The 112795-nt window shown below is 70.2% G+C and carries 104 protein-coding genes, 2 tRNA genes and 2 pseudogenes (1 of these 108 running past the window's edge); 48 read left to right on the top strand and 60 right to left on the bottom strand.

Features of this window, described 5'->3' with window-relative positions:
* The 13 genes from DA075_RS26105 to DA075_RS26045 all read left to right on the top strand — a co-directional run.
* Positions 1–1143: the 3' portion of a flagellar hook protein FlgE gene (locus tag DA075_RS26105; protein WP_099955713.1), read on the top strand. Its footprint begins 141 nt before the window's first position; only the last 1143 of its 1284 coding nucleotides appear in the window; its start codon lies off the left edge, out of view; its stop codon occupies positions 1141–1143.
* Positions 1144–1163: 20 nt separating this feature from the next.
* On the top strand, positions 1164–2633 hold the full coding sequence (gene flgK / locus DA075_RS26100) for a flagellar hook-associated protein FlgK (RefSeq protein ID WP_099955712.1): 1470 nt from the start codon (positions 1164–1166) through the stop codon (positions 2631–2633).
* 44 nt (positions 2634–2677) lie between these two features.
* Positions 2678–3718 carry a flagellar hook-associated family protein gene (locus DA075_RS26095; RefSeq protein WP_244936339.1) on the top strand — a complete coding sequence of 347 codons (1041 nt, stop codon included), beginning with the start codon at positions 2678–2680 and terminating at the stop codon, positions 3716–3718.
* A 72-nt stretch (positions 3719–3790) separates the two neighbouring features.
* Positions 3791–4138 (top strand): flagellar biosynthesis regulator FlaF, encoded by a 348-nt coding sequence (flaF, locus tag DA075_RS26090; RefSeq protein ID WP_099955711.1) that lies wholly within the window; start codon positions 3791–3793, stop codon positions 4136–4138.
* Positions 4139–4146: 8 nt separating this feature from the next.
* On the top strand, positions 4147–4686 hold the full coding sequence (gene flbT, locus DA075_RS26085; protein ID WP_099955710.1) for a flagellar biosynthesis repressor FlbT: 540 nt from the start codon (positions 4147–4149) through the stop codon (positions 4684–4686).
* Positions 4687–5121, top strand: a complete 435-nt coding sequence (gene flgD, locus DA075_RS26080; protein WP_099955709.1) for a flagellar hook assembly protein FlgD — start codon at positions 4687–4689, stop codon at positions 5119–5121.
* Between the two features lie 44 nt (positions 5122–5165).
* Positions 5166–5432, top strand: coding sequence for a flagellar biosynthetic protein FliQ (locus DA075_RS26075; protein ID WP_048437058.1), 267 nt, complete (start codon positions 5166–5168; stop codon positions 5430–5432).
* A 73-nt stretch (positions 5433–5505) separates the two neighbouring features.
* The gene (gene flhA, locus DA075_RS26070; protein WP_099955708.1) at positions 5506–7593 is read left to right on the top strand and encodes a flagellar biosynthesis protein FlhA; all 2088 of its coding nucleotides are present in this window, start codon (positions 5506–5508) and stop codon (positions 7591–7593) included.
* Positions 7590–8345: a flagellar biosynthesis protein FliR gene (gene fliR / locus DA075_RS26065; protein ID WP_232387113.1), complete on the top strand. Its 756-nt coding sequence runs from the start codon at positions 7590–7592 to the stop codon at positions 8343–8345. The genes flhA and fliR overlap by 4 nt, the downstream gene beginning before the upstream one ends.
* Positions 8345–8770 carry a hypothetical protein gene (locus DA075_RS26060; RefSeq protein ID WP_099955707.1) on the top strand — a complete coding sequence of 142 codons (426 nt, stop codon included), beginning with the start codon at positions 8345–8347 and terminating at the stop codon, positions 8768–8770. The genes fliR and DA075_RS26060 overlap by 1 nt, the downstream gene beginning before the upstream one ends.
* A gap of 52 nt (positions 8771–8822) precedes the next feature.
* A complete protein-coding gene (locus DA075_RS26055; RefSeq protein ID WP_099955706.1) occupies positions 8823–9296 on the top strand; it encodes a rod-binding protein in 474 nt (157 codons plus the stop codon).
* Between the two features lie 5 nt (positions 9297–9301).
* Positions 9302–9637: a flagellar protein FlgN gene (locus tag DA075_RS26050; protein ID WP_099956812.1), complete on the top strand. Its 336-nt coding sequence runs from the start codon at positions 9302–9304 to the stop codon at positions 9635–9637.
* Positions 9634–10080 carry a hypothetical protein gene (locus tag DA075_RS26045; protein WP_099955705.1) on the top strand — a complete coding sequence of 149 codons (447 nt, stop codon included), beginning with the start codon at positions 9634–9636 and terminating at the stop codon, positions 10078–10080. The genes DA075_RS26050 and DA075_RS26045 overlap by 4 nt, the downstream gene beginning before the upstream one ends.
* Before the next feature lie 159 nt (positions 10081–10239).
* Here the strand turns inward: DA075_RS26045 and DA075_RS26040 are convergent, their stop codons facing one another.
* Positions 10240–11709 (bottom strand): DegQ family serine endoprotease, encoded by a 1470-nt coding sequence (locus DA075_RS26040; protein WP_099956811.1) that lies wholly within the window; start codon positions 11707–11709, stop codon positions 10240–10242.
* 35 nt (positions 11710–11744) lie between these two features.
* Positions 11745–13001 carry a glycosyltransferase gene (locus DA075_RS26035; protein WP_099955704.1) on the bottom strand — a complete coding sequence of 419 codons (1257 nt, stop codon included), beginning with the start codon at positions 12999–13001 and terminating at the stop codon, positions 11745–11747.
* A gap of 143 nt (positions 13002–13144) precedes the next feature.
* On the opposite strand from DA075_RS26035, the gene DA075_RS26030 reads away from it, so the two are divergent.
* The 4 genes and pseudogenes from DA075_RS26030 (at position 13145) to DA075_RS36990 (ending at position 14818) form a co-directional block, all read left to right on the top strand.
* The gene (locus DA075_RS26030; RefSeq protein WP_099955703.1) at positions 13145–13324 is read left to right on the top strand and encodes a hypothetical protein; all 180 of its coding nucleotides are present in this window, start codon (positions 13145–13147) and stop codon (positions 13322–13324) included.
* 285 nt (positions 13325–13609) lie between these two features.
* Positions 13610–14191: a 7TM diverse intracellular signaling domain-containing protein gene (locus DA075_RS38630; protein WP_164712492.1), complete on the top strand. Its 582-nt coding sequence runs from the start codon at positions 13610–13612 to the stop codon at positions 14189–14191.
* Positions 14182–14463: pseudogene (locus DA075_RS38625) on the top strand (diguanylate cyclase domain-containing protein); the annotation flags it as partial. The gene DA075_RS38630 and the pseudogene DA075_RS38625, both read left to right, overlap by 10 nt.
* Positions 14464–14584: 121 nt before the next feature.
* Positions 14585–14818: a hypothetical protein gene (locus DA075_RS36990; protein ID WP_210207071.1), complete on the top strand. Its 234-nt coding sequence runs from the start codon at positions 14585–14587 to the stop codon at positions 14816–14818.
* On the opposite strand, the gene DA075_RS26015 is transcribed toward DA075_RS36990, so the two are convergent.
* The 10 genes from DA075_RS26015 to pal all read right to left on the bottom strand — a co-directional run bounded on the left by DA075_RS26015 (position 14787) and on the right by pal (position 27391).
* Positions 14787–16463, bottom strand: a complete 1677-nt coding sequence (locus DA075_RS26015; RefSeq protein WP_099955700.1) for an acyl-CoA dehydrogenase family protein — start codon at positions 16461–16463, stop codon at positions 14787–14789. The genes DA075_RS36990 and DA075_RS26015 overlap by 32 nt on opposite strands.
* A gap of 191 nt (positions 16464–16654) precedes the next feature.
* Complete coding sequence (locus DA075_RS26010; RefSeq protein ID WP_099955699.1) at positions 16655–17425, bottom strand: SDR family NAD(P)-dependent oxidoreductase; 771 nt, start codon at positions 17423–17425, stop codon at positions 16655–16657.
* 133 nt (positions 17426–17558) lie between these two features.
* Positions 17559–18488, bottom strand: coding sequence for an outer membrane protein (locus DA075_RS26005; protein WP_099955698.1), 930 nt, complete (start codon positions 18486–18488; stop codon positions 17559–17561).
* Between the two features lie 274 nt (positions 18489–18762).
* A complete protein-coding gene (locus DA075_RS26000) occupies positions 18763–19602 on the bottom strand; it encodes an outer membrane protein (protein WP_099955697.1) in 840 nt (279 codons plus the stop codon).
* A 178-nt stretch (positions 19603–19780) separates the two neighbouring features.
* Positions 19781–20656, bottom strand: coding sequence for an outer membrane protein (locus tag DA075_RS25995; RefSeq protein ID WP_099955696.1), 876 nt, complete (start codon positions 20654–20656; stop codon positions 19781–19783).
* A gap of 273 nt (positions 20657–20929) precedes the next feature.
* Positions 20930–22273: a phosphoglucosamine mutase gene (gene glmM / locus DA075_RS25990; RefSeq protein ID WP_099955695.1), complete on the bottom strand. Its 1344-nt coding sequence runs from the start codon at positions 22271–22273 to the stop codon at positions 20930–20932.
* 220 nt (positions 22274–22493) lie between these two features.
* The gene (gene ftsH, locus DA075_RS25985) at positions 22494–24416 is read right to left on the bottom strand and encodes an ATP-dependent zinc metalloprotease FtsH (protein ID WP_099955694.1); all 1923 of its coding nucleotides are present in this window, start codon (positions 24414–24416) and stop codon (positions 22494–22496) included.
* Between the two features lie 149 nt (positions 24417–24565).
* The gene (gene tilS, locus DA075_RS25980) at positions 24566–25642 is read right to left on the bottom strand and encodes a tRNA lysidine(34) synthetase TilS (protein ID WP_099955693.1); all 1077 of its coding nucleotides are present in this window, start codon (positions 25640–25642) and stop codon (positions 24566–24568) included.
* Positions 25643–25680: 38 nt separating this feature from the next.
* Positions 25681–26643, bottom strand: coding sequence for a tol-pal system protein YbgF (gene ybgF, locus DA075_RS25975; RefSeq protein ID WP_099956810.1), 963 nt, complete (start codon positions 26641–26643; stop codon positions 25681–25683).
* A 211-nt stretch (positions 26644–26854) separates the two neighbouring features.
* Positions 26855–27391: a peptidoglycan-associated lipoprotein Pal gene (gene pal / locus DA075_RS25970; protein WP_099955692.1), complete on the bottom strand. Its 537-nt coding sequence runs from the start codon at positions 27389–27391 to the stop codon at positions 26855–26857.
* 372 nt (positions 27392–27763) lie between these two features.
* Between pal and DA075_RS25965 the strand changes: the two genes are divergently transcribed.
* Positions 27764–28216 (top strand): response regulator, encoded by a 453-nt coding sequence (locus DA075_RS25965; protein ID WP_099955691.1) that lies wholly within the window; start codon positions 27764–27766, stop codon positions 28214–28216.
* A 6-nt stretch (positions 28217–28222) separates the two neighbouring features.
* On the opposite strand, the gene DA075_RS25960 is transcribed toward DA075_RS25965, so the two are convergent.
* Positions 28223–28669 (bottom strand): low affinity iron permease family protein, encoded by a 447-nt coding sequence (locus tag DA075_RS25960; protein WP_099955690.1) that lies wholly within the window; start codon positions 28667–28669, stop codon positions 28223–28225.
* A 327-nt stretch (positions 28670–28996) separates the two neighbouring features.
* On the opposite strand from DA075_RS25960, the gene mgtE reads away from it, so the two are divergent.
* Complete coding sequence (gene mgtE / locus DA075_RS25955) at positions 28997–30364, top strand: magnesium transporter (protein WP_099955689.1); 1368 nt, start codon at positions 28997–28999, stop codon at positions 30362–30364.
* Between the two features lie 219 nt (positions 30365–30583).
* Here mgtE and DA075_RS25950 read toward each other — a convergent pair whose 3' ends face one another.
* Positions 30584–31630, bottom strand: a complete 1047-nt coding sequence (locus tag DA075_RS25950) for a TerC family protein (RefSeq protein WP_099956809.1) — start codon at positions 31628–31630, stop codon at positions 30584–30586.
* A 218-nt stretch (positions 31631–31848) separates the two neighbouring features.
* On the opposite strand from DA075_RS25950, the gene DA075_RS25945 reads away from it, so the two are divergent.
* Positions 31849–33078, top strand: a complete 1230-nt coding sequence (locus DA075_RS25945) for a BaiN/RdsA family NAD(P)/FAD-dependent oxidoreductase (RefSeq protein WP_099955688.1) — start codon at positions 31849–31851, stop codon at positions 33076–33078.
* 124 nt (positions 33079–33202) lie between these two features.
* Here the strand turns inward: DA075_RS25945 and DA075_RS25940 are convergent, their stop codons facing one another.
* Together DA075_RS25940 and DA075_RS25935 are read right to left on the bottom strand one after the other, a co-directional pair.
* The gene (locus DA075_RS25940) at positions 33203–34018 is read right to left on the bottom strand and encodes a collagen-like protein (protein WP_099955687.1); all 816 of its coding nucleotides are present in this window, start codon (positions 34016–34018) and stop codon (positions 33203–33205) included.
* Between the two features lie 117 nt (positions 34019–34135).
* On the bottom strand, positions 34136–34681 hold the full coding sequence (locus tag DA075_RS25935; RefSeq protein ID WP_099955686.1) for a formaldehyde-activating enzyme: 546 nt from the start codon (positions 34679–34681) through the stop codon (positions 34136–34138).
* A 156-nt stretch (positions 34682–34837) separates the two neighbouring features.
* On the opposite strand from DA075_RS25935, the gene DA075_RS25930 reads away from it, so the two are divergent.
* On the top strand, positions 34838–35050 hold the full coding sequence (locus DA075_RS25930) for a hypothetical protein (protein ID WP_099955685.1): 213 nt from the start codon (positions 34838–34840) through the stop codon (positions 35048–35050).
* Between the two features lie 33 nt (positions 35051–35083).
* Here the strand turns inward: DA075_RS25930 and DA075_RS25925 are convergent, their stop codons facing one another.
* The 6 genes from DA075_RS25925 to DA075_RS25900 form a co-directional block, all read right to left on the bottom strand.
* Positions 35084–35509 (bottom strand): hypothetical protein, encoded by a 426-nt coding sequence (locus DA075_RS25925; protein WP_099955684.1) that lies wholly within the window; start codon positions 35507–35509, stop codon positions 35084–35086.
* Positions 35510–35588: 79 nt separating this feature from the next.
* Positions 35589–35867, bottom strand: coding sequence for a PIN domain-containing protein (locus DA075_RS25920; protein WP_123834434.1), 279 nt, complete (start codon positions 35865–35867; stop codon positions 35589–35591).
* A gap of 244 nt (positions 35868–36111) precedes the next feature.
* A complete protein-coding gene (locus DA075_RS25915) occupies positions 36112–36372 on the bottom strand; it encodes an antitoxin (protein ID WP_099955682.1) in 261 nt (86 codons plus the stop codon).
* A gap of 96 nt (positions 36373–36468) precedes the next feature.
* A complete protein-coding gene (gene metH / locus DA075_RS25910) occupies positions 36469–40218 on the bottom strand; it encodes a methionine synthase (protein ID WP_099955681.1) in 3750 nt (1249 codons plus the stop codon).
* A gap of 98 nt (positions 40219–40316) precedes the next feature.
* Positions 40317–41231, bottom strand: coding sequence for a methylenetetrahydrofolate reductase [NAD(P)H] (metF, locus tag DA075_RS25905; RefSeq protein ID WP_099955680.1), 915 nt, complete (start codon positions 41229–41231; stop codon positions 40317–40319).
* 26 nt (positions 41232–41257) lie between these two features.
* Entirely contained in the window at positions 41258–42247 is a 990-nt protein-coding gene (locus DA075_RS25900) for an ArsR/SmtB family transcription factor (RefSeq protein WP_099955679.1), read from the bottom strand.
* Between the two features lie 219 nt (positions 42248–42466).
* On the opposite strand from DA075_RS25900, the gene DA075_RS25895 reads away from it, so the two are divergent.
* The 3 genes from DA075_RS25895 (at position 42467) to DA075_RS25885 (ending at position 45258) form a co-directional block, all read left to right on the top strand.
* Entirely contained in the window at positions 42467–44920 is a 2454-nt protein-coding gene (locus DA075_RS25895; protein WP_099955678.1) for a type IA DNA topoisomerase, read from the top strand.
* 103 nt (positions 44921–45023) lie between these two features.
* Positions 45024–45099, top strand: a tRNA-Phe gene (locus DA075_RS25890).
* Between the two features lie 83 nt (positions 45100–45182).
* Positions 45183–45258: transfer RNA gene (locus DA075_RS25885), tRNA-Phe, on the top strand.
* 527 nt (positions 45259–45785) lie between these two features.
* Here the strand turns inward: DA075_RS25885 and DA075_RS25880 are convergent.
* Positions 45786–46667, bottom strand: a complete 882-nt coding sequence (locus tag DA075_RS25880; RefSeq protein WP_099955677.1) for a protein-methionine-sulfoxide reductase heme-binding subunit MsrQ — start codon at positions 46665–46667, stop codon at positions 45786–45788.
* A gap of 157 nt (positions 46668–46824) precedes the next feature.
* Between DA075_RS25880 and DA075_RS25875 the strand changes: the two genes are divergently transcribed.
* From DA075_RS25875 to ugpA, 9 genes and pseudogenes are all read left to right on the top strand, one after another.
* Positions 46825–47151, top strand: coding sequence for a hypothetical protein (locus DA075_RS25875; protein ID WP_099955676.1), 327 nt, complete (start codon positions 46825–46827; stop codon positions 47149–47151).
* 85 nt (positions 47152–47236) lie between these two features.
* Positions 47237–47728, top strand: a pseudogene (locus DA075_RS25870) (Uma2 family endonuclease).
* 67 nt (positions 47729–47795) lie between these two features.
* Positions 47796–48791, top strand: coding sequence for an adenosine kinase (locus DA075_RS25865; protein ID WP_099955675.1), 996 nt, complete (start codon positions 47796–47798; stop codon positions 48789–48791).
* Positions 48792–48907: 116 nt separating this feature from the next.
* Entirely contained in the window at positions 48908–49750 is an 843-nt protein-coding gene (gene ugpE / locus DA075_RS25860; protein WP_099955674.1) for a sn-glycerol-3-phosphate ABC transporter permease UgpE, read from the top strand.
* Between the two features lie 28 nt (positions 49751–49778).
* Positions 49779–50831 (top strand): ABC transporter ATP-binding protein, encoded by a 1053-nt coding sequence (locus DA075_RS25855; protein WP_099955673.1) that lies wholly within the window; start codon positions 49779–49781, stop codon positions 50829–50831.
* Positions 50832–50955: 124 nt separating this feature from the next.
* Entirely contained in the window at positions 50956–52128 is a 1173-nt protein-coding gene (locus DA075_RS25850; protein WP_099955672.1) for a CaiB/BaiF CoA transferase family protein, read from the top strand.
* A gap of 42 nt (positions 52129–52170) precedes the next feature.
* Positions 52171–53847 (top strand): thiamine pyrophosphate-binding protein, encoded by a 1677-nt coding sequence (locus DA075_RS25845; RefSeq protein WP_099955671.1) that lies wholly within the window; start codon positions 52171–52173, stop codon positions 53845–53847.
* Between the two features lie 162 nt (positions 53848–54009).
* Positions 54010–55326: a sn-glycerol-3-phosphate ABC transporter substrate-binding protein UgpB gene (ugpB, locus tag DA075_RS25840; protein ID WP_099955670.1), complete on the top strand. Its 1317-nt coding sequence runs from the start codon at positions 54010–54012 to the stop codon at positions 55324–55326.
* A 41-nt stretch (positions 55327–55367) separates the two neighbouring features.
* Positions 55368–56252 carry a sn-glycerol-3-phosphate ABC transporter permease UgpA gene (gene ugpA, locus DA075_RS25835; RefSeq protein WP_099955669.1) on the top strand — a complete coding sequence of 295 codons (885 nt, stop codon included), beginning with the start codon at positions 55368–55370 and terminating at the stop codon, positions 56250–56252.
* Between the two features lie 12 nt (positions 56253–56264).
* On the opposite strand, the gene DA075_RS25830 is transcribed toward ugpA, so the two are convergent.
* The 4 genes from DA075_RS25830 to DA075_RS25815 all read right to left on the bottom strand — a co-directional run bounded on the left by DA075_RS25830 (position 56265) and on the right by DA075_RS25815 (position 58729).
* Positions 56265–56489 (bottom strand): hypothetical protein, encoded by a 225-nt coding sequence (locus DA075_RS25830; RefSeq protein WP_099955668.1) that lies wholly within the window; start codon positions 56487–56489, stop codon positions 56265–56267.
* 134 nt (positions 56490–56623) lie between these two features.
* Positions 56624–56842, bottom strand: coding sequence for a hypothetical protein (locus tag DA075_RS25825; RefSeq protein ID WP_099955667.1), 219 nt, complete (start codon positions 56840–56842; stop codon positions 56624–56626).
* A gap of 8 nt (positions 56843–56850) precedes the next feature.
* Positions 56851–57519 carry an acyl-homoserine-lactone synthase gene (locus DA075_RS25820; RefSeq protein WP_164712490.1) on the bottom strand — a complete coding sequence of 223 codons (669 nt, stop codon included), beginning with the start codon at positions 57517–57519 and terminating at the stop codon, positions 56851–56853.
* A 472-nt stretch (positions 57520–57991) separates the two neighbouring features.
* Positions 57992–58729 carry a LuxR family transcriptional regulator gene (locus DA075_RS25815; RefSeq protein WP_164712489.1) on the bottom strand — a complete coding sequence of 246 codons (738 nt, stop codon included), beginning with the start codon at positions 58727–58729 and terminating at the stop codon, positions 57992–57994.
* A gap of 196 nt (positions 58730–58925) precedes the next feature.
* On the opposite strand from DA075_RS25815, the gene purS reads away from it, so the two are divergent.
* Both purS and purQ read left to right on the top strand, forming a co-directional pair.
* On the top strand, positions 58926–59168 hold the full coding sequence (purS, locus tag DA075_RS25810) for a phosphoribosylformylglycinamidine synthase subunit PurS (RefSeq protein ID WP_048449910.1): 243 nt from the start codon (positions 58926–58928) through the stop codon (positions 59166–59168).
* Entirely contained in the window at positions 59165–59851 is a 687-nt protein-coding gene (gene purQ / locus DA075_RS25805) for a phosphoribosylformylglycinamidine synthase subunit PurQ (RefSeq protein ID WP_099955664.1), read from the top strand. Before purS ends, purQ begins: the two co-directional genes overlap by 4 nt.
* 57 nt (positions 59852–59908) lie before the next feature.
* Here purQ and DA075_RS25800 read toward each other — a convergent pair whose 3' ends face one another.
* Positions 59909–60454 carry an adenine phosphoribosyltransferase gene (locus DA075_RS25800; protein ID WP_099955663.1) on the bottom strand — a complete coding sequence of 182 codons (546 nt, stop codon included), beginning with the start codon at positions 60452–60454 and terminating at the stop codon, positions 59909–59911.
* 250 nt (positions 60455–60704) lie between these two features.
* Here DA075_RS25800 and DA075_RS25795 point away from each other — a divergent pair, with 250 nt between their 5' ends.
* On the top strand, positions 60705–62723 hold the full coding sequence (locus DA075_RS25795) for a methyl-accepting chemotaxis protein (protein ID WP_099955662.1): 2019 nt from the start codon (positions 60705–60707) through the stop codon (positions 62721–62723).
* Positions 62724–62744: 21 nt separating this feature from the next.
* Here DA075_RS25795 and DA075_RS25790 read toward each other — a convergent pair whose 3' ends face one another.
* The 7 genes from DA075_RS25790 to gap all read right to left on the bottom strand — a co-directional run bounded on the left by DA075_RS25790 (position 62745) and on the right by gap (position 69877).
* Positions 62745–63539: an inositol monophosphatase family protein gene (locus tag DA075_RS25790; protein ID WP_099955661.1), complete on the bottom strand. Its 795-nt coding sequence runs from the start codon at positions 63537–63539 to the stop codon at positions 62745–62747.
* A 244-nt stretch (positions 63540–63783) separates the two neighbouring features.
* Positions 63784–64860 (bottom strand): tetratricopeptide repeat protein, encoded by a 1077-nt coding sequence (locus DA075_RS25785; protein WP_099955660.1) that lies wholly within the window; start codon positions 64858–64860, stop codon positions 63784–63786.
* A gap of 2 nt (positions 64861–64862) precedes the next feature.
* Positions 64863–65570 carry a thiamine phosphate synthase gene (locus tag DA075_RS25780; protein ID WP_099955659.1) on the bottom strand — a complete coding sequence of 236 codons (708 nt, stop codon included), beginning with the start codon at positions 65568–65570 and terminating at the stop codon, positions 64863–64865.
* Positions 65571–65772: 202 nt separating this feature from the next.
* On the bottom strand, positions 65773–66858 hold the full coding sequence (gene fba / locus DA075_RS25775) for a class II fructose-bisphosphate aldolase (RefSeq protein ID WP_099955658.1): 1086 nt from the start codon (positions 66856–66858) through the stop codon (positions 65773–65775).
* 87 nt (positions 66859–66945) lie between these two features.
* Positions 66946–68148: a phosphoglycerate kinase gene (locus DA075_RS25770; protein WP_099955657.1), complete on the bottom strand. Its 1203-nt coding sequence runs from the start codon at positions 68146–68148 to the stop codon at positions 66946–66948.
* Positions 68149–68202: 54 nt separating this feature from the next.
* Positions 68203–68640, bottom strand: a complete 438-nt coding sequence (locus tag DA075_RS25765) for a hypothetical protein (protein ID WP_244936635.1) — start codon at positions 68638–68640, stop codon at positions 68203–68205.
* Positions 68641–68869: 229 nt separating this feature from the next.
* Positions 68870–69877: a type I glyceraldehyde-3-phosphate dehydrogenase gene (gene gap / locus DA075_RS25760; RefSeq protein ID WP_099955656.1), complete on the bottom strand. Its 1008-nt coding sequence runs from the start codon at positions 69875–69877 to the stop codon at positions 68870–68872.
* Positions 69878–70414: 537 nt separating this feature from the next.
* Here gap and DA075_RS25755 point away from each other — a divergent pair.
* From DA075_RS25755 to DA075_RS25745, 3 genes are all read left to right on the top strand, one after another.
* The gene (locus DA075_RS25755) at positions 70415–71569 is read left to right on the top strand and encodes a GGDEF domain-containing protein (RefSeq protein ID WP_099955655.1); all 1155 of its coding nucleotides are present in this window, start codon (positions 70415–70417) and stop codon (positions 71567–71569) included.
* 159 nt (positions 71570–71728) lie between these two features.
* Positions 71729–72016, top strand: a complete 288-nt coding sequence (locus tag DA075_RS25750) for a DUF4164 domain-containing protein (protein WP_099955654.1) — start codon at positions 71729–71731, stop codon at positions 72014–72016.
* Between the two features lie 58 nt (positions 72017–72074).
* On the top strand, positions 72075–72455 hold the full coding sequence (locus DA075_RS25745) for a cell division protein ZapA (RefSeq protein ID WP_099955653.1): 381 nt from the start codon (positions 72075–72077) through the stop codon (positions 72453–72455).
* A 238-nt stretch (positions 72456–72693) separates the two neighbouring features.
* Here DA075_RS25745 and guaB read toward each other — a convergent pair whose 3' ends face one another.
* From guaB to DA075_RS25705, 8 genes are all read right to left on the bottom strand, one after another.
* Positions 72694–74187 (bottom strand): IMP dehydrogenase, encoded by a 1494-nt coding sequence (gene guaB, locus DA075_RS25740; protein WP_099955652.1) that lies wholly within the window; start codon positions 74185–74187, stop codon positions 72694–72696.
* Between the two features lie 264 nt (positions 74188–74451).
* The gene (locus DA075_RS25735) at positions 74452–75942 is read right to left on the bottom strand and encodes a flavin-containing monooxygenase (RefSeq protein WP_099955651.1); all 1491 of its coding nucleotides are present in this window, start codon (positions 75940–75942) and stop codon (positions 74452–74454) included.
* Positions 75939–76841, bottom strand: coding sequence for an alpha/beta hydrolase (locus tag DA075_RS25730; protein ID WP_099955650.1), 903 nt, complete (start codon positions 76839–76841; stop codon positions 75939–75941). The genes DA075_RS25735 and DA075_RS25730 overlap by 4 nt, the downstream gene beginning before the upstream one ends.
* A 3-nt stretch (positions 76842–76844) precedes the next feature.
* Positions 76845–77663, bottom strand: coding sequence for an SDR family NAD(P)-dependent oxidoreductase (locus DA075_RS25725; RefSeq protein WP_099955649.1), 819 nt, complete (start codon positions 77661–77663; stop codon positions 76845–76847).
* Between the two features lie 71 nt (positions 77664–77734).
* Positions 77735–77995: a cell division topological specificity factor MinE gene (minE, locus tag DA075_RS25720; RefSeq protein WP_099955648.1), complete on the bottom strand. Its 261-nt coding sequence runs from the start codon at positions 77993–77995 to the stop codon at positions 77735–77737.
* Entirely contained in the window at positions 77992–78807 is an 816-nt protein-coding gene (gene minD, locus DA075_RS25715; protein WP_099955647.1) for a septum site-determining protein MinD, read from the bottom strand. The genes minE and minD overlap by 4 nt, the downstream gene beginning before the upstream one ends.
* A gap of 150 nt (positions 78808–78957) precedes the next feature.
* Positions 78958–79794: a septum site-determining protein MinC gene (gene minC, locus DA075_RS25710; protein ID WP_174800122.1), complete on the bottom strand. Its 837-nt coding sequence runs from the start codon at positions 79792–79794 to the stop codon at positions 78958–78960.
* A gap of 191 nt (positions 79795–79985) precedes the next feature.
* Positions 79986–80528 (bottom strand): CreA family protein, encoded by a 543-nt coding sequence (locus tag DA075_RS25705; RefSeq protein WP_099955646.1) that lies wholly within the window; start codon positions 80526–80528, stop codon positions 79986–79988.
* Between the two features lie 186 nt (positions 80529–80714).
* Between DA075_RS25705 and DA075_RS25700 the strand changes: the two genes are divergently transcribed.
* Positions 80715–81743, top strand: coding sequence for a DUF2865 domain-containing protein (locus DA075_RS25700; protein ID WP_099955645.1), 1029 nt, complete (start codon positions 80715–80717; stop codon positions 81741–81743).
* Between the two features lie 741 nt (positions 81744–82484).
* Here DA075_RS25700 and DA075_RS38425 read toward each other — a convergent pair.
* Positions 82485–82724, bottom strand: a complete 240-nt coding sequence (locus DA075_RS38425; protein WP_338067992.1) for a hypothetical protein — start codon at positions 82722–82724, stop codon at positions 82485–82487.
* A gap of 258 nt (positions 82725–82982) precedes the next feature.
* On the opposite strand from DA075_RS38425, the gene DA075_RS38420 reads away from it, so the two are divergent.
* Complete coding sequence (locus DA075_RS38420) at positions 82983–84134, top strand: OmpA family protein (RefSeq protein WP_338067991.1); 1152 nt, start codon at positions 82983–82985, stop codon at positions 84132–84134.
* 168 nt (positions 84135–84302) lie between these two features.
* On the opposite strand, the gene cysG is transcribed toward DA075_RS38420, so the two are convergent.
* The 11 genes from cysG to DA075_RS25645 all read right to left on the bottom strand — a co-directional run bounded on the left by cysG (position 84303) and on the right by DA075_RS25645 (position 99424).
* Positions 84303–85781 carry a siroheme synthase CysG gene (gene cysG / locus DA075_RS25690; protein WP_099955643.1) on the bottom strand — a complete coding sequence of 493 codons (1479 nt, stop codon included), beginning with the start codon at positions 85779–85781 and terminating at the stop codon, positions 84303–84305.
* A 54-nt stretch (positions 85782–85835) separates the two neighbouring features.
* The gene (locus DA075_RS25685) at positions 85836–88532 is read right to left on the bottom strand and encodes a nitrate reductase (protein WP_099955642.1); all 2697 of its coding nucleotides are present in this window, start codon (positions 88530–88532) and stop codon (positions 85836–85838) included.
* 90 nt (positions 88533–88622) lie between these two features.
* Positions 88623–88928, bottom strand: coding sequence for a helix-turn-helix domain-containing protein (locus DA075_RS25680; protein WP_099955641.1), 306 nt, complete (start codon positions 88926–88928; stop codon positions 88623–88625).
* 235 nt (positions 88929–89163) lie between these two features.
* Complete coding sequence (locus tag DA075_RS25675) at positions 89164–90777, bottom strand: sulfite reductase subunit alpha (protein ID WP_099955640.1); 1614 nt, start codon at positions 90775–90777, stop codon at positions 89164–89166.
* A gap of 189 nt (positions 90778–90966) precedes the next feature.
* Complete coding sequence (locus tag DA075_RS25670) at positions 90967–92754, bottom strand: NirA family protein (RefSeq protein WP_099955639.1); 1788 nt, start codon at positions 92752–92754, stop codon at positions 90967–90969.
* 11 nt (positions 92755–92765) lie between these two features.
* A complete protein-coding gene (locus tag DA075_RS25665; protein ID WP_099955638.1) occupies positions 92766–93983 on the bottom strand; it encodes an NAD(P)/FAD-dependent oxidoreductase in 1218 nt (405 codons plus the stop codon).
* 4 nt (positions 93984–93987) lie between these two features.
* A complete protein-coding gene (locus DA075_RS25660; RefSeq protein WP_099955637.1) occupies positions 93988–94782 on the bottom strand; it encodes an ABC transporter ATP-binding protein in 795 nt (264 codons plus the stop codon).
* 11 nt (positions 94783–94793) lie between these two features.
* Positions 94794–95654: a nitrate ABC transporter permease gene (ntrB, locus tag DA075_RS25655; RefSeq protein WP_099955636.1), complete on the bottom strand. Its 861-nt coding sequence runs from the start codon at positions 95652–95654 to the stop codon at positions 94794–94796.
* Positions 95654–96940: a CmpA/NrtA family ABC transporter substrate-binding protein gene (locus DA075_RS25650; protein WP_099955635.1), complete on the bottom strand. Its 1287-nt coding sequence runs from the start codon at positions 96938–96940 to the stop codon at positions 95654–95656. Before DA075_RS25650 ends, ntrB begins: the two co-directional genes overlap by 1 nt.
* Positions 96941–97487: 547 nt before the next feature.
* Positions 97488–98069, bottom strand: a complete 582-nt coding sequence (locus tag DA075_RS36105; protein WP_123834432.1) for a hypothetical protein — start codon at positions 98067–98069, stop codon at positions 97488–97490.
* On the bottom strand, positions 98069–99424 hold the full coding sequence (locus DA075_RS25645; protein ID WP_164712488.1) for an AAA family ATPase: 1356 nt from the start codon (positions 99422–99424) through the stop codon (positions 98069–98071). Before DA075_RS25645 ends, DA075_RS36105 begins: the two co-directional genes overlap by 1 nt.
* A gap of 186 nt (positions 99425–99610) precedes the next feature.
* On the opposite strand from DA075_RS25645, the gene DA075_RS37195 reads away from it, so the two are divergent.
* Both DA075_RS37195 and DA075_RS37190 read left to right on the top strand, forming a co-directional pair.
* The gene (locus DA075_RS37195; RefSeq protein ID WP_083461089.1) at positions 99611–100039 is read left to right on the top strand and encodes an IS1/IS1595 family N-terminal zinc-binding domain-containing protein; all 429 of its coding nucleotides are present in this window, start codon (positions 99611–99613) and stop codon (positions 100037–100039) included.
* Positions 99991–100314, top strand: a complete 324-nt coding sequence (locus tag DA075_RS37190; RefSeq protein ID WP_053622179.1) for an IS1 family transposase — start codon at positions 99991–99993, stop codon at positions 100312–100314. The genes DA075_RS37195 and DA075_RS37190 overlap by 49 nt, the downstream gene beginning before the upstream one ends.
* A gap of 147 nt (positions 100315–100461) precedes the next feature.
* Here DA075_RS37190 and DA075_RS25635 read toward each other — a convergent pair whose 3' ends face one another.
* Together DA075_RS25635 and DA075_RS25630 are read right to left on the bottom strand one after the other, a co-directional pair.
* Positions 100462–101466 carry a CmpA/NrtA family ABC transporter substrate-binding protein gene (locus DA075_RS25635; protein ID WP_099955634.1) on the bottom strand — a complete coding sequence of 335 codons (1005 nt, stop codon included), beginning with the start codon at positions 101464–101466 and terminating at the stop codon, positions 100462–100464.
* On the bottom strand, positions 101463–102089 hold the full coding sequence (locus DA075_RS25630) for an ANTAR domain-containing response regulator (RefSeq protein WP_099955633.1): 627 nt from the start codon (positions 102087–102089) through the stop codon (positions 101463–101465). Before DA075_RS25630 ends, DA075_RS25635 begins: the two co-directional genes overlap by 4 nt.
* A 224-nt stretch (positions 102090–102313) precedes the next feature.
* Between DA075_RS25630 and DA075_RS25625 the strand changes: the two genes are divergently transcribed.
* The 3 genes from DA075_RS25625 (at position 102314) to tkt (ending at position 107077) form a co-directional block, all read left to right on the top strand.
* Positions 102314–102973 (top strand): hypothetical protein, encoded by a 660-nt coding sequence (locus DA075_RS25625; protein ID WP_123834430.1) that lies wholly within the window; start codon positions 102314–102316, stop codon positions 102971–102973.
* 83 nt (positions 102974–103056) lie between these two features.
* Positions 103057–104958 (top strand): glycoside hydrolase family 15 protein, encoded by a 1902-nt coding sequence (locus tag DA075_RS25620; RefSeq protein ID WP_099955631.1) that lies wholly within the window; start codon positions 103057–103059, stop codon positions 104956–104958.
* 40 nt (positions 104959–104998) lie between these two features.
* Positions 104999–107077: a transketolase gene (gene tkt / locus DA075_RS25615; protein WP_099955630.1), complete on the top strand. Its 2079-nt coding sequence runs from the start codon at positions 104999–105001 to the stop codon at positions 107075–107077.
* A gap of 368 nt (positions 107078–107445) precedes the next feature.
* Here tkt and DA075_RS25610 read toward each other — a convergent pair whose 3' ends face one another.
* Positions 107446–108099: a metallophosphoesterase family protein gene (locus DA075_RS25610; protein WP_099955629.1), complete on the bottom strand. Its 654-nt coding sequence runs from the start codon at positions 108097–108099 to the stop codon at positions 107446–107448.
* A 39-nt stretch (positions 108100–108138) separates the two neighbouring features.
* Positions 108139–110079: a putative bifunctional diguanylate cyclase/phosphodiesterase gene (locus DA075_RS25605; RefSeq protein WP_164712487.1), complete on the bottom strand. Its 1941-nt coding sequence runs from the start codon at positions 110077–110079 to the stop codon at positions 108139–108141.
* A gap of 574 nt (positions 110080–110653) precedes the next feature.
* Between DA075_RS25605 and otsB the strand changes: the two genes are divergently transcribed.
* Together otsB and DA075_RS25595 are read left to right on the top strand one after the other, a co-directional pair.
* Positions 110654–111406 carry a trehalose-phosphatase gene (otsB, locus tag DA075_RS25600; protein WP_099955627.1) on the top strand — a complete coding sequence of 251 codons (753 nt, stop codon included), beginning with the start codon at positions 110654–110656 and terminating at the stop codon, positions 111404–111406.
* A gap of 69 nt (positions 111407–111475) precedes the next feature.
* Positions 111476–111898 carry an FKBP-type peptidyl-prolyl cis-trans isomerase gene (locus DA075_RS25595; RefSeq protein WP_099955626.1) on the top strand — a complete coding sequence of 141 codons (423 nt, stop codon included), beginning with the start codon at positions 111476–111478 and terminating at the stop codon, positions 111896–111898.
* A 159-nt stretch (positions 111899–112057) separates the two neighbouring features.
* On the opposite strand, the gene DA075_RS25590 is transcribed toward DA075_RS25595, so the two are convergent.
* Complete coding sequence (locus tag DA075_RS25590) at positions 112058–112786, bottom strand: ABC transporter ATP-binding protein (RefSeq protein WP_099956805.1); 729 nt, start codon at positions 112784–112786, stop codon at positions 112058–112060.
* Positions 112787–112795: the final 9 nt, after the last annotated feature.

Below are 112795 nucleotides of genomic sequence, written 5' to 3'. Positions count from 1 at the left end.
ATCGCCGATACCGCGGGTGGCAACTACAATTCGGGCTCGGTCACGACGACGGTGCGCCGGGCGATCAGCGAGGGCGGCAGCCTCAACAACACGACCTCGAAATCCGACCTCGCCATCGACGGCAACGGCTTCTTCGTGGTGCAGGATCCGTCCGGCGCGCCCCTCCTGACCCGGGCCGGCAACTTCAAGATCGACGCCACCACCAACACCTTCACCAACGCCGCCGGCATGACCCTGATGGGCTACAGCCTGCTCAACGGCGAGCCCAGCACGACACTCAACAGCGTCGCCGACATGGTGCCGGTCAGCATCGCCTCGGTCAGCAGCCGGGCGACGCCGACCACCGAGGGCACCCTGTCGGGCAAGCTGCCGGTCGACGCGAGCCCGGCCGCCGCCGGCCAGTACTCGAAGAAGTACTCCCTCAAGACCTACGACAATCTCGGCACGGCGCGGACCTTCGACATCTACCTGGCGAAGAACACGGACAGCTCCTGGTCGATCTCGCTCTACGACGCCGCCGCCACCCCGACCCCGGCTGGCACCACCCCGAAGCTGCCGGTCGACGCGAACGGGGCCACGATTACGCCGCTGCTCACCACCGCGGTCGGCTTCGACGCCCAGGGCAAGATCACCGGCACCGGGACCGCGGGCTCGGGCACCTATACGGGCCCGAAATCCCTGACCCTGACCGTTCCGGGCGGCAAGCAGACAATCGTCAGCCTCGCCGGCCTGACCCAGCTCGCCGGCGACTACGCCGTGGAGGGCACGGCCAACGGCCAGGCGCCGGCGGCCGTGACCGGCACGACGTTCGACGCGGACGGCACCGTCTACGCGACCTTCGACGACGGCTCGCGCCTGGCGGCCTACCGGCTGCCGATCGCCACGGTGTCGAGCGCCGACAACCTCGAGCCGCGCTCCGGCAACGTCTACCGGCCGACGACGGAATCCGGCGACATCCAGATCGGCTTCGCCAGCCAGGGCGGCCGCGGCGCGATCAAGTCGGGCGCCCTCGAGCAATCGAACGTCGATGTCGGCACCGAGCTGACCGCGATGATCGAGTCTCAGTCGGTCTACACCGCCAACTCGAAGGTGTTCACGACCGGCAACGAGATGCTCGACACCCTGATGAGCCTGAAGCGGTAACGGCCAACCGGAGCTGACAGATGGGCCTCTCGCTCGCGCTCAATTCGGCACGCTCGGCGCTCCTCGCGACATCGAGCCAGATCGCCGCCTCCACCCGCAACATCGCGGGGGCCAACGACCCCAACTACTCGCGCAAGGTCGTCAGCCTGGTGAGCGGCGCGGGCGGGACCACGGTCGTCGTGACCCGCGCGAGCGACGCGGCCCTGTTCACGCGCAAGCTCTCGGCGAGCTCGGCCGCCGCCGAGGGACAGGCCCTGCTCGACGGCCTCACCGCCCTGTCGCGGACGGTGGGCGACACCAGCGATGCGGGATCGCCGGCCGCACGGCTCGGCACCCTCAACGCGGCGCTCCAGGCCGCCGCCAACCGCCCGGACGATGCCGGCCTGGCCCGGACGGCGGTCGAGAGCGCCCGCGACCTCGCCACCAGCCTCGACAGCGCCGCGTCGGCGGTGCACGATGCCCGCGCCCGGGCCGACCAGGACATGGCGGACTCGGTCGCCCGGATCAACGACCTGCTCGGCCAGTTCGAGCAGGCCAACCGGGCGGTGATGCGCGGCACGGCGAGCGGCCAGGACGTCAGCGACAGCCTCGACAGCCGCGACCACATCCTGTCGCAGCTCTCGCAGGAGATCGGCATCTCCGTCTCCGATCGCGCCGGCGGCGACATGGCGATCACGACCGACAGTGGGGTGCCGCTGTTCGACCGGGGCATCCGGACGGTGAGCTTCACGCCGACGACGGCCTTCTCGGCGGGCACGGTGGGCGCGGCCGTGATCGTCGACGGGGTGCCGGTCACGGGCGCCGCCTCGCCGATGCGGCTCGCGAGCGGGCGGCTCGCCGGCCTTGCGTCCCTCCGCGACGAGAGCGCGGTCACCTACGAGAACCAGCTCGACGCGATCGCCGGCGCCCTGATCACTACCTTCCAGGAGGCCGACACCCGCAGCAGCACCGACCCGAATTACGAAGGGCCGAAAGCCGGCCTGTTCACGGCGGGCAGAGGCAGCGGCAATGCCGTGCCGATCTCCGCCGCGGGGCTCGCCAGCCGGATCGCGCTGAACGCCGCCGCCGATCCGAAGGCCGGCGGCACCGTCACTGCCTTGCGCGACGGCGGCATGAACGGCAGCGACTACGGGGCGAATCCGGGGAAGGATGCGGCCTATGCCGGGCGCCTGCGCGGGCTGGTCGGCGGGCTCGCGACGGCGCGCAGCTTCACCCCCGGCCCGCCGCTGAACGAGACCACGACGCTCGCGGGCTTCGCGGCCGATTCCGCCGGCTGGCTCGAAGCGACCCGCAAGACCGCGTCGAGCGACGCCGACTACCAGAAGACCCTGCTCAGCCGGGCCACCGACGCCCTGTCGAACGCCGCCGGCGTCAACGGGGACGACGAGACAGCCCTAATGCTGCAGCTCGAGCGCTCCTACACGGCCTCGGCCAAGATCCTGACCATGGTGGACGGCCTGCTGCAAAACCTCCTGACCGCGATCCGGTGAGGCGTTCCCGGCGATCCCCCGTAAGAGACAGAGCCCCGCCAGTCATGATGACCACGAGCTACATCTCCAGCCTCAGCCTGTGGAACACCCCGCGCAGCGCCTCGGCCCGGCTCCAGGGCGAGATCGCGGACGCCACCCAGGAAATCGCCGGCGGACGCTACGCGGATGTCGGCCTCACCCTCGGCGCCCAGGTGAGCCGCAGCCTCTCGCTGCGTCAGAGCGCAGCGGAGATCGCTGCCCTCAAGGACAGCAACAGCCTCACCGCCTTTCGCCTCAGCATGAGCCAGAACGTACTGCAGCAGTTGCAGAAATCCGCCGATGCGCAATTCGCGAACCTGACCGCGCTGCCGGTGGCCAAGCGCGTGGCCACGATGGCGGCCTCGGCGAATGACACCCTCGCCTCGCTGACCAACCTCCTCAACTCCTCCGCGAGCGGGCAGGCGCTGTTCGCCGGCATCAATACGGGCGCCGGCCCGATCCGCGACGGGGCGGTGGCCGACGCCCAGGCCGCCGCAGCCAAGGCGTTCGTGGACACCTTCAACTTCGCGCCGAGCGATCCCCGCGCGGCGACCCTGACGGCGGCGGACGTCAAGAAGTTTCTCGAGACGACGATCGCGGGCCAGTTCACCGATGCGGCCTGGAGCAAGACCTGGTCGCAGGCCTCGACCACCGCCGTGACCAGCCAGATCTCCCTCGGCGAGACGGTGACCACCTCGGTCAGCGCCAACGAGACCGCGTTCCGCCAGCTCGCCGAGGCGGCGATCGTGTCGGGGCTGGGCCTCACCGGCCTGTCGGCCGATGCCCAGACCGTCGTCTCCGACCGGGCGACGAGCCTGCTCAGCAAGGCCAGCGCCGGGCTGGTCTCGATCCAGGCCGATCTCGGCCGCAGCCAGTCGCGGATCACCGATGCCAATACCCGGCTCGACGCGCAAACCAACCTCATCAAGACGGATATTTCCCGCCTCGAAGCCGTCGACCCGACCGAGGCGCAGGCCCGGCTCTCCGCCGCGAGGACCCAGCTCCAGATGTCCTACTCGCTGACCGCGCAGCTCCAGGAGCTGTCGCTCCTGAAATACGTCTCGTAGCGCCGGGCGACCCGCCGGCTCACGCGACCCGCGCAGACGCGCACGACACCAGACCGACGAGGCATCGGCCCGATGTATCGCTTTACCTATTCCGAGATCCTGGAGGACGCCCCGGAGGTCGGCCGCGAGCGCGAGCGCGCCGCCTTCGACCGGGCGCTCGGCCTCCTGCGCGACGTCGAGGCCCGTGGCCTCGGCGGGCCGGAGCGGACCGCCGCCGTCGGTTTCGTGCAGGATCTGTGGAATGTCCTGATCGCCGACCTTCTGGCACCCGACAACGCCCTGCCGCCCGCCCTACGCGACGATCTCGTATCGATCGGCGCCTGGACCATGCAGGAGGCGGGCGCCGTCCTGCGTTCGCCCGAGCGCAGCCTCGCCGCGCTGATCGAGGTGAACACCTCGATCCGCGACGGGCTCAAGTGAGCCGCGTCATGCGCCTGTCGCTGCGCGCCGGGGAGCGGATCTACATCAACGGCGCCGTGCTGCGGGTCGACCGGAAGGTCGCGATCGAGCTCATGAACGATGCGACCTTCCTGCTCGAGAGCCACGTGATGCAGGCCGAGGACGCGACGACGCCGCTCCGCCAGCTCTACTTCGCCGCCCAGACCATGCTGATCGATCCCGGCCAGGCTGCGGCGGCGCGGGCGATTTACGACGGCATCCGCGACGGCCTGCTGGTAACGACCGGCGAGCCGGTCCTGCGCGACGGGCTCGCCGCCGCCCACGCCCTGGTCGAGGGCGGACGCCTGTTCGACGCCCTGAAGCTGATCCGCGGGCTCTATCCCCTCGAGGCCGCCCTGATGGCCGACGGGGAGGCGCTCGCCGTGCCGGCGCCGAGCCCGGGCCTGAGCGCGCTTGCCCGCCGCAACCGCGGCCCCGAGCGGCCCCGCGAGCGCGCGGCCGTGCGGCCCCCGGCCGCGCCCCGCCGTCCCGCTTCCCCTGCCCTGCCCGCCCGAGACCCGGAGGCCTGAATGACCGTCGACAGCACCCCCAGCGCCACCGCCGCCACGGGCACATCCGCGACTGGCACCTCCGCGACCGCGGCCGCCGCCAAGGCCAGCAGCTCGTTCGCCGCCAAGCTGAACTCGGACACCTTCCTGACGCTGCTGATGGCGCAGCTCAAGAACCAGGATCCGACGAAGCCGATGGACTCGACCGAGTATGTCGGCCAGCTCGCCACCTTCTCGCAGGTCGAGCAGGCGACGAAGACCAACACGAAGCTCGACTCGCTGCTCGCCTCGAGCTTCCTCGACCAGGCCGACACGGTGATCGGCCGCACCCTGACCTCGGCCGACGGGACCCAGACCGGCACCGTCCAGTCCGTGCGGGTGACGAGCGACGGGGCGCTGGCGCGCCTGACCAGCGGCCAGGACGTGCTGCTGACCTCCGGCGTCGTGATACAATAGGACGGCCTTCCGGAAGCCCTCCGGGAGCCTCCCAGGAGACCATCATGAACGAGGTCGACGCCCTCGAGCTCGTCCGCGCCGCGATCTGGACCGTGATCGTCGCCGCGGGCCCGGCGGTCGGCGCCGCGATGCTGGTCGGCATCGCGGTGGCGCTGTTGCAGGCCCTCACCCAGATCCAGGAGGTCACCCTGACCTTCGTGCCGAAGATCGTGGTGATCCTGCTCGTCCTCCTCGTTACCGGCACCTTCATCGGCGGGCAGATCCACGCCTTCGCGGAGGCCGCCTACGGGCGGATCGCGACGGGGTTCTGAGGCCCCCAACCCCCGCGCAAGCTAGCCGTGGCACACCCTTCTGCGAAAATCCTTCGCGGAGGGTGGTGGGATCATGGCGGTGGGCGCGGCGCTGACAGTCGAGCGCAAGTCGCGGCGGGATTTCGGCTTCGCGGCCGGCATCGTGGCGATCCTGGCGGTGCTGTTCCTGCCGGTGCCGGCAGTGCTCATCGATGTCGGGCTCGCCTTCTCGATCGCCCTGTCGGTGCTGATCCTGATGGTGGCGCTCTGGATCCAGAAGCCGCTCGAATTCTCATCCTTCCCGACCGTTCTGCTGATCGCCACGCTCCTGCGGCTGGCGCTCGGCATCGCCACGACGCGGCTGATTCTGGCCAACGGCCAGAAGGGCGTGGACGCCGCCGGCCACGTCATCCAGGGCTTCTCGCAGTTCGTGATGAGCGGCGACTTCGTGATCGGGATCGTGGTGTTCCTGATCCTGATCACGGTCAACTTCCTGGTCATCACCAAGGGCGCGACCCGCATCGCCGAGGTCGGCGCCCGCTTCACCCTCGACGCGATCCCCGGCAAGCAGATGGCGATCGACGCCGATCTCAATGCCGGGCTGATCGACGACAAGGAGGCGCAGCGCCGGCGCCGGGAGCTGGAGGAGGAGAGCGCCTTCTTCGGCTCGATGGACGGCGCCTCGAAGTTCGTGCGCGGCGAGGCGGTGGCCTCGCTCATCATCATCGCGGTCAACGTCTTCGGCGGCATCATCATCGGGACGACGCGGCACGGCCTGCCGCTCGGCACCGCCGCCGACATCTTCACCAAGCTCTCGGTCGGCGACGGCCTGGTTTCGCAGATCCCGGCCCTGATCGTCTCGCTCGCGGCCGGCCTCCTCGTCTCGAAGGGCGGCACGCGGGGCACCGCCGAGCAGGCGGTGATCGGCCAGCTCGGCGCCTATCCGCGGGCGCTCCTCGTCGCGGCGGCGATGATGGGGGTGTTCGCCCTGGTGCCGGGTCTGCCCTTTCTGCCCTTCACGGCCTTGAGCGGCCTCCTGTTCTTCGTCGCGCGCACGATCCCGAAGCGCCTCCAGGCCCAGGCGGCCGCCGCGGACGCCAAGGCCAAGGCCGAGGAGGCGGTGAAGCAGGCCGAGGCGAAGGAGAAGGATTCGGTCAAGGACTCGCTCAGGACCCCGGAGATCGAACTCAGCCTCGGCCGCCAGGCCGCCTCGCAGATCCAGGCCTCGCAGGCCGAGCTGAGCCACCGCGTCGCCAAGATGCGGCGCAAGTTCGCCCGCCAGTACGGCTTCGTGGTGCCGGACATCAAGGTCACCGACAACCTCGCCCTGCCGCCGAAGAGCTATCAGATCCTGATCCACGGCACCGTGGCGGCGAGCCAGGAGATCCGCCCCGGCGAGATGCTGGTGGTGGTCGGCGACGGGCCGAAGCCCGACGTGCCGAGCGACGAGGTGCGCGAGCCGGCCTTCGGCCTGAAGGCGCTCTGGGTGATGGATGCCTATGCCGGCGAGGTCCGCCGCGGCGGATTCGAGCCGATCGACGGCGCCTCGGTGCTGCTCACCCATCTCTCCGAGGTGATCCGCAACAACCTGCCGCAATTCCTCTCCTACAAGGACATGCGCGGCCTGCTCGACCGGCTCGACCCCGAGTACAAGCGCCTGCTCGACGAGATCTGCCCGTCGCAGATTTCCTATTCCGGCCTCCAGGCGGTGCTGAAACTGCTTCTCGCCGAACGGGTCTCGATCCGCAACCTGCACCTGATCCTGGAAGCGGTGGCCGAGATCACCCCGCATGCGCGCCGGGCCGAGCAGATCGCCGAGCACGTGCGGATGCGCATGGCGCAGCAGATCTGCGGCGACCTCGCCGAGAACGGCGTGCTCAGCGTGCTGCGCCTCGGCGCGAGCTGGGACCTGTCGTTCCATCAGAGCCTGAAGCGCGACGCCAAGGGCGAGGTGGTGGAGTTCGACATCGACCCGCGCCTCGTCGAGCAGTTCGGCACCGAGGCCGCGGAGGCGATCCGCGCCCGGATGCGGGAGGTGCACGGCTTCGCCCTCGTCACCGCGCCGGACGCCCGGCCCTATGTGCGGATGATCATCGAGCGGATCTTCCCGACCCTGCCGGTGCTCTCGCATCTCGAGATCGCCCGCGGCGTCGAGATCAAGTCCCTGGGCACCATCTCGTGACGAAGATCGGGCCGGACAGCTTTCTCGCCGTCTTCCTGATCTTCTGCCGGGTCGGCGGCTGCCTGCTCGTCGTGCCGGGCTTCTCCAGCCCGCGGGTGCCGCAGCAGGTGCGGCTTCTCATCGCCGGGGCCGTCTCGCTCGCCATCGCCCCCCTCATCGTGCCGCAATTCGAGCCGCGTCTCTCCGGCCAGGTCCCGATGCAGACGCTGGCCTGGATCGTCACCGAGACCCTGACCGGGCTGATGATCGGCTTTCTCGGCCGGGTCTTCATCCTGGTGCTCGAGACGGTGATGAACGCGGCCTCGACCATGGTGGGTTTCGGCGGCATGCCGGGCTCGCCGGTCGAGGGCATCGATCCGGTGCCGGCGGTGGAGGGGCTGATCCTGCTCACCGCGACCGCGCTCCTCTTCGCCGCCGACCTGCACTGGGAGCTGTTTCGCGGCCTCGTCGAATCCTACGCCCGCATCCCGCCCGGCGAAGGGCTCGGCAGCCAGCTGATGCTGACCCGGATCGTCGACCAGGTCGCGAGCGCCTTCATGCTGGGCTTACGCATCGTCGCGCCGTTCCTCATCTACGCCATCATGGTCAACCTGGCGGCGGGCTTCGTGAACAAGCTGACGCCGACGATTCCCGTCTACTTCGTCGCCACGCCGTTCGTGATGTTCGGCGGTCTCCTCATGCTCTACTATCTCGCGGGCGAGTTCATGACACAGTTCCTCCTCGGCTACGCGGCCTGGCTGCAGCGCGGCTGATGGCGACGACCGGCGACCGGCTGAAGCGCGCGCAGCGCCTCGTCACCGTGCAGGAGCAGATGCGCAAGGCGGCGGAGATCGCGCTCGCCGCCACCCGCGCGCGCGCCGCCGAGGTCGAGGCCGACCGGGCCCGGCTGCTCGCGGCTTTGGCCTCCTCCGATCACGGCCCGATGCTGCTGGAAGCCACGGCGAGGCGCCTGCGCGGGCTCGCCACGCAGGCGACCGCCATCGAGGCGGAGGCCGCCGCCCAGGCTGCGGCCGTGCGCGAGCGGGGCCTCGGCCAGAAGCGCGCCGAGGCGCTCGCCGAGCGCCGGACCGAGGATCACCGCCGCGAGTCGGACAAGCGCGACGACCTCGAACGGCTCGACGGGCTGGCTGCCAGGCTCTCGGGCCAACGCGGCCGTCCCGACGCAAGCCTCCCGTAAGCCAGGGCCGCTAAGACCTCGTTCACCACACCATCCGGACAATAAAGCCCCGATGAGCATCACACCGCCCTCCGACATCGTGCTCGACGTGGCCCGGGCCGCCGATCCGTCGCGCTACCAGGAGGCCGCCGCCAAGCTGTCGCAGCCGGGCAGCGCCGGTGCGACCGCCTTCGCGGACGCGGCGCGGGATGTCGGGCTCTCGACCCACGTGCCGCTCGATGCCCGCGGCGCGCTCCTCACCCTGCAGAACCAGACCGCGATGACCGGCGCCGGCAGCGACCCGTACAAGAAGTTCGAGGGGCTGGTGCTGCAGCAATTCGTCGAGGCGATGATGCCGGAGAAGTCCGAGACCGTGTACGGCAAGGGCAATGCCGGCGGCATCTGGAAGTCGATGCTGTCCGAGCAGATCGGTGCCCAGATCGCCAAGGCCGGCGGCATCGGCATCGCCAGGATGCTGAACGCCGCCCATCCGGCCGCCCCGGCCGCCGCACCGGCGGATGCCGCCAACCCCGCGGCCAAGGTGTGACCGCCATGCTGCTCGCGAGCATCAAGCGGCTGGAGGCCGTGATCGAGGAGGAGACCGAGGCCCTGGAGGCGCATGCGCCCGCTGACCTCGACGGCCTCACCCGCCGCAAGAGCCAGGGGCTCCTCGAGCTCACCCGCCTCACCCGCGGCCTCGACCTCGCCGCGCTCGACGCCACGGTGGCGATCCACCTCGCGCGCCTGCGCGACAAGCTCGCCCGCAACCAGCAGGTCGTCGCCCTGCACCTGCGGGCGCTGGAGGAGATCGACGCGACCCTGGCGCAGGTGGCGCTCGCCGCGGAATCCGACGGCACCTACTCGGCGCGGACGAGCCCCCGGTCATGAAGATCCTGATCACCGGCCTGTGGATCTGCGCCGTCACCATCGCCTCCTGCTACGGCGCGGTGACCTTCGGCGGCGGCATCTTTTCCAAGAAGACCGAACCCTATCTCGAAGGCTTGCAGTACCAGAAGCTCGCGCCGATCAACATCCCGATGATCGCCGACGGGAAGGTGCAGGGCTACGTCATCGCGGTTCTGGTCTTCACTGCCGATGCCAAGCTGATGCACACCCTTCCGGTGCCGCCCAATGCCTTCGTGGTCGACGAGGCCTTCCGCCAGATCTACGGCGACCCGGCCCTCGATTTCCGCAAGCTGGCAAAATACGACATCACCAAGCGGCTGGCCGAGGTGCGGGCCAAGGTGAACGAGCGGTTGGGCGGCGACGTCGTCAAGGATGTCCTGGTGGACGAGATCAATTTCGTCGCGAAGCGGGAAGTGCGATCGTAGCCGACGGCCGGAGCGAGGCAGGGTTCCCGCCATCCCGTCTCCATCTCTCGACGTCATCCCGGGGCTTGCCGAAGGCGAGAGCCCGGGATGACGAGGAGGGTGTCATAGTTCAGGGTCTGCGACCGCCCGGCATGATGCCGCCGCAGCGCCGGCCGCCCCCTACCCCCCGAACACCGACGTCAGCTGCTGCCCGCCCCGGCTGATCGTCACCTCCCACATCGAGGCGCTGGTGCGGGTCATGCGCTCCAGATCCTTGGTCGTGGCCACCGGGGCGCCGTTCACCGCCACCACGAGGTCGCCCTTCTGCAGGCCGGCCCGGTTGGCGAGGCTGCCGCCCTCGACCTCGGCGATGATCACGCCGTCGGCTTGCGCCTGCGTCGGGAGGTCGAGCTGCAGGTCCTCGGCCACCGCCGGCGACAGGTTGACCGCGGTGGCGCCGAGGAAGGGCGAGCGGGTCTTCACCTTCAGGGTGTCGCGCGGGCGGGTCTCCGGCGCCGGCCCGAGCCGCACCGGCACCGTGGTGCGGGTGGCGCCGCGCAGGACCGTGAGCTTGGTCTCGCCCTTGATGCCCTTGAGGGCGAAGCGGTAGCCGAAGGCCTCCGGGTCGTCGACGGTCTGGCCGTCCACCGCCAGGACCACGTCGCCGCGCTTCAGTCCGGCCTCCTCGGCCGGGCTCTTGGGCTGCATCGAGGCCACCAGCACCCCGGTCGGATGGTCGAGGCCGACGCTGTCGGCGATGTCCGGGGTCACGTGCTGGAGGCGCGCGCCGAGCCAGGGCCGGCGCACCGTGCGGGCGCCGCCCTTGGCGGTCTCCACCACCGCCTTGACCATGCTGGCGGGGATGGCGAAGCCGATGCCGTGGCTGCCGCCGGATTGCGAGTAGATCGCCGTGTTGATGCCGACGAGGCCGCCATTGAGGTCGACCAGCGCCCCGCCCGAATTGCCCGGATTGATCGCCGCGTCGGTCTGGATGAAGAACTGGTAATCGGCCGAGCCGACCTGGGTGCGGGCCAGCGCCGAGACGATGCCCTGCGTCACCGTCTGGCCGACGCCGAACGGGTTGCCGATCGCGATCACGAAGTCGCCGACCTGCAGGTGCTCGGAATCGCCGATCTCCATCGGGGTGAGGCCGCCATTCGGGCTCTTGACCTTCAGGATGGCGAGGTCGGTGCGGGGGTCGCGCAGCAGGATCTGCGCCTCGAACTCGCGCCGGTCGTTCAGCGCCACCTTCACCTCGTTCATGTTCTCGATGACGTGGTTGTTGGTGACGATCAGCCCCGAGGCGTCGACGATGACGCCCGAGCCGAGCGAGCGCTGCGCCCGCTCCTGCGGCAGGTTCGGGCTCGCATCGCCGAAGAAGCGGCGCAGGAACTCGTCCATGGCACCGCGATTGGCGGCGCGCTTCTCCACATGGGTGCCGTAGACATTGACCACGGAGGGCGCGGCGCGCTTGACCAGCGGCGCGAAGGAGAGCTGCACCTGCGCCTTCGATTCGGGCACGACCCGGTTTTCCTGCCGGTTGTCCTGCAGGGCACGGAAGGGCGGCACCGACTCGGCCTGCGCGGCCGCCGGATGGGCGACTCCGAGGAGGAGCGCGGCGAGCAGCAGGGAGGTCGACGGGCGGTGCATCGGCATTCGGCTCCTGATGATTCTGGCTCGCTCTCTCACATGACAGCACTGCGCTGAAAAGATGGCGCCTCGGCCGCACCGACCATCCCCGCATAGAGGTCGCGCAGCGCGGCGGCGTGGGCGGCGAGGGTCATCGGGGCGGCCCAGTAGCGCGCATGGGCCGCCTGGCCGAGCCGGCGCACCAGGGCATCGTCCCGCAACCGGCCGAACACTTCGGCGAGCACGGCGACGTCGGGCGTGACGACGAAGCCGGTCTCGCCGTGGCGGATCTTCTCGCCGGCGCCGGCCTGGTCGGAGGCGATCGCCGGAATGCCGGCGGCCAGGGCCTCGTAGACCGTGAGCGGGCCGGTCTCCAGCCAGCGCGCCGGCGCCGCCACGGCCCGGGCCCGGCGGCGCAGCAGCGCCTCGACCTCCGCCGGCGTACGCCAGCCGATCACCTCGGCCCCCGGCACGGCGCGCAGCGCGTCGGCGAGCGGCCCGTCGCCGATGAACAGGGACGGCAGGCCGGCCCGCTGCGCCGCCTGCGCCACCAGATCCGCCCCCTTCTCGCGGGTGAAGCGGCCGACGAAGGCGATGGCGTCGCCGGAAGCCGGATCGGCCGGGGCGGCGCGCGCGACCCGAACCGGGTTGTCGATCCGGTGGTGACGAAACGGCGCACCGCGCGTCATCGGCTCGACTCGCGCCCGGCTGCCGTCGGAGACGTGGACGACATCGAGCCGGCGCGGGGGAAAGCGCCGCATGATGGCCGCCCGTTGCACCACCGCCCGGGCCACGCGCACCGCCTTGTGAACCCGCGATTGCGGATCGCAGGGGGCGGCGAGGCAGGCGGGCGAGAACGGCCGCAGGGTGCAGGGCTCGGCCCGGTCGAAGCGGTAATAGACGCCGTTCGGGCAGACCAGGAAGTAATCGTGCAGCGTGACCGCCACCGGGATTCCGGTGCGCGCCAGCACCGGAAAGATCGCCGGCGAGAGCGAGCGGGTCCATTGGTGCAGGTGCAGCACGTCGGGCCGCGCCGGCAGGGCCGCGAGCGCCGCGTCGAGACGCCGCGCCGCCTCCCGGTTCCAGACTCCCTCGACCGCGCCGCGCCAGGCCGGCCGCTCCCAGACGTCGATGAGGCCGAGCCCGACGCGGCGGATTCCCGGATGGTCGAGCATCGGGTCGGCCGGCCCGTCGGCCCCGTGGATCAGCGTGACGGCGGTGCCGGCCTCGGCGAGACCGCGGGCGGATTCGATCGCGACCGCCTCGGCGCCGCCTTTCGGCGTCGGAAAATTCGTCAGGATGCCGACATGCATGGGACGCGCCCTCTCACGGGCGGACCTTACCGGGCGAGGCGCCACCGCCCCGTTAAACAGGCCGCGGACGCAACAGGCTTCGGCCCCGCGCGTTAGCCGGGCAGTCCGTCCCTCGCCGGGACGCCGTTCCAAGGGAGGCCCCGATGGGCAACGACACCAAGACCCCGAACCAGGACCAGCCGGGTTTTCGCCGCGACAGCGCCTCGCCGGAGGACAAGGCACGGCCCGAGAACCAGCAGAGCAAGCTCAACGAGCGCCTCGACGAGGGGCTGGAGGAGACGTTCCCGTCGAGCGATCCGGTCTCGGTGAAGATCACGAAGTAGCGCCAGGGAGCGCCGGGCCGCGGTCCGGCGCTCCCTCCGACGTGCCGTGACGGCTCCGCCGTGCCGGTGCGGATCGGGGCGCCGACCCAAGCGACAGACACGACGGTAACCGGCCATGCCGTAACGGTGGGGTGACGTGGATCGCCGCCCTGAACCCGTGCCCCGACCCATGCCGCGCCGCAGCGCCAGAATCCTGCGCATCGCGGCGCGCTGATTCTCTTCGGCGCCGTCCCGGCCGCGGCGTAATCGAGCTTTGCCCGCGGCACGGCCCTGGACTGGCCCGCCGTGCTGAGCGGGGCCTTCCCGGGCTTCCTGCTCCTGTCGGTCGCCTACAACTCCGCGTTCTTCGCCATCCTGCGCGAGCGATTCCTCCTCTGGGACACCGCCCGGATCCTGGCGCTGGTGGCCCTCACGCTCTGCCTGTCGTCGCTGCCGCTCGGTCCCGTCCTCGGCGCCGAGAGCCTGGCCCGGCAGGTCGCGATCAACGTCCTGTTCGACGGGGTGATCGCCCTGATGGGCCCGTTCCTCGGCACGCTGCTCGAACCCGGCACGTTGCCCGCGAGGGTCCGCAAGGCCCTCGTCCGGCTGCCCCCCGCGGTCTTGCTCACGACCCCGGCGATGCTGCTCGATCCCTGCCCGCCGGCCTATTGGGCATTGCGCAACCTCGTCCTGGTCGGCCTGCTCGTCCTTTACGGCGCATCACTGGTCCTGGCGCTCGCCCGCGGCAGCCGCGCGGCGCGGGTCCAGTCCGCGGCCTCCTCTGCGTGCTGTCGGTCTGCGCCGTCAGCCTCTACCACGACATCGTGCTCGGCCGCCCGTTCGGCCCCTTCCTGTACGCCCTCGCCATCGCGCTCGAGATGCTGCTGAACGCCGCCAGCGTCGGCGACCGGTTCATGCGGCTCGAGCGCGAGCGCGACCAGGCGCAGGCCCGGGCCGACACCCTCAACCTCGTCGCCCATACCGACGCCCTCACTGGGCTGCCGAACCGCCGCAGCCTGGAGCGGCAGGTCGCGCGGCGACGGCCGCGCGCGGTCGCGATCCTCGACATCGACCACTTCAAGCGCATCAACGACACGTTCGGGCACGACCAGGGCGACGCGGTCCTCGTCGCGGTGGCGCGGGCCTTGGCCGCCGGCCCGGCCTTCGCGGGCCGCCTCGGCGGCGAGGAATTCGCGCCGCTCCTCGACGACGAGAACCTCGGTCGCCGTCGTCGGGGCGTTGCGCCGGACGATCCCCGCCCGGGCGGCGCAAGTCCCGGCCGTGACCGGCCCGGTCACGGCGAGCGCCGGGGTCGCGCATCTGGACGACACGATGAGCTACGGCGAGGCGCTGAAGGCCGCCGACCTCGAACTCTACGCCGCCGAGGCCGCCGGCCGGAATTGCTGCGTCGCCGACCGCAGCGTCTACCGGGCGCGGGCGGCGCGACGGGATCGGGGCGCCGCCCGCGGCGCCCCGATCCGCCTTATTGCACTTCGAGCAGGCGCCGGGCGATGACCTGGGCCTGGATCTCCGCCGCGCCCTCGAAGATCGACAGGATGCGGGCGTCGCAGAGCAGGCGGCTCACCGGATATTCCAGGGCGAAGCCGTTGCCGCCATGGATCTGGAGGGCGTTGTCGGCGGCGGCCCAGGCGACGCGGGCGGCGAGCAGCTTCGCCATGCCGGCTTCCAGGTCGCAGCGCTTGCCCTCGTCCTTCTGGTGCGCGGCGAAGTAGGTGAGCTGGCGGGCGATGGCGATCTCGACCGCCATCATGGCGAGCTTGTCGGCGACGCGCGGGAAGGAGACCAGGGGCTTGCCGAACTGCACCCGCTCCTCGGCGTAGCGCAGGCCGACATCGAGGGCCGACTGGGCGACGCCGACGGCGCGGGCCGCGGTCTGGATGCGGGCCGATTCGAAGGTCTGCATCAGCTGGGCGAAGCCCTTGCCCTCGACGCCGCCGAGCAGGTTCGCGTCCGGCACCTCGAACCCGTCGAAGGCGAGCTCGTATTCCTTCATGCCGCGATAGCCGAGCACCTCGATCTCGCCGCCCGACAGGCCCTCGACCGGGAAGGGGTCCTCGTCGGTGCCGCGGGGCTTCTCGCCCAGCAGCAGCGACAGGCCCTTGTGGCCCGGCTCCTCGGGCTTGGTGCGCACCAGCACGGTCATCAGGTCGGCGCGGACCGGATGGGTGATCCAGGTCTTGTTGCCGGTGATCCGCCAGGTGTCGCCCTCCTTGACGGCCTTGGTGCGCAGCGACGCCAGGTCCGAGCCGGTATTCGGCTCGGTGAAGACCGCCGTCGGCAGGATCTCGCCGGAGGCGATCCTGGGCAGGAAACGGCTCTTCTGCTCCTCGGTACCGCCGCCGAGGATCAGCTCGGCGGCGATCTCCGAGCGGGTGCCGAGCGAGCCGACGCCGATATAGGCCCGCGACAATTCTTCCGAGACCACGCACATCGAGATCTTCGGCAGGCCCATGCCGCCGTATTCCTCGGGGATGGTCAGCCCGAACACGCCGAGCTCGGCCATCTGGCCAATGATCTCGAGGGGGATGTAGGCGTTCTGCTGATGCCAGTCATGGGCGTGGGGCGCGACCTCGGCCTGGCCGAAGCGGCGCATCTCGGCGCGGATCGCCTCCATGTCCTCGTCGAGGCCGGTCTGGCCGACCGTGGCGGCGCCCTGACCCTCGCGGATCAGCCGCACCAGGGCGGCGCGGTTCTGGGCGGTGTTACCTTCGGCGATCAGGGTCTCGACCGCCTCCGAGCGATGGCGCGCCACCTCCTGGGCCTTCAGGCCGAGGGACGAGGTCGGGCGCACCATCTCGCCCTGGCTCATCGGGATCCCGCCGAAGAGCTGCTCCAGGTACTCGCCGAGGCCGATCCGCACGAGGAGCGTCTCGGTCTCGCCCAGGCGGCCCTGGCCGGCGAGATGGGCGGCGTAATTGCCGAGCTGGGTGATCGCCTCGGCATAGGTCGAGAGCCAGGCGAGGCCGTGGGCGGCGTGCTGTTCGGCCTCCAGGCGCTCGGGCGAGAGCCGCCCGTCGGCCCCGATGAGGCCGGCGCGCACGCGCCGGGCGGCATCCGCGGCGAGCGCCTTCGCGGCGAGGCCCGCCTCCTGCGCGAGGGTGACGAGGTCGGTCGGGGCGGGGGCGGCCTGGGCGGACATCGGTCAGGTCTCCGGTCGATCTTTGCTGCGGTGCATACAGATAGCGGCGAATCACCGACCTGTAGAGGGGCCAACCTGCCGTTGCGGTCCGACTTTTTGGGGAGCCCGGATGAATGCGCCTCACGGCATGGCCGCTCAGCCGATGCTGCCGCAGCGGGCGATGCCGCCGATCGGGAGTTGGTGAGCGGCGCCTATTGCGCCGTCACGCCGCCGTCGATCACCATCTCGGCCCCGGTGACGAAGCCGGCCTCGTCCGAGGCGAGGTAGGCGGCGAGGCCGGCGATCTCCTCGGCGGCGGCGTTGCGGCCGAGCGGCACCGAGGATTGCAGGCGCCGGCGCAGCTCTTCCGGGCTGTAGCGGCTTCCGGCGGCGAGGTCCCGCAGCATGTCGGTCTCGGTGAAGCCCGGATGGATCGAGTTGCAGCGCACCCCGTAGGCCTGCCGCGCGCAATGCAGCGCGACCGACTTGGTAAGGAGCCGCACCGCCCCCTTCGAGGCGTTGTAGGCCGCGAGGTTGTGCCCGCCGACGATGCCGGAGACCGACGAGAGGTTGATGATCGCCCCACCGCGGCCGGCCGGCGGCTTCATCGCCCGCACGGCGTGGCGGCAGCCCAGGAAGGTACCGTCCACATTGACCGCCTGGACCCGATGCCAATCCTCCAGGGTGACGGATTCGATCGTGCCGACGACCGCGATCCCCGCATTGTTGACCAGCACGTCGAGGCCGCCGTGGCGGGCCACTGTGCGGTCGACGGCTTTGGCCCAGTCCTCGTCCTTCGTCACGTCGAGGGAGCAGGGATGGAAGGCCGGGTTCTCCGGCGCGACGCGTTCGGCTTCCGCCTCGTCGCGATCGGCGAGGATCACCGCCGCCGCCCCCTCGCGGGCGAAGCGCCGCGCGATCGCGAGCCCGATCCCCCGCGCGCCGCCCGTGACCAGGGCGACCTTGCCGGCCAGACGCTGCATCCGGGTTCTCCTCCCCTGTCCCGCCTCTTGTCCGGGCGGCTGGCCAGGGTGGCGCGCCCGGCGCGCGCCCGCAAGCCCGATCGACCAGATCCGATCGTCCAGATCGGATCGTCCGGGCGCAATCCTTGAGCAATCAGAACTTCATGGCCGCGCCGCCCCGCACGGTGTTGAGGTTCAGCTTGTGGCCGTCGAAGTCGTTGAACAGGACGTATTGATATTCCGCGCGCAGCAGCAGGTTCGGCGTGATGGCGTATTCCAGGCCCGCTCCCGCCGCGATGCCGCCGACGATCTTCTCCTTCGACGGCCGAAAGATATCGGGCGGAGCCAGGACGCTGCTGCCAGGGTCGTCCTGCAAGAAAGTCTTGTAGCCGTAATTGTTGACATACACTCGCTGCGAGGGATCGGTGAGGGCCTGGTTCTTGCGGTAGGCCGCCTGATCGTACTCGAAGCCGCGCACCGCCACCGTCTCGGCAATCTGGGCCCGGCCGATGGCGAAGCCGCCGGTCACGAAGGGCATGAAGCCGGCGACGGTGTAGCCGACGCGGGCCCGGAGGGTGGCATAGTCCTTGATCTGCGTCGTCGCGTCGCCTGAGAGGTCGGCCCCCCTGAGATAGCCCACATCATCGGTCTTCTGACGGCCGATGGCGTCGCTGCTACGGCCCTTCAAGCCGAGATGGGTATAGTCGAGTTCGACGCCGATCACGGTCTCGTCGAACTGATAGTTGACGCCCGCGAAGGCACCGAAGCTCGTCCCGTCCCGCCGCATGTCTTGGGCATGCAGGAGGCCGGAGGCACCGAGAGTCGATTCGATCGCGGTGGCGCGCAGAGCCTGGGCGACCGGGGAGCGGAACACATCGCCGAAGCCGAAGCTCGCGCTCGACCAGCCGCCATGGCCGCCGACATAGATGCCGTCCCAGATGTCCGGCGAGGGCGCGGCCGCCGGCTCGAAGGCACCGCCGCGCAGGACGCCATAGTCGAGATCCGCGGCCTGCGCCGTCATCTGCGCCGTCATGGGCGCCGCGACGCTCAAGCAGACGAGAAAACCAAAGCTCGCGAAACGCATCTGGGCTGCCCCTCGGCTCGTCGATCGGCAAAATTTGCCGTGCCGCTGGCAAGATGATGCCGTGGTAACCTTAATTTTCGGTTAGAGCGCTGATCGACCGCGCGCTCTCAGGCCACGCCTCATTGAGCTCTTGCTAATTTCCTCTACGTCAGAACAGAGCCCAAACTGGATAAACGTCCCTTCGATGGTCGACCATCTCTCCGCCCGACCTGAAATGCAGATCGCCCGGTGTGACGGGCACACCGGGCGATCGGTCAGGCTGATCTTGATCAGATCAATAGGTCAACCCGCCCAGCCCCGGCAGGGCGAGGCCGTTGCCGAAGGCCCAGCGCAGGCCGACCCGGAACTCGTTGGCGGCGATGTCCTTGATGCGGGTGTTCTGGTTGTAGACGTCGAAGCCAGTGCGCGCCTTGCCGACCTCGAGGTAGCGGTAGTTCGCGTCGATGCTCACGCCGGCGCCGATCTCGTAGGAGATACCCGCCATCGCCGCCCAGGCCAGGCCGACCGCGGTATGGTTGGCGCGGGCGTCGAAGCCCTGCGCCCCGATCTGGTAGCTGCCGTCGACGCCGCTGCCGCAGGCGGTGGTGAAGCAGGTGGTGCCGGTCCAGGCGTCGTGGAAGCGCTTGCTCGCCATGCCGACGCCGGCGCCGACATAGGGCGTGAAGCCCCACCAAGTGCCGAGATCGACGTAGACGTTGAACAGGCCGGTCAGGACGTCGAGCTTGCCGGCCTCGGTGTTGAAGCCCTCGACGAACAGCGTGCGCGAGGAATAGTCGCGGAAGCGGCTGCGGGTGCGCCCGTCGATGGTGACGTCGGCGCGCAGGAAGCTGTTGAAGCGGTAGCCGATGCCGCCGCCATAGCCGTCGGTGTCGCCGAGCCGGAAGCCGACGAGCTTGGCGCCCTCGGTGCCCGGCAGGGTGTCGTCCTTCGGGCGGCGGAAATCGCTCGCCGTGTAGTCGCCGCGCAGGTACCAGCCGGTGCCGATCTCCACCGGGGCCGCGAGAGGCGGCGGCGGCGGTGGAGGTGGCGGCAGCAGATCGGCGGCGAGCGCAGGCGCACCGAGCAGGCCGAGCCCGAAGGCTGCGACCGAGATGCAGTAACCGAACCGTGCCATTGGAGCCCTTTCCTGCCCCTTCGGCTCCTCAGCCGGGGCGTGCGTCTCGTGGGGATGATGGCGGGCCCGTGCGGCCCGATGACTGAAGGCAATGGAAGAAGTTTAGCGGCGACTTAACCCTAACGGCCCGCCGCCGGAATTTCCGGCGCCGGAGGCGCCGGAGTTGGCTCTTGAGGCGTCAGTACTTGCGCACCAGCGGCATCATCGGCGGCGGGGGCGGCTCGTAGGCGGCCACGACCGGCGCGCCGAACATCCAGCGCATGCCGAGCTTGATATCGTGGGACTCGAGCTCCTTGGCGCGGTACACCGTCTTCTGATCGCAGGCCGGCAGGCAGCTCACCACGCCGGTCTCGGCATCGCCCATGTTCAGATAACGGTAGGCGAGTTCGAGCTTCAGGTTGGGCGTGACCGCGTAGCTGAGACCGGCATGGGCGGCCCATGCGAAGTTCGTCTTGTCCTTGGACTTCCCGTAGCCGAAGCCACCCCCATAGATGCCTTGGCCCTGATCGGTCACGGACCCGAACATGTGGTGGGCGAAGCCCACGCCGGCGCCGACGAAGGGGGTGAACCCGTACCAGTTGCCGAGGTCGACGTAGCCGTTCGCTAGGCCGACGACGGACGAGAACTTGCCGGTCGTGAGGTTGAAGCCGCCACGGGTATCGTAGGAGAGATCCTCGGCCACGAAGCGCCAGTCGGTCTTCGAGCGGTACTCGCCGGTGACGTCGAAGCGCAGCCACGGATTGAACTGGTAGCCGACGCCGACGCCGACGAAGGCCTGGTCTCCGACTTGGTCCTGGATCGCACCGTACTTGTAGGGGATCGGGGGGGTCGAGACGTCCACGGCGATCGTCTTGCGCAGATCGAGGAGGCCGACGCCGACATCACCGCGCAGGTACCAGCCGCCGCCGACTTCCACCGGCGGGGGCGGAGGTGGAGGCGGAGGCGGAGGCGGCAGGAGATCGAGGTCGGCGGCGTGGACGAGGCCCGGCGCTGCCACGCTCGCAGCGAGCGTGAAGATGCGCGCCAGCGCGAGTGGCTTGCTGCGGCGGCCCATGACGGTTCCTTGTTGTGGAGGGCCGCGGGGACGTCGGGCGGCCATTCCGGAAGACGTCACGACTGTCGCCAGGTTCGGTAAACCCGCGCTTAACGTTAAGCCTTAGGGCTGAGAAAGAGTTGCACTTGACTGATCGGTGTCGTCGCCGGGGCGGGCGAGCGAGGATGCGAGCCCGGTCGGCACACACATCCTGCGCGCAATTCTACTGGCCGCTCGCGCAAAGGCTGTGGCGGAACGGAGGACGTCGCCGCCTCCGTTCCAGGCCCTGTCCGGTCAGGCCGCGACCTTGCGCAGGGCCTCGACCACATCGTCGACCACCCGCACCACGAGGTCGCGGTCGTCGCCCTCGGCCATCACCCGGATCACCGGCTCGGTGCCGGACGGCCGGATGACGAGGCGGCCGCCCTCCCCCAGGCGCTGCCTCGCGCCCTCGATGGCGGTGACGACGGAATCCTGGCGCAGCGGCTCGCCGCCGGCGCCGTAGCGCACGTTCTTGAGTACCTGCGGCAGCGGGTCGAAGCAGTGGCAGACCTCGCTCACCGGGCGCTGCTGGCGCTGCACCACGGAGAGAAGCTGGAGCGCCGCCACCAGCCCGTCGCCGGTCGTGGCGTAATCCGACATGATGATGTGGCCGGACTGCTCGCCGCCGAGATTGTAGCCGTGCTCGCGCATGTGCTCCAGCACGTAGCGGTCGCCGACGGCGGTGCGGACCATGCCGAGGCCTAAGCCCCCGAGATAGCGCTCGAGGCCGAGATTCGACATGATCGTGGCGACGATGCCGTTCTTCGACAGGCGGTCGTCCTCCTGCCAGGAGCGGGCGACCACCGCCATCAGCTGGTCGCCGTCGACCCGATGGCCCTTCTCGTCGACCACCAGCACCCGGTCGGCGTCGCCGTCGAGCGCGATGCCGATATCGGCGCGCAGCTCGCGCACCTTGGCGACCAGGGCCTCCGGCGCCGTCGAGCCGACGTCGCGGTTGATGTTGAAGCCGTCCGGCTCGGTGCCGATGGCGATCACCTCGGCGCCGAGCTCCCAGAGGGTCTCGGGCGCCACCCGATAGGCGGCGCCGTTGGCGCAATCGACCACCACCCGCAGGCCGTCGAGGGTCAGGTTGCGCGGCAGGGTGCGCTTGGCGAACTCGATGTAGCGGGCATGCACGCTCTCGATGCGCTTGGCGCGGCCGAGATCGGTGGAGCCGGCGAGCTTCGTCTGGAGGTTGGACTCGATCAGCCGCTCGATCTCTCGCTCGACGTCGTCCGACAGCTTGAACCCGTCGGGACCGAAGATCTTGATCCCGTTATCCTCGAACGGGTTATGGGAGGCCGAGATCATCACCCCGATATCGGCCCGCATCGAGCGGGTCAGCATCGCCACGGCCGGCGTCGGCATCGGGCCGAGCAGCAGCACGTCCATCCCCACCGAGGTGAAGCCCGCCACCAGGGCGGTCTCGATCATGTAGCCCGACAGGCGGGTATCCTTGCCGATCACCACGCGGTGACGGTGCTCCCCGCGCTGGAACACGAGGCCGGCGGCCTGTCCCACCTTCAGCGCGAGTTCCGGCGTGATGACGCCGTTGGCCCGGCCCCGGATGCCGTCGGTCCCGAAATACTTGCGCACGGCTGTCTTCTCCCTGTCCCAACCTGGGCCGTCCCGGCCGCCGGCGGGCAGCGCCGCGCAAGGCCGCGGTGCTGCCATCCCGAATGGGCGTCACACGTGGTCTGGGTTATTTTGAGGCTGTCTTGCAACGACAAGGGGCGGCGGGATCGCTCCCGCCGCCCCTTGCCCGAATCATCGAGCAGTGTGGATTCCGCGCCGCTCGGGCCACGGCGGCTGCCGCTCAGGCCTGCGGCTGCGGCTCGTAGCCGCCGTCATTCTCCCGCGGCCGGCCGCGGCCGGCGGAGGGGACCGGCGAGCCCCGGGTCGGGTTCGTCGGGTAGTCGCCGGCGTCGCGCACCGGCGGCTTGCCGTCGAGGAGGTCGCGGATCTCGTCGCCCGACAGAGTCTCGTATTCGAGGAGGCCGCGGGCCAGGGCCTCGAGGTCCTCGCGGCGCTCGCTGAGGATGCGGCGGGCATCCTGCAGGCCGGCCTCGACCAGGCGGCGAACCTCGGCGTCGATCTTCTGGGCGGTGGCTTCCGACACGTTCTGCTGCCGGTTGACCTGCATGCCGAGGAAGACCTCGTCGTTGTTCTCGCCGTAGGCGACGGTGCCGAGCTCAGGGCTGAAGCCCCAGCGGGTCACCATCATGCGGGCCAGCCGCGTCGCCTGCTCGATGTCCGACTGCGCGCCGGAGGTGACCTTGTCGTGGCCGAAGATCATCTCCTCGGCGACGCGGCCGCCCATCATGATGGCGAGGCGCGAGGTCATCTGCTCGAAGGACATCGACAGCTTGTCGCGCTCCGGCAGCTGCATGACCATGCCGAGCGCCCGGCCGCGGGGGATGATCGTCGCCTTGTGCACCGGGTCGGTCGCCGGGACGTTGAAGGCCACGATGGCGTGGCCGCCCTCGTGATAGGCGGTGAGCCGCTTCTCGTCCTCGGTCATGACGAGGGTGCGCCGCTCGGCACCCATCATCACCTTGTCCTTGGCGTCCTCGAACTCGTGCATCGTGACGATGCGCTTGCCGCGGCGGGCCGCCAGCAGCGCCGCCTCGTTGACGAGGTTCATCAGGTCGGCGCCCGAGAAGCCGGGGGTGCCGCGGGCGATCACCTTGAGGTCGACGTCGGGCGAGAGCGGCACCTTGCGGACATGGACGCGCAGGATGCGCTCGCGGCCGATCACATCCGGGTTCGGCACGATGATCTGGCGGTCGAAGCGGCCGGGGCGCAGCAGCGCCGGATCGAGCACGTCGGGACGGTTCGTCGCCGCGATGATGATGATGCCCTCGTTGGCCTCGAAGCCGTCCATTTCCACGAGGAGCTGGTTGAGGGTCTGCTCGCGCTCGTCGTTGCCGCCCCCGAGGCCCGCGCCGCGATGCCGGCCGACGGCGTCAATCTCGTCGATGAAGATGATGCAGGGGGCGTTCTTCTTCGCCTGGTCGAACATGTCGCGGACGCGGCTGGCGCCGACGCCGACGAACATCTCGACGAAGTCCGACCCTGAGATGGTGAAGAACGGCACGTTGGCCTCGCCCGCGACCGCCCGGGCGATCAGGGTCTTGCCGGTGCCGGGGGGGCCGACCAGCAGCACGCCGCGCGGGATGCGGCCGCCAAGCCGCTGGAACTTCTGCGGGTCGCGCAGGAACTCGACGATCTCCTGCAGGTCCTCCTTGGCCTCGTCGACGCCCGCCACGTCCTCGAAGGTCACGCGGCCATGCGCCTCGGTCAGGAGCTTCGCCTTGGACTTGCCGAAGCCCATGGCCCGGCCGGCGCCGGACTGCATCTGGCGCGACAGGAAGATCCAGGCCCCGATGAACACCAGGATCGGCAGCCAGTTGACCAGCAGCGCGATGAACCACGGCGTGTTGTCGGAGGGCGGACGGGCCGTGATGGTCACGCCCTTGCCCTGGAGCTTCGACACCAGCGAGGGATCGTTGGGCGCGTAGGTCGAGAACGTGCCGCCGCTCGTATAGGTGCCGCTCACCTCCTGGCCGGAGATGACCACGCTCTGGATGCGGCCCGCCTCGGCGTCGTTCAGGAGCTGGCTGTAGGCGATCTCCCCGCCGCCCGAGCGGTGACCCGGGTTCTGGAACAGGGTCACGAGGGCCAGCACCAGCAGGAAGATGACGACCCACAGGGCGAAATTGCGGAAATTGGGGTTCATCGAAGAGTCAATCCCTGAGGAGCGCGGTACCGTGCGGGCGTGCTGGGGTTGGGCACCGGCACTCGGATCGCAATGTAGGCACCCGCCCGGGGCTTGCCAAGTAATCGCCCGCGCCTGCGGCACCGCAGGCCGGCGGGCCGGGCCGGACGTCAGGTCGAATGCAGGCCCGGCGGGCGCCGCGGAGGCGCCGGGCTGAGGGTCAGCCGGCCGCCGCCGGCCGCCAGGAGGAGGCCCGCGACGGTGCGCCGGCAGGGGAGGCCCTGCCGCAGGGCGGGCAGGATCTCGCCGAGGACGATCCGCTCCAGCCGTTCCAGGCGCGGCGGATAGGCCGGCGCCTCGCCCTGTCGTCCCGCGTCGCCCTGGAAGGCCACGACGGCGAGCGCGACGGACCTCAGGGCCACCGCTTCCGGCAGGGCCGCGAGGCCGGTCCCGTCGAGGACGAGGCGCCCCTCCCCGCCCGGATCGGAGCGCCGGAGGTCGCTCAGGGCCGCCTCGGCGGCATCGCCCAGCGCCGCCTCGTCGCGGCGAAGGCGCGCGGCAAGGCGGGCGAGGCGCTCCGCAGTCAGCCCTTCCTCGGCGAGGAGCGGCAGCAGCCGCCGCAGGCGCGCACGGCCGAAGCGTGGGTCGATGTTGGAGGGATCGCGCACGAACGGCCAGCCCTGGTCCTCGCAGGTGGCGACGAGGCGGGCTTTCGGGATGCCCAGGAAGGGCCGGCCGAGGGTCAGGCCGTCCAGGGCCCGCGCCGGCGCCATCCCGGCGAGGCCGGCCGGACCGGATCCGGCGCAGAGGCGCATCAGTACGGTCTCGGCCTGGTCGTCGAGGGTGTGGGCGGTGAGGACGAGATCGACGCCGGCTTCGCGGGCGAGGTCGGCGAGCAGGCGGTAGCGCGCCGCCCGGGCCGCCTCCTGGAGGCGGGCCGGCGGTTTCGGGCCGGTCCAGGCGAGGACCCGGTGGGCGAAGCCGAGCCGGGCGGCGAGGCCGGCGACCTCCTCCGCCTCGGCGGCGGAGGCGGGGCGCAGGCCGTGATCGACGGTGGCGACGACGAGGGGAATCCCGGCTCCGCAGAGGGCGGCGCAGCCCATCAGCGCCGTCGAATCGGGCCCGCCCGATACGGCCAGCACGGCGCCCCGGTAGGCGGCGCCGCGACCGATCCAGGGCTTCAGGAGAGCGGCGCCCTCGGCCGGCCCGAGCGGTTCGTCGGGAGAGGATCCGTCCGGGCGGCTCACGCCGCTGGGCTCACGTTGCTTGGGTCACGTTGCCTGGCTCACGCCGCGCAGCGCGCGCGCCGCTGCTCCCGGTCGACCCCCTGCTTGACGGTCGAGGAGGCCTGCGGGAACTTGCGCTCCAGCTCCGCCAGGGTGGCGCAGGCCTGCTCGCGGGCACCGAGGGCGTTGAGCGAGGCACCGAGCTTCAGCATCGCGTCCGGCGCCTTGCGCGAGCGGGCATAGTCGGTCGAGACCTTCAGGAACTGCTCGGCCGCCTCGCGGGTGCGGTTGCGCTGCAAGTAGCTCTCGCCGAGCCAGTAGGTCGCGTCCGGCACCAGGGCATCGCGGGGATGCGACTGGATGAACTGGCGCAGGCTCATCTCGGCCTGCTCGTATTGGCGCTGCAGCACGTAGGCGTAGGCCACCTCGTAATCGGCCTTCGCGTCGCCGGTGCCGGTGGCGGCGACGCTGGCCGAGGGCCGCGGCGCCGGGGCCGGAGCGGCGGCGGCCGGGCGGGACGGCGGGCGCAGGTCCACCGGCTCGCCGTAATCGGGCGTGTCGTCCTCGATGGCGGCCCGGGGCGGGGCGAGGGCGGCGGTGGTGCTCGGGGTCGCGGCGGCGGCGGCCGCGGATCGCGGCGCCTGCGAGGGCGTCGCGGCGCCCGACCCCTGGGTGCTGCCAAGCGCCTGGGGTGCACCCGGCGCGCCGGGGTTCTGGGACGGGTCGAAGGCGTCGCTGCGCTTCTGGGGCTTCGGCTGCGGGGTCGCGGCAGCCGGGCGCTGCCCACCCTTCTGCTCCTGGAAGCGGAACTCGACGTCCTCCTGGAACTTGCGCAGCTGCTCCTTGAGCTGGCGGTTCTCATATTGGAGCGACTCGATCTGGCCCGCCATCTGGCGCGACTGGTTCTCCAGCCGGTTGAGGCGCACCACGAACTCGGCGGCGTCCTGGGCCGCGGCCGGGCACGCGGCGGCGAGGGCCAGACCTGAGACGGCGAGGGGGGCGAGGAGCAGGCGGCGAAGCATGGCGGGGCGCATCACGGCTCGGGTCAGGCGGCGGGTCCGCACTCGGGAGCGCGGGTTAGCAGATGCCGCGCCTCCGGGCAAAAGGGACGGCGCAAGGCCGCCCCGTCCATCTCGGTCACGAGGCGGCGCACCGCCTTTTCCAGTTCGGGAACAGGGCGGCTCGGGCCGCCTCGTCCGGCTCCGGAACAGGGCGGCTCGCGCCGCCCCTGCCTCACGAGCCGGCGCCGCCGTCCAGCACCGTGACGGCGCGGCGGTTCTGCGACCAGCACGAGATGTCGTTGCAGACCGCCACCGGGCGCTCCTTGCCGTAGGAGACGGTGCGCATGCGGTTCGACCCGATGCCCCGGGAGGCGAGGTAGTCCCGCACCGCCTGGGCGCGGCGGGCGCCGAGGGAGAAGTTGTACTCGCGGGTGCCGCGCTCGTCGGCATGGCCCTCGATCAGGAACGTGTAGCGCGGGTAGCGCGACAGCCACTGCGCCTGCTTGTCGAGGGTGGCGGTGGCGGTGGCGCTCAAGTCGGTCGAGTCGGACTCGAAGAAGACCCGGTCGCCGATATTGACCACGAAATCCTGGGCGCTGCCCGGCGTCGCGGGACCGCCGCGGCCGCCCATCCCTCCGGCTCCCCCGGCTCCGTAGGCCGCCGAGGCGTCGGCAAGGTCGTTGTTGCTCGCGCAGGCCGCCATCGACAGGGCGAGCCCGAGAGCGGCGGTGATCTTGAGCGCACGCAGGGGCGCGAGCGGCAGCGGCATCGACTCAAACTCCTCTGGCGGTCCTCCGACGAGACCGCACCCGGCGAGGCCCGAACCGCACGAGGAGCCCGGCGACGCCGCTTCACGACACGCGATCGTCCATAGCCCCGGCCGGTTAAGCGAAGGTTCCGTCAACCTTGACGGGGCCTTGCGCCTCAAGCGGGACCGCCGCTTCCGCCGCCTCAAGGCCGAGCCTCGGCGACGGCGCGCGGTGAGCCCCAGACACCGCGCAAATACGGCTACGCTGCGGCGCGGGATGCGGTCGCGATGAACGCCCGGCGGATGTTGCATTCTCACAACATCACGCCCGTTGACGCTTCGTTAACCAAGAGAGCCGACCGTCGCCGGATCGACGATCGAGATTCTCCCGTGATGCTCGACCCCCTGCCGACGTCCTGGCCGGCGCCCAGGCCCTGCGTCCTGATCGTCGAGGACAGCTACATGCTGCTCGAGCTGCTGGTGACCCTGTGCGAGCAGCACGGCGTCGCGACGCTGGGTGCGGCGAGCGGCGAGGCGGCACTGGCTCTGCTGCGCCAGCACGGCTCGCGGATCGGCTGGCTCCTGACCGACATCCGGCTCCCCGGCCCCATCGACGGCTGGCACGTGGCCGAGGCCTACCGAGAGATCCAGCCGCACCGGCCGGTGATCTATTCCTCGACCACCGCCACCCTGAAACGCCCGGCCGTGCCCGGCAGCACCTTCGTCACGAAGCCCTTCGTGATCGCCGATATCCTGCGCCTCGCCCGGATGATGGCGAACGAGGCCGAGGCGTCCGACGCTGATACATGTCCCCGCACTGATACCTGGCGCCAGCTCTGCGCGTGAGCGGGCTCACGCCCCCGTCGCGGCCCGGGCCGCCGCCGCGGCCTTGGCGTTGGCGGTCTCCTCGGCGGCATCCGCCACGTCGCCGAGATGGAAGTTCCTCGCCCGCGCCTCGCAGCGGGCGCGCAGGACGTCCAGCTCCTCCTCGGTCAGGTGCTCGATGCCGATATAGGCGTTCTGGGCCGCGCTCGCCCGGATCAGCTCGTCGAGCTTGGCCTGGATCGCCGCACCGTCGCGGTTCTGGGTGTTCTGGATCAGGAAGACCATCAGGAACGTCACGATCGTCGTGCCGGTGTTGATGATCAGCTGCCACGTGTCCGAGTAGTGGAACAGCGGGCCCGTCACCGCCCAGACCGCGATCAGGAGCAGGCTCGCCGCGAAAGTGCCGGGACGGCCCGCCGCCCGCGCGACCGAGGCGGCGAAATCCGAGAAGGTGCGGACGCGTGTCGTGGCCATCGTGGCTCCCGCGGCGGCCCGGGCTCATGGAAGATTTCCCTAATGTTTCCAGAGGCTCCGGGCTGGTGAATGCCCGGATGACGAATCCCGATCCTGCGCCCACGGTTCCCCTCTTGACGCAGGCGGCGGCTCGGCGCAGTGACGGGCCGCTCGCGGCGCGCTCTCGCGCCCCTGCATCCCCGGACAACCTCAACCCCATGCCGAGCGACAGTCACAGTCGACCGCCCTTGCCGTCTCCGGCCTGAGGTCCCGCGCGCTTCGCCTCCGGCGGCTCACCGCGACCGGCCGGGGACGGCCGGCCGACGCCCGCGCCCCAACAGGTGAGCCATGACCGACACTGTGATCGACGTCCCCGTCGAGCCCGCCACCCTCGCTGCGCGCCTCGCCGACGAGAGCGCCCCCGACATCGTCGAGGCCCTGAACCGGGAGGCGCCGGAGGTCGCGGCCGCCATCCTGCTGAGCCTGCCGCACGAGCGCGCCGTCGAGGTGCTGGACCAGCCCGAGCTCGACTGCGCGCCCGACATCATCGAGATGCTGCCGCGCGACCGCGTCGCCTCGTTCCTGTCGGGCATGTCGGCCGACCGGGTCACCGACGTGATCCGGGAGATCGAGGAGCCGGGCCGCTCGGACCTGCGCGCCCGCCTCGATGCCGAGACCCGCGGCGCGGTCGACAAGCTGATCGCCTATCCGGAGGAGAGCGTCGGCTCGATCATGACGACCGAGTTCGTCGCCGTGCCGACGACCTGGACCGTCGGGCTCACCCTCGACTACATCCGCAAGGTCGAGCGCACCCGCGAGACCGTCTACTCGATCTTCGTGCTCGATCCGCGCACCGGGGCGCTCGCCAAGGCGGTGCCCCTGCGCCGCCTGATCACCGGTAACCCCGAGGACAACATCCTGTCGGTGGCGCCGAACCGCCGCCCGGTGGTGGTTTCGGCCGATGCCAGCCGCGACGAGGCGGCCCGGCTGATCTCGAAATACGACCTCCTCGCCGTGCCGGTGGTCGATGCGTCGAACCACGTCGTCGGCATCGTCACCGTCGACGACGTGATCGACGCGATGATCCAGAAGCAGACCGAGGACGTGCAGCGCTTCGGCGGCATGGAGGCGCTCGACGAGCCCTACATGTCGATCAACTTCCTGACCATGATCCGCAAGCGGGCCGGCTGGCTCTGCGTGCTGTTCCTGTCCGAGATGCTCACCGCCAGCGCGATGCAGGGGTTCGAGGGCGAACTGGAGAAGGCCCTGGTCCTGACCCTGTTCATCCCGCTCATCATGAGCTCGGGCGGCAATTCGGGCTCGCAGGCGACCTCGCTGCTGATCCGGGCGCTCGCCCTGCACCAGGTGCGCCTGCGCGACTGGTGGCGGGTGGCGCTCCGCGAGATCCCCGCCGGCCTGACGCTCGGGGCGATCCTCGGCACGATCGGCGTGGTGCGGATCGTGATCTGGCAGAAGCTCGGCTTCTACGATTACGGCGAGCACTGGTTCCTGGTCGCCGCCACCGTCGGCACTGCGCTCGTCGGCATCGTGCTGTTCGGCTCGCTCACCGGCTCGATGCTGCCCTTCATCCTCCAGCGCGTCGGCTTCGACCCGGCCACCGCCTCGGCCCCGTTCGTCGCGACGCTCGTCGACGTGTCGGGCCTGGTGATCTACTTCACGGTGGCGCTGGTGATCCTGAGGGGGACGTTGCTCTAAGGGGCCGACCTTCGGTCAGGCTTCCGAGGGACCGTCACACCCGTCCCTCGTCATTCCGGGGCCGCGAAGCGGAGCCCGGAATGACCCCGAGGGTCAGTGATGGCTGTGGGGGAGATGCAAGCAGGCTCCCGAACGAAAGCCGTGTGAGCGTCTGCTGCGGTCCGATGAGCCCAATCGAAAGGGGGCCGCCGCAGCGCCCCCCTCAACCCCAAGCCCCACTCACCCGTGGCTGCTGCCGAGCCGTTCGTGCGGCACCTCGGCCCGGGGCGGGACGGCGGCGGGTGCCCCCGCCGCGCCGCGGGTGCGCCAGAGGCTGTAGACGACTCCACCGGCGAGCAGGACCACGGTGACCACCAGGGCGACCCAGGGCTGGATCTCGATCAGCCCGAACGTGTCCGCCACCACGATCTTCAGGCCGATGAAGATCAGGATTAGGGCGAGGGCCGTCTTCAGGTAGGCGAAGCGGTCGACCATCGCCGCGAGGGCGAAGTAGAGCGCACGAAGTCCCAGGATCGCGAAGATGTTCGAGGTGTAGACCACGTAGGTGTCGGTGGTAATGGCGAAGATCGCCGGGACGCTGTCAACGGCGAAGATCACGTCGGCGCCGTTCACCAGAACCAGCGCGAGGGCGAGCGGGGTGAGCCAGCGCACCGGCTTGCCGGTGCTCGGATCGGGCCGGCGGGTAGTGAAGTTCTGGCCGTCGAGCTGGTCGGTCACGCGCATGTGCTTGCGCATGAACGCGGTGAAGCGGTCGGCGGATTTGTTCTCGCCCTCCTCCTCGTCGCCGGAGACCAGCATCTTGATGCCGGCATAGATCAGGAAGGCGGCGAAGATCGTCAGCACCCATTCGGCCTGGTGGACGAGGGCGGCGCCGAGCCCGATCATCAGGCCGCGCAGCACGATCGCCGCCAGGATGCCCCACAAAAGCACCCGGTGCTGCGCGTTGCGGGGAATGCCGAGATACCCGAAGATCACCGCGATCACGAAGACGTTGTCCATCGACAGCGACTTCTCGACCACGAGTCCGGCCAGGTACTCCTGCCCCGCCTGCGGGCCGATATACCACCAGACCCAGCCGCCGAAGATGAGGCCGAGGGTGAGATAGAAGGCGGTGAGGAGCAGGCTCTCCTTCACGCCGATCTCGCGGCTCTTGTCGCGATGCAGGAGACCGAGATCGAGGGCGAGCAGGATGAAGATGATGGCGTGGAAGCCGAGCCACATCCAGACCGGCTTGCCGAGCCATGTCATGTACAGAAAATCAACCATCGCGGGACCGTGATGCTTCGAGGAGGAAAGCATCGGCTCCGACATCACGAGCGCGAGAAGCGCAGCTCGCCAGAGGGGCCCGCAGCCGATGGGAGCGACTTATGTCCCGGATGGCGGCGGATCAAGGGCAGGCGGAGCGGACCGCCACGCTCTTATTTTTGCAATCCTATCCGGCGGCAGGTTGACAGGAGGCCCTGCGTCGCGGCCTTGGGGCGCGCATGACGAAGCCGAGCGCGCAAGGGGCCGCGACCGTTGCGGTGATCGGGGGCGGGCCGGCGGGCCTCTCCGCCGCCGAGATCCTGGCCGAGGCGGGCCTGCGGGTCACCGTGATCGAGCGGATGCCCTCCCCGGCCCGCAAGCTGCTGATCGCCGGGCGCGGCGGCCTCAACCTCACCCACAGCGAGCCGCTGGAGCGCTTCCTCGCCCGCTACGCCCCGCCGGAGCGACGCCTTGACGCGGCGATCCGGGAGTTTCCGCCGCAGGCCCTGCGCGACTGGTGCGAGGGCTTGGGACAGCCGACCTTCGTCGGATCGAGCGGCCGGGTGTTTCCGCAGGCCTTCAAGGCATCGCCGCTGCTGCGGGCCTGGCTCGCCCGGCTCGACCGTCTCGGCGTGACCTTGCGGACCCGCACCCGCTGGACCGGCTGGGACGCGGATGGCGCGCTCGCCCTCGCGGGCGAGGACGGCCCGGGGAGCCTGAGGGCGGACGCGACGGTGCTGGCGCTGGGCGGCGCGAGCTGGCCGCGGCTCGGCTCCGACGGCGCCTGGGTTCCGGTGCTGGAGGCGACAGGAATTTCGGTGAGCCCGCTCCGCCCGGCCAATGCGGGCTTCACCGCGCCGTGGTCGCCGGTCTTCGCCGAGCGCTTCGCCGGCGCACCGCTCAAGCGGATCGCGCTGCGCCTCGGCCTCACGCAGGTGCGGGGCGAGGCGGTGGTCACCACTGAGGGGATCGAGGGCGGCGCGGTCTACGCCCTGTCGCGGCCGATCCGCGAGGCGATCGAGGAGAAGGGAGAAGCGGTGGTCACCCTCGACCTGCGGCCGGACGTCGACGCGACCGCCCTCGCCCGCCGGATCGCCGGGGCGCGGCCGAAGGAGTCCCGCGCCACGATCCTGCGCAAGGCGGCGGGCTTGAGCCCGCCGGCGGCCGGCCTGCTGCGCGAGGCCGTCCGCGACCTGCCGGCAGAGGCAGGGGCGCTGGCGGCCCTGATCAAGGCGGTACCGCTGCGCCTCACCGGCCTGCGGCCGATCGAGCGGGCGATCTCCAGCGCCGGCGGCGTCGCCTTCGCAGATCTCGATGCGCGCCTCATGCTGCGGCGCCGCCCCGGCACGTTCCTCGCTGGCGAGATGCTGGATTGGGAGGCGCCGACCGGCGGCTACCTGCTCCAGGCGAGCTTCGCCAGCGGCCGTGCGGCGGCGAAGGGGGTGCTGGCGTGGCTGGACGAGCGCTGACGGATCGGCGCCCGTTCATGGGTACCCGACAGCATCGACATCCTCCGCGTCATCCCGGGCTCCGCTGCGCGGCCCCGGGATGACGCAAAGGATTGGAAAACCGTCGAAGAACGGCGGCGAAGCGTTACAGCTTCGCGCAGAATCCGACCATGCCGGAGCTGTCGGGCGGGCACATCGCCACGGCCTCGCCGCTCTCCCGGCGGGTGAAGTTCGGGTTGCCGCCGCGCAGGCAATAGGCCGACACGAAGGTCTCGCCCTCGTCGCAGACGAGTTCGCAATGCGGCTTGGCGCAGCCATCGGTGCGCAGCATCCGGAACGGCAGGGCCGCGGTGGCCGTGGCGGCCGTTCCCGCCGATCCGGCCGGCCCCTGCGGCCCTGCCGGGCCTTGCGGCCCCGCGGGTCCCCGTTCGCCCTTCTCGCCGCGGGGACCCGGAGCACCCGGCTCACCCTTCGGACCTGCATCCCCCTTGGGGCCTGCATCCCCCTTGGGACCCGCCTCCCCTTTGGGACCGGCCTCGCCCTTCGGGCCGGGCGGCCCGGCGAGGCCGGCCATGCCCTGCGGCCCGGTCGGGCCCGGATCGCCCTTCGGCCCCGGCGCGCCGGTGGCGCCGCAATTCGCGATCGCGATCTCGCGCGAGGCCTCGCCGGCCTTGAGCGTCGCGACGCAGTTCTGCGGCACGTAGGGAACCTTCAGGGTGAAGCGCCCGCGCTTGTCCGAGGTGACCGGGATGTCGTCGTCGAGGGTGACGACCACCCCGGCCTTGCCGACGCTGCCGGAGACGGTGAGGTCGCCGGCCTCGATCCGGGCGTCCCAGACCGTGATGGCCGATTGCGCCGGGGCGGCGCGCCCGCCCGCCGGCGCCGGCGGTTGCTGGGCGAGACCCGGGCCGGACAGGACCGCATAGGCAGACAGGATCAACGCGGCGCGGAATGGACGCATCGTTCAGCCTCAAGGCGTGATGGACGGCCCGCGCGCGGAGTCGAGGTGGCGGGCGGCGCACCTTGCGGCGCTGTCAAGCTGCGGTCAACTGCGCAGATGCCCGCCGGAAACGACTTGTTAGGCCTCGTCGTCGAGCACGCCCTCGAGGGCGTAGTGGCGCACGGTGCGGCGGTTGGCGATTAGCTCGTCGACCGTCGGCTCGCCCTTCAGCGCCCGGGCGATGGCGAGCTTCGTCGCCTCGTAATTGGTGCGGTAGAGGTCCTTGCGGTCGAGGTTCGGGTCCTCGGCGCAGCGCGGGTCGAGCCAGATCATGATGATCATGCAAAGCTCGTCGAGCCCGTCGCGGGGCAGGATGCCCTCGATGATGCAATCCACGATGGCGTCGCCGGTCGCGGCCTGGACCACGCCGCCGAGCAGTTCGACGTATTCGGCGGTGTGGATCGTCGCCTTGGTGGTCATCATCGTGGCCGGGCGGACCAGCTGGTTGATGTCGCGCACCACGAACATGCGGGTGTGGCCCTGGACCTGCCCCATCATCGAGGCGAAGGCCTGGCCGACCGGCCCGCGCACCGAGCCGATCAGCACCTCCGGCATCGCGTCGGTGTACTGGCCTTCGGCGGCCAGCACCGTGGCCTCGCCGGTCCGGAAGACGATCTCGCTCATCTGCGATTCCTCGGTTCGATTCATGATTTGTGCCGGCGCGGGTCGACCATGCCGGCCCTGTCGCCGTCAACGGCGGCGAACCCATCGACCTGTCCGGAAATTGGTCTATAGGGCCGATGGTTGGGCCTCACGCCCTCGAAGAGCTGATGCGGACGGATGAGCGATCGCGACTGGACCCTGCGGGTGACGCCGACCGAGGCGGGCGTGCGGCTCGAACTGGACCTCGCCGACCTCGACGGCGCGCCGGTCACGGCGGCGATCGCCCTCGACCGGGCCGAGGCACGCCGCTTCGCCCGGGCGATGCTGGCGGCGGCCGGCGACGCGGCCGAGCGCACCTTCCCGCACCCGCCGGCTCAAGACGGCGAGTGAAGGTCGGCGAGTGAGGCCCCGGGGGCCGAGGCCTCAGTAGCGGCCCGGCAGGCGCGGCACCTTGGTGCCGGGCTTCTCGATCGGCTCGGCGCAGGAATAGACGAACTCGGTCTGGAGATCGGTGAACACCGTCTCGCCGACGATGGTGCAGGTCTCCCGCGCCGTCTCGCGCAGGTAGGTCGCGGCGGCTTCCGAGAAGCGGCGCCGGCGCGTCAGGGCCGGGTCCCTGCCCTCCAGGCCGCAGCCCGTGACCTCGCGCAGGTGGTTCGACACGATCAGGACCTTGCGCTGCTGGCGCTGGTCGTAGACCTCGTAGGGGTCGTTGCAACCGATCGTGACCACCTGCGGCTGGAGGCCGACATAGGTCTTCGAGATGTAGGAGAATTCGGTGCAGCCGGCCGCAGCCACGATGGCGCCCGCCACGGCGACGAGGGCGAGCCTCCCTGGTCCTGTCCGCATCCCCGATCCTTCCCGCCCGATCCGTCCGGCGCTCCCGCTCAAGCTTTGAGCCGGGGTGGGTGCGGTGGTCAAGCCCGGGTCAGTGGACGATATCCTCGGCTTCCCAATCCTCCACCGTGAGCCCGGGCACCCGCCGGAACTCTCTCACGTTGCGGGTTACCGGTGCCGTCCCTCGCTGGCTCGCCTGACCGGCGATCAGCACGTCGGAAGGGCCGATCGGCGTTCCGGCGAGGGACAATGCCGCCCTGATCTCGCCGGCCCGGTGGGCGTCGGCGGCATCGAACGGCAGGATCGCTAGGGGCAATTCATACCATCGCGCTTTCGCATCGACACGTCGATGCGAAAGCGTCCGGCGCATCGGCGCCGGCGCCCATTCGGGCTCAGCCAGCGCCTTCGAACGAGTCCGTTCGAAGACGCGGCGGTATCATTGATTTGCGTCAGCGTCGGTCGCGTATGCCGCCCGCGATGCGCCCCTAGAAGAGATTCGTGGGCCACGATCGCCGGCATGGCGATGTCGGTCGGCTGCATACGACGCAGCCGACTCCAGATGCCGATGTGGTTCCGCAACAGGGCAGAGACCGCATTGGCATCGAGAAGGAACTTCACTCCGGCAGATCCGCAGCCGGGCGAACCTGCTCGGATACTTCCTCGTCGAGGGCAGCCGGAACGTCGTCATCCAGCAGCCGGATGCGCGCCTGCAACCAGTCCCAGCTCCCCGGCTTGGGTTCCGGGGTCACCGGCTCCAAGATCACCGTATTTCCCTCGCGGCGCACCTGCACCGCTTCGCCTTCACGGCGCCAGCCTTCCGGCAGGCGCACTGACTGGGCGCCATCGGTCCAGAACGGCTCCGCAATCTCGCCCATGCGGGCCTCCGGGTTGCCGCTCCGAGATGGAGCCGGACGGATCTCGACGCAAGCGAATGCCGCCGCGGCAGGTCACCGCCGCGGCACCGTCGCCCCCTACTCCGCCGCCGCGCGATACCGCGCCGTATCGTAGTTCAGGATCGGCCCGAGCCAGCGCTCCACCTCGGCCACGTCCATCCCCTTGCGGGCGGCATAGTCCTCGACCTGGTCGCGCTCGACCTTGGCGACGCCGAAGTAATGCGCGTCCGGATGGGCGATGTAGAGGCCCGAGACGGAGGAGCCCGGCCACATCGCGTAGGACTCGGTGAGCTTGACGCCGATGCGCGGCTCCGCCTGGAGGAGGTCGAACAGTGTCGTCTTCTCGGTGTGGTCGGGCTGGGCCGGGTAGCCAGGGGCCGGGCGGATGCCGGCATAGGGCTCGGTGACGAGCTCGGCCGGGCTGTAGGCCTCGTCCGCCGCGTAGGCCCAGAACTCGCGGCGCACCCGCTCGTGCATCCGCTCGGCGAAGGCCTCGGCGATGCGGTCGGCGAGCGCCTTGACCAGGATCGAGCGGTAATCGTCGTTCTGGCGCTCGAAGCGCTCGGCGATCCGCACCTCCTCCAGGCCCGCCGTGACGACGAAGCCGCCGACATAGTCGGGCAGCCCGCTCTCGGCCGGCGCCACGAAGTCCGACAGGCAGGTATTCGGGCGCCCGTCGCGCTTCGAGAGCTGCTGGCGCAGGCCGTGGAAGGTCGCGAGCGTCTCGGTCCGGCTCTCGCCGGTGAACAGCCGGATGTCGTCGCCGACGGTGTTGGCCGGCCAGAAGCCGATCACCGCCTTCGGGTTGAACCAGCGCTCCTCGACGATCTGGCGCAGCATCGCCTGCGCATCGTCGAACAGGGCGCGGGCGGCCGGCCCCTGCTCGGGGTCGTCGAGGATCGCCGGATAGCGGCCCTTGAACTCGTAGGTCTGCAGGAACGGCGTCCAGTCGATGTAGGGGACGAGTTCCGCCACGTCGTAGCTGCGGAAGACGCGCGTGCCAGTGAAGGTCGGCTTGACCGGCTTGTAGGCCGACCAGTCGGCTTTGAAGGCGTTGGCGCGAGCACGCACGAGCGGCAGGCGCTGCTTGTCGACCTCCGAGCGGGCATGGGCGTCGGCGACGCGCTTGTACTCGGCCCGGACGCTCTCGATCGTCTGCACCTTGGTGTCGGGCGAGAGCAGGTTCGATACCACGCCGACGGCGCGGCTGGCATCCGTCACGTAGACCGCCTGGCCCTTGGCGTAGGCCGGGTGGATCTTCACCGCGGTATGGACCCGGCTCGTCGTCGCCCCGCCGATCAGCAGCGGCACGTCGAAGCCCTCGCGCTCCATCTCGGCCGCGACGTGAACCATCTCGTCGAGGGAGGGCGTGATGAGGCCCGAGAGGCCGACGATGTCGACGTTCTCCTTGCGGGCCGTATCGAGGATACGCGCCGCCGGCACCATCACGCCGAGGTCGATGATCTCGTAGTTGTTGCAGGCCAGCACGACGCCGACGATGTTCTTGCCGATGTCGTGGACGTCGCCCTTCACGGTCGCCATCAGTACCTTGCCGGCGGACTGCCTTCCGCCGGCGCCGCCGTTGGCGGCCTTCTCGGCCTCCATGAACGGCATCAGGTAGGCCACCGCCTGCTTCATCACGCGGGCCGACTTCACCACCTGCGGCAGGAACATCTTTCCGGCGCCGAACAGGTCGCCGACCACGTTCATGCCGGCCATCAGCGGGCCCTCGATGACGTGGAGCGGACGCGCGGCCTTCGCGCGCGCCTCCTCGGTATCGGCCTCGATATACTCGGTGATGCCGTTGACCAGCGCGTGCTCCAGGCGCTTCTCGACCGGCGCGTCGCGCCAAGCGAGGTCGGCGCCCTTCTCCTTGGCGGGACCGCCGTCCTTGAAGCGGGCGGCAGCGTCGAGAAGGCGCTCGGTGGCGTCGGAGCGGCGGTTGAGGACCACGTCCTCGCACAGCTCGCGCAGCTCCGCCGGCAGCTCGTCATAGACCGCGAGCTGGCTCGCATTCACGATGCCCATGTCCATGCCGACCTTGATCGCGTGGTACAGGAACACCGCGTGCATCGCCTCGCGCACCGGCTCGTTGCCGCGGAAGGCGAAGGACAGGTTCGAGATGCCGCCCGAGATATGGGCGTGGGGCAGGGTCTCGCGGATGATCCGCGCCGCCTCGATGAAGGCGACGCCGTAGCCGTCATGCTCCTCGATGCCCGTCGCCACCGCGAAGACGTTGGGATCGAAGATGATGTCCTCGGGCGGGAAGCCGACCTGCTCGGTGAGCACCTTGTAGGCGCGGGTGCAGATCGCGACCTTGCGCTCCAGCGTGTCGGCCTGGCCCTGCTCGTCGAAGGCCATCACCACCACGGCGGCGCCGTAGGCGCGGCAGATCCTGGCCTCGGCGATGAACTTCTCCTCCCCCTCCTTGAGGGAGATCGAGTTCACGATCGCCTTGCCCTGCACGCATTTGAGGCCGGCCTCGATGACCGGGAACTTCGACGAGTCGATCATCACCGGCACCCGGGCGATGTCGGGCTCGGCGGCGACGAGGTTCAGGAACTCGACCATCGCACCTGCTGAGTCGAGCAGGCCCTCGTCCATGTTGACGTCGATCACCTGGGCGCCGGCGGCGACCTGGTCGCGGGCGACGTCGAGGGCGGCGGCATAGTCGCCGTTGGTGACGAGCTTGCGGAAGCGCGCCGAGCCGGTGACGTTGGTGCGCTCGCCGACATTCACGAACGGGATCTCGGGCGTCAGCGTGAAAGGCTCGAGGCCCGAGAGCCGCATCAGCGGCTTCACGCTCGGCACGCGGCGCGGCGCCTTGCCGGCAACGGCGCCCGCTATGGCGCGGATATGGTCCGGGGTGGTGCCGCAGCAGCCGCCCACCATGTTGACGAGGCCGCTCTCGGCGAACTCGCCGACGAGCTTGCCCATCGCCTCGGGACTCTCGTCGTAGAGGCCGAACTCGTTCGGCAGGCCGGCATTCGGGTAGGCGCAGACCAGCGTGTCGCAGGTGCGCGACAATTCGTCGATGTGGGCGCGCATCTCGCGGGCGCCGAGCGCGCAGTTGAGGCCGAAGGTCAGGGGATCGGCGTGGCGCAGCGAGTGCCAGAAGGCGGTCGGGGTCTGGCCCGACAGCGTGCGGCCCGACAGATCCGTGATGGTGCCCGAGATCATGATCGGCAGGCGGGTGCCGGTCTCCTCGAAGACCTGCCAGGCCGCCGCCACCGCCGCCTTGGCGTTCAGGGTGTCGAAGACCGTCTCGATCAGGATCAGCTCGGCGCCGCCGGCGATCAGGCCACGCACCTGCTCGGCGTAAGCGTCGCGGACCTGGTCGAAGGTCACGGCGCGGTAGCCCGGGTTGTTGACGTCGGGCGAGATCGACAGGGTGCGGTTCGTCGGGCCGATGGCGCCGGCGACGAAGCGGCGGCGCCCGTCCTGCTTCTCGGCGAGCAACGCCGCCTCGCGGGCGAGCCGCGCGCCCTCGCGGTTCAGCTCGTGGATGATCGGCTCCATGCCGTAATCGGCCTGAGCGATCGTCGTGCCCGAGAAGGTGTTGGTCTCGACGACGTCGGCGCCGGCGAGGAAGTAGTCGAGGTGGATCTGCCGGATCGCGTCGGGCTGCGTCAGGATCAGGAGGTCGTTGTTGCCCTTCTGGTCATGGTCGTGATCGCGGAAGCGCTCGCTGCGGAAGTCGGCCTCGGTCAGGCCGAGGCGCTGGATCACCGTGCCCATCGCCCCGTCGAGAACGAGGATCTTCTCCGCCGCGCGCCGGCGCAGGGCGGTCAGGATTTCGGCACCGTCGGCGGGGTGGAGGTCGGTCATCGGGATGGGGTTCCAGCGGGTCGGGCAATCGAATCAAGACGGGCCGCGTGACGCGGCCCGGGGCATATCGGGGCGAAGAGGCAGGAGCAGCCTTGGCTTCAGGCCGCGGCCTTCTCCGCCGCCGCCGGCGCCGCGCGCAGGCCCAGCAGATGGCAGATCGCGTAGACGAGGTCGGCGCGGTTCATGGTGTAGAAGTGGAAGTCGGTGACGCCGCGGTCGACGAGGTCGAGCACCTGCTCGGCGGCCACCGCCGCGGCCACCAGCTTGCGGGTGGAGACGTCGTCCTCCAGCCCCTCGAAGCGGGCGGCGAGCCAATCCGGCACCGAGGCGCCGGTGCGGCGGGCGAAGTTGGCGGCCTGCTTGAAGTTCTGCACCGGCAGGATGCCGGGGATGATCGGGATGTCGATCCCCCGCGACTGCACCCGGTCGAGGTAGCGGAAGAACAGGTCGTTGTCGAAGAAGAACTGGGTGATGGCGCGGTCGGCGCCGCAATCGACCTTGGCCTTCAGCGCGTCGAGATCCTGGTCGAGGGAGCCGGCCTCGGGGTGGCGCTCGGGATAGGCCGAGACCGAGACCTCGAAGTCGCCGATGCGCTTGATCCCGGCGACGAGGTCGCAGGAGCGCTCGTAGCCGCCCGGATGCGCCGTGTAGGCGGTGCCGACTCCCTCCGCCGGGTCGCCGCGCAGGGCCACGATGTGGCGCACGCCGGCCTCGTGATAGGCGCGCACCACGTCGTCGACCTCGCCCTTGGTCGCCGCCACGCAGGTGAGGTGGGCGGCGGGCTTCAGCTCGGTCTCGCGCACCAGGCGCGCCACGGTGTTGTGGGTGCGCTCGCGGGTCGAGCCGCCGGCGCCGTAGGTCACCGAGACGAAGCTGGGGCCGAGCGGCGCCAGCCGCTCGATCGACGACCACAGGGTCGCCTCCATCTCCGGGGTCTTAGGCGGGAAGAACTCGAACGAGACCCGGATCGGGCGGCGGCTCTCGCGGCTCGGGCGGAAGGCGGTGGGGATCATCGGCGGCCTCGGCGGGAAAGAGCGGATCAGGCGACGGCGCGGTCGGGCAGGCCGGCAGCGGCTTCAGGGTGATGGGCGAGCCAGAGCGTGACGGTGAGCTGGTGCTCCGCGCCCCCGGTCGGGGCGAGGTGGCGCAGCCGCACGTCGGTCAGCCCGGCCTCGAAGAGCCATCCGGCGACCTGCTCGGGTGCGAAGCCGAGGCGGCGATGCGCTTCGTCCTCGCGGAGGAATTCCAGGCTGTGGGGGGCAAAATCAACCACAAGGAGGCGGCCGCCGGGGGCGACGAGGCGCGCGGCCTCGCGCAGGGCGCGGGCCGGGTCGTCGAGGTAATGCAGCACCTGATGGATCAGCACGAGGTCGAAGCTGGCCCGGCCGAAGGGGGGCGCGTGGATGTCGCCCTGGCGCAGGTCGATCCGGGTCAGCCCCTGGCGCTCCAGGTTGGCGCGGGCAACCGACAGCATGGCGTGGTTGGCGTCGAGACCGGTCGCCCGGGCCGCGCGGGGCGCGAGCAGCCCGAGCATCCGTCCGGTGCCGGTGCCGAGATCGACGAGGCTGCCGATCGGCCCGGTCCCCAGCGACTCGAGCACCGCCGCCTCGACGGTGGCCTCCGGCACGTGGAGCGAGCGCACCCGGTCCCATTGCGGCGCGAGCCGCGCGAAGAAGTTCTGGGCGGCCTCCGCCCGCTGCGCCCGCACCGCCTGGAGCCGGGCCCGGTCTTCGGAGAGCGGCGGCTCGGCGGCGTCGAGGGCGGCGATGAGGGGCGCCACCAGACCCGCCGTGCCCTCGCGCAGGCGGAAGAACGCCCAGGCACCCTCGCGGTGGCGCACCACCAGGCCGGCCTCGACCAGGAGCTTGAGATGACGCGAGATCCGCGGCTGCGACTGGCCCAGGATGTCGGTGAGGTCGGAGACCGACAGCTCGCCCTCGCCGAGCAGCACCAGGATGCGCAGACGCGTCTCCTCGGCTGCGGCGCGCAGCACGCCCAGGGCGTCGGCGAAGGGGACGGTGGCGATCATTCCGGCGGGCTCCTCGCCTCCGACTTCAAACATAAAGATATCTTTATGTGAGGAATGCACAGGGTGCAAGCGGTGTTTCGGGGAGGCGGGGCGGGCATGGACGGCGGAGCGGCTCGCGAGGCCGACGCCACAGGAGCCGGCCGTTGACCAAGCCCGCCCACCTCCGGTATGTTCCTGCTTCGTTCGGGCCGCCCGCCCGTCCAGGAGCGTTCCGCTTCCATGGCGCAGGCCACCTCCGGCAAGTCCCCTCGCGGCAAGTCCCCTCGCGGCAAAACTCTCTTCTTCTTCGAGAAGCCCTCGGCGATGCGCCAGGTGCAGCGGTTCTTCCGCTCGCCGAGCACGGTCTGCGTCGCCGCCGAGGGCCACCTCCTGGAGGCGGCCGAGCCCGGGGAGATCCGGCCGGACTGGAAGCCCTGGCGCTTCGACGCGCTGCCCATCGCCCTGGAGCGCCTGCCGGTGGCCCCCGGCCACGGCCGCTCGGGCCAGTCGCACGCGCCGAAGCTCGCGGCGATCCGCCAGGCGCTGGCCGGGGTCGAGCGTGTGATCATCGCCACCGATCCGGGCCGCGAGGGCTCGATGATCGCCTGGGAGGTGCTGGAGCACCTGGGCTGGCGCGGCCGGGTCGACCGCCTGCGCCTCGGCGCCCTCGACGAGATCTCGATCCGCCGGGCCTTCGGGCTCCTCGCGCGCGAGGACGATTCCGGCGAGCGCGACTATGCGGCCTATCTCGAGGCCCTGTGCCGCCAATACGAGGACTGGCATCTCGGCCTCAACGGCACGCGGGCCGTGTCCTTGCGCCTGCGCCCGCCGGCCTTCCGCGAGCCCTGGCGCTTCGGCGGGGTGCAAACGCCGACGCTGGCGATCCTCGCCGACCTGGAGGAGCGCATCCGCAATTTCGTCCCGCGCGACTTCTACAAGATCGCGCTTCCGGTCACGACCGAAAGCGGCGCCCGCCTGACGCTCTGGCACGCACCGAAGGACAAGATCTTCGCGATCAAGGACGCCGAGACGATCCGCGACGCCGCCGAAGGCTGGTCCGGCCCGCTCGCGGTGGTGCAGAAGGACGTGCGACGGGCACCACCGAAGCTGTTCTCCAAGGACACGCTCTCCCGGGCCTGCGCCAAGCGCTTCGGCTGGGACCCGCAAGTCACGGCGCGTCACGCCCAAGCGCTCTACGACAAGGGGTTCCTGAGCTATCCCCGCACCGAATCGGTGCACCTCCCCGAGTCGCAAGCCAAGGATGCCGCCGCGGTGATCGCGGCGATCGCCACCGCCGACAAGGACCTCGCCGCCCACGTCCCGGCGACGCCGCAGATCCGCCGCGGGCCGAAGGGCCATTACGTCAAGGATCCGGGCGAGCACCACGCCATCGTGCCCCTGCGCAAGGTGCCGGGGCCGGGCGATGTCGCGCCCGATGCGCAGAAGCTCTGGCTCCTCGTCGCAAAAAACTTCCTCGCCGCCCACATGGCCGACGGGATCGACGCCCGCACCACGGTCACGGCGGACATCTCGACGCCGCTCGGCCCGAGGCGCTTCGTCATCACCGGCAGCGTGGTGCGGGTGCCGGGCTGGCGCGCCCTCTACGGCACCGAGGCCGACGAGGACGAGGTCGTGCCCGGCAAGGCCAAGGCCGACGACGAGCCGACCACCGGGCGCCTGCCGCCGGTCCGCGACGGCGAGGCTGGCACAGGCGGCGAGCCCACGATCGAGACCGCCCGGACCGAGCCGCCCCGGCGCATCACCCGGGGCGAGCTGCCGGTGGTGATGGGCCGGCTGATCGACCAGGTCGAGGACCCGGCCCTGAAGCGGGCGCTGGAGAACCCGGCCAACCCGACCGAGCCCAAGGGCCTCGGCACCGCCGCGACCCGCGACGCGGTGCTGCCGAAGCTGATGAAGAGCCACTACGTCACGCTGCTCAAGGGCAAGGATCCGGCGATCACCGTGACGGAGGTCGGCCTCGCCTTCGTGGCCGCGGTGCGGCGGGTATTTCCGGCCTATGGCGACCCGGTCGGGCGGGCTGTGTTCGAATCGGAGCTGGCCGAGATCGGCCGGGCATCGACCAAAGCCGAGGCCGTGCGCCGGGCCGAGGCCTTCCGTCAGCGCACCCGCGAGCGGGTCGAGGCGCTGATCGGCGCGGTCTCGGGCGCCGAGCGCTTGGCAGTTGAAGGCTTGGCGGTTGAAGGCTTGGCGGTCGAGGGCTTGGCGGTCGAGGGCGAGGCCCTGCCCCGCCGCGGCCGCGCGCCCACCGCCGCGATGGTGTCGTTCGCGCGTTCCCTGGCCGCCCGCAAGGGGATCCCCCTTCCCCCCGAGGCCACGCGCGACGCCGGCGCCTGCCGGGTCTTCCTCAACACCCATGCGGGACCGAAGGCGGCCCCGGCCGGTGACGGTGCGACCCGAGCCCCGACCCCGGCGATGCTGCGCTTCGCCGCCTCCCTCGCCCGGGCCAAGCGCCTGGAGGCGCTGCCGCCCGAGATCGAGACCGACTTCAACGCCTGCCGCGCCTTCCTCGACGCCCATGCGGGCGGCGACGGCTCGCGCTCCGGCGGCAAAACGGCCCCGACCCGGGAAGCCCCGACCCGCGAGGCCTCGGCGACGAAGCCCCGCGCCCGCCGCCCGCGCGGCCCGGCGAGCCCCGGCCGCGCTCCCCGCCGTCGCCGCGCGGCGGATGCGTGAGCGCCGGCAAACAATCGCCCGCGCGCCCGCACGAGACGGCTGGACAGGCGATCCGAGCGTCTCTATACCCCCGCTCAACGCCGCTGCCCCACGCAGCCGGCGGGCCCGGGTAGCTCAGTTGGTAGAGCATGCGACTGAAAATCGCAGTGTCGGCGGTTCGACTCCGTCCCCGGGCACCACTTCCTCGTCCCTGACGTGAGTGGTGCCGTCCTCGAACGGGACGATCTCTGGTGCTTGATCCGCCGCCCTGCGCGGCCGGTGCGCCCGGGTAGCTCAGTTGGTAGAGCATGCGACTGAAAATCGCAGTGTCGGCGGTTCGACTCCGTCCCCGGGCACCACTTCCTTGCAAATCACGTCAAATTGAATCCCAATTGTTTGATGTGCATGTCGTGTTGATATGCTACAAAAAACACGTTTTTCTTTCGTAAGCTGTTTCGATAGTTTTTCTGCGCCCCAGATACTGTATAGGACGAGCATAGATCAGTCTCGGTCCAACTCCATCAATCTTAGGCGCCGCCGTCACGATCGCCCTCGACGCAGGTGCCATCTTCAGCAAGCGGCTCGTCACGAAAGTAAGCACAGAAAAATTTAGCTTTGTATGGCCCTACCTAGGCCTATTTTCTGAAAAAATCTTTTGTATCAATAATTCAACACAAAAGCCCACTTCCGCTGAGCCGTTGATCGTGCTGCGCAATCAGGCATTGTGCCCAAGTAGCGCTAACGGTCGTTCGATCGGAGTTTCCACCTCCGGTGTGGCGTCGAACGACCGTCCCTGCACCGATTTATCTTGAGAGAACCAGGATTGCCGCAACCGAAAAAAGGCGACGCTGGCTCTCCGAGGCGGATGGCCGCCGGCGAGGCCGGATCACGCTTTCACGGTGCGCGCCGGCCGCGCCACGGGCCCACGCCCGCCGGACGTCGTCCGGTTCTGCCACAGATTGAGCGGCACGATCAGGATCACGACGCCGAGCACCCACCAGGCCGGGCGGATGTCGTAGGCGAAGTCGAGGTTGGCGGCGAGCACCGCACCAGCCGGCACCCCGGTGGCAAGCGCGTACCAGGCGGCCTCCAGCCCCGCCGTGGCGAGGCCGGCCGCGAGGCTGAGGCCCAAGAGCGGCAGCGGCGTGCTCGGCACCTTGAGGTGATGCATCAGCCGCCAGCCCATCAGGGCGAGGAACAGCCCGCTCCAGAACACCGGCTTCGAGACATCGATCTTCGATTGCAGGAAGAAGTGCAGCAGCGCCAAAGCGGTGAGCAGATAGACCAGCCGGTGCAGCCGCGGCCAGGCCTTGCCGAGGCGGCGGATCATCCCGTCGGTCGAGGTGACGCCGAGGACCGTCAGCCCGAGGAGACCGGCGAAGCCGATGGTGAGATAGATGCGAAAGACGATCTCGCTCGCCACCCGGGCGAGGTCGAACTTCTGGTCGACGATGTACAGGGTGAAATGGAACAGCGCGTAGGCGAGGGCGGTGAGCCCGAGCATCCGCCGCACCAGGATCAGCTTGGGCGCATTGGCGATGCGCCGCATCGGCGTGACCGCGAGCGACAGGATCAGGAACCGCACCGACCAGTCGCCCATGGCGTGCAGGTAGGCGGTCAGCGGCTTTCCGCCGAGCTGGTCGAGGGCGTAGGCCGCGGTGAACCACAGGCCCGGCGCGAGGGCGAGGAGGAACACCGCGAGCTTGAACCGGGACAGCCGACCGGCGCGATCGAGCCAAGGGTAGGCGATACGGATCTGGGTGGGCATTCGGGAACCGGGTGCAGTGCGGAATGCGCCACAGATAAGCCGCGAGCGGCGGTTTGACCCGATCCGCCGACCACACGATGGCGTGAGAGGCCTTCGCGGGCGCGAAAGCCCGTCCCGAGAGTTCGCCCCGAGAATTCGCCCCTTGAGGAGACCCGCCGTGCCCCGCACCGCCCTCGCCGCCCTCCTGCTGCTGCTGGCGCAAGGAGCCCACCAAGCGGCGCAGGCCGCCTGCACCGCCCCTCCCGCTCCGCCCCCGGTGAGCGAGAAGCCGGCGAAGCCCGCCTTGCCGCAGAAGCCCGCCTGCCTCGACGCCAAGGGCGGCTGCCCGGGCTGGGAGGCCTACACCTACAATGACGGGATCAAGGCCTACAACGCGCAGCTCGGCCCCTACCGCACGAGCGCCGAGGCGTATGCGCGCAAGCTCAAGGCCTATGCCGATGGCAGCGTCGCGTATGCCAATTGCGAGATGCAGTCGCTACAGTGACGGGGGCGTGGCAGGCTGAAGCCCATGGCCGGCCTGCCCCGATCCCCGCATGGATGTCGACGCGTTCCTCGCCTGAAGCGCCACGGTGACGGGCCGCCACGAGCTCGTCGACGGCGAGGTGGTCGCGATGGCGCCGGAGCGGGGCCGGCATGCGCGGGTGAAGTTCGCCGTCCAGGCCGCCCTCGACCGCGGCCTGCGGGCACTCGGCTCTCCTTGCGAGATGCTGCCCGACGGCATGACGGTACGGATCGACGCGCATATCGCCTCCGAGCCGGACGCGCTGGTCTAGTGCGGTCCCCGGATTGATCCCGACGCGGTCGAGGTGACGAACCCCGTCATCGTCGTCGAGGTCTCGTCCCCCAGCACCCGCCGCACCGACGCGAGCGAGAAGCTCACCGGCTACTTCCGGGTGCCGAGCATCCGCCATTACCTGATGGTCGACCCGGACCGGCGGACGGTCGTCCACCATCGCCGGGCCGGCGACCGGATCGAGAGCAGCGTCAGGCAGGACGGCACCCTCGTCCTCGACCCGCCGGGTCTCGTCCTCGCCGTCGCGTCGCTGTTCGAGGAATCGTGAGCGCGCGCTTGACCCTCCGGACGGCGAATGCGACAGGCCGCCCAACATCTTGCGCGCGAGCCCCTGCATGACCGCTTCCCTCGATCTCCTCGTCTTCGGCAACGCCATCGTCGACGTGATGGCCCGCACCGACGAGGCCTTCCTGGTCCGCGAGGGGGTGCACAAGGGCGCGATGCAGCTCATCGACGAGGCGCGGGCCGAGCACCTGTTCGGGGTGATGGGTCCGGCGACGATCATCTCGGGCGGTTCGGGCGCCAACACGGCGGTGGGCGCGGCGTCGCTCGGGGCGCGGGCGGGCTTCATCGGCAAGGTGCGCGACGACGAGCTCGGCCGCCTCTTCGCCCACGACCTCAACGCCACCGGCGTCCAGTTCGGCGTCGCTCCGGCAGCTGAGGGCCCGGCCACCGCCCGTTGCTTCGTGCTGGTGACGCCGGACGGCGAGCGCACCATGAACACCTATCTGGGCGCCTGCCAGGGATTGACCGCCGCGGACGTGGACGAGGAGGTCGTGAGGAGCGCCCGCCACGTCTACCTCGAGGGCTATCTGTGGGACCCGCCGGCCGCCAAGGAAGCGTTCCGCAAGGCCGCCGAGATCGCCCACGGCACCGGCAACAAGGTGGCGCTGACCCTGTCGGACGCGTTCTGCGTCGACCGCTACCGCGACGAGTTCCTCGGCCTCATCCGCGACGGCAGCCTCGACATCCTGTTCGCCAACATCCACGAGCTGAAGAGCCTGTACCAGACCGCCGACGCCGATACGGCGGTCGCGGCCCTGCGCCAGGAGACGGGCCTGCTCGGCATCGTCACCCGCTCCGAGGAGGGCGCCCTGGTCGTGTCGGGGGCGGACACGAAGGCGGTGCCGGCCTCGCCCGTGCGCGAGGTGGTCGACACCACCGGCGCCGGCGACCTGTTCGCGGCGGGCTTCCTCGCCGGCCTCGCCCGCGGCCTCGACCACGCCGATTGCGCCCGCCTCGGCGCGGTGGCGGCGGCGGAGGTGATCTCCCATCTCGGCGCCCGGCCGCAGGCGGACTTGAAGGCGCTGGCCGAGCAGGCGGGCCTGTAAGACCCTCCGGGCGGACGCCGCTTCCGTCAGAGCTTGACCGGTGCTAGGAGCGTCGCACGCCCGTCACGGCGGTGCGGCACCGAGAACAAGACGCCATCCGCCAGGGAGCGGCCCCGTTGGTCGAGAACCGCCGCTTCGGCAACCTGATCCCGCACCTCGTGCTCTGCCTCGGGGTCGGCATCGTCGTCTTCCCGGTCTACCTGGCGCTGATCGGCTCGACCCACGACGCGGCCACCATCGCCAACGGCCAGATGCCGCTCTGGCCCGGCGGCCACGGCCTCGAGACCTATAAGCGTGCGCTGACCGAATCCGGCATGGCCGGCGCGCCGGTCGGGCTGATGCTCCTCAACAGCACGATCATGGCGCTCGCCATCGCGCTCGGAAAGATCTTCATCTCGCTCCTGTCGGCCTACGCGCTGATCTACTTCCGCTTTCCGTTTCGGCAGACCGCCTTCTGGGCGATCTTCGTCACCCTGATGCTGCCGGTCGAGGTGCGGATCTACCCGACCTACAAGGTCGCGGCCGACCTTCAGCTCCTCGACACCTATGCGGGCCTCGCCCTGCCGCTGATCGCCTCGGCGACCGCGACGCTGCTGTTCCGCCAGTTCTTCCTGACGGTGCCGAACGAGCTCGTCGAGGCCTCCCGCATCGACGGGGCCGGGCCGGTGCGGTTCTTCCTCGACACCCTGCTGCCGCTCTCGCGCACCACGATGGCGGCCCTGTTCGTGATCCAGTTCCTGTATGGCTGGAACCAGTATCTCTGGCCGCTCCTCGTCACCACCCGCGACGACATGCAGACGGTGGTGATCGGCCTGCGCAAGATGACCTCGATCACCGACCAGCTCACCGAGTGGCAGATCGTCATGGCGACTGCCGTGCTGGCGATGCTGCCGCCGGTCGTGGTGGTGTTCGCGATGCAGAAGCTGTTCGTGCGCGGCCTGGTGGAGACCGAGAAGTGACCTCTTTCCGCACGATCGGATCGCTCTGATGGCCGGCCTCGCCCTCGACAACTTGCGCAAGACCTATGCCGGCGGCGTCGAGGCCGTGCGCGGCGTCTCGCTCGACGTGCCGGACGGCGCCTTCTGCGTCCTCGTCGGCCCGTCCGGCTGCGGCAAGTCCACCGTGCTGCGGATGATCGCCGGCCTCGAGACCGTGACCTCGGGGGCGATCACCATCGGCGACCGTACGGTCAACGAGGTCGAGCCGGCCGACCGCGACATCGCGATGGTGTTTCAGAACTACGCGCTCTATCCGCACATGCGCGTCTACGACAACCTCGCCTACGGGTTGCGCAACCGCGGTACGCCGAAGCCCGAGATCGAGACCCGGGTGACGGAGGCGGCGCGCCTCCTGGGCCTCGAGGCGATGCTGACGCGCTATCCGCGCCAGCTCTCCGGCGGCCAGCGCCAGCGCGTCGCCATGGGGCGGGCGATCGTGCGCAAGCCCCAGGTGTTCCTGTTCGACGAGCCGCTGTCGAACCTCGACGCCAAGCTGCGGGTGCAGATGCGGGTCGAGATCCGCCGCCTGCAGCGCCAGCTCGGCGTCACCACGGTCTACGTCACCCACGACCAGGTCGAGGCGATGACCATGGCCGACCGGCTGGTGGTGATGAATGGCGGCCAGATCGAGCAGGTCGGCACGCCGATCGAGATCTATCGCCGCCCCGCCACCCGCTACGTCGCGACCTTCATGGGCTCGCCGCCGATGAACATCCTGCCCGCCGAGGCCGTGGCGGGGGCCGTGCGGATCGACGGCACCGTGATCCCGGCCGCCGGGATCGCGCCCGGCACCGCGCTCGAGGCCGGCATCCGGCCCGAGGACCTGCGGATCGCCGAGGACGGCCTCGCCTTCCGGATCGCCTTCGTGGAGGAGCTCGGCGCCACCCGCCTGCTGCACGGGCCGCTCGCCGGGACCGATGTCGCCGTGCAGGTGCCGGCGGGCTCGGCGCCCCAGGAGGGCGACACGGTGCGCCTCGCGATCGATCCGGCCGCCCTGCACCTGTTCGACCCTGCCACCGGGCGGCGGCTGGCGCAGGGCTGACCGGAACCGGGCGGGCTATCCCGCCGGCCAAGCCGCGTCGTATGCAGGCGAACCACGATCCCGGAACGCGGGATCCGACGCGCCATCCCGGAACGGGAGGCGCAATGATGGGAGGCTCGTTTCCGTGCACAAACCGCTTGCCGGCATCAAGGTGCTCGAACTCGCCCGCATCCTGGCAGGGCCCTGGATCGGCCAGCTCCTGGCGGATCTCGGCGCCGACGTGGTCAAGGTCGAGCGGCCGGGCGTCGGCGACGACACGCGATCCTGGGGCCCGCCCTTCGTCGAGGGTGCGGACGGCGAAACACTCTCGGCCTCGTATTTCCACTCGACGAACCGCGGCAAGCGCTCGGTCGCGGCCGATTTCGAGACCGCCGAGGGACAGGCGATCGTCCGGAAGCTCGCTGCCCACGCCGACGTGGTGATCGAGAACTTCAAGGTCGGCGGCCTGAAGAAGTACGGCCTCGACCATGAGAGCTTGAGCGCCCTCAACCCGCGGCTGATCACCTGCTCGGTCACCGGCTTCGGCCAGGACGGCCCCTACGCGCCGCGGGCCGGCTACGACTTCATGATCCAGGGCCTCGGCGGGATCATGTCGCTCACCGGCGAGCCGGCGGGCGAGCCGGTCAAGACCGCGGTCGCCTTCGCGGACGTCTTCACCGGGGTCTACGGCACGGTGGCGATCCTCGCCGCGCTCCAGGGCCGGCACGCCACCGGCAAGGGCTGCCACATCGACATGGCGCTCCTCGACACGCAAGTGTCGGTGCTCGGCAACCAGGCGCTGGTCTATCTCGTCTCCGGGATGCTGCCGCCGCGGATGGGCAACGAGCATACCAGCATCGTGCCCTACCAGGTCTTCCCGACCGCGGACGGCCACATCATCGTCGCCTGCGGCAATGACGGGCAGTTCCAGAAGTTTTGCACGGTCCTCGGCACGACCTGGCACCTCGATCCGGACTATTCCACCAATCCGGGCCGGGTCACGCGGCGCGACGTGCTGATCCCGCTCATCGCGGCCGAGACGAGCCGCCACAGCAAGGCGGATCTGCTGGCGCGGCTCGGCGCCGTCAACGTGCCGGTCGGCCCGATCAACGACCTCGCCGAGGTCTTCTCCGATCCCCAGGTGCTGCATCGCGGCCTGCGCCTCGACCTGCCCGAGCCCCGGGCGAAGGGCGGCACGATCCCGAGCGTGCGCTCGCCGATCGTCATCAACGGCGTGCCGATGGCGGCGGACACCGCCTCGCCGCAGGTGGGGGACCATACCGAGAGCGTGCTGGCCGATCCGGCCTGGGGTGGCTGACGCGGATCGGCGGCACCTGAGAGATTGCTGGAGGACGCACCCATGACCGACGCCCCCCGCCCCCGCACCGGCGGGCAGATCCTGGTGGACCAGCTCGCCCGCCACGGCGTCGGCGACATCTTCTGCGTGCCCGGGGAGAGCTACCTCGCGGTGCTCGACGCGCTGCACGACGCCGCGATCCGCCTCACCGTCTGCCGGCAGGAGGGCGGCGCCGCCATGATGGCGGAGGCGCACGGCAAGCTGACGGGCAGGCCCGGCATCTGCTTCGTCACCCGCGGCCCGGGCGCCACCAACGCGGCGCCCGGCCTGCACATCGCCCGGCAGGACTCGACCCCGATGATCCTGTTCGTCGGCCAGATCGAGCGGGCGGCGCGGGAGCGCGAGGCGTTCCAGGAACTCGATTACCGGGCGGTGTTCGGCACCATCGCCAAGTGGGTGACGGAGGTCGACAGCGCCGACCGCCTCCCCGAGCTGATCGCCCGGGCCTTCCACGTCGCCACCGCCGGCCGGCCCGGCCCGGTGGTGATCGCCCTGCCCGAGGACATGCTGACCGAGACCGCGAGCGTCCCGGACGCGCCCGCCTTCCGGCCGGTCGAGACCCATCCGGCGCTCGCCCAGATGGTGGCGCTGCAGAATATGCTGGCCCAGGCCGAGAAACCCTTCGCGATCCTCGGCGGCAGCCGCTGGTCGGCGGAGGCCGTGCGGCGCTTCGCCCGCTTCGCCGACCTGTTCTCGCTGCCCGTCGCCTGCTCGTTCCGGCGCCAGGGCACGATCCCGGCCGATCACCGATGCTACGCCGGCGACCTCGGCCTCGGCGTCAACCCCAAGCTCCTGGCACGGATCAAGGAAGCCGACCTGCTGCTCCTCGTCGGCGGCCGGCTGTCGGAGATCCCGTCGCAGGGCTACACACTGCTCGACATTCCCGGGCCCCGCCAGACGCTCGTCCACGTCCACCCGGACCCGGAGGAGCTGGGGCGGGTCTACAGCCCGGCGCTCGCGATCAATGCCAGCCCCACCGCCTTCGCGGCGGCGATCGAGACGGTGCAGCCGCCCCGCGCCCTGCCCTGGGCCGCCGGCACCGCGGCCTTGCACGCCGACTATCTGACCTGGAGCGATCCGACCCGGATCACCACGCCCGGCACGCTCCAGCTCGGCGGCGTGATGGCCCACCTGCGGGAGGCGCTGCCGGCGGACGCGATCCTGTGCAACGGCGCGGGCAACTTCGCCACCTGGGTCCACCGTTTCTGGCCGTTCCGCGCCCATGACGGCCAGCTCGCCCCGACCTCCGGCTCGATGGGTTACGGCGTGCCGGCGGCGATCGGAGCCAAGCGGCTCCTGCCGGAGCGCACCGTGGTGGCGGTGTCGGGCGACGGCGACTTCCTGATGAACGGCCAGGACTTCGCCACCGCAGTCCAGTACGATCTTCCGGTGATCATCATCCTGGTCGATAACGGCATGTACGGCACGATCCGGATGCACCAGGAGCGGGAATATCCGGGCCGCGTCTCCGGCACCGCGCTGCGCAACCCCGATTTCGCCGCCTACGCCAAGGCCTTCGGCGGCTACGGCGAGCGGGTCGAGCGCAATGAGGACTTTCCGGCGGCCCTGGCGCGGGCGATCGCGTCGGGCCTGCCGGCGATCCTGCACTGCCCGATCGACCCCGAGGCGATCACCCCGACCACCACCATCCAGGCCCTGCGCAACCGGCCGCGGCCCTAGTCCTCACAACCTCACTTGTCCGGCGGGCACGGCTGTGCTTAGCCAGCTACTAACAAGCGCCCGCCGCCGCGACGGTGCGGGCCGCGTAGCTCCTGGCGCTCCTGTCGTCGGTGTGTCACGCGGGCCCCGCATGAGGGGCCGCACACGAGGAGAGGACACCCGATGGCCCCCACCCTGACCATCCGCATCGCGCTCGCCGGCCTCGGCCTGGCCGCCGCCACCCCGGCGCTCGCCGTGACCGAGCTGCAATGGTGGCACGCGATGACGGGCGCCAACAACGACGCGGTCAACCGGCTCGCCGAGGAGTTCAACGCCTCGCAGAGCGACTACAAGGTGGTACCGACCTACAAGGGCAATTACGGCGAGACGCTGAATGCCGGCATCGCCGCCTTCCGCGCCGGGACCGCGCCGCACATCATGCAGGTGTTCGAGGTCGGCACCGCCACGATGATGTCGGCCAAGGGCGCGGTGAAGCCGGTCTACCAGCTGATGAAGGATGCCGGCGAGCCCTTCGACCCGAACGCCTACCTGCCGGCGATCACCGGCTACTACTCGACGACCAAGGGCGAGATGCTCTCGTTCCCGTTCAACTCGTCGTCGATGGTGATGTGGACCAACCTCGACGCCCTGAAGGCGATCGGCCTCACCGAGCCGCCGAAGACCTGGCCGGACCTGTTCGCGGCAGCCAAGAAGCTGACGCAGAACGGCTTCCCGAATTGCGGCTTCTCGACCACCTGGGTCACCTGGCTCAACATCGAGCAGCTCTCGGCCTGGCACAACCTGCCCGTCGCCACCAAGGCCAACGGCATGGACGGCCTCGACACCACGCTCGAGATCAACGGCCCGCTCCAGGTCAAGCACCTGACTAACCTCGCCGAGGCGCAGAAGGACAAGTCGTTCGACTATTCCGGCCGCTACGACAGCGGCTTCGGCCGCTTCACCGCCGGCGAGTGCCCGATCATGTTCGGCTCGTCGGGCTCCTACGGCAACGTGAAGGGCGCGGCGAAGTTCGCCTGGGCCTCCGCGCCGATGCCCTACTATCCCGACGTGCCGGGCGCGCCGCAGAACAGCATCATCGGCGGCGCCTCGCTGTGGGTGATGGGCGGCAAGAAGCCCGACGAGTACAAGGGCGTGGCGAAGTTCTTCAGCTTCCTGTCCGACACCGACCGGCAGGCCAAGCTGCACCAGACCACCGGCTACATGCCGATCACCAAGGCGGCCTACGAGAAGTCGAAGGCCGACGGCTTCTACGACAAGAACCCGGCGCTCGAAGTGCCGATCAAGGAGCTGACCAACAAGACGCCGACCGAGAATTCCCGGGGTCTGCGCCTCGGCAACCTGCCGCAGATGCGCGACCTCTGGGCCGAGGAGATCGAGGCGACGCTCGCCGGCAAGAAGACGCCCAAGCAGGCCCTCGACGAGGCGGCGACCCGCGGCAACGCGATGCTGCGCCAGTTCGAGAAGCAGGCCGGACGCTGATCGCATCAGCGAACGCCGAAGAGTGAGCGGATCCTGAATCGATGAGTCCCGAGCGCATCACCTTCGGAGGCCGGCTGCTGCCGGCGGCGCTGATCGCGCCGCAGCTCCTGATCGTCGGCCTGTTCTTCTACTGGCCGGCGGTCCAGGCGGTCTGGCAGTCGTTCCAGATGCAGGACGCGTTCGGGCTCTCGACCGAGTTCGTCTGGTTCGAGAACTACCGGGCCCTGTTCACCGACCCGGCCTATTACCAGGCCCTCGTCACGACGCTGGTCTTCGCGGCGGCGGTGGCGGGGCTCTCCCTCGGCTTCGCGCTCCTCCTCGCCGCGATGGCGGACCGGGAGATCCGCGGCGCCGGGATCTACCGCACGCTGCTGATCTGGCCCTACGCGGTCGCGCCGGCGGTGGCGGGCGTGCTGTTCGGCTTCCTGTTCCAGCCCGGTCTCGGGCTGATCGCCCGCGGCCTCAACCAGATCGGCATCCCGTGGAACCCGCTGCTGGACGGGAACCACGCCATGATCCTGGTGGTGATGGCGGCGGCCTGGAAGCAGGTCTCCTACAACTTCCTGTTCTTCCTCGCCGGCCTCCAGGCGATCCCCCGCAGCGTGATCGAGGCGGCGGCGATCGACGGCGCCGGCCCGGCGCGGCGGTTCTGGACCGTCGTCTTCCCGCTGCTCTCGCCGACCACGTTCTTCCTGATGGTCGTCAACGTCGTCTACGCCTTCTGCGAGACGTTCGGCGTCATCGACGTCCTCACCCATGGCGGCCCGGGCCGGGCGACCCAGACCCTGGTCTACAAGGTCTACCAGGACGGCCGCATCGGCGCCGATCTCGGCGGCTCGGCGGCGCAATCCGTGGTGCTGATGGCGATCGTGATCGGGCTGACGGCGATCCAGTTCCGCTACGTCGAGAAGCGGGTCGCGTATTGAGGTGCGCCTCCCTCAGGAGGACAGTGCCCGATCCGGCTCGTCGCCGAAGCCGAGCTCGTCGAAGACCGCTTCGGCGGCGTGCATCAGCGCCTGCACGGAGGCAAGCTCGCGGATGCTCGGGCTCGCGGTCCGCTGCAGGTCGAGGATCCCGGCGGCGAGGCGCAGGACCTCGATCTCGGCACGGGTCGCCTGCGAGAGGTGGGTCAGTCGGACAGGGGAGTTGCTCGCGATCGGCATGGCGGGTGTGCCCGGTGAGAGGATGAAGGCGTCGGGGACCGGCCGGGCGGCCGGAATGGCGGAAGGCGGCGCTCCCGGACGGCGACGTCCGGCTTGCGCTTCGGGTGGAACCCGGCGGGAAGGGACACGGAGCGTCACGACGGTTCCCTGTCCTCCACGAGCCTCTCGGCCGTCGGCGCATAGGTGCGCCCGACATGCCAGAGCGCGAGGCGGATCAGGTCCGTCGCGACCGGATCGCCGGATGCCACCGCCAGCTCGTGCGCCCGGATCAGGTGCGCGGCCAGCCGGTCGGCGATCGTTCGGTCCTCGGTGCGCGGCGGCACTTCGATGCCCTCGTAACCGTCGGTCGGCATCCGTGGTCTCAAGCCGACAGGACGTGGTCGGATGCGGGGTGGTCGTAGCCGGGGGCGGGCCGCTTCGGCCGCACCAGCGACGGCGCCTCGATCCCGTAGACGGCGCGGGTCGCCTGCAAGGCCTCCTCGGTCATCGCGATCGTGAAGGCGCAGATCGACAATCCCTCGTGGGCGAGGGGCAGGCCCAGGGGCCGCGGGCGCCAGCCGAGGGCCGAGACCTTCGGGATCCAGTAGGCTTCGGCGACCACGTTCATGCGCGGAATGCGCTGGTCGAGACAATACTCCACCATGCCGGCCGCGACGATGCCGGCCACCCGCGACAGCCGCTTGTCCTCCCGGAAGCGGGGCGCCACGAAGAAGCGGGTCCATTCCCAGATCTCCGGCGCCCGCTCGAAGCCGCGCTCCCTGGCCAGGTGCGGAAACACCTCGCTCAGGAGCGTCGGCCCGAGCGACGGCAGCAGGCGCGTGCCCCCCGCGACCTCGCCATCCGCCCCGATAGCCAGGAGATAGACGGTGCTGTCGGTGTCGAACTGGTCGATCTCGCGCCCGTCGACATCCCGGAGCGCACGCCACTTCTGCTCATCCATGTAGATCTTCTTGCGCAGAATGTGGTGCTGATCGATGGCATCGGCATAGGCATCGCGATTTGTCCGATCGATGACATGCAGCCGGATCATGCGCGCATCCCTCCCTCGCTCCTGCGGCATTCGCGCAGAGGGAAGGAGCCCCCGGTATCCCGAAATATCGTGAGGGCGGGCCGATTCGCCGGTTTCGTTCTTTGGTCTTGCGGCATTTTCGGCGACGGACCGGGATCCGCGGCGTCAGGCCGTGATGTGAGGGGTTCGGCCCGTTCAGCGTCGGATCGGCCCTCGGGCTCCTCCGATCCGGCGGTCCAGCGGCGAAACCGTTCGGTTGCGCCAGACCGCGACAGGCGAATAACGCCAAGCGAATGCCAGCTCTTGCAATGATTATTTACAATCCAGGCTCAGCCTGAGCGGGCAAAGCGTTGTATTGCCGATGCAATACTTTCCTATACCGCCGCGCCTTCGAACGGACCCGTTCGAAGGCGCTGGCTAAGCCCGAACGGGCGTCGGCGCTGATGCGCCGGACGCCTTGGCATCGACGTGTCGATGCCAAGGCGCGAGGGTATCAGAGCGTGATCTCGCGCCGCCGCAGGGCCTCGACCACCGTGTGGGTGGTGTTGCGGGTGCCGATCTTCAGGCGGGCGTTCTTGAGGTGCGTGTTGACCGTCTGGCAGGAGATGCCGAGGATGGCGGCGATCTCGTCGGAGGTGTGGCCGAGCGCCGCCCAGGACAGCACGTCGCGCTCGCGGGTGCTGAGCAGCCGGCCGGTCGGCTTGCGCCGCCGGGCCGTGGTGCGTTCCGCCGCGCCCCAGGCGTAGAGCCCGAGCATGTGGACGCCGCGGCGGACCCGCGGGGGCATCTCGACCTGCTGCCCCGCGAGGGACACCACTGCCTGGAAACCCATCGCATCGTGGATCGGGACGCAGAAGCCGACCGCCATGCCGTGATCGGCCGCCTCGTCCATCACCCGGCGGGCGCGCGGCAGGATCTCCGGCTCGTAATGCACCTCCGTCCAGGCGAACGGCTCGATGGTCCGATAACAGTGTCGCACCACCGGATCATAACGGTAATGGCCGACCCGGTCGTAATGCGACAGCCAACCCTTCGGCCAGCTGCTGAGCAGGACGTTCGGTGCCAGTCGCTCGCTCGGCTGCGGCAAGCGCGTGATCGTGAAAAACGTGAAGCCGCAATCCTTGACGAGATCGAGCACGCGCTGCTGGACGTCGAGCGGATCCGACATGTCGTCGAAACCGTCGATCAGGTTGAATGCCTGTTGGATGAACGCTTCGCCGGCGCTCGACATGACACACCCCTGATCCCCATCACCCTCGCGGCGGAGCGAACCCATCCGTGCCGCGACACCCACCTGCACGAACCACTATTAGAATCCCTCCAGCAAAGATCAATGCGGCCGGCGGTGTTCCTCCCGGCGTTGCCTCGGGGGCCGTAAGGCACTATCGGGATCGTCGAGAAGCCCTCCGATGCCGAAGGTCTGGCCGATGAAAGCGCGCGTCACCGTCACCCTGAAGACCGGCGTCCTCGACCCTCAGGGGAAGGCGATCGAAGGGGCGCTGCGTTCGCTCGGGATCACCGGCATCGCCGGCGTGCGCCAGGGCAAGTTCTTCGAGGTCGAGGTCGAGGCCGCCGACGAGGCCGCCGCCGAGGCCACCGTGAAGGCGGCCTGCGACCGGCTGCTCGCCAACACCGTGGTCGAGAACTACCGCGTCGAGATCGCCCGATGAAGGCCGCGATCGTCGTCTTCCCGGGCTCGAACCGCGACGCCGACGTCGCCCGGGCCCTGCGCCTCGCCGGAGCCGAGGTGGCCACGGTCTGGCACACCGAGACCGCGCTTCCCGCCGGCACCGACCTCGCGGTCCTGCCCGGCGGCTTCTCCTACGGCGATTACCTGCGCTGCGGCGCCATCGCGGGCCGGGCCCATGCCATGGACGCGGTGCGGGCCCACGCCTCCCGCGGCGGCCTGGTGCTCGGCATCTGCAACGGCTTCCAGATCCTGTGCGAATCCGGCCTGCTGCCGGGCGTGCTAATGCGCAACGTCAATCGCCGCTTCATCTGCCACCGGCAGACCCTGCGGGTCGAGCGCACCGACACCGCCTTCACGCGGGCCTATGACCGGCACCAGGTGATCGACGTGTGCGTCGCGCACGGCGAAGGCAACTACTTCGCCGATCCCGAGACCCTCGCGCGGATCGAGGGCGAGGGCCGGGTGGCGTTCCGCTATTGCGACGAGGCCGGCCAGCTCACGGTCGAGGCCAACCGCAACGGCTCGCTCAACTCCATCGCCGGCATCTATTCCGAGACCCGCAACGTGCTCGGGCTCATGCCGCACCCGGAGAACTTCGTCGAAGGCCTGGTCGGCGGCACCGACGGGCGCGGGCTGTTCGAGAGCCTCGCCCAAGCTGCCTGAGCGGGGTCACCCGGAACGGATCGATGAGAGGCGGGCCGCAAGGCCCGCCTTTGTCGTTCAATGCCCCTCGAACTCGACCAGGGTGCGCACCGGCAGGTCGAGGGCGCGCAGGCGGTCGGCGCCGCCGAGCTCCGGCAGGTCGATGACGAAGCAGGCCGCCACCACCTCGGCGCCGATCCGGCGCAACAGCTCGACTGCCGCCGTGGCGGTGCCCCCGGTGGCGATCAGGTCGTCGACCAGGATCACCCGGTCGCCGGGCTTCACCGCGTCGGAATGGATCTCCATCTCGTCGGTGCCGTATTCGAGCGCATAGGCGATCGAGACCGTGGTGTGGGGCAGCTTGCCCTTCTTGCGGATCGGCACGAAGCCCGAAGAGAGCTGGTGGGCGATCGCGCCGCCGAGGATGAAGCCCCGCGCCTCGATGCCGGCGACCTGGTCGATCCGGCCGCCCGCGAAGGGATGCACCAGCTCGTCCACCGCGCGCCGGAAGGTGCGGGCGTCGCCGAGCAGGGTGGTGATGTCGCGAAAGACGATGCCGGGCTTCGGGTAGTCCGGGATCGAGCGGATCGCGTCCTTGAGGGCGGACAGGGTGCGCGGGTCCATGCGGGGCCTTCGGGTCATACGTGTTGGCGGCCTTAGACCAGATCGGGCCCGGCCTGGCCAGGGGGCGCGGCCCTGCCGCCCTGCGGACGGGATGCTGCCGGCACGGGGACCTGCCGCAGAGGGATGCGGCCTTGCATCTTCCTTCATACTTGCGTGATCTGATTCACGACGTGGAAGCTCCCACCGCAGATCACGTGCCGCAGCCGGGCGGGCTGCGCGGGATTGTCCACGATCTGGAAGAACCGATCGCATGCGCAAATCGCTGCAGACTCTCTCGATCCGCGGCAGGGTCGTGGCCGGCTTCGGGCTGATCCTGGTCCTGCTCCTGATGGTCGCCGGCCTGTCGCTCGCGGCGATTGCCGGCCTCGAGGCGTCGCTCGACCTCCACGAGATCCGCACCCGCGAGGTCGACGCCACTCACGCCATCGACCGCGGGCTGGCCGAGCTGCGCCGGCTGGCCGGCCGCGCCCTGGCGAGCGGAACCGACGCGGACCGGGCGGCCGCCGACGAGGCCGCGGATGCGGTGCGGGCTGCCATCGATACCGGAGTGTCGGTCACGGCGGGCCAGGATCTCGCCGGCCGCATGGAGGAGATCGCCAGCCTGTTCGCCGCCTATCGCAGCGCCTGGGCGGCAGGCGCCGAGTTGCGGGGGCAGCAGCGCGACCTCGCCGAGACGACCGTCACGCCGCTGAGCGAGAAGCTGCGGACCGACGCCCAGTTCGTCATCGCCCGGATCAACGCCCTCGGGGAGAGCGGGCCGACGCAGATCGCCGTGAAGGCCAGCGAGCAGCTCGGCACCGCCCGCATGGCGCTCCAGCGCCTCGTCGCGGGCGGTCGCCCGGACGATCTCGCGGCGAGCGATGCGGGCTTCGCCAGCTTCGCGCAGCGGCTCGCACTGATCGCGCGGGGCCTCGACGGGAGCCAGGAGGCATCGCAGATCGGCAAGGTGCTGCGCAGCGTCGAAGCCTTGCAGGGCGCCTACCGGACCTTCGCGGCGATGTCGGCCGAACTGGACACGACCGCGGCCGGGGAGATGGCCGCGTCGGAGCAGCGGATCGCCGCGGCCGTCGCGGCGATCCGGGACGCCGCCGCCGCCTCGCGCCACGCCAGCCGCCAAGCCGCCGAGGCTGAGGCCGCGACGACGCAGCGCCTCCAGCTCGCGGCCACCGCCGGCGCCGGCGTGCTCGCCATTCTCCTCGCGCTGCTGGTCGGCCGCTCCATCGCCCGTCCGGTCACCGCGATCGCCGCCGCGATGCGGCGGATGTCCGAGGGCGACCTCGCCACGGCGGTTCCGGGCGTGGGACGGGGCGACGAGATCGGCGCCATGGCCCGTCTCCTGGTCGAGTTCGGCGCCCGGCTCGCCGAGGCCGAGGCGGCCCGGGCGGTCAGGGCTGCGGAAGCTTCGCGCAGCGCGCAGGCCCATCGCGCGGCGCTCGCCCGGGTCGCCGACGGGTTCGAGGCCAGCATCGGTGCCATCGCGGGGGCGGTGGCGGCGGCGGCCGGGCGGCTCCAGGACACGGCCGAGTCGATGTCGGACGCCTCCGCCGACATGTCTCGCCAGGCGGCGGTCGCCGCGACGGCCTCCGGCGACGCCTCGGCGAGCGTCGCCTCGGTCGCTGGCGCGGCGGAGGCGCTGACCGCCTCGATCCGGGCCATCAGCCACCAGGTCGCAGACTCGGTGGAAGCCGCACGCCGGGCCGCGGCCGATGCCGACGCCACCGCGGCGGATGTGCGGGCGCTATCGGAGGCGGCCCGGACCGTCGGCACCGTGGTCGAGCTGATCGGCGACGTCGCGTCGCAGACGAACCTTCTCGCGCTCAACGCGACGATCGAGGCGGCGCGGGCCGGCGCGGCGGGCCGGGGTTTCGCCGTGGTGGCCGCGGAGGTGAAGGCGCTCGCCGGGCAGGCGGCCGGAGCGGCCGGCGAGATCACCGCGCGCGTCGGTGCGATCCAGGCCTCGACCGAGACCTCGAGCGCCGCGATGACCCGCATCACCCGGGCGGTGACCGAGATCTGCACCGTGTCGGACGCGGTCGCCCGCGCCGTCGGCGACCAGGACGTCACCGTGCGGGAGATCGCCGCCGGCGCCCAGCGCGCCGCCGACGGCACCGGCGCCGTCAGCGGCAGCGCCGGTGCGGTCAGCCGCTCGGCCGAGCAGGCGGCACGCGCCGCCGCGGAGGTTCTGGACGCCTCGCGCGCCCTGTCGTCCCAGTCGCGGCGGCTCCAGGAGGAGCTGGCGGGCTTCCTCGCCAGCGTGCGGGCGGCCTGAGGGTTCTTTGCCCTTCCGGCGTCAGCCGCCGATCTTGCGAAGGATGGCGACCAGCTCGCGCTGCAGCACCTCGTTGCCGCAGGCGACCGAGCCGGCGCTCATCGGATCGGCGCCGCCATCGGCGCTGGTGGCGAAGCCCCCGGCCTCGCGCACCAGGAGCAGGCCCGCGGCCATGTCCCAGGTCTTGATGTCGCGCTCCCAGTAGACATCCGCTCGGCCGCAGGCCACCGCCGCGAGGTCGAGGGCGGCCGAGCCGGTCTGGCGCACGCCGCCGGTCACCGCCATCACGGCGGCCAGTTCCTTGAGCAGGCGCGGATGGCTGCCGCGGCCGAGATAGGGCGAGCCGTAGAGCGCCAGGCTGTCGGCGAGGTCCTGCCGGCCGGCGACCCGCAGGCGCTTGTTGTTGAGGAAGGCGCCCTTGCCGCGCTCGGCGATGTAGAGCTCGTCCTTGATCGGCTCGTAGATCACCGCCGCGACGATCGTGCCCTCGCGCTCGAGGCCGACCGAGATGCAGAAATGCGGCACGCCGTGCAGGAAGTTGGTGGTGCCGTCGAGGGGGTCGACGTGCCAGGTATGGGTCTTGTCCTGGCCCTCGATGATTCCGCTCTCCTCCATGATGAGGCCGTAGCCTGGCCGTGCCTTCATCAAGGCCTCGCGCAGGGTCGCCTCGGCCTTGCGGTCGGCCGCGGTGACGAAGTCGCCCGGTCCCTTCCGCGAGACCTGCAGGTTCTCGATCTCGCCGAAATCGCGCTTGAGCCCGCGCGCCGCCTTGCGCACGGCGTCGACCATCACGGTCATCAGGGGGGAGACGATCATCGGGCAGCGGCTCCCGGAATGCGGGTCGGGGTCATGGGACGATCCTTCGAGGGCGGGCGCTCGGGCCCGCATGAGATGAACACGAGGAAAGGCGCGCACCCGCATCCGGGCGGGGCGCCTCGCTGGTGATTGGCTCTAGAGCATCGACCCGAGACGAGGAAACCACTTTTCGGATGACGCAGCCTTGCACCGATCGGCGACGGTCCGATCCTGCCAGGTGTCTAGGGCGATCCAGAGTGCCCGCTCACGGCCCCGCCCGGTCCGCCGCCAGCCGCTCCGCCCGCGCCTTCTCCTCCGGGGTGAGGCCGGACACCGCCTGGGTCAGCCAGGTATCGGACAGGCCTTGCGCCCGGGCGGCCATGTCCCAGGCGGCGGCCTCGACGAGGTTCTTCGCGACGCCGCGGCCGCTGGCATAGAGGCGGGCGACGCGGTTCTGCGCGACGGCGTTGCCCCGGAAGGCGGCGTGCCGGAAGTAGCGGGCGGCGCGGACCTCGTCCTTCGGCACGCCCTCGCCGTTGAACAGCAGGATCGAGAACTCGACCTCCCCGGCGAGGTCGCCGTTATCGGCGGCGCGGCGGAACCAGCCGGCCGCCTTGGTCGTGTCCTTCGCCACTCCGCGGCCCTGGAGATAGAGCACGCCGAGCGCGTGCTGGGCCGGGGCCAGTTCCTGGTGGGCCGCTTGGCGCAGGAGCTCGATCGCCCGGGTCAGGTCGGCCGGCGCGCCGGTGCCGAGCAGGATCAGGGCCAGGTTGTAGCTCGCGGTGGCGTCGGAGCGCGCGGCGGCCTTCTCCAGGAGGGCGCGGCCGGCCCCTAAGTCCTTCGGCACGCCGCGGCCCTCGATCTGCATCATGCCGAGGGTGGCGGCGGCGTGGGGATCGCCGAGATTGGCGGCCAGGCGGTACCACTCGGCGGCCCGCGCCGGATCCTGGCGCACGCCGAGGCCCTGGCTGTACAGCTCCGCCAGCAGGGTCATGGCGGGAAAGTCGGTCTTGTTCTTCTCCAGCCGCTTCGTCGCCTCCCGGAACGCCGTGACGTAGAAGCCGCGCTGATAGGCGCCGTAGGCGAGGTCGGCATTCGGGTCGTTCGACGGCGCGGGCGGGAGGGTGGCCGCGCCCGGCAGGGTCGTCGACTTGGACGCCCCGAAGGTGTTGGTCGCGCCGAAGCCGGGCGAGGCGGCTCCTGGTGAGGGAGCGCTCGGCGAGGCAGCTCCCGGGGTCGCGGCTTCGGCCGGGACCGATCGGGCCCCGGCCGCGACGCTCACGATCCCGAGCAGCGCCAGCGTCGCGAGGCGAGGCGAGGCCACGATGCGAGGACGCCGCATCCTCACCCCTCCCCGCCCGCGGGGCGGTTCCGGATCTGCGCCTGCGCCGCGGCGACCGCGGCCTCGCCCCCCTCCCCGGCCCAGAGCGCGGGATCGAGGCCGATGAACTCGGCCCCGGTCGCCACGAGGTCGGGCACGGCCTCGAGGTCGCGGGCGAGCGCGATGCAGGGCGTCTCGAAGATCTCGACCCACCAGGTCAGCCGCGCCACGAGTGTGTCGAGGGGAAGATCGGGATCGTCGCCGAACAGCAGGTAGTCGGCGCCGGACTCGCCGGCCTGCATCGCGGCGTGCTTGCTGCGGATGCCGCCGACACCCAGGATGCGGCCGTCGCGCAGGCGCTCGCGCAGGGCGTGCAGCGGTCCCACGGCCTCCTCCTCGTCTGTGTCCTCGCCCTCGTCGGACGAAGCCTCCGCCTGGTCCGCCTCGGCGTCGCCCGCCTGGACATGGACGCCGTCGGCACCGCTGCGGGAGGCCACGGTAGCGAGGTCGATGCCCCCGCCGCCGGCGAGCACCAGGGCGGCGCCGGCCTCCTGCACCGTCGGGGCGACCGCCTTGACGGCATTGACCAGGGCGCGCTCCTCGCCCGGCGGCAGGCGTAGGATCACCGCGGCGACGTCGCCGGCCGCGACCGCGCGCGCGAGGCGGGGGCCGAGCTCCGGGCCGGCCTCGGCGGCGGTGAGGAGGATCAGGCGGGTCTGGGGATCGGCCATCGGGGTCTTCGAGCCTTCGGGGCGAACAGGCCAGGGGTGACAAGGCCAGGGGTGACAAGGCCAAGGATGACAAGGCCAAGAGTGCACGAGGCCAAGAGCGAGAAACGCACGAGGCGGACGGCCCGTCGGCCGCCCGCCCTGGTGCATCGCGAGTGGGGCAGCGATGCGGCGCGCGAGCGGCCGCATCGCTGGTGCGGGGAGGTTACTCCGCGGCGGCCTTCGAGGGGGCGAAGGACGGGTCGAGCTTGCCGGCGGCGTAGCGCTTGGCCATCTCGGACAGCGCGACCGGCCGGATCTTGCCGGCATGGCCCGCCGTGCCGAACTCCTCGAAGCGCTGCTTGCACAGCTTGGTCATCGCATCCATCGCCGGCTTCAGGTACTTGCGCGGGTCGAATTCGGCCTTGTTCTCCATCAGCACCTTGCGGATCTGGCCGGTCATCGCCATCCGGTTGTCGGTGTCGATGTTGATCTTGCGCACGCCGTGCTTGATGCCGCGCTGGATCTCCTCGACCGGCACGCCCCAGGTCGGCTTCATCTCGCCGCCATACTGGTTGATGATGTCCTGCAGGTCCTGCGGGACCGACGAGGAACCGTGCATCACCAGGTGGGTGTTGGGCAGGCGGCGGTGAATCTCCTCGATCACGTTCATCGCCAGCACCGCGCCGTCGGGCTTGCGGGTGAACTTGTAGGCGCCGTGCGAGGTGCCCATCGCGACCGCGAGCGCGTCGACCTTGGTGGCCGCCACGAATTTTTCCGCCTCGGCCGGGTCGGTCAGGAGCTGGTCGTGCGACAGGGTGCCTTCGGCGCCGTGGCCGTCCTCCGCCTCGCCCTGGCCGCTCTCGAGCGAGCCGAGCACCCCGAGCTCGCCCTCGACCGAGCAGCCGGCCCAGTGCGCCATCTCGGTCACCTTGCGGGTGATCTCGACGTTGTAGTTGTAGTCCGCCGGGGTCTTGCCGTCGCTCTTGAGCGATCCGTCCATCATCACCGAGGTGAAGCCGTACTGGATCGCCGTGGCGCAGGTCGCCTCGTTGTTCCCGTGATCCAGGTGCATGCAGACCGGGATGTGCGGATAGATCTCGACGAGGCCGTCGATCAGCTTGGCCAGAACCACGTCGTTGGCATAGGCGCGGGCGCCGCGGCTCGCCTGCAGGATCACCGGCGAGTCGGTGGCGTCGGCCGCCGCCATGATGGCGAGGCCCTGCTCCATGTTGTTGATGTTGAAGGCCGGCACCCCGTAGCCGTGCTCGGCGGCGTGGTCGAGAAGCTGCCTGAGCGTGATGCGCGCCATGTCCGTATCCTCCGAGATCGTCAGTGTTGCCGCATTATAGCGGACGGGCCGGCGGGCGTCCTAATCCCGCCGACCTGAACCGCACCCTCACGCTTGTCGGCGCAGCGCGTCGACGCCCGGCAGCGGCTTGCCCTCGAGCCATTCGAGGAAGGCACCGCCGGCGGTCGAGATATAGGTGAAGTCCTCCGACACGCCGGCATGGTTGAGCGCCGCCACCGTGTCGCCGCCGCCCGCCACCGAGACGAGCTTGCCGGCCTTGGTCCGTGCCGCCGCATGGCGGGCCGCCGCCACCGTGCCCTGGTCGAAGGGAGCGATCTCGAAGGCGCCGACCGGGCCGTTCCACACCAGGGTCTTGGCGTCGTCGATCGCGGCCGAGATCCGGTCCACCGACAGGCTGCCGATGTCGAGGATCATGCCGTTCTCCGGGATCGCGTCGACCCCGTAGGTGTGGTGGGGAGCGCCGGCCTTGAACTCCTCGGCCACCACGCCGTCGACCGGCAGGATGATGGCACAGTTGTTCTCCCGCGCCGCCTCGATGATCGCCTGGGCGGTGCCGGCGAGGTCGCGCTCGCAGAGCGACTTGCCGACGCCGAGGCCGGCGGCGTGCAGGAAGGTGTTGGCCATGCCGCCGCCGATCACCAGGGCGTCGACCTTGGCGACGAGGTTCTTCAGGAGGTCGATCTTGGTCGAGACCTTGGAGCCGCCGACGATCGCCACCACCGGCCGGGCCGGGGCCTCGAGGCCCTTGGTGAGCGCGTCGAGCTCGGCCTGCATCAGGCGGCCCGCATAGGCCGGCAGCACGTGGGCGAGCCCTTCCGTCGAGGCGTGGGCCCGGTGGGCGGCGGAGAAGGCCTCGTTGACGTAGACGTCGCCGTTGGCGGCGAGCGCCTTGACGAAGGCGGGGTCGTTCTTCTCCTCGCCGGCGTGGAAGCGGGTGTTTTCCAGCATCAGGACGTCGCCGTCCTTGAGCGCAGCCACGGCCGCGGCGGCCGTCTCGCCGACGCAATCCTCCGCGAAGGCGACCGGGCGGCCGAGCTCGCGGGCGGTGGCCTCGGCGATCGGGCGCAGGGACTCGGCCGGGACCGGCTTGCCCTTCGGGCGGCCGAAATGGGCGAGCAGGACCACCTTGGCGCCGGCCTCGACGAGCTCGCGGAGGGTCGGCAGCACGCGCCGGATGCGGGTGGCGTCGGTGACGCGGCCCTGGTCCATCGGCACGTTGAAATCGACGCGCACGAGGACGCGCTTGCCCTTCAGGTCGCCGGCATCGTCGAGGGTACGGAAACGGGTCATCGGCGGGGGCACCTTATCGGGAGTGGGGGACGGGCGCGTGGGGTGCGCGGGACCTCAGCGCAGCGGGATCAGGCCCTGCAGGTTGAGGCGCTGGGCGACCAGGGTCAGCGCCACCGTCAGGACGGCGGTGATGATCGCGGTCAGAACGAGGGCGCCGAGGCCGGGCAGGCGGCGGGTGCGCTCGGTGAGCGCCCGGACCTCGTTGCGCAGGGCCGCGAGGTCGGCCTGGCGCGCGGCCTCGTTCATGCGGGCGCCGGCCGCATCGACCCGGTCCTCGACACGGGTGAGCAGCGCCTCGGAGCGGGCGTACTTGTCCTCGATCCGCGAGGCCTTGTCCTCGATGCGGGCGAGCTGGTCGGCGACCTGGCTCGGCAGCGCGACGGCGATCCGGGCGGGCGTGCCGGACGGCGGAGCTACGGCGTTCGGGGGGATTGGCCCGGGAGGGACATGTCCAGGCGCGACGTGAGCGGGGGACGCTTGCGCGGGGGACATTTGCGCAGGGGCCACTTGCACCGGGGCGGCAGGGGTCGTGCCCTGCGGCGCCGAGGTCGGCACCTGGCCCTGGAGCAGGGCCTTGTCGGCGGCGTTCGCGGGACGGGTGGAGGGCGCGGCGTCGGTCATCGGCAGATCCTCGGGCGGGTCCTCAAAAGGGAGGCGGCCCCGTCGCGAGGCCGCCCGGGACGGGCCGGCTCGGGGGAGCCGGCCCGTCGCATCGGCCTGATCAGATCAGCTTCGCCATCGCGATGGCGGTGTCGGCCATGCGGTTCGAGAAGCCCCACTCGTTGTCGTACCAGGACAGCACCCGGACGAAGTTGCCGTCCATGACCTTGGTCTGGTCGATGTGGAAGGTCGAGGAGTGGGGGTCGTGGTTGAAGTCGATCGAGACGTTCGGGGCCTCGGTGTAGCCGAGCACGCCCTTGAGCGGGCCGTTGGCCGCGGCCTTGATCGCCTCGTTGATCTCGGCGACCGAGGTGTTGCGCTTGGCCACGAACTTGAAGTCGACGACCGAGACGTTCGGGGTCGGCACACGGATCGAGGTGCCGTCGAGCTTGCCGTTCAGCTCCGGCAGCACCAGGCCGACGGCCTTGGCGGCGCCGGTCGTGGTCGGGATCATCGACAGGGCCGCGGCGCGGGCCCGGTAGAGGTCCTTGTGCATCTGGTCCAGCGAGGGCTGGTCGTTGGTGTAGGAGTGGATCGTGGTCATGAAGCCGCGCTCGATGCCGACGGCATCGTTGAGCACCTTCGCGACCGGGGCGAGGCAGTTGGTGGTGCACGAGGCGTTGGAGACCACGAGGTGGTCGGCCGTCAGCTTGTCGTGGTTCACGCCGTAGACGACCGTGAGGTCGGCGCCGTCGGCCGGGGCCGACACGATCACGCGCTTGGCGCCGGCCTCGAGGTGCAGCTTCGCCTTGTCCTTCGAGGTGAAGATGCCGGTGCACTCCATCGCGATGTCGACGCCGAGCTCGCGGTGAGGCAGCTCGGCCGGGTTCTTGATCGCGGTGACGCGGATGCGCTGGCCGTCGACCACGATGTGGTCGCCCTCGACCGAGACGGTGCCCGGGAACTTGCCGTGGACCGAGTCGAAGCGCAGCAGGTGGGCGTTGGTCTCGACGGGGCCGAGATCGTTGATGGCCACGACCTCGATGTCGGTGCGGCCGGCCTCCTTGATGGCGCGCAGGACGTTGCGGCCGATGCGTCCGAAGCCGTTGATGGCAACCTTGACCGTCATGGGTTCTCTCCCTGGGGATGGGCGTGGCGGAGGGGGTGGGGGCCGGAACGCCCCGCAGCGGACGGGGCCGCGCGGCGCGACCCGGCAGAGATCGGGCAGACGGAGATCGGGCCTGCGCGGCGTGTGTCGACGCTGGGGAGGACGGACCGGCGACGGCCGGCGGGGCCCGCTGCGCGCCGCGTGGTCCCGGACACGCCGGCCGTCCCGGCGGGGACGGCACTGGCGGGGAGCACGGGAAGCGTCACGGCAGCTCGTATTCTGTCAATCCGCCGGCGACAGCCGCCCGGCGGGGGCGCCGGCTTCCTATCATGGCACTGGGAGGTGTCAAACCCGGGCGGCGCCTTGGGGAAAACCGGCGATCGGGAGCGGATCCGAGCGCTCCGCCCTGCGGCGCACGGCCCGGATGGGAACATCGCTTCGTCGATATCCGGTTGGCCGTGGCTTAACCATGCCGTGCAACGGGTGAGAGACTGCCGGATCTGTAACCAAAATTACGCAGGTCCGCGCGTAGGTCGATGCTGGCAGGTGACGGCAGCGATGCAGATCGATCTCCCCACACTCTATTACCTGACCGTCGGGACGTTGCTGGTCGCCGCAGCGATGACGCTGTGGGAGCGGCAGGCCCATCCGCGGCATGCGCGGACGCTCGGCTTCTGGGCCGCCTCCTATGGGGTGACCGCCGCGGCCTGCCTCGTCGCGATGAATCGCGGCCACTTTCCCGCGGCGAGCGGCCTGGCGCTGGCCAGCCTCCTGTTCGTACTGGGCTATGGGCTGCTCCTGCACGGCGTGACCCGCCTGGACGGACAGGGCAGCCTCCTCCTGACCGGTGCCGGGCTCGCGGCGGTGGCGGCGCTCTGGATCGTCGGCGGGACGGGCGCCATGGGCGTGCTGTGGCATCATGTCGGCAGCGTGCCGGTCGCGCTGGCCTGCGGCCTGACCGGGCGGGCGCTGCTGCGCAACCGGACGCTGCGGGGCCTGCGCTCCCGCGCGATGGTGATCGCGGTCGCGATCGGCCACGGCCTGTTCTATCTCGCTCGCGCCGTCCTGGCCCCGCTCGCGACCGCCGCCTGGGGCGAGGAGGTGCTGACGGCCGTCGCCAAGCTGACGATGTACGAAGGCGTGCTCTTTTCCGTGGCGATGCCGATGGGGCTGCTGGCCCTGGTGCGCGAGGAAGCCCAGGGCCGGCTCCTGATCGCGGCCCGGACGGACTACCTCACCGGCCTCCTGAACCGGCACGGCTTCTTCGACGAGGGGACGCGGATCCTGGCCGCGCGCCGGCCGGACCAGCCGGTCTCGCTCCTCGCCTTCGACCTCGACCACTTCAAGGCGATCAACGACCGTCACGGCCACGCCGCCGGCGACGCGGTCCTGCGGCTCTTCGCCGACACGGCGCGCCGCGCGGCCGGGCCGGACGCGCTCATCGCCCGACTGGGCGGCGAGGAATTCGCCGCCCTGCTGCCGGGGTTCGACCTCGCCGCGGCGCAGCAGGTCGGCGAGGCCGTCGCGCACCGCTTCGCGGAGGCGGCCCTCGACCACGACGGTCCCGGCATCCCGGCGACCGTCAGCATCGGTCTCGCGGCGGCGCAGTCCGACTGCACCGACCTGCCGGCCCTTCTCTCGGCCGCCGACCGCGCCCTCTACCGGGCCAAGGCCGCGGGCCGGAACCGGCTGGAAGTCGCGGCGGCGGCCTGATTGTCCCCACCGTCCCCAGGGCGGCACCGTCGAGGCGCCGCACATGGCGGCACGGCGATTGCGACGCGGGCCCCGGGCCTTTAGGGTTTCGGCCGAGTATCCCGGCCGGGGATCCACGGTCCCCGCCGGCATTCGTGGCGGCGTTTTTCGGAGGTGAGCATGACCGCAGCGGTGGAGGAAGCGCTGCGCCGCCTCGAAGCCTCGGTGGCCCTGCTCGAATCCGCGGTGGCGCGCCGGCTCGACGCGGAGCGTAGCCACAGTGATCTCGAGACCGAGCTTGAGATCATGCGCGACGACCGGGCCCGGCTGGCGTCGGAGCTGGACGGCGCGACGGCGCGCCTCGCCGAGATGCAATCGGTGACCGAGGACGTCGACCACCGCCTCGGCCGCGCCATCGGCACCGTCGAGGGCGTCTTGGGCCGCGCCGGCGAGCGGGGCGAGGGCTGACGGCCCTGAACTCGCGTTTCATGCGTTCGATGAAGGCATTCGTGCCTAAGGTGACCCCATGCCTCAAGTGACCGTCACCATCGCCGGCAAGACCTACCGCATGGCCTGCGGCGAGGGCGAGGAGCGCCACCTCGAGGGGCTGGCCGCGAGCTTCGACGCCCGCATCGGCGACATGCGCAAGGCCTTCGGCGAGATCGGCGACATGCGCCTGCACGTCATGGCGGCGCTGACCCTGGCGGACGAGCTCGCCGAGACCAAGCGCCGGATGGAGGCGATGGAGCGCGAGACGGCGGCGTTGCGAGAATCCACCGATGCCGGCAGCGCCGAGCGCGAGGCTTCCGAGGTGCGCCTCGCCGAGACCGTGCAGCGCACCGCGGAGCGGATCGAGCGGCTGGCCAAGCGGCTGGGCCCGGTGCCGGGAGGAGCGCAGGGGGGCTGAAGGCTGGCTCTCTTCGAGAGTCGACTGACAGACTTTCCAACCTCCGCGTCATTGCGGAGCCGCAAAAGCGGAGCCCGGCATCGAGACCCTGAAGACGTTCGGAAGAGGGTGGAACGCTTTCCGCGTCGTTCTGCGCCACCTGCGCATCTGGATCCCGGGCTCTCGCCTTCGGTGAGCACCGGGATGACCTTATGCGGCGGAACCGTGATTGCCAGGGTTCCGCCGATCATTCAGGCCGTCACACCCGCCCCGGATAATTCGGGCTCTCGCGGGTGATCGTTACGTCGTGGACGTGGCTCTCGCGCAGGCCCGCATTGGTGATGCGGATGAACTGCGCCTTCTCCTGCATCTCCGGGATCGACGGGGCGCCGACATAGCCCATGGCGGCGCGCAGGCCCCCGGCGAGCTGGTGCAGCACGGCCGCCACCGGGCCCTTGTAGGGGACCTGGCCCTCGATGCCCTCCGGCACGAGCTTGTGGGTGTCGCTGACCTCGGCCTGGAAGTAGCGGTCGGCCGAGCCGCGCGCCATGGCGCCGACCGAGCCCATGCCGCGATAGCTCTTGTACGAGCGGCCCTGGTACAGGAAGACCTCGCCCGGGGCCTCGTCGGTGCCGGCCAAGAGCGAGCCCAGCATCGCCACCGAGGCGCCGGCGGCGATCGCCTTGGCGAGGTCGCCCGAATACTTGATGCCGCCATCGGCGATGACCGGCACGTCGGCCTCGTTGCCGGCCTCGACCGCCTCCATGATGGCGGTGAGCTGGGGCACGCCGACGCCGGCGACGATGCGGGTGGTGCAGATCGAGCCCGGGCCGATGCCGACCTTGATGGCGTCGGCGCCGGCATCGATCAGCGCCTGGGCGCCCTCGCGCGTCGCGACGTTGCCGGCGATGACCTGCACGGCGTTCGACAGGGTCTTCACCCGGCGCACGCTCTCCAGCACCTTGGCGGAATGGCCGTGGGCGGTGTCGACCACGATCACGTCGCAGCCGGCATCGATCAGCCGCTCGGCCCGCTCGAAACCGCCGTCGCCGGTCGTGGTGGCGGCAGCGACCCGCAGGCGGCCCTGCTCGTCCTTGATGGCGTTCGGGTAGGCGACCTGCTTCTCGATGTCCTTGACGGTGATCAGGCCGATGCAGCGGTAGTGGTCGTCGACGACGAGCAGCTTCTCGATGCGGAACTGGTGCAGCAGGCGCTTGGCCTCGTCCTGGGTCACGCCCTCACGCACGGTGATCAGCCGGTCGCGGGTCATCAGCTCGGAGATCGGCTGGCTCTGGTCGGTGGCGAAGCGGGTGTCGCGGTTGGTCAGGATGCCGACGAGCTTGCCGCGCGAGCCGTTGGGGCCGCGCTCGACCACCGGAATCCCTGAGATGCCGTGGTGGCGCATCAGCCCGTAGGCGTCGGCCAGGGTCTCGTCCGGATGGATGGTGATCGGGTTGAGCACCATGCCGGACTCGTACTTCTTGACGAGCCGCACCTGCTCGGCCTGCTCCGGCGGCTCGAGATTGCGGTGGATCACCCCGAGGCCGCCGTTCTGCGCCATCGCGATGGCCATCCGGGCCTCGGTCACCGTGTCCATCGCCGAGGCGATGATCGGCATGTTGAGCTTGATCGTGCGGGTAAGGCGGGTGCCGAGATTCACCTCCGCCGGCATCACCGAGGATGCGGCGGGGCGGAGCAGGACGTCGTCGAAGGTCAGGCCCTCGATGATCGAATCCGTGCTGATGCGGGCCATGAACCAACTCCTGGTGCGTGCGGCTCCTTTAAGGAAGCCGCCAAATCGGGGTCGCGCCGGGCGATTCGCCTGGCAAACGCCTGTTATTGAGTTGGCACCGGCCGATAGCACGCGTCTGTGACGGGCGCAAAGCGCTATCGCCGCAGCGCAGCGATGCGTCCCAAGCCTCTTGCATCGAGCCTCTTGCATCGAGCCTCTTGCATCGCGCCCCTTGCATCGCGCCTCTCGCCTCTTGCAACGGCTCTCGCCCTCGGGGCGGACGGCCTATGCCGGGGTGAGGATGAATTCGGACCAGTCCGGTCGGCGCAACGCGCGCCGGTAGGCGACGACCGTGCCGGGCCAGAGCGCGATGTTGCGCCCGGTCGCGTCCTGGTACCAGCTGGCGCAGCCCCCCTGCTGCCAGATGCTGCCGGACAGCCGCTGCTCCAGCTCGGCGAGGTAGCGCGCCTGCGCCTCGGGCGTCGGCTCGATGGCGGCAAGGTTGCGCTCCCGCATCTCGGCCAGGCAGGCGAGCACGTACTCGACCTGCGCCTCGATCATCAGCACCACGGAATTGTGGCCCAGGCCCGTATTGGGGCCGAGCAGCATGAAGAAGTTGGGAAATCCCGCCAGCGCCACGCCGCGATGTGCCGCCACCCGCTCGCTCCAGGCCCGGGCCAGGATCAGCCCGTCGCGGCCGACCACCGGCACCCGGGCGAGGGAGGCGGTGACGTCGAAGCCGGTGGCCAGCACCAGGACGTCGAGGGGGTGGTGACGGCCGTCGGCCATGGTCACGCCGTCCGGCGTGACGGCGCGGATCGGGCCGGTCTCGACCGTCACGTTCGGACGGGTCAGGGCCGGGTAGTAATCGTCGGAGATCAGCACCCGCTTGCAGCCGAGCCGGTAGGGCGGGGCCAGCTTCGCCCGCAGGGCGGGGTCGGGGACCTGGCTGCGCAGGTGGCGGCGGCTCATCGCCTCGGCGAGGCGGGTGAGGCCCGAGACCCGGGTGAAGCCGAAAGCCGCCTGCGCCTCCCGCAGCCAGAACTGGACGCCGCGCAAGGCGCGGCGGGCCAGGGGCAGGCGGTGGAACAGCGCCCGCAGCCGCGGGCCGATCGGCCGGTCGTTGCGCGGGACCACCCAGGGCGGCGTGCGCTGGAACAGCACCAGCCGCTCCACCTCCGGGGCGATGGCCGGCACGACCTGGATCGCGCTCGCCCCGGTCCCGATCACCCCGACGCGCTTGGCCCGCAGCGACACGCCGTGGTCCCAGGCCGAGGTGTGGAAGAGCGGCCCCAGGAAGGTGTGCAGGCCCGCGACGGCCGGGATCGCCGGGTGATGCAGGGCCCCCATGCCGGAGACCAGCACCCGGGCCTCGAGCGGGCCGCGATCGGTCTCGACCCGCCACAGCGACCGCGCCCCGTCCCAGACCGCGCCGGTGACGGCGGTGGAGAGGGCGATGTGCGGGGCCAGGCCGAACCGCTCGACCAGCTCGCGCAGATAGGCGGCGATCTCCTTCTGGCCCGCATAGGTGCGGGTCCAGTCGGGCTTCGGGGCGAAGGACAGGGCATAGAGATGGGCCGGGATGTCGCAGGCGGCGCCCGGATAGGTGTTCTCGTGCCAGGTGCCGCCGACCGCCCCGGCCTTCTCGACGACGAGCAGGTCGTCGATGCCGGATTGCCGGCAACGGATCGCCATGGCGAGGCCGGAGAAGCCGGCCCCGATCACCAGCACGGCAAGGGGCTTGTCCGGCCAGGGCGCGGCCGGCGTCTCCGTCACCGGACCACCTCCGGCGTTCTGGCATGGCTCTTCAGGAACGCCGCGGCCTCGGAGAGGGAGCGGCGCGCTTCCGGCAGGAACGACTGGGCGAGCTGCCAGGCATGCGGCACCACCGGCCAGATCGTCACGGCGGCGGAGACGCCCGCCGCACGGGCCTTCTCGGCGAAGCGCACCGAATCGTCCCGCAGGACCTCCCGGGCCCCGACATGAAACAGCAGCGGCGGCAGCCCGGCGAGGTCGCCGCGCAGCGGCGAGGCGAGCGGGTCGGCGGGATCGTGCCCGGCGAGATAGGCCTCGACCAGGTTCTGCAGCTTCGTCGGGTCGAACATCGCGTCACGGCGGGCATTCGCGTGCATCGAGGCCCCCTCCCCCAGCATGTCGGTCGAGGGCGAGAACAAAACCGCGGCGCTGGGCAGCGGCAGGCCGTCCCGGCGCGCCCGCAGCATCAACGCGAGCGAGAGGTTGCCGCCGGCCGAATCCCCGGCAACACCGGCCGGTCCCGCCGCCGCGAAGGCGGACCAGGCGGCCGTCGCGTCGTCGAGCGCCGCGGGGAAGGGATGCTCGGGGGCGAGGCGGTAATCGGGGCAGAACACCCGGAAGCCCCGCATCGCGAAGGCGCCGGTGAGCGGCCGGTGGGTGCGGGGCGAGCAGCCGACGAAGCCGCCGCCATGCAGGTAGAACAGGCGCGGCGCATCCGGCGCCAGCCCCGGACGCTCGGCCCATTCGCCCGGGATGCCGCCGATCTCGGCCGGGCGGAAGGTGATGCCGGGGGGCTCGGGGAAGCTCGCCTGGTCGAAGATCCGCCGGACCGCCGCGACGTCGCCGGCGGCGCGGGCGAGCTTCGGCTTCACCTGCCAGCGGATGATCCAGTCGAAGACGTGGGCGCGCAGGCTCGGCATGCTCTACTCCATGGCGCGGGCGATCAGCGACCAGTAGCGCACGGGCATCAGGCGCTGGATCAGCGCCACCTGGGCGGCGTCGCGGCCGACGATGATGCGGGGCTCCCGCCGGGCGATGCCGCGCAGGATGCGCTCGGCCGCCGCCTCGGGCGACAGGCGCAGGTGGCGCTCCACGGCAGCCTTGCCGCTGGCGACCTCGGCCGGGTCGAGGCGCGGGCCGACGCGGGCGTTGCGGGCGATCGACGTGGCGACGCCGCCGGGATGCACCACGCTGACCCCGAGGCTGGTGCCGGCATATTCGTGCCGCAGGGCCTCGGAGAAGCCGCGCACCGCGAACTTGCTCGCCGCATAGGCTGCCTGGCCGGGCGGGGCGATGAGTCCGTAGAGGCTCGACAGGTTGACGATCTGCGCCGCCGGCCGGCTCTCCAGCATCGGCAGGAAGGCGTGGGTCATCCGCACCACGGCGCGGAAATTGACGTCCATCAGCCAGTCGAAATCGCTGAGCTCGACATCGGCGAAGCGGCCGGCGAGCGCCACGCCCGCATTATTGACGAGGAGATCGAGCGGCCCGTGGCGGGCGGCGACCGCCTCCGGCAGGGCGGCGATGCGCTCGACATCCGTGACGTCGACAGCGTGCGTGCTGACGTCGCGCCCGAGCGCCCGCACGGCGGCCTCGCTGCGGGCGAGACCGTCGGGATCGCGGTCGACGAGGACGAGGCGGGCGCCCTTCCGGGCGAGGCCCAGGGCGAGGGCCGCGCCGATGCCGCCGCCGGCCCCGGTGACCAGGGCCAGCCTGTCGTGCAGTGGGAAGGCGTCCGCCAACAGCTCGCTCCGTCCGGCCCGTCAGCGATTGAATCGCCCGGCCGGGCCGGGAGCGCAAGGGCTTGGGGCGATCAGGCCGCCCGGTGGACGGCCTTCGGCAGCTCGACGTCGATCTCCAGGGTCGAGACGGCGTCGCCCCGCTCCATGGTGATCTTCACCTTCTCCTGGTCGATGGCGACGTGCTTGGCGATCACCGCCAGGATTTCCTCGCGCAGCACCGCCACCAGGTCCGAGCGGCCGAACGCGGTGCGCTCGTGCGCCAGCAGGATCTGAAGCCGCTCGCGCGCTACCGGCGCCGTCCCGCGCCGCGACAGGAAGCTCAGCAGGTTCATGCCGCCCTCCGGGGGAAAAGCTTGCCCAGGATCGACCGCTTCTCGGACGGTACGATCATCTCGACCGTCTCGCCCTTCAGGCGGCGCACCGCATCGGCATAGGCGCGGGCCGGGGCGCTCTGGGGCGCGTTGAGCGTCACCGGGCTGCCGAGGTTCGAGGCCTTCAGCACCTCCTCGCTCTCCGGCACCACCGCCAGGAGCGGGATCGACAGGATCTCCAGCACGTCGTCGATCTTCAGCATCTCGCCGCGCTCGGCCCGGCCAGGGTCGTAGCGGGTCAGGATCAGGTGCTTCTCCAGCCGCTCGCCGTTCTTCGCGCGCTCGGTCTTGGAATCGAGGAGCCCGATGATGCGGTCGGAGTCGCGCACCGAGGAGACCTCGGGATTCGTCACCACCACGGCGATGTCGGCGTGGCGCATCGCCAGCGTCGCGCCGCGCTCGATGCCGGCCGGGCTGTCGCAGATCACCCAGTCGAACTTCTCGCGAAGCTCCCCGATCACGCGGGCGACGCCCTCGTCGGTCAGCGCGTCCTTGTCGCGGGTCTGCGAGGCGGGCAGCAGCGACAGGGTGTCGAGGCGCTTGTCGCGGATGAGCGCCTGGGTGAGCTTGGCGTCGCCCTGGACGACGTTGATGAGGTCGTAGACGACCCTGCGCTCGGCGCCCATGATGAGGTCGAGGTTGCGCAGGCCGACATCGAAATCGACCACGCAGACATTCTGCCCGGCCTGGGCGAGGGCGGCACCGAGCGCCGCCGTCGTGGTGGTCTTGCCCACCCCTCCCTTGCCGGACGTCACCACTATGATCTTGGCCATGGAAAGTGCTCCCCCCGAGCAATCGGGATGATGCGGCGACCGGATCGACGTCCGGGTCGCGCGCTCACGGGGTTGTTCGAGTGTCTCGCCGGGCGGGGCGGGGCGCGCGAGGCGCCCGCGAAAGCCTGTCCGGCCGTCCTGTCGCGGTGGTCAGTCGAGGGCGGCGATGCGGAGGGTTTCCCCGTCGAGCCAGACCTGGACCGCCTTCTTGCGCAGCTTCGGGTCTGTGGTGTCGGCGGTGCGGAAGAGACCGTCGATGCCGATCAGCTCAGGCTCGAACTTGCGGCAGCAGATCCGGGCCCGGGGATTGCCGCCCGCACCCGCGATGGCGCGGCCGCGCAGGGCCCCGTAGACGTGGATCGAGCCGCCGGCCAGGATCTCGGCGCCGGAGGCCACCGAGCCCATCACGGTCACGTCACCCTCCGGGTGATAGACCGACTGGCCGGAGCGAAGCGGGCTCTCGAGCACGAGGGAGTTCGGCTTGCGCGGCTCCGGCGGCTTGACGGGTTCCGGCGGCTTGGCGTCAGGGGCCTTGGCCTCGAGGGCCTTGGCCTCCGGCTCCGCCATCGCTGCCGGGCGGCCGCCGCTGAGGAGCGGCGGGAGCGCCGGGCCGAGCCAGGCCGGCTCGGCCTTCTCGACGCCCATGATGCGGATGCCGCGCTGCTTGAGCTCGTCGACGAGGCCGGCGATGTCCGGCGTCGCCGCCGCGTCATGCGTGGCGTCCTCGGCGGGCTCGGCCGCCTCAGGTCCGGCCGCATCCCCCCGGAGGGAATCCTTGGCCAGGCCCGAGACGTCCAGGATCACGGCACGCTCGGAGAAGAGCGTCGGCGAGCGCTGCACCAGGGCATCCAGGTGCGAGAACCAGTCGCCGAGCGGCGTCTCCGGCGCGAGCACGAGCGCCCGGAAGGAGCGGCCGCGCAGCGGGAGGGAGGGGCGTGTGAGGCTGATGCTGGTCACGGCGGTTGACGAGTTGTTACCGAAAGCCATGAAGCGCGCAGCGTGGTTACCGGATCGTTAATGCCGCTCCGAACCGGCCGGATTTCGGCGGGAGGTGGGCTGGCGGGGTACAGGCGCGGCAGCGTCCCCGCCTCCAGGGCGGACGGCTCGGCGAAGACAAAAAAGGCCCGCGCAAGCGCGGGCCGGGACGCGAATCAGCCGATATCGGAGGAGCAAAAAGCTCAGCTGAAGAAATCGCCGCATTTCGGCGGCGGTTCGGTCCCCCACGGCATCAACGGCACCGTCGAGGTCGAGTTCTTCGGCGAGCCCTGCACGACCTTGTCCGAGTAGACCATATAGATCAGGGTGTTGCGCTTGGCGTCGCAGCCGCGAACGATCTGCATGCTCTTGAAGATCAGCGAGCGGCGCTCACTGAAGACCACCTCTCCCTGCTTCATCTTGGCCTTGCTGTTCTTGAACTTGACCGGCCCGACCTGGCGGCAGGAGAGCGAGATGTCGGAGACCTCCTCGGCGAGGCCGAGCGTCCCCTTGATGCCGCCCTTCTCCGGCTGGGTGTAGTGGCAGGCGACACCGTCCACGTCCGGATCGTCGATGCCGTAGACCACCAGCTTGTCGTTGGGCGTCAACGGCCGCCAGACCGTTGACTTGTCGAAGATCCGGTCCGGCTCCTGCGCGAGCGCCACGCTCGTGAAGAGCCCGAGACCCACGGCCAGCCCGAGACAGGCCACCCCGCAGAGAGCCGTGAGACCCCGCCGCCACACCATCGCATCAACCTTTCCCAAAGAAGCTTAACGTATCTAGGGAGGCTGTCGCGCGGCGACGAGGGCGGCTAGAACGATGCCGTCCCGCCCCGCCACGCTTGGCGTCCCCGCCCGCGGGGCGGCCCGTTCTCGTCCGCCGCCCTCCCCCGGGGCGGATCGTCCTCGCATCACGGCCGGTCCCCGAACGCCATGCCGCTGCTTCGCCTCACGGTCCGGCTCATCGCCGGTGTCCTTGCGATCCTGTCCTTGTGCCAGGCTGCCCTGGCCGAGCCCAACGCGGCCGCCTGCCAGCGCTTCCGCGCCGAGCTCGCCGGCCTCCAGCGTGAATCGAATCGCGGCCAGATCGAGGAGATCCAGCAGCTCGTGGCCTATCGCCAGTCGATCGGCTGCGAGGGCGGGCGCTTCCTGTTCTTCGACATGCGGCCGCCGCAATGCGCCCAGGTCGAGCAGCGCATCCGCGCCCTCAATGCCGGCTACGGTGCCGGCGCCCGCGAGGTCTCGAATGCCCGCCGGGAGCAGCTGATCGCCGCCGTGAAGGACGCCTGCACCGGCCTGCCGAGCGCCGCCGCCCTCCAGTCGAAACCCGCAGACGGGTTCGGGCGCGGCGGCTCGCAGGTGATCTGCGTGCGGATGTGCGACGGGGCCTATTTCCCGATGCCGAACCTGCCCGACGGGCGGGAGGGCGCCGACGAGATGTGCCAGGCGCTCTGCCCGGGGGCCGAGGCCGCCGCCTACTCGATGCCGCCGACCGATAGCGGCCTGACCCAGGCGGCCGCGATCCAGACCCGCCGCGCCTACTCGGCCCTGCCGAACGCCTTCAAGTTCCAGAAGGCCTTCGTGCCGAACTGCTCCTGCAAAGGCACGCAGACCTGGGCGCAGGCCCTGGTCAAGGCCGAGAGCATGCTGGTGCGCCACAAGGGCGACATCTTCGTCACCCCGGCCCAGGCCGAGGCGATGTCGCGGCCGAAGGTGCGCCTGACCCTGGTCGGCCGCGCCGACCGGGCCGCGGCAACCCTGGCCGCCACCGCCGCGACGCGGGTCGAGGACGGCAGCGCCGAGGCCGCCGAGGCGGCCCGGCCGGCCGGCCCCGAGGAGCGGCCGGCGGTGCGGATCATCGCCCCCAACCTGATCCCGGTGCCGCTCACCGCGAAGGCGGACGGCCCGCAGGCCGCCGCGACCGTCCAGACACCGGGGGCCGTTCCGGTCGCCACGCCCTGACGCCGCCCGGCCCGATGCGAGCGCTGCGGGCCACTTGACCAGAGGGAACCATCTCGCCGTCACCGTGTTCGAAGGGACCGACGACGGACGAAAGGTTTTCCCTTGATGCGCCCTGCCCGCGCGCTGCTGCTGACCGGCACGATCCTGCCGGCGCTGCTGCTCCAGCCCCTTCTCGCGAGCCAAGTCCTTGCCAGCCAATTGCCGGCGCGAGGCGACGACGCGATCCGGATGGCCCAGGGCGGGCCGGGAGAGCGGGGCGGGCCCGGAGGGCCCGGTGGTCCGGGCGGACCCGGGGGGCCCAGCGAGCGCGGACATGGCGGACCGGGCGGACCCGGCGGCCCGGGTGGGGGCCCGGGCGGCCCGCGCCCGGAGCGGGGCCCAGCCGAGCGACCGGAGCCGCGCGAGCGCCCCGAGCCGCGGCAGGAGCGGCCCGAACCCCGGCAGGAGCGGCCGGCGCCCCGGCCCGAGCCCCGCGAGCGGCCGGAGCCGCGGCAGGAACGCCCCGAACCGCGGCAGGAGCGGCCCGAGCCGCCGCGCGACCGTCCCGAGAGGCAGGAGCCGCGCGAGCGCCCGACGCCGCAACGCGAGCGGCCCGAACCCCAGCAGCGGGAGCGGCCCGAGCCTCAGGAGCGCGGGCCGCAGGGCCGTCCGGATCGCCAGGAGCGACCGGACCGTCCCGACCGTCCGGAGCGGCAGGAACCGCGCGGCCCGCGCGGCGAGGAGCCTGGCCGTCCGCCGGCCTCACCGCAGGATCGCGGCCCCGCCGCGCGTCCCGACCAGCGGGAGCGCCCGGCGCCGGATGCGCGACCGGACCGGCAGCCCGCGGATCGTCAGCCCGGCCAGGACCGTCCGCAGGATCGCCGCGACCCGCAGGATCGCCGCGACGAACGGCCCGAGCCCCGCGGCGAGCGACGCGGACCCGATGCGCCGGGCAGCCAGGCCCCGCGCGGTCCCGGCCAGCCGCCGGCTCCTGCCGGCCAAGCCCCCGCTCCCGGTCAAGCCCCCGCTCCCGGTCAAGCCCCCGCACCCGGTCAAGCCCCCGCACCCGGACAGCCCCCCGCACCCGGACAGGCCCCGGGCCGGCCGACTCCGCCGGCCGGAATCCCCGGTCAGACCGAGCCGAACCGCCCGGCCCCCGGCGAGACGCCGCCCGGCGCTGCCGGCCGCGGACCGGGCCGGCCGGATGCGCCCGGCGCCGGCCCGAACGGTGCGCCGCTCCCTCCGAATCAGCAGCCCGGCGTGCCGGGCCGTCCCTTCGTGCCCGGCGGAGCCGGCGCGCCGCCCGACGGCCGCGACGATCGCGGATTCGACCGGCGCGATCCGCGCGATCAGGATCGCCGCGACTTCGACCGGCGGGACGGCCGCGATCTTGATCGCCGTGACGGCGACCGCCGCGGCTTCGACGACCGCGGCGACCTGCCCGGCGGCTATCGCCGCGACGCGCCCGATTACGTCCCGGGCGGCTTCCGCCGCGGCGACATCGACGTGCGCAGCTACGATGACGTCCGCCGCGCCCGGCGTGAGTATAACGAGAACGGCCGCGTGATCATCCGCGAGCCCGGCCGCGTGATCGTGCGCGACGACGACCGCTACTTCCTGCGCCACGACGAGACCGAGCGCTTCCGCCTGCTCGACCGCGACGCCCGCATCGAGCGCCGCGGCCGCGACACGGTGACGATCATCGACCGCCCCGGCGGCTACCAGGTCTTCACGGTGGTGGACGACGACGGCCGGCTGCTGCGGCGCTACCGCCGGGGCCCGGACGGGCGCGAGGTGGTGCTGATCGACAATTCCTATGCGGGCCCGCCGCGGTCGATCGAGCAGGACGTGGTCGTGCTGCCGCCGCCCGAGATCCGCATCCCCCGCGACCGCTACGTGGTCGAGGCGGAGACGGCCGACGAGGGCGCGATCTACGAGGCGCTGACGGCCCCGCCGGTCACGCCGGTCGAGCGGCGCTATACCCTCGACCAGGTGCGCTACAGCCCGACCCTGCGCGCCCGGATGCGCAGCGTCGACATCGACACCATCACGTTCGACACCGGGTCGTGGCAGGTCACTCCCGATCAGGCCCGCCGCCTCGCCACCATCGCGGCGGCGATCAACCAGGCGGTCCAGGGCAACCCGCAGGAGGTCTTCCTGATCGAGGGCTATACCGACGCGGTCGGCAATGACGTCGACAACCTCTCGCTCTCCGACCGGCGTGCCCAGTCGGTGGCCGAGGTACTGACCCGCGACTTCAAGGTGCCGCCCGAGAACCTGACCACCCAGGGCTACGGCGAGCAGTACCTGAAGGTGAACACGCAAGGCGCCTCGCGGGAGAACCGCCGGGTGACGGTGCGGCGCATCACCCCGCTGATCCAGCAGCAGGCCCAGCAGCCACAGCAGCGCTGAGGCACGCGGAGGGCATTCACGGCCGGAGCGAGTGCCGCCCCCTCCCCTTCAGAGGGGTCGGGGCGGCGTCGCGCGACGCTCGATGGTGCCACCGAGACTACGAGTTTCCTGATCCTGCGGCAGTCTCGGGAGGGGACAGGCGCAGTCAGAAAATCGGGATCGGGCGGCTCAGACGCTCGCCCGCTCCGCCGCTTCCAGAACCTCGTGCGGGATGACGGAACCGAGTTCCGCCGGCACGCCCCGCCCCAGCGCATCCCCCACCATCACGATCGCCGGCCCGTCGAACCCGGCCGCCTCGACGCTGTCGGCGAGGTCGCGGGCCTCAGCCCGCACCACCGCCTGATCGGGCCGCGTGGCGTTGAACACCACGAGCGCCGGGGTCGCGGGCGGCAGGCCCTCGGACACGGCCCGGGCCAGCAGGGTCCGCAGGGTTCGCTTTGGCATGTAGACCACCGTGGTGACGGTGGGATCGGCCAGCGCCTTCCAGTTCAGGTCGTCCGGCAGGGCGCCGCGGCGGTCGTGCCCGGTGACGTATTGCAGGCGGCGTGCCGCATCGCGGTGGGTGAGCGAGATGCCGAGCGAGGCTGCCGCTCCCTGCGCTGCCGTGACGCCGGGCACCACCGTGACGGGGATGCCGGCTTGCCGGCAGGCGTCGATCTCCTCGCCGGCGCGGCCGAAGACCAGAGGGTCGCCGGACTTGAGCCGGACCACCCGCTTGCCGCTCCCCGCCAGCGAGACCATCAGGGCGTTGATGTCGTCCTGGCGGCAGGACGGGCCGTGGCCGGTCTTGCCGACCAGCATCGTGCGGGCCTCGCGCCGGGCGTAGTCGAGGATCTCCGGCGCGACGAGGTCGTCGTACAGGATCACATCGGCGCTGCGCAGGGCCCGCAGGGCCTTGAGGGTCAGGAGCTCGGCGTCGCCCGGGCCGGCGCCGACCAGGACCACGCTGCCGCCGGAGGGCGCGGCGTCGCTCTCGGCCAGCAGCGCGTCGAGGTCGGACCTCGCCGGCGTCCTCTCGGGCTCGGCGAAAGCCTTGTCGGTGAAGCGCTCCCAGAAGGCGCGGCGCTCGCCGAAGGCGTGGTAGCGGGCGCTGACCTCGGCGCGCCAGTCGCGGGCCGCCGCGACCCAGGCCTTGAAGCCCGCCGGCAGCATCGCCTCGATGCGGGCCCGCACGGTCTGGCCGAAGACCGGGGCGGCGCCCTCGGTCGAGATGCCGACCACCAGGGGCGAGCGGTTCACGATGGCGCCGAACGAGACGTCGCAGAGATGCGGCCGGTCGATGGCGTTGACGATGGCGCCCGCCGCGCGCGCCGCGCCGACGAAGCACTCGCACTCGCCCTCGTCCTCGAAGGCCGCGATGGCGAAGGCCGCCCCCACGAGATCGGCCGGCGACCAGTCGCGCTCGTGCAGCACCACCCTGCCGGCGACGGCCTCGGCGGGGGCGCCGCGCATCTCCTCGGTGGGTTCGGGCGCGAACACGTCGACATGGGCGCCGGCGGCGGCGAGCAGCTTCACCTTCCAGGCCGCGCCGCCATTGGCGCCGGCCAGCACCGCGCGCTTGCCCGTGAGCGTGACGAAGACCGGGAGCACGGCCAGGGGCTCGAGGCCCGGGGAGCGGGTCTCGCGGGGAGAGCGGGGGGTACGCATGGGACGGTGAGAGTCTGACACGAGTCGAGGGAAATCCTGGGCCATCAGATGCGCCTATGCGGAAGCCGGTGCAAGTTCCCCGGCCTTGAGTTCGGCCGCCAGCAGCTTGCGGATCTCAGGGATGCACGAGCCGCAATTGGTGCCGGCCCGGCACACGGCGCCCACCGCCTCGACCCCGTGCGCCCCGCCCTTGATCGCCGCCCGGATCGCGTCGAGGCCGACATTGTGGCAGGCGCAGATGAGCGGCCCGGCGCCGGCGCTCTCGGCCCGCCCCGAGATGAGCGCCCTGCGCGCGGATGGCTCCAGGAGTTCCTGGGTGCGGAAGAACGCCTTCGCGGCATCCCAGGTCGGGCGCTCGGCGGCGGGCGCGAGCGCCAGCACGCCGAGGAGTTGCCCGTCGCGGAAGGCGGCGGCGCGGTAGCGGCCGCGGGCCGGGTCGGCGTACTCGCTGACCATGGCACCGGGAAACAGCTCGCGCATCAGCGCGGCGGCCTCGGGCACGCCGTCCTGGGCGGCGAAGATCAGGCCGGTCGCGCCCTCCAGGCTCGCCCGGGCCCACCACCAGCCGAAGGGCGCGGCCACCGCCTCGCGGGTGATGAGGTAGCCGCGGGAGCGGTAGGGCTCGGGGGCGATCGAGGCCGGGGTCGCCTTCAGCTCGGGCTGCCCCGAGACCGGGTCCACCGCCCCCTGGGCGAGGGCCCCGACCCGCCCGTCCGAGGTGTTGGCCTCGCTCCAGTGCATCGGGGCGAAGAGAACGCCGGGTTGGGCGCCGGGCGTCACCATCACCTCCAGCACCGCCGCGCCGTGGGCGGTGCGGACCCGGGCGAGGTCGCCGTCGGCGAGCCCGGCCGCCGCTGCGTCGTCGGGGTGGATCTCGCAGAAGGGCACCGCCCGGTGCGCGGAGAGACGCGGACTCTTCCCCGTGCGGGTCAGCGTGTGCCAGTGGTCGCGCACCCGGCCGGTATTGAGGCGCAAGGGCAGCGCGTCGCTGGTGGCTTGCGCCAGTGCCGGTTTCTGCACCGCCACGAAGCGGGCCTTGCGGTCGCGGGTAAAGAAGCCGCCATTGGCAAAGAAGCGCGCCTGGGGCGCCTTGCCTTTGCGGGTCAGCGGCCATTGCACCGGCACCGCCGCGTCGTAGGCGGCATCCGTGATGTCGGCGAGGCCGCCGAGGTCGAAGTCGCGGCTGCCGCGGTTCTCGAACTCCGACAGGGCGGCGTGCTCGCGGAACACCGCCGCCGCGTTGCCCCAGGCGAACGCCTTGGCGTGGCCGAGGCGCTTGCCGACCTGCGCCATGATCCACCAATCGGCCCGCGCCTCGCCCGGCGCTTTCAGGAAGGCGCGCTGGCGCGAGATCCGGCGCTCGGAATTGGTCACCGTGCCGTCCTTCTCGCCCCAGGCGAGCGCCGGCAGCAGGATCGCGTTGCGCGCCCGCACCGTGTCGGTGTTCGCCACCACCTCGGAGACCACGTAGGTGTCGAGTGTCTGGAGCGCCGCCCGCACCCGGTCGGCCCGGGGCATCGAGACGGCGGGGTTGGTGCCCATCACCCAGAGGGCCTTGATCTTGCCGCGCTCGATCGCCTCGAAGAGCTGCACCGCCTTCAGGCCCTCGCCGGTGATGATGTTCGGCGCGTTCCAGAACCGGCGCACCAGGTCCACCTCCTCGGGGGTGAAGTGCATGTGCGCCGCCAGCATGTTGGCGAGCCCGCCGACCTCGCGCCCGCCCATGGCGTTGGGCTGGCCGGTGAGCGAGAACGGCCCCATTCCTGCCTTGCCGATGCGGCCGGTGGCGAGATGGCAATTGATGATCGCGTTGGCCTTGTCGGTACCCTGCGCCGACTGGTTCACCCCCTGCGAGGTGGCGGTGACGACCCGCGTCGTGGTGCGGAACATCTCGAAGAAGGTCGCGACCTCGGCCTCGGTCAGGCCGGTCGCGGAGGCCGTGGCCGCGGTCGTCGGGGCGATCTGGCGGGCGCGCTCGAGCGCCGGCTCGAAGCCGGCGGTGTGCTCGGCGATGTAGCGCGGATCGAGGGCGCCTGCATCGGCGAGGTGGACCAGCAGCCCGGAGAACAGGGCCGTGTCGGTGCCGGGCTTGATTCCGAGGAAGAGGTCGGCCTCCTCGCCGGTCTGGGTGCGGCGGGGATCGATCGCCACGATCCTGGTGCCGCGCTTCTCCCGCGCGTCGAGCATGCGGCGGAACAGGATCGGGTGGCACCAGGCGGTGTTGGAGCCGACCAGCACCAGGAGGTCGGCCTCGTCCAGGTCCTCGTAGCAGCCCGGCACGGTGTCGGCGCCGAAGGCGCGGCGGTGCGCCGCCACCGAGGACGACATGCATAGGCGCGAATTGGTGTCGACGTGGGGCGTGCCGATGAAGCCCTTCGCGAGCTTGTTGGCGACGTAATAGTCCTCGGTCAGGAGCTGGCCCGAGAGGTAGAACGCCACCGAGTCCGGCCCGTATGCCGCGATCGTGCGCCGGAAGCCCTCGGCGACGGCATCCAGCGCCTCGTCCCAGGTCGCGCGCCGCCCGGCGATCTCCGGATGCAGCACCCGATCGTCGAGGGACAGGGTTTCCCCGAGCGCCGAGCCCTTCGAGCATAGCCGGCCGAAATTCGCCGGGTGCTGCGGATCGCCCGCGATGCTGGCACCCCCGAGCCCGTCCGGCCGGGCGAGCACGCCGCAGCCGACGCCGCAATACGGGCAGGTGGTCCGGACGGGGGCGGCCTCGGGCGTGAGGGCCGGCACGTGCAGGTTCATCGCGGGAGCCTTTCGCCGGGTGTGGCGGTTTTGGGGCCTGGGGCAGACAAGCAATGTTCGAGCCGCCGAGCGACCTCGGCGGCACATCGATCATCCGAGGAGATCGTCCAGGCTGACGTTGCGCACGGCGGCGATCTTCCGACAGGTATCGATCGCGCCGTCACGCTTCCCGGTCTCGATCTGCGACAGGAAGGCCTGGGAGAGGCCGGCCTGCTCGGCGGGGGCCGCAGCGTTCAGACCGCGGTGCTCGCGCCAGACTCGGACCCGGCTCTCGCCCGAGAGGAGACGGTCGACGATCGGGGCCGGGATCCATTCTTCGTCCCCGGCAGCGCGACGCTGGTGGAACTCGGCCACGGCGAGACGATCGTCATTGTCCTCGATGACATTGGAAACCATGGTCGCAACCTATGAAATTACTGAATGTACACGCTATATGAGCATGTTCGGTCGGTTTTTATACAATTTTACTCACAACCTCATCCTGAGGCGCGGAGCGATCAACGATCGCGGAGCCTCGAAGGAGGCCTCCAGGGATCGCCAAGCATTCTGGAGGCCTCCCGCGAGGCTCGCCGACGCTCGCATCTCGGGATGAGGTCGCGGATGGGAGGGAGAACTCCCGGGACTACCGCTCTCAATACACGTCCGCCTGATAGCGGTTCGCCTTCTTGAGCGCCGCCAGATACGCCACCGCCTCGTCCGGGCTCTTGCCGCCATGGGTCGCCGCCACGTCGATGATCGCGCGCTCGACGTCCTTGGCCATGCGCTTGGCGTCGCCGCAGACGTAGAAGTGGGCGCCCTCCTCCAGCCAGCGCCACAGCTCGCGGCCGTTCTCCCGCATCCGGTCCTGGACGTAGGTCTTCTCGCCCCCGTCCCGCGACCAGGCGAGCGACAGGCGAGTGAGCACGCCCTGGTCCTTCAGGCCGTTGAGCTCGTCGCGGTAGAAGAAGTCCGAGGCCTGGCGCTGGTGGCCGAAGAACAGCCAGTTCTTGCCCGGCGCCTTGACGGCGGCGCGCTCGCGCAGGAAGGCGCGGAACGGGGCGATGCCGGTGCCCGGGCCGACCATGATGACCGGGGTCTCCTGATCTGCCGGCAGGCCGAAGCCGTGGGCCTTCTGGAGGTAGACCTTCACCTTGGCGGTCTCGGCCAGGCGCTCGCCGAGATGGGTCGAGGCGACGCCGAGGCGCAGGCGCGAGCGGTGGCTGTAGCGCACCGCGTCGACGGTGAGCGAGACCCGGCCCGGATCGGCCTTGGGCGAGGACGAGATCGAGTAGAGCCGCGGCTGCAACTCATCGAGGGCTTCGAGGAAGACCTCGGCGTCGGGGCGCGCACCCGGGAACTTGTGGAGTGCGCCGAGCACGTCGAGATAGGCCGCGTCGCCATCCGGGTCCTCGCCGGCGCTGAGCGCCTGGGCCTTCTTGCGCTGCGCGCCGGAGGTGAGGAGCGAGAGGAGCTGAAAGAGCCCGTCGGGGGCGCCGCCGAGCGAGTAATTGGTCAGGAGATGATCGCGCAGGGTCTTCTCGCCGAGCCTGGTGGTGATCAGCCGCTCCGGCCGGGCACCGAGCTCGGCGATGACCGCATCGGCCAGAGCCGGGGCGTTGGCGGGGAAGAGGCCCAGCGAATCGCCGACCACGTAGTCGATGCCGGTGCCGGTCAGATCGATCTCGATGTGCCAGGTCTCCTTCTCGCCGCCCGGCGCGTTGAGGCGGCGGCGGGAGAGGAAGACCGCCTCGGCCGGGTTCTCGCGGCAGAGGCCGTAGGGGCCGAGGGGAGCCTCCACCTTGGGAGCGTCATCGGAAGCGGGAGCAGCAGCGCCGGCGGGCGCCGCGGTGCCGAACTCCGCCTCCAGCTTCTTCAGCATCCGGAGCGTCTCCTTGCCGCCGGGCTGGCAGAGGTTCAGGCGCTCCTCCTTCTTGAGGAAGATGGCGTTGGCATAGTCGGCGCAGTTGTAGCCGCACTGGCCGCAATCCTGCTGGGCCATGGCGGCCATCAGCTTCTGCGGCTCGGAGCGATCCTTGGCCAAGGTCATGCGGTCGTCGAGGACCATCGACGGGTCGTGCCAGGGCGCGTCGCCGTTGTCGGCCAGCGCCGGACCGCCGGGCGCCTCGCCGGCCCCGAGGGCAGTCGCGCCCTCGACGGCCGGCCCGAGCAGGGCCGCGAAGTAGCCCGACAGCCAGGCGCGCTGGTCGGGATTGAAGGGGGCGGATTCGGGGATCAGGACGAGCGGGGGAGCGACGTGCTGGGTCATCGGGGGGTTACCGGATCGATCGCTGGCCCCCTCTCCCGGGTGGGAGAGGGGACGGGGGTGAGGGTGGGACGCTTCCGGATTGGGCATCGACCGGGGTGCCGGCGGCGGGACGGCCGGAGACTCATCCTGAGCCGTCGCCACCCTCACCCCCGTCCGCTCTCCCACTCGGGAGAGGGGGAACGCTGCATTCTACTCGGCCGCCTCCAGCAGCCGCTCGCCGACGAGCGCCTTCAGCGCCTCGGGGCCGCGGCGGGCGGTGTAGGCCTGGAAAGTCTCCTCCGGGCCGGTGCGGTGGCGGAGATAGTCGGTGAGCAGGGTCTCGACCCGGCCGGGGCACTCCTCGGCCTTCACGGCCTTCCAGATCTCGGTGCCGATCTTGGCCGCCTCGCCGAAGCCGCCGCCGACCACGATGTCGTAGCCCTCGACGGTGTCGCCCTCCTCGCTCACCACCACCTTGGCGCCGATGAGCCCGATATCGCCGATATAGTGCTGGGCGCAGGAATGGTGGCAGCCGGTGAGGTGGACGTTGACCGGCACGTCGAGCCCCGGCACCGCCGCCTCGACGTGGTCGGCGATGAGCAGCGCGTGGCCCTTGGTGTCGGCGGCCGCGAACTTGCAGCCGCGGTTGCCGGTGCAGGCGACGAGGCCGGCGCGGATGCTCGACGCCTTGGTGGAGAGCCCGAGGGCCGCCACGCGGGATTCGACCTCCGCCACCTTGTCGTCGGGCACGCCGGAGAACAGGAAGTTCTGCCAGACGGTGAGGCGGATCTGGCCGTCGCCGCACGCGCGCGCGATCTCGGCGAGCGACCGCATCTGGTCGGTGGTCATCTTGCCCACGGGGAGCACCACGCCGATCCAGTTGAGGCCGGGCTGGACCTGGGCATGCACGCCGACATGGGCGTAGCGGTCGAAGCCGCCGCGGGGCTTCACGTGGGCCGGGTCGACCCGCTCCAGCTTGCGCCCGAGCTTCTCCTCCACCGCGGCGAGGTACTTGTCGTAGCCCCAGGCATCGAGGACGTACTTCATCCGCGCCTTGTTGCGGTTGGTGCGGTCGCCGTTCTCGATGAAGACCCGCAGGATCGCGTCGGCGACGGCGTTGCACTCCTTCGGCCTCAAGACCACGCCGGTGTCGCGGGCGATGTCGCGGTGGCCGGTGATGCCGCCGAGAACGAGGCGCATCCAGATCCCGGGCTCGATGGCGGCGCCTTCCAGAACCTCGACCGCCTGGAAGCCGATGTCGTTGGTCTCCTCCAGCACCGGCAGCACGCCGCCGCCGTCGAAGGCGACGTTGAACTTGCGCGGCAGGCCGAAGAGCGAGCGGTCGTTGAGGATGTGGTTGTGCCAGGACTTGGCGAGCGGGCGCGTGTCGAGAAGCTCCTGGGCGTCGATGCCGGCGGTCGGCGAGCCGGTGACGTTGCGGATGTTGTCGGCGCCGGCGCCCCGGGCCGTCAGACCGAGATCGACCAGCCCGTCGAGGAAGGGCTGGCCGTGCTCGGGCGCGATCTCGCGGACCTGGAGGTTCGCCCGGGTGGTGACGTGGCTGTAGCCGCCGCCATGGGCGTCGGCGAGGTCGGCGATGCCGGCGAATTGCCAGTGATGCAGGATGCCGTTCGGAATCCGCAGGCGGCACATATAGGAGTTCTGGGCCGGGGCGACCCAGAACAGCCCGTGATAGCGCCAGCGGAAATTGTCCTCCGGCTTCGGCGCCTTGCCGGTCTCGGCCTCGGCGATCAGCCGGTTGTGGCCGTCGAACGGGTTCTCGGCCCGCTTCCACTTCTCCTGCTCGGCGAGCTTGCCGCCGTTCTTCACGGTGCGGTCCTGAGCCTTGATGTGGATCGCGTCCGGCCCCGTCGGCTCGGCGGCAGGGGCAGCCGCGGTGCCCCCGCCGGCGAGGCCGCCGGTCATGCGGAGTGCGGCAATGCCGTGGGAGAAGCCTTCGAGGTAGCGCTTCTGCTCGGCGTCGAAGTCGTCGGCCATCGCGGGCTCCTTCACGCTGCGAGGGGTTGGGGAGTGGGACGACCGAACATGAGGTTGTCCCGGTCGTCGGGGCCGAGGATGTCGCCGGTGCGGATCAGGGTCTTGCACCAGCCCTGCTCGGCGACGTCGCCGACGAAGACCGCGCCGATCAGGCGGTCGCCGTCGATCACGAGCTTGCGGTAGAGGCCCGCGGCGGGGTCGCTCCAGGTCACGGCCTCGGCGCCGTCCGGCACGTCGACGGCGCCGGCGGAGAAGACCGGCAGCCCGGAGACCTTCAGGCTCGTCGCGAGCGAGGTGCCGGCGTAAGCGGCCTCGGCCCCGCAGAGGTGGCGGGCCAGCACCTCGGCCTGCTCGTAGGCCGGCTCGACGAGGCCGTAGGTCTGGCCGCGATGCTCGGCGCACTCGCCAAGCGCGTAGATCCCCGGCACCGAGGTCGCCATCGTGTCGTCGACGCGGATGCCGCGGCCGATGTCGAGCCCGGCGCCGGCGGCGAGCGCGGTGGACGGCCGCACGCCGACCGACATCACCACGAGGTCGGCCGGCAGCACCGTGCCGTCGGCGAGGCGGAGGCGCTCGACCCGTCCGTCGCCCTCGATGGCCGCGGTGTCGGCGTTCAGCATCACCCGGACGCCGCGGGCCTCCATCGCCTCGCGGACGAGACCCGCGGCGGCGTGGTCGAGCTGGCGCTCCATCAGCCGGTCCATGACGTGGAGGAGCGTGGTGTCGACGCCGAGCCGCGCCAGCCCGACCGCCGCCTCGAGCCCGAGGAGGCCGCCGCCGATCACGATCGCCCGCGCCCCCGCCACCGCCGCCCGGCGGATCGCCGCCACGTCGGCGAGGTCGCGGAAGGTGATGACGCCGGGCAGGTCCATCCCGGGTTTCGGCAACCGGATCGGCACCGAGCCGACGGCCAGCACGAGCTTGTCGAAAGGAAGCACCAGCCCCTCGCCGACCCGCACGATGCGCTCCGCGGTATCGATCGCGGTGGCGGGCGCGCCGGTGACCAGGGTGATGCCGTGCTCCGCGTACCAGTCGAGGCCGCGGAAGGTGCAGGCCGCCTCGTCGACCTCGCCGCCGAGCAGCGAGGACAGGAGCACCCGGTTATAGGCCGCCACCGGCTCGGCGCCGACGCAGGTGACGTCGAAGCGGCCGGGGGCCGCCTCGGTCAGCCGCTCCAGGAAGCGGAGCGAGGCCATGCCGTTGCCGATGACGACGAGACGCTCGGTCATGGGATCAGGCCGCGATCGCGGGTTTGGCGTGGCGGGCGTAGAGGAATTCCAGCACCTCGGCCCGGGCATGGGTGTAGGTCGGGTCCTCGACCAGCTCGAGGCGCCTGCGCGGCCGGGCGAGCGGCACGGACAGGACCTCGCCGATCGTGGCCGAGGGACCGTTCGTCATCATCACGATCCGGTCGGAGAGCAGCACCGCCTCGTCGACGTCGTGGGTGATCATGATGACGGTGTTCTTGAGCCGCAGGTGGATCTCCATCAGCTGGTCCTGGAGATGCGCCCGGGTCAGCGCGTCGAGGGCGCCGAACGGCTCGTCCATCAGCAGGACCTTCGGCTCCATGGCGAGCGCCCGGGCGATGCCGACGCGCTGCTTCATGCCGCCGGAGATCTCGTGCGGGCGCTTCTCGGCGGCGTGGGTCATGTTGACCAGCGCGAGGTTGTGCTCGATCCAGTCGCGCCGCTCCGACCGGCTCTTCTTCGACCTCAGCACCTTGTCGACCGCGAGCGCCACGTTCTCGCGCACGGTCAGCCAGGGCAGGAGCGAGTGGTTCTGGAACACCACGGCGCGCTCCGGGCCGGGGCTGTTCACCTCCTTGCCGTCGAGGAGGACGCAGCCGGTGGAGGCCCTGAGCAGGCCCGCCACGATGTTGAGCACCGTCGACTTGCCGCAGCCGGAATGGCCGATCAGCGAGACGAACTCGCCCTTCTCGATCTTCAGGGTGACGTCGCGCAGCACCTCGGTGGTGCGCCCAGACCGGGTGAAGCTGATGCCGATCTGCTCGAGGCTGAGATGGGTCATGACGGGCTCCCTCAGGCCGTGGCGGTGCCGCGGGTGACGAGGTGGCCGAGGCCGGCGACGAGGCGGTCGAGCACGAAGCCGATCACCCCGACATAGACCAGGGCCACGATGATCTCGCTGATGTGCGAGGAGTTCCAGGCGTCCCAGATGAAGAAGCCGATGCCGACGCCGCCGATCAGCATCTCCGCCGCCACGATGGCGAGCCACGACAGGCCGACGCCGATGCGAAGACCGGTGAAGATGTACGGCGCGGCGGACGGCAGCATCACCTTGGCGAAGAACTCGAAGGCGTTGAGGCGCAGCACCGCCGCGACGTTGCGGTAATCCTGCGGGATGTTGCGGATGCCGACCGCGGTGTTGATGATGATCGGCCAGATCGAGGTGATGAAGATCACGAAGATCGCCGAGGGCTGGCCGTCGCGGAACGCCGCGAGCGAGAGCGGCAGCCAGGCGAGCGGCGGGATGGTGCGCAGAACCTGGAAGATCGGGTCGAGCCCGCGCATCGCCCATTCGGACTGGCCGACCAGCGTGCCCAGCATCACGCCGGCAATGACCGCCAGGGTGAAGCCGAGCGCCACGCGCTGGAGGCTGGCGCTGATGTGCCAGAACAGCCCCTTGTCGGTGCCGCCATTGTCGTAGAACGGGTGGGCGATGATCTCCCAGGCCTCGCTCACGACCCGGGAGGGCGGCGGCAGGCCGGCGCCGGGGCGCCCGCACAGGACTTCCCAGAGCAGCAGGAGGACCGCCAGCACGACGAGCGGCGGCACGATCCGGAGCGCCAGACCTTTCAGGGCGGCGCGGGTGACGAGGGGAGCCTTCGCCCCCTCCCGCTTGGCGGCGACGACGCGCCCGAGGGTGGTTCCGAGGGCCATCACGCCACCTTCTTGATGCCGAGGCTGCCGAGGTAGGCGGCCGGATCCGCCGGATCGAAGACCTTGCCGTCGAAGAAGGTCTCCTTGCCGCGGGAGGTCGAGGCAGGCGCCGTGACGCCCATGCCCTTGGCCACCTCGCGCCAGATGTCCTCGCGGTTGACCTTCTCGATCAGCGCCTTGGTGTCGGTCTGGGCGTCGAACTTGCCCCAACGGATGTCCTCGGTGAGGAACCACAGGTCGTGCGACTTGAACGGGTACGAGGCGTTGTCGGCCCAGTACTTCATGATGTGCGGGCTGTTCGCGACCTTGCGGCCGTCGCCGTAATCGAACTCGCCCTTCATCCGCTTCACGACGTCGCTCGCCGGGACGTTGATCCACTGGCGCTTGGCGACGATGCCGGCGAGCTCGTCGCGGTTCTCCGGCTTGTCGCACCATTGTTGCGCTTCCATCACCGCGGCGAGGAGCGCCTTGGCGGCGTTCGGGTACTTGTCGACCCAGGCGGCGCGCATGCCGAGCGCCTTCTCCGGATGGTCCTTCCACAACTCGCCCGTGGTCAGGGCGGTGTAGCCGATGCCCTGCGTGATCAGCTGCTCGTTCCACGGCTCGCAGACGCAGAAGCAATCCATCGTGCCGACCTTCATGTTCGCCACCATCTGGGGCGGCGGCACGACGATGGTCTCGATGTCCCTGTCGGGATCGATGCCGCCGGCGGCGAGCCAGTAGCGGATCCAGAGGTCGTGGGTGCCGCCTGGGAAGGTCATCGCCGCCTTCACCGACTTACCCGACGCCTTCTTGCGCTCGAGCGCCGCCCGGAACGGCTTGGCGTCGAGGGCGACCTTGTCGCCCATATGCTCCTTGGCGACCGAGATGCATTGCCCGGCGAGGTTGAGACGGGCCAGGATGTACATCGGGACGGGCACGTTGTTCTGCGTCACCCGGCCGGCGCTGATCAGGTAGGGCATCGGGGTCAGGATGTGGGCGCCGTCGATGCCGTTGCCCTCCGAGCCCAGCACCAGGTTGTCGCGGGTGGTGCCCCAGGAGGCCTGCTTCAGGACCTCGACGTCGGGCATCCCGTGCTTGGCGAAAATGCCCTTTTCTTTAGCCACGAAGAGGGGAGCGGCGTCGGTGAGCGCGATGAAGCCGAGCTTGGCGCCCTTCACCTCGGGGCCCGCCCCCTGCGCGAAGGCGCCGCCCGGCAAGGCGACGCGGCTCGCCGCCGCCAGCGACAGGGCGCCGGCCGCCCCCTTGAGGAGGCCGCGACGCGTGGTGTGCTCAACGCTGCTCATCGATTGACGTGCCCTCAAGCCGCTGCGCCGCCCTGGCGCGGATTCCGGTGCCGAAACGCAAAAAACCGCCACCCAAGGTCTTCCGCCGGCCGCGCGTTACGGGGCCCACAGGGGAACTCGGGTCAGCGGCTTTGCTGACGGTCGGTGCCCGTCGACGCTGACGGACGTGAGAGGAGGAGCAGGTTCCGTGCCAACTGGCTTGGGGGCGGTTCAAGTGCTTGAAATCGGTATCATTCGCCGCTTGGCCTGCGAGGGCAAATCGCCTCCTCGACAATTGATGCGATGCACAATTGATTGGCGAATGGCTAGAAAATAGGCGGTCGCCTTGAGTGCAGCAAAAATCTGTGTTCGATAATTGCGGGGCAATTACACTTCAGATCACTAACTTCGCATCGCTATTCACAAAATATTTACTAATATATAATAATTATTATCAAACAATATTTTATATATCTGAAACCGCAGCGTGCACTGGCCCCTCATATCTTTTGCGCTAGCATTACGATGGGATGAGCACACGCTGCGGTTCGACTCTAAAGAGACGCAACTAAATCCATCTAAAACTTTTTCCAGCGAATTTCGGACAATACGGAGAAATCGCAACTAAAAATCTTCTACAACTCTCACTGCGCTTTGCTGCAGCTTCGAAATCCATGGCACAGAACATTTCTACCCCGACCGTTGTTTCACCATATATCACTTTTCTTTTTTGTAAAAATTCTTTCAGAACTCCTTTCCCGCCAAATCCGTCTGGACTTTCGCGATCCAGCGCGATGTCGCACACTTCGCCAGCATAATGAGTTGTACCCGCTACAATCCAGTTTTCTATCATCCTATCAGGACATGATACCACGATATTATTAATGCAGATTCCTTTTTCTTCGAGTATTTTCTTAATTTCCAATTCGATATATTCCGATCCGTCCTCTCTACTCTCCCTGTCTAACACAACAAATATAGGATAATACCTATCTTTTAAAAGTCTAATCAAACTTTCAACTTTTGTAGCTATCGCCGCCAACGTAACGTCTCTACCATTTAGGCCTGTAGTGCGAACTTGGGCTCCTGAGCATAGTTTCTGCACGATGCGTTTTTCGGATATTCCGTCAACAATAAATGCAATGGGCATCACTCGACAGCTCCCGCCAGATAGTAGTATCCCAAGCCGAATCCAGTTCTTTTTATTTCCTTAGATAGATCATCGCTATTTTCCGTTCTATGAGTTACTGTTCGGCCATTCTCTAAATTCACAATTATCAGTTCATCTGGCTTACAGTTATTCAGAATTGTCTCGCTATGAGTAGTTATAATAGCAAATTTATCGACTTCGTATTCGTCACTGTAAACGCTAGCAGAATATTGATTTCGCAGCAACTTGATGATTTCAGATTGCATATGAGGGTGCAAAAAATTTTCCGGCTCTTCGATTGCAAACAGCCTCCGATTTGTAACAACAGCTGTAACGAGAGCATACCATTTAGCTGTTCCGTCAGACACCATGCTGAACGGGAGGCGAACTAAATTTTCTCCGTAATCAAGATCAACCGTAATTCTTAGCTTGCTCTCAAATGGATCCGGCTGAACTCTAATATCCACTATAGCATCATTCACCAATCTTCCAGAATCAATGATTTGCTTGCGCATCAATTCTGCATCCGCATAAGATGGCCTGGAATAATAGATAGGCGCATATCTTCTCGCAATAGAAATATCTTCAGTTTGCAAAGCATATAGAGTCGCCGCAAGACCACTGCCATCTGGCTCAATGAATGGTGAATTTGCTATATCCTCGGGCTCTCTAACTTTATATGGAAGTATATTGTACGATCTAGCGCCGCGCAAATCCTGCCCTGGAAAATCTATACTATCAACAATTCTATCGAGATATCCCAACATACTATATGTCTTGGAAAGATGCTCAGAGGCATCTTTTATCTGCGCCCTCCCAACTTCCTCGTCATTACGTGCCGAATATCTCAGCATATTAGGATTCAATGCATGAATTGTTGTAATTACTTGCCCATCCTCAGCAACTTTGGTTTCGACATCAAAAGTAGGAGGCAGATCACCAAGGGAAAAAAGCCCAGGATCATTGTTTTTATCAATGAATGTTTTTAGTCTTTGCTTTTTAAAAATGATGGTTCCCTCATTTTTAGAAAAGCTAACCGTTGCCGAATAATCATAATTTCCGGAAAATATTTTTCTTTCGTCAAATGTATTATAAATCCCGCTTCCGACGATGCGGAAATCAATTTCGTCTTCCGTAGTGAATTTTGCTCGTCGGAATGCAGAGCCGGCGCCACCTATTTGCCCGATTGCTTCAATAATGGGTGACCTTCTTAAAGAACTAAGAAATTGTAGAAATAATATAATATTAGTTTTTCCACTGCCATTTGGGCCTACAATAACATTTAATCCAGGCTTAAAGTTTATATTAAAATTGTCGAACGATTTAAACCCCGAACATTCTATTGATCTTAGCATTGCATCCTCACAACTATATCCTCCACGTTGAACTAGGATTATAGTACAATCGTGCGGCTGTCGCAAGCGGAACATAAAAACATCAACAACTGCCCCTATCTGAGCATGAAACTCCTCAAACGAGGGTTTTAGGGCTGCATAGATGACCTATCTTCCTCGCCGAGCGCATTCGGCGGGAGGTGGGTCATGGGTCTGCAGTGCAAGCGTTGTGGCAGTGAGGAGCACGTCAAAAATGGGCTGATGCGCTCCAAGCAGCGGTATCGGTGCAAGGCCTGTGGCCTGAACTTCACCGACACGCCCGCCCGCGGCAAGCCGCTGGCCATGAAGGCCACCGCGGTCCTGCTGTATGTCAGCGGCTTGTCGATGAACCGCACCGCCAAGCTGCTCGGTGTCTCGACACCGACGATCCAGGCTTGGCTGGAGCAGTTCGCCGCCGCCTACGCGCACAAGCCCGAGCCGGAAGGCCGGGCGGTGGTGATCGAGCTTGATGAGATGTGGCACTATGTGAAAAAAAGTCCGAGCCGCTCTGGATCTGGAAAGCTTGGGATCGTGCTTCAGGGCAGTTGGTGGACTGGGAATGCGGCGGTCGTGACAAGGCCACCTGCGAGCGCCTGATCCAACGGCTGCAGCGCTGGCGCACCCGGCTCTACTGCACGGACGCCTACGCTGCCTACACCGCGCTGTTGCCGATCGGGCAGCACTATACGGGCAAGGACGAGACCCACAGCATCGAGCGGGACAACGCCCGGCAGCGGCATTGGCTCGCCCGCTTTCGACGCCGCTCAATCGTGGTCTCGAAAGCCAAGCGCATGGTGGACGTCAGCCTCGCCCTCTTCGCCCGTTTCGCCGGAAACTGCAGGATCAGCGACCTGCTCTCTATGCTAACCTAAAACCCTCCCTCAAACATCTTCTTTATTATTGCATACGGTTTATATATATGAGAAATATGATCAATCGAGATTGCCTAGTAAATTTATCAATTAAATATATATCATTAATATTAAAAATTATGCTAGCACCTATCTACTTTAATGTATCTACGAATCGCCCGCCAATAAATCACCCCGGTATAATCCAGCTGCATCTACCGGTGTGGCTTTCAGCCCAACCTGACCTGCTGCCAGCATCTCCTCAAATATCCACCTGAGCGCCGCCGGATCGGGGGTGAGTTCTGCCTCGCCTAGCACCAGGTAATCCGCGACCTCCACGACCGGCCCGCCCGGCGCGAGCCGCAGCGACCCGGCGAGCCCGCGCAGGATCAGCGCCGGATCGAGCCCGAGATGGCGCGGGCTCCCGAGGAGCGCGGCCAGTTCCTCGCGATTCTGCGGCTCGCCGCACCAGCGCGCCGCGCGCTTCACCGCGCGCAGCAGGGGCGCCGCCCGGTCCTCCATGTCGGCGGGGAGCGCCAGCACCTTCTCCGGGCAGTCCGGTGCGATCGTGGCGCCCAGAGCCGCGATGCGGCCGACCCCGGCCTCGACCGCGACGGTGCTCCAGGGCGCGCCGACGCAGAACCCGTCGATCAGGCCGCGCTCCAGCGCCTCGACGGTGCGGGGCGGCGGCACCACGACGAGGCGCACCGCCGAAAGCGCGCTGCCGCCCAGCGCCAGGAGGCGCCGCCATTGGTAGGTGTGGCTGGAGAACGGATGCACGGTGGCGAGCGTGAGCGGCCGGCCTTCGGCCGCGCGGGACTCGGCCACCCGGGCGAGGGCCCGGGCAATGTCGGCCAAGGCGTCGGAAGCGGCATCGAGTGCCTGCCAGAGCGGCAGCGACAGGGTCACGGCGTTGCCGTTGCGGGCGAGCGCCGCCGGCGCGATCAGGCGGGCCTGCGGTCCGCTCAAGCCGAGGTGGCAGGCGAGCGCCAGCGGCGCCAGCATGTGGGCGCCGTCGAGGAGGCCGAGCGCCAGGCGGTCGCGCAGGGTCGCCCAGGACGGCTCGGCGACGAGATCGACCTCCAGCCCCTCCGCCGCCGTGAAGCCGCGCTCCACCGCGGCGATCAGCACCGCGGCGTCGGTGAGCGGGACATAGCCGAGCTGGAGCCTCATCCGAGCAGGTCCGCGGCGGTGACGATGGCGCGGGCGATGTCGACGATCTTGCGCTTCTCGTTCATGGCCTTGCGCCGGAGCTGCTTGTAGGCCTCGTCCTCGGTCAGGCCCTTGGCGCTCATCAGGATACCCTTGGCGCGCTCGATCAGCTTGCGGTCGGCGAGCTCGCTCCGCGCCTCGGAGAGCTCGCGCTGGAGCCGCGCGAAGGCGTTGAAGCGCAGAATCGCGATCTCGATGATCGGCTTGATCCGCTCGGCGCGCAGGCCGTCGACGATGTAGGCCGAGATGCCGGCATCCACCGCCGCCTGCATCATCGGCGCGTCCGAGCGGTCGACGAACATCGCCACCGGGCGCTCCACCAGGCGCGAGACCCCGAACATCTGCTCCAGGAGGTCGCGGCTCGGGCTCTCGAGGTGGATCACCACCACGTCGGGGGAGAGGGCGGAGAGCCGGTCGAGGAGGTCGGCGGTGTCGGGGATCACCACCACCCGGGCGCCCTCGACGGCGCGCAGGCCCTCCTCCAGGATCGCGGCCCGGGCGCGGCTCGGGTCGACGACGGCGATGACGAGGCTGTCCCCGGAGGACGGGGCGGGCGGGGCCGAGGGGGTTGCGCGGTCGGGCATGTCGGCGTCGGATCACGCAAATATCGGGCCCGGGACGGCTTTCGGCCCAGGTCGGAGACGAGGCGGCGGGGATACTCCTTACCCCGGGACAGGCCCGCGCGGCACCCCCCGGAGGGTACGGATCGGCCCCGGATCGGCCCATCGACACGAAACCGCAAAGAAACGGCCCCGCTTCGGCCCGAAACCTGCGCTTCATTCCGGCCATGGTCGAGCGGGAGGTTCGGATGCGGCAGAACGGGCGGATGCGCAAGCCGGCGGAGACGAGCGCGCTCGGAAGCCTGCCCGGTGCCTCGCGCGGCTACCTGCCGCTCCTGCCCACCGCCTGCGTCGCGGTCTGCCTCGCGGCGGGCTCGCTGTACTGGCGCGAGGCGCCGCCGCGGGCGCCGGAAGGCCACGTCGCCGCCATGCAGCCGCTGCCGCCAGGCAGCGACCTCTTCCGCATCGTCCCGGAGGGCGACGGGCGGGTGCGTGCGCCCTACCCGCTCGAGTTCGAGCAGCAATTCCCGCTGATCGCCGGCCTGCCGGCCGAGGCGGCCATGCCGGTGCTGCCGAGCCAGGAGACCGGCCAGGGCGGCAGGCACGAGGTCAGGCAGGAGGGCAAGGCTCCGCGCCGCACGGCCGCGCCGCGTCCCCGGGCAGTGCCGGCGCTCGCTGACCTGCGCCCGCCGGCCCGGCCCGACGACCTCAAGGTCCGGAACCCGGCCGTCGAGAAACCGGCGCCGGCGACCCGCACGGCGAGCACCGGGGCGGAGCCGGAGCATTCCGCCCCCTGGCTGCCCTTCGCGCCGACCGGCCGGATGGTGACGCAGACCATGGCGGCGCTCGGCGACGGCATGACCAATGCGGGTGCGGCGATGATCGACCTCATCGACCGCCGGCGCTGAGCCCGCGGGCTGGCGAGGCTCGGGTTGGCCCGGGAGGAAGGCCGCTCTAGCTAACGGCGTCACGGCTCTGTTCGGGACGCATCATGGCGTTGCTCATCGAGGATTACGCGCTCGTCGGCGACGGGCGCAGCGCCGCGCTGATCGGGCGCGACGGCAGCGTGGACTGGCTGTGCTGGCCGCGCTTCGACGCCTCGGCGTGTTTCGCGGCCCTGCTCGGCACCCGCGCGGATCACGGCCACTGGCGCATCGCGCCCTCCGGCGACGCGACGAGCACGCGGCGCTACCGCGACAACACGCTGGTGCTGGAGACCACCCACGAGACCGCCGAGGGCGCGGTGCGGGTGATCGACTACATGCCGGTCGAGGACGGCACCCACCTGGTGCGCCTCGTCGAGGGCCTGCGCGGCCGGGTGGCGATGCGCATGGACCTGGTGGTGCGCTTCGATTACGGCTCCGCCATCCCCTGGGTGTCGCGCAGCGAGAACGACGACCTGCGGGCCATCGCCGGCCCGAACAAGCTCGTCCTGCGCACCCGTGCGCCGCTCAAGGGCGTCGGTCAGACGACGGTGTCCGAGTTCACCGTCGAGGCCGGGCAGAGCGTCGCCTTCGTGCTGAGCTACGGCCTCTCGCACGAGGAGGATCCGGCCCCGATCGAGCCGCGCAAGATGCTGGCCAGCGCCACCACCTGGTGGCGCTCCTGGTGCCAGCGCTGCCACGGCGGCACGCCCTGGGACGCGGTGCTGACCCGCTCGCTCCTGACCCTGAAGGCGCTGATCTACCGGCCGACCGGCGGCATCGTGGCGGCGCCCACGACCTCGCTGCCCGAGGAGATCGGCGGCGTGCGCAACTGGGATTACCGGTTCTGCTGGCTGCGCGATTCGACCTTCACGCTGCTGGCGCTGATGGATGCCGGCTACATCGACGAGGCCCGGGCCTGGCGCGACTGGCTCACCCGGGCGGTGGCGGGCAGCCCCGAGCAGGCCCACATCCTCTACGGCATCGCCGGCGAGCGGCTGCTGCCCGAGATCGAGCTCGACTGGCTGCCCGGCTACGAGGGCTCGCGACCCGTGCGGGTCGGCAACGCCGCAGCCCAGCAATTCCAGCTCGACGTCTACGGCGAGCTGTTCGACGCCCTGTTCCAGGCCCATCAGCGCGGCATGCTGGCCGACGAATCCGGCGTGCGGGTCGGGCGCGCCCTGCTCGACCACCTGGAGCGGGTCTGGCGCGAGCCCGACGAGGGCATCTGGGAGGTGCGCGGCGGGCGCAAGCACTTCGTCCACTCGAAGGTGATGGCCTGGGTCGCCTTCGACCGGGCGATCCGGTTCTACGAGGACCAAGTCTCCCGCCGGGGCCAGGCGGCCGACGAGCCGAAAGCCGGCGACGGCGAGGCGGTCCAGCGCTGGCGCGGCGTCCGCGACCTGATCCACCGCGAGGTCTGCGAGAAGGGCTTCGACCCCGAGCTGAACAGCTTCGTGCAGTATTACGGCGCGAAGGACCTCGACGCGAGCCTGCTGCTCATCGCCCATATGGGCTTCCTGCCCCAGGACGACCCGCGGGTCGTCGGCACCGTCGAGGCGATCGGCCGCGACCTGATGCACGAGGGCTTCATCCTGCGCTACGACACCCATGGCCAGACCACCGACGGCCTGCCGGCCGGCGAGGGCGCCTTCCTGCCGTGCAGCTTCTGGTACGCCGACAACCTGATCGGGCTCGGCCGGCGCGACGAGGCCCGCGCCCTGATCGAGCGGCTGCTGGGCCTGTGCAACGATGTCGGGCTCCTCGCGGAGGAGTACGACCCGGTGCGCAAGCGCCAGGTCGGGAATTTTCCGCAGGCGTTCAGCCATGTCGCGCTCGTCAACACGCTTCTGAACTTCAGTCGGACGATCGGACCCGCTAAGGAGCGCGGCGGAGACTCCGACCCGTCGGGCCATCCGGGCGTGCAGCCCGTGATGCCCCCGCAGGCGGCTCAGGGCCCCGCGTCGTGAGGCGCGGGGCCCGGACCCTTTCACTCGACGAGGCCCTGAGATGAGCGCAGCCGACACCAAGCCGAAGGCCGGCACCAGCGAGATCGACCAGCGCAGCATCGACACGATCCGCACGCTGACGATCGATGCGGTGCAGAAGGCGAATTCGGGCCATGCCGGCGCCCCCCTCGGGCTCGCCCCGGTCGCCTTCACCCTGTGGAACCACTACCTCCGCTACGACCCCGCGAACCCGCACTGGCCCAACCGCGACCGCTTCGTGCTGTCGGTCGGCCACGCCTCGATGCTGCTCTACAGCCTGCTCCACCTCGCCGAGGTGGCGGAGAAGGATGGCGGCAACGCCCCGGCGGTGAGCCTGGAGGACATCAAGACGTTCCGCCAGCTCGACAGCCGCACCCCGGGCCACCCCGAGTACCACTTCACCACCGGCGTCGAGGTGACCACCGGGCCGCTCGGCCAGGGCGTGGCGAACTCGGTCGGCATGGCGATGGGCGGCCGCTTCCTCGGCGAGCGCCTGGCCTATGGCGACCGTCCGCTCTTCGACTACAACGTCTATGCCCTGTGCAGCGACGGCGACCTGATGGAGGGCGTCTCGGCCGAGGCCGCCTCGATCGCCGGGCACCTGCGCCTGTCGAACCTGTGCTGGATCTACGACAACAACACCATCACCATCGAGGGCCATACCGACCTCGCCTTCAGCGAGGAGGTCGCCGCCCGTTTCCTGGCTTATGGCTGGCAGGTCCTGCGCGTCGCCGACGCCAACGACACGGTGGCGGTCTCCCACGCCCTCGAGACCTTCCTGCAATCGGGTGACCGCCCGACGCTGATCATCGTCAACTCGGTGATCGGCTACGGCGCGCCGACGAAGCAGGGCACCCCGAAGGCCCATTCGGACGCCCTCGGCCCCGACGAGGTCAAGGGCGCCAAGCGCGCCTATGGCTGGCCGGAGGATTCCCAGTTCCTGGTGCCGGACGGCGTCTACGACAATTTCCGTCAGGGCATCGGCGCCCGCGGCAAGGCCCTGCGCGAGGAGTGGCTGGCGCTGGTCGAGGAGGTGAAGGCGGGCGACGCCGCCCTCGCCAAGGATCTCGCGACGTACCTCGACGGCGAGCTGCCGGAGGGGTGGGACGCCGACATCCCGGTCTTCCCGGCCGACGCCAAGGGCCTCGCCACCCGCGAATCCTCCGGCAAGGTGCTCAACGCCATCGCCAACCGGGTGCCGTGGCTGCTCGGCGGCTCGGCCGATCTCGCGCCGTCGAACAAGACCAAGCTCGAGAGCCCGGAGGCCGGCACCCTCGGGCCGTTCACCCCCGGCGGGCGCAACATCCATTTCGGCGTGCGCGAGCACGCGATGGGCTCGATCGTCAACGGCCTCGGCCTCGTCGGCCTGCGCGCCTACGGCGCCACCTTCCTGGTCTTCTCCGACTACATGCGCCCGCCGATCCGGCTCGCCGCCCTGATGGAGCTGCCGGTCTTCCACGTCTTCACCCACGACTCGATCGGCGTGGGCGAGGACGGGCCGACCCACCAGCCGGTGGAGCACCTGCTGGCCCTGCGGGCGATCCCCGGCCTCGTCACCTTCCGGCCGGCCGACGCCAACGAGGTGGCGGAAGCCTATCGCGTCATCATGCGGCTCAAGCACCAGCCGGCGGTGCTGGCGCTGAGCCGCCAGCCCCTGCCGACGGTCGACCGGGACAAGTACGCCCCGGCCTCCGGCACCGCCAAGGGCGCCTACGTGCTGGCCGGGGCCGACGAGCCGAAGCCGGACGTGATCCTGATCGGCACCGGCTCCGAGGTGCAGCTCTGCCTCGGCGCCTACGAGGCCCTCACGGCCGAGGGCGTGAAGGCCCGGGTGGTGTCGATGCCGTCCTGGGACCTGTTCGAGCAGCAGGACGAGGCCTACCGCAACAGCGTGCTGCCGCCCGAGGTGACGGCCCGCGTCGCGGTCGAGCAGGGCTCGGTGATCGGCTGGGACCGCTATGCCGGCAGCACCGGCACGATCCTGGGGATGCACACCTTCGGCTCCTCGGCGCCGATCAAGGACCTGCAGACCAAGTTCGGCTTCACGCCGGAGAAGGTGCTGGAGGCCGCGCGCGCTCAAGCGGCGAAGAAGAAGGGCTGAGCCAGGAATGCGGGAGCCCGTCGGTATCTCCAACGGGCCTCACACCATCGCGCTTTCGCATCGACACGTCGATGCGAAAGCGTCCGGCGCATCAGCGCCGGCGCCCATTCGGGCTGAGCCAACGCCTTCGAACGAGTCCGTTCGAAGGCGCTGCGGTATCACACCCTCCTCGTCGACCCGGGGCTCGTCGAAGACGAGAACCCCGGATCCATCGCTGCTGACGATGCCGGACGAAGCGGGACGCACGTCTCCTGCTGGAACGTCAGGGCAAAACCCGAGCGGTCATGGATCCGGGTTCTGCCACGCGGCCCCGGGGGTGACAGCGAGGGTTCCAGCGTCCTCGGGAGCAGCGGACACGCTCCTCAGCCCTACCGCACCGCCAGCACCTCCACGGGCGGCCCCCGATCGTCGGTGAACACGCCGGCGGTGAGCGGGCCCCCATACACCGCACCCGTGTCGAGATTGGTGCGATGGGCCCGCAGCTCCGGCCGGCCGGTCCGCGTCGGGGTGTGGCCGTGCACGACGTGGCGGCCGAAATCGTGGCCCGACGACAGGAACGGCTCGCGCATCCACAGACGGGTCTCGCGGTCGCTCGCCTCCGCATCTCGCGCCGGGTCGAGGCCGCCATGGACGTACCAGCGCTGCGCGTCGCCGTGCAGGGTCGGCAGGGCGGCGATCCAGGCGACGACCTCCGTCGGCAGGTCGCCCGGATGCGTCACGCCGTAGGAAGCGAGCGTCGCGCCCCCGCCGTTGATCCTCCACAGGTCGCGATCCGCACCGGCGACCGCATCGAGCAGCATCGCCTCGTGGTTGCCCATCAGGCAGGTCACCGTCCCGGGTTCACGGTCCTGGAGGTCCCGCAGGATCGCGACCGCGCCGGCGCTGTCGGGTCCGCGGTCAATGGCGTCGCCGAGGACGATCAGGCGGCGCAGCCGTCCGGCGCGGTGCTCCTCGATCCGGTCGAGCAGGCGGGCGAGCAGGTCGGCGCGGCCGTGAACGTCGCCGATCGCGTAGGTGAGCATGGCCGGCCCTCGCCTCCGTCCTGGGGTCACCGCGACCGGTCAAGCGACCGCCTGGACCGGCCGGATCGCCCGCACTGCCTCGGCATCGAGGTAGCGCAGGGTATCGCAGAAGCCCATCGGGCGATGGAAATGGTAGCCCTGCATCAGCACGAAGCCGAGCCCTTCGAGCAGGCGGGCCTGCTCGCCGGTCTCGATCCCTTCCACCACGCAATCGAGGCGCAGGTTACGGGCGAGCGCGGCGATCGACGTGATGATGTCGCGGCTGGCCGGATCGGTGGTGACCTCGCTGACGAAGCTGCGGTCGATCTTGAGCTTGTCCAGCGGCAGGCGGTGGACGTAGCTCAGGGACGAGTAGCCGGTGCCGAAATCGTCGAGCGCGATGGCGATGCCGCTCGCCTTGAGGGTCTCGAGCACGGTCTGGGCCTGCGCCACGTCCTGGATCAGCGCGGTCTCGGTCACCTCCAGGATCACCCGCCCGAGGGCGAGGCCGCTCGCCCGGATGGCCGCGACGATGCCGGCGGCGGCCTGCGGCGAGGCGATATCCGCCATCGACAGGTTGAAGGACAGGGCGACCCGGTCCGGCCAGGCCCTGGCGGCGGCGAGCGCCTGGCCGAGCAGCACCGCGGTGATGCGGGTGATGAGGCCCGAGCGCTCGGCGATGGGCACGAAGACCGCCGGCGAGATCGGGCCGAGCTCCGGGCTGGTCCAGCGCGCCAGCGCCTCGAACGCCACCGTTCCGCCGCGCCTCACGTCGACGATCGGCTGGAAGACCAGGCTCATCTCCCGCGCCAGGTCGGCATGGCGCAGGGCCTGCTCGATCACGCTCTGGGTGCGCAGCAACCGCTCGTGCTCCTCGGTGAACAGCACGGCGCCGCCGCGGCTATGCGCCTTGGCGTAGTACAGGGCGTAATCCGCCCGCTCGACCAGCTGGGCCGCCTTGTGGCCCGCTTCCGGACAGGTGGCGAAGCCGATCGAGGCGCCGATCTGGGCGGTGCCGCCATGCGGCAGCCGGAACGGCGCCGCCAGGGCCCCGCAGATCGCCTCGCCCATGGTCATCAGCCCGCCGGTGCCCCGCAGGACGAGGCCGAACTCGTCGCCGCCGATGCGCGCCACCACCCCCGCCTCGCCCACCACGTCCTGCAGGCGCCGGGCGGCCTCCTGCAGCACCGCGTCTCCGGCGCCGTGCCCGTGAGCGTCGTTGACCGGCTTGAACCCGTCGAGATCGACCAGGCCGACACCGAACGGCTCAGCCCCGCCCGCCGCCTCGTCCGCCGCCTGGTCCAGGGTGGCGAAGAAGCTGCGGCGGTTGGGCAGCTCGGTCAGCGTGTCGAGATTGGCGAGCCGCAGGTTCTCCCGGCTCAGGCGCTCGAGCTCGACCTGCTGGCCGATCAGGCGGGTGAAGTCCCGGTAATAGGCGACGATCACGAAGGTCAGGGCGGCGCTGACGATCACCAGGTTGAGGCCGATCGCCCGCATCACCTGGTTGTCGTGGCGGCTGACTTGCAGGCAGAAGAGAACGGTGACGATCGCCGTCACCAGCAGCGCCGCCGCGCGCAGATGCGCGAGGCAGAACACGCAGGCGATCGTGGTGGTGCCGACATAGAACAGCAGGTGCGCCCGCGCGTCGGCGTCGCCGTACCCGGAGAGCGCGCTGGCCCAGGCCATGAAGCCGACCGCCAGCGCGCCGGCGAGCCCGACCGTCAACCGCAGCTTGGCGGCGATCCGGGTCTCGTCGATCGGATGCCCGCGCCGGGCCAGCCACAACCCGAGGCGCAGGCCGCACAAGGCCAGCAATCCGCCGAGCGGGTAGAGGGTGATCCGGTCCGGCGCGACGCCCAGATAGGTCACCGCCACCGCCGTCGAGTTGATCGCCAGGATGACGTAGAGCAGCGGCACCTGGTTGTGCAGGGCCCGCATCTGGGCCCGCATCAGGTTCGGGTTCGCGGTTTCGATCCGGAACAGATCTGCGATGGTCTGCATTCTGCGCACTGCGCGTCCACCCCACCCGGTCCCGCCGATCATGGCACCGCACTCTCCACTCAGAAATCACGTGCGCTTGAATCAAAGGTTACCTAGGTGCCGAGGACCAGCAGATGACGGTTATTCCCGTGCAGGATCGCCGCCTCCGCGCCGCGGCGGACGGGAGCGGCCTGTGTCGCGGGGATCGTCATTCCGCTTGGGAAAGGCCTTCCGCAGCGTGACATTCGAGTGAAATCTACCCGTCCCTGCGACGCGCCGGCGCGATCATTGCCCCATGATTAGGAATATGTCCCTGGAATCACGACGACGCACAATCCGGGCGGTGCGGTTTCCCGAGCGACGCGATGCCGTCCCGTCCGCTCGCCCCGGCTTTGCCTCGCGGGCCCGGCTGCTATGTAAGCCCCGGGGAGGAAGCCGGTCGCGCCGCTTTCACCCCGACGGCCCCCCGAGCACCACCCGATCGCGCGGCCATCGGGAGATGCTCGAAGCCTCTGGCTTTGCGGCATCGTCCGGGACGAACCGGCGACCGGTTCGTCCCGGACGATGCTCCGGCAGCGACGGGAGACGCGATTCCTTGACCGACACCGCCTACGCCCTCTTCCTCGATTTCGACGGCACCCTGGTCGAGATCGCGCCGCGTCCCGACGGCGTCGCGGTTCCGCCCTCGCTGCCGGCGGGGCTCGCGCGGCTGCGCACCCGCCTCGGCGGTGCGCTGGCGCTGGTGACCGGCCGGCCGATCGCCACCATCGACGGCTTCCTGACCCCGGAGCGCTTCGACGTCGCCGGCCTGCACGGAGTCGAGCAGCGCCTCGGCGGCCGGGTCGTCGGCGGCGATCCGGCCGCGCATCCCACCCTGCGCGCCGGCGTCGCCACCCTTCAGCGGGAGACGGCCGATCTCGACGGCGTGCTGATCGAGGACAAGGGCTGCTCGGTCGCGGTGCATTGGCGCCTCGCCGCCGAGGACGCCGCGGCCCGCGCGCAGGAGATCGTCGCCGCGGTCGCCGGCACGCTCGGCGAGGTCTACCGGCTGCAGCAGGGCAAGGCGGTGGCCGAGATCCTCCCCGCCAGTGCCACCAAGGGCCATGCCATCCGGGGCTTCCTGCGCGAGACGCCCTATTCCGGCCGCCGGGCGGTCTTCATCGGCGACGACCTCACCGACGAGAAGGCCTTCGTCCCGGTGAACGAGGATGGCGGGATCACCGTGCGGGTCGGGCCCGGCGAGACGGTCGCCCGTCACCGCCTCGCCGATCCGGCCGCGGTGCGGGCCCTGCTCCTCGGCTGGGCCGAGGGCGGCGCGATCGATCCCGGATCGCTCCCGCCGGCCTGACGGCCTATCCGCCGGCCCGGCAATGCCCTAACTGGGGCTCCGACGTCACGCACAGGAACGATCCCGTCGATGCGCCGTTCGCCCTTCTACCTTGTCGGAGCCCTTACGATCGCCATGACCGCCTCAGCCTCCGCCGACTCGTTCGTCACCGCCCCGTCCGGCCTCCAGTACAAGGATACGGTCGCCGGCACCGGTCCGCAGCCGAAGACCGGCCAGACCGTCAGCGTCCACTATACCGGCTGGCTCTACCAGGACGGCAAGAAGGGCGCGAAGTTCGACAGCTCGCTCGACCGTGGGCAGCCGCTGAACTTCGCGGTCGGCACCGGCCAGGTCATCAAGGGTTGGGACGAGGGCCTGTCGACCATGAAGGTCGGCGGCAAGCGCACCCTCGTCATCCCGCCCGACCTCGGCTACGGCGCCCGCGGCGCCGGCGGCGTGATCCCGCCGAACGCCACGCTGATGTTCGACGTCGAGCTGCTCGGCGTGCGCTGAGCAAGCCGATCGCTGCGAGCGCCGCGATCGGATCGGGAATCGAGTTGGGTTGCATCGAGCCATCCGGTTCGAGACCCGGTTGATGACTCTCCCACCCGCGACCTCAGGACGAGGTCGCGGGTGGGACGAATCAGGGGCAATCGCCGGGACGGTCGATCCTCAGACCTCCAGCCATTCCCGCCGAACCGCCTCGTTGGCGCTGAGCGCGGCCGGCGTGCCCTCGAACACGACGTGGCCGTGGCCCATCACGTAGAGGCGCTGCGACAGCTTGAGGGCGATGGTCAGCTTCTGCTCGACCAGCAGCACGGACACGCCGCGGGCGGCGATCTCGCCGATCATCTCGGCGACGCGGGCGACCATCTGGGGCGACAGGCCCTCCGTCGGCTCGTCGATCATGATCAGGTCGGGATCGCCCATCAGGGTGCGGCAGATGGTGAGCATCTGCTGCTCGCCGCCCGACAGCACGCCGCCGGGCGTGTCGATCCGCTCCTCCAGCCGCGGAAACAGCCGGAAGATGTCGGCGTAGGACCAGCGCCCGCCGCGCTTCCCGCTCTTCTCGCCGAGCGCCAGGTTCTGCCGCACCGTGAGCTTGGGGAAGATCGCCCGCTCCTCCGGCACGTAGCCCAGGCCCCGGCGGGCGACCGCGTAGGGCTTGAGGCCGGCGATCGGCTGGCCCTTGAAGCGGATCTGCCCGCGGGGCGGCACGTCGCCCATGATCGCCTTGAGGGTGGTGGAGCGCCCGACGCCGTTGCGGCCGAGGATCGACACGATCTCGCCGGCCCCGACCCGGAAGCTCACCCCCTGGAGGATATGGCTCTTGCCGTAATAGGCGTGCAGATCCTCGACCTCGAGGAGGGCGGGCCCGGTGGCGGCCGAGGCCGCCGGCATCGCGAGGGC

This window comes from Methylobacterium currus, from assembly GCF_003058325.1.
GTDB lineage: Bacteria > Pseudomonadota > Alphaproteobacteria > Rhizobiales > Beijerinckiaceae > Methylobacterium > Methylobacterium currus.
This window is presented reverse-complemented; position numbering and strand designations above follow the sequence as displayed.

Excerpts from the sequence above, each read along its gene's own strand:
- flgK (WP_099955712.1), top strand. The coding sequence starts at position 1,164 with ATGGGCCTCTCGCTCGCGCTCAATTCGGCACGCTCGGCGCTCCTCGCG.
- DA075_RS26095 (WP_244936339.1), top strand. The coding sequence starts at position 2,678 with ATGATGACCACGAGCTACATCTCCAGCCTCAGCCTGTGGAACACCCCG.
- flaF (WP_099955711.1), top strand. The coding sequence starts at position 3,791 with ATGTATCGCTTTACCTATTCCGAGATCCTGGAGGACGCCCCGGAGGTC.
- flbT (WP_099955710.1), top strand. The coding sequence starts at position 4,147 with ATGCGCCTGTCGCTGCGCGCCGGGGAGCGGATCTACATCAACGGCGCC.
- flgD (WP_099955709.1), top strand. The coding sequence starts at position 4,687 with ATGACCGTCGACAGCACCCCCAGCGCCACCGCCGCCACGGGCACATCC.
- DA075_RS26075 (WP_048437058.1), top strand. The coding sequence starts at position 5,166 with ATGAACGAGGTCGACGCCCTCGAGCTCGTCCGCGCCGCGATCTGGACC.
- flhA (WP_099955708.1), top strand. The coding sequence starts at position 5,506 with ATGGCGGTGGGCGCGGCGCTGACAGTCGAGCGCAAGTCGCGGCGGGAT.
- DA075_RS26060 (WP_099955707.1), top strand. The coding sequence starts at position 8,345 with ATGGCGACGACCGGCGACCGGCTGAAGCGCGCGCAGCGCCTCGTCACC.
- DA075_RS26055 (WP_099955706.1), top strand. The coding sequence starts at position 8,823 with ATGAGCATCACACCGCCCTCCGACATCGTGCTCGACGTGGCCCGGGCC.
- DA075_RS26050 (WP_099956812.1), top strand. The coding sequence starts at position 9,302 with ATGCTGCTCGCGAGCATCAAGCGGCTGGAGGCCGTGATCGAGGAGGAG.
- DA075_RS26045 (WP_099955705.1), top strand. The coding sequence starts at position 9,634 with ATGAAGATCCTGATCACCGGCCTGTGGATCTGCGCCGTCACCATCGCC.
- DA075_RS26040 (WP_099956811.1), bottom strand. The coding sequence starts at position 11,709 with ATGCACCGCCCGTCGACCTCCCTGCTGCTCGCCGCGCTCCTCCTCGGA.
- DA075_RS26035 (WP_099955704.1), bottom strand. The coding sequence starts at position 13,001 with ATGCATGTCGGCATCCTGACGAATTTTCCGACGCCGAAAGGCGGCGCC.
- DA075_RS26030 (WP_099955703.1), top strand. The coding sequence starts at position 13,145 with ATGGGCAACGACACCAAGACCCCGAACCAGGACCAGCCGGGTTTTCGC.
- DA075_RS26015 (WP_099955700.1), bottom strand. The coding sequence starts at position 16,463 with ATGTCCGCCCAGGCCGCCCCCGCCCCGACCGACCTCGTCACCCTCGCG.
- DA075_RS26010 (WP_099955699.1), bottom strand. The coding sequence starts at position 17,425 with ATGCAGCGTCTGGCCGGCAAGGTCGCCCTGGTCACGGGCGGCGCGCGG.
- DA075_RS26005 (WP_099955698.1), bottom strand. The coding sequence starts at position 18,488 with ATGCGTTTCGCGAGCTTTGGTTTTCTCGTCTGCTTGAGCGTCGCGGCG.
- DA075_RS26000 (WP_099955697.1), bottom strand. The coding sequence starts at position 19,602 with ATGGCACGGTTCGGTTACTGCATCTCGGTCGCAGCCTTCGGGCTCGGC.
- DA075_RS25995 (WP_099955696.1), bottom strand. The coding sequence starts at position 20,656 with ATGGGCCGCCGCAGCAAGCCACTCGCGCTGGCGCGCATCTTCACGCTC.
- ftsH (WP_099955694.1), bottom strand. The coding sequence starts at position 24,416 with ATGAACCCCAATTTCCGCAATTTCGCCCTGTGGGTCGTCATCTTCCTG.
- ybgF (WP_099956810.1), bottom strand. The coding sequence starts at position 26,643 with ATGCTTCGCCGCCTGCTCCTCGCCCCCCTCGCCGTCTCAGGTCTGGCC.
- pal (WP_099955692.1), bottom strand. The coding sequence starts at position 27,391 with ATGCCGCTGCCGCTCGCGCCCCTGCGTGCGCTCAAGATCACCGCCGCT.
- DA075_RS25965 (WP_099955691.1), top strand. The coding sequence starts at position 27,764 with ATGCTCGACCCCCTGCCGACGTCCTGGCCGGCGCCCAGGCCCTGCGTC.
- DA075_RS25960 (WP_099955690.1), bottom strand. The coding sequence starts at position 28,669 with ATGGCCACGACACGCGTCCGCACCTTCTCGGATTTCGCCGCCTCGGTC.
- mgtE (WP_099955689.1), top strand. The coding sequence starts at position 28,997 with ATGACCGACACTGTGATCGACGTCCCCGTCGAGCCCGCCACCCTCGCT.
- DA075_RS25950 (WP_099956809.1), bottom strand. The coding sequence starts at position 31,630 with ATGGTTGATTTTCTGTACATGACATGGCTCGGCAAGCCGGTCTGGATG.
- DA075_RS25945 (WP_099955688.1), top strand. The coding sequence starts at position 31,849 with ATGACGAAGCCGAGCGCGCAAGGGGCCGCGACCGTTGCGGTGATCGGG.
- DA075_RS25940 (WP_099955687.1), bottom strand. The coding sequence starts at position 34,018 with ATGCGTCCATTCCGCGCCGCGTTGATCCTGTCTGCCTATGCGGTCCTG.
- DA075_RS25935 (WP_099955686.1), bottom strand. The coding sequence starts at position 34,681 with ATGAGCGAGATCGTCTTCCGGACCGGCGAGGCCACGGTGCTGGCCGCC.
- DA075_RS25930 (WP_099955685.1), top strand. The coding sequence starts at position 34,838 with ATGAGCGATCGCGACTGGACCCTGCGGGTGACGCCGACCGAGGCGGGC.
- DA075_RS25925 (WP_099955684.1), bottom strand. The coding sequence starts at position 35,509 with ATGCGGACAGGACCAGGGAGGCTCGCCCTCGTCGCCGTGGCGGGCGCC.
- DA075_RS25920 (WP_123834434.1), bottom strand. The coding sequence starts at position 35,867 with ATGCGCCGGACGCTTTCGCATCGACGTGTCGATGCGAAAGCGCGATGG.
- DA075_RS25915 (WP_099955682.1), bottom strand. The coding sequence starts at position 36,372 with ATGGGCGAGATTGCGGAGCCGTTCTGGACCGATGGCGCCCAGTCAGTG.
- metH (WP_099955681.1), bottom strand. The coding sequence starts at position 40,218 with ATGACCGACCTCCACCCCGCCGACGGTGCCGAAATCCTGACCGCCCTG.
- metF (WP_099955680.1), bottom strand. The coding sequence starts at position 41,231 with ATGATCCCCACCGCCTTCCGCCCGAGCCGCGAGAGCCGCCGCCCGATC.
- DA075_RS25900 (WP_099955679.1), bottom strand. The coding sequence starts at position 42,247 with ATGATCGCCACCGTCCCCTTCGCCGACGCCCTGGGCGTGCTGCGCGCC.
- DA075_RS25895 (WP_099955678.1), top strand. The coding sequence starts at position 42,467 with ATGGCGCAGGCCACCTCCGGCAAGTCCCCTCGCGGCAAGTCCCCTCGC.
- DA075_RS25880 (WP_099955677.1), bottom strand. The coding sequence starts at position 46,667 with ATGCCCACCCAGATCCGTATCGCCTACCCTTGGCTCGATCGCGCCGGT.
- DA075_RS25865 (WP_099955675.1), top strand. The coding sequence starts at position 47,796 with ATGACCGCTTCCCTCGATCTCCTCGTCTTCGGCAACGCCATCGTCGAC.
- DA075_RS25855 (WP_099955673.1), top strand. The coding sequence starts at position 49,779 with ATGGCCGGCCTCGCCCTCGACAACTTGCGCAAGACCTATGCCGGCGGC.
- DA075_RS25845 (WP_099955671.1), top strand. The coding sequence starts at position 52,171 with ATGACCGACGCCCCCCGCCCCCGCACCGGCGGGCAGATCCTGGTGGAC.
- ugpB (WP_099955670.1), top strand. The coding sequence starts at position 54,010 with ATGGCCCCCACCCTGACCATCCGCATCGCGCTCGCCGGCCTCGGCCTG.
- ugpA (WP_099955669.1), top strand. The coding sequence starts at position 55,368 with ATGAGTCCCGAGCGCATCACCTTCGGAGGCCGGCTGCTGCCGGCGGCG.
- DA075_RS25830 (WP_099955668.1), bottom strand. The coding sequence starts at position 56,489 with ATGCCGATCGCGAGCAACTCCCCTGTCCGACTGACCCACCTCTCGCAG.
- DA075_RS25825 (WP_099955667.1), bottom strand. The coding sequence starts at position 56,842 with ATGCCGACCGACGGTTACGAGGGCATCGAAGTGCCGCCGCGCACCGAG.
- DA075_RS25820 (WP_164712490.1), bottom strand. The coding sequence starts at position 57,519 with ATGATCCGGCTGCATGTCATCGATCGGACAAATCGCGATGCCTATGCC.
- DA075_RS25815 (WP_164712489.1), bottom strand. The coding sequence starts at position 58,729 with ATGTCGAGCGCCGGCGAAGCGTTCATCCAACAGGCATTCAACCTGATC.
- purS (WP_048449910.1), top strand. The coding sequence starts at position 58,926 with ATGAAAGCGCGCGTCACCGTCACCCTGAAGACCGGCGTCCTCGACCCT.
- purQ (WP_099955664.1), top strand. The coding sequence starts at position 59,165 with ATGAAGGCCGCGATCGTCGTCTTCCCGGGCTCGAACCGCGACGCCGAC.
- DA075_RS25800 (WP_099955663.1), bottom strand. The coding sequence starts at position 60,454 with ATGGACCCGCGCACCCTGTCCGCCCTCAAGGACGCGATCCGCTCGATC.
- DA075_RS25795 (WP_099955662.1), top strand. The coding sequence starts at position 60,705 with ATGCGCAAATCGCTGCAGACTCTCTCGATCCGCGGCAGGGTCGTGGCC.
- DA075_RS25790 (WP_099955661.1), bottom strand. The coding sequence starts at position 63,539 with ATGATCGTCTCCCCCCTGATGACCGTGATGGTCGACGCCGTGCGCAAG.
- DA075_RS25785 (WP_099955660.1), bottom strand. The coding sequence starts at position 64,860 with ATGCGGCGTCCTCGCATCGTGGCCTCGCCTCGCCTCGCGACGCTGGCG.
- DA075_RS25780 (WP_099955659.1), bottom strand. The coding sequence starts at position 65,570 with ATGGCCGATCCCCAGACCCGCCTGATCCTCCTCACCGCCGCCGAGGCC.
- fba (WP_099955658.1), bottom strand. The coding sequence starts at position 66,858 with ATGGCGCGCATCACGCTCAGGCAGCTTCTCGACCACGCCGCCGAGCAC.
- DA075_RS25770 (WP_099955657.1), bottom strand. The coding sequence starts at position 68,148 with ATGACCCGTTTCCGTACCCTCGACGATGCCGGCGACCTGAAGGGCAAG.
- DA075_RS25765 (WP_244936635.1), bottom strand. The coding sequence starts at position 68,640 with ATGTCCCCCGCGCAAGCGTCCCCCGCTCACGTCGCGCCTGGACATGTC.
- gap (WP_099955656.1), bottom strand. The coding sequence starts at position 69,877 with ATGACGGTCAAGGTTGCCATCAACGGCTTCGGACGCATCGGCCGCAAC.
- DA075_RS25755 (WP_099955655.1), top strand. The coding sequence starts at position 70,415 with ATGCAGATCGATCTCCCCACACTCTATTACCTGACCGTCGGGACGTTG.
- DA075_RS25750 (WP_099955654.1), top strand. The coding sequence starts at position 71,729 with ATGACCGCAGCGGTGGAGGAAGCGCTGCGCCGCCTCGAAGCCTCGGTG.
- DA075_RS25745 (WP_099955653.1), top strand. The coding sequence starts at position 72,075 with ATGCCTCAAGTGACCGTCACCATCGCCGGCAAGACCTACCGCATGGCC.
- guaB (WP_099955652.1), bottom strand. The coding sequence starts at position 74,187 with ATGGCCCGCATCAGCACGGATTCGATCATCGAGGGCCTGACCTTCGAC.
- DA075_RS25730 (WP_099955650.1), bottom strand. The coding sequence starts at position 76,841 with ATGCCGAGCCTGCGCGCCCACGTCTTCGACTGGATCATCCGCTGGCAG.
- minE (WP_099955648.1), bottom strand. The coding sequence starts at position 77,995 with ATGAACCTGCTGAGCTTCCTGTCGCGGCGCGGGACGGCGCCGGTAGCG.
- minD (WP_099955647.1), bottom strand. The coding sequence starts at position 78,807 with ATGGCCAAGATCATAGTGGTGACGTCCGGCAAGGGAGGGGTGGGCAAG.
- minC (WP_174800122.1), bottom strand. The coding sequence starts at position 79,794 with ATGGCTTTCGGTAACAACTCGTCAACCGCCGTGACCAGCATCAGCCTC.
- DA075_RS25705 (WP_099955646.1), bottom strand. The coding sequence starts at position 80,528 with ATGGTGTGGCGGCGGGGTCTCACGGCTCTCTGCGGGGTGGCCTGTCTC.
- DA075_RS25700 (WP_099955645.1), top strand. The coding sequence starts at position 80,715 with ATGCCGCTGCTTCGCCTCACGGTCCGGCTCATCGCCGGTGTCCTTGCG.
- cysG (WP_099955643.1), bottom strand. The coding sequence starts at position 85,781 with ATGCGTACCCCCCGCTCTCCCCGCGAGACCCGCTCCCCGGGCCTCGAG.
- DA075_RS25685 (WP_099955642.1), bottom strand. The coding sequence starts at position 88,532 with ATGAACCTGCACGTGCCGGCCCTCACGCCCGAGGCCGCCCCCGTCCGG.
- DA075_RS25680 (WP_099955641.1), bottom strand. The coding sequence starts at position 88,928 with ATGGTTTCCAATGTCATCGAGGACAATGACGATCGTCTCGCCGTGGCC.
- DA075_RS25675 (WP_099955640.1), bottom strand. The coding sequence starts at position 90,777 with ATGACCCAGCACGTCGCTCCCCCGCTCGTCCTGATCCCCGAATCCGCC.
- DA075_RS25670 (WP_099955639.1), bottom strand. The coding sequence starts at position 92,754 with ATGGCCGACGACTTCGACGCCGAGCAGAAGCGCTACCTCGAAGGCTTC.
- DA075_RS25665 (WP_099955638.1), bottom strand. The coding sequence starts at position 93,983 with ATGACCGAGCGTCTCGTCGTCATCGGCAACGGCATGGCCTCGCTCCGC.
- DA075_RS25660 (WP_099955637.1), bottom strand. The coding sequence starts at position 94,782 with ATGACCCATCTCAGCCTCGAGCAGATCGGCATCAGCTTCACCCGGTCT.
- ntrB (WP_099955636.1), bottom strand. The coding sequence starts at position 95,654 with ATGGCCCTCGGAACCACCCTCGGGCGCGTCGTCGCCGCCAAGCGGGAG.
- DA075_RS25650 (WP_099955635.1), bottom strand. The coding sequence starts at position 96,940 with ATGAGCAGCGTTGAGCACACCACGCGTCGCGGCCTCCTCAAGGGGGCG.
- DA075_RS36105 (WP_123834432.1), bottom strand. The coding sequence starts at position 98,069 with ATGCCCATTGCATTTATTGTTGACGGAATATCCGAAAAACGCATCGTG.
- DA075_RS25645 (WP_164712488.1), bottom strand. The coding sequence starts at position 99,424 with ATGCTAAGATCAATAGAATGTTCGGGGTTTAAATCGTTCGACAATTTT.
- DA075_RS37195 (WP_083461089.1), top strand. The coding sequence starts at position 99,611 with ATGGGTCTGCAGTGCAAGCGTTGTGGCAGTGAGGAGCACGTCAAAAAT.
- DA075_RS25635 (WP_099955634.1), bottom strand. The coding sequence starts at position 101,466 with ATGAGGCTCCAGCTCGGCTATGTCCCGCTCACCGACGCCGCGGTGCTG.
- DA075_RS25630 (WP_099955633.1), bottom strand. The coding sequence starts at position 102,089 with ATGCCCGACCGCGCAACCCCCTCGGCCCCGCCCGCCCCGTCCTCCGGG.
- DA075_RS25625 (WP_123834430.1), top strand. The coding sequence starts at position 102,314 with ATGCGGCAGAACGGGCGGATGCGCAAGCCGGCGGAGACGAGCGCGCTC.
- DA075_RS25620 (WP_099955631.1), top strand. The coding sequence starts at position 103,057 with ATGGCGTTGCTCATCGAGGATTACGCGCTCGTCGGCGACGGGCGCAGC.
- tkt (WP_099955630.1), top strand. The coding sequence starts at position 104,999 with ATGAGCGCAGCCGACACCAAGCCGAAGGCCGGCACCAGCGAGATCGAC.
- DA075_RS25610 (WP_099955629.1), bottom strand. The coding sequence starts at position 108,099 with ATGCTCACCTACGCGATCGGCGACGTTCACGGCCGCGCCGACCTGCTC.
- DA075_RS25605 (WP_164712487.1), bottom strand. The coding sequence starts at position 110,079 with ATGCAGACCATCGCAGATCTGTTCCGGATCGAAACCGCGAACCCGAAC.
- DA075_RS25595 (WP_099955626.1), top strand. The coding sequence starts at position 111,476 with ATGCGCCGTTCGCCCTTCTACCTTGTCGGAGCCCTTACGATCGCCATG.
- DA075_RS25590 (WP_099956805.1), bottom strand. The coding sequence starts at position 112,786 with ATGCCGGCGGCCTCGGCCGCCACCGGGCCCGCCCTCCTCGAGGTCGAG.